This is a genomic window from Mycobacterium sp. 134 (assembly GCF_048282715.1).
In the GTDB taxonomy this organism is placed as follows: domain Bacteria; phylum Actinomycetota; class Actinomycetes; order Mycobacteriales; family Mycobacteriaceae; genus Mycobacterium; species Mycobacterium septicum.
This window is the reverse complement of record NZ_JBLVUN010000008.1, coordinates 5,783,820-5,895,217: the sequence shown is the minus strand read 5'-3', so window position 1 is coordinate 5,895,217 and position 111,398 is coordinate 5,783,820. Positions and strand designations below refer to the sequence as shown.

Annotated in this window: 118 protein-coding genes, 1 pseudogene and 1 riboswitch (2 of these 120 cut by a window edge); of the genes and pseudogenes, 53 read left to right on the top strand and 66 right to left on the bottom strand. The window is 65.8% G+C overall.

Annotated elements, in window-relative coordinates:
- The 4 genes from ACNQVK_RS33150 to ACNQVK_RS33135 form a co-directional block, all read right to left on the bottom strand.
- Positions 1-197, bottom strand: the beginning of a protein-coding gene (locus tag ACNQVK_RS33150; RefSeq protein WP_418032925.1) for a hypothetical protein. Its footprint begins 880 nt before the window's first position; 197 of the gene's 1,077 nt are visible here — the first part of the coding sequence; the start codon lies at positions 195-197; the stop codon falls past the left edge of the window.
- Positions 198-394: 197 nt separating this feature from the next.
- Positions 395-1,384, bottom strand: a complete 990-nt coding sequence (locus tag ACNQVK_RS33145) for an LLM class flavin-dependent oxidoreductase (RefSeq protein WP_409551158.1) — start codon at positions 1,382-1,384, stop codon at positions 395-397.
- Positions 1,381-1,767: a nuclear transport factor 2 family protein gene (locus ACNQVK_RS33140; protein WP_409551159.1), complete on the bottom strand. Its 387-nt coding sequence runs from the start codon at positions 1,765-1,767 to the stop codon at positions 1,381-1,383. Before ACNQVK_RS33140 ends, ACNQVK_RS33145 begins: the two co-directional genes overlap by 4 nt.
- Before the next feature lie 9 nt (positions 1,768-1,776).
- A complete protein-coding gene (locus ACNQVK_RS33135) occupies positions 1,777-2,703 on the bottom strand; it encodes a helix-turn-helix domain-containing protein (RefSeq protein WP_418032923.1) in 927 nt (308 codons plus the stop codon).
- Between the two features lie 57 nt (positions 2,704-2,760).
- Between ACNQVK_RS33135 and ACNQVK_RS33130 the strand changes: the two genes are divergently transcribed.
- From ACNQVK_RS33130 to ACNQVK_RS33115, 4 genes are read left to right on the top strand one after another with little or no spacing between them, the layout of a single operon-like run.
- Positions 2,761-4,008 carry a sulfotransferase family protein gene (locus tag ACNQVK_RS33130; protein WP_418032921.1) on the top strand — a complete coding sequence of 416 codons (1,248 nt, stop codon included), beginning with the start codon at positions 2,761-2,763 and terminating at the stop codon, positions 4,006-4,008.
- On the top strand, positions 4,008-5,258 hold the full coding sequence (locus tag ACNQVK_RS33125) for an MBL fold metallo-hydrolase (protein WP_418032919.1): 1,251 nt from the start codon (positions 4,008-4,010) through the stop codon (positions 5,256-5,258). Before ACNQVK_RS33130 ends, ACNQVK_RS33125 begins: the two co-directional genes overlap by 1 nt.
- Entirely contained in the window at positions 5,255-6,004 is a 750-nt protein-coding gene (locus ACNQVK_RS33120; protein ID WP_418032917.1) for an SDR family NAD(P)-dependent oxidoreductase, read from the top strand. Before ACNQVK_RS33125 ends, ACNQVK_RS33120 begins: the two co-directional genes overlap by 4 nt.
- A 51-nt stretch (positions 6,005-6,055) precedes the next feature.
- Complete coding sequence (locus ACNQVK_RS33115) at positions 6,056-7,066, top strand: zinc-dependent alcohol dehydrogenase (RefSeq protein WP_418032915.1); 1,011 nt, start codon at positions 6,056-6,058, stop codon at positions 7,064-7,066.
- A gap of 11 nt (positions 7,067-7,077) precedes the next feature.
- On the opposite strand, the gene ACNQVK_RS33110 is transcribed toward ACNQVK_RS33115, so the two are convergent.
- The 9 genes from ACNQVK_RS33110 to ACNQVK_RS33070 all read right to left on the bottom strand — a co-directional run bounded on the left by ACNQVK_RS33110 (position 7,078) and on the right by ACNQVK_RS33070 (position 16,549).
- The gene (locus ACNQVK_RS33110; protein WP_418032913.1) at positions 7,078-8,019 is read right to left on the bottom strand and encodes an alpha/beta hydrolase; all 942 of its coding nucleotides are present in this window, start codon (positions 8,017-8,019) and stop codon (positions 7,078-7,080) included.
- A gap of 1 nt (position 8,020) precedes the next feature.
- A complete protein-coding gene (locus tag ACNQVK_RS33105; protein WP_418032911.1) occupies positions 8,021-8,884 on the bottom strand; it encodes an SDR family NAD(P)-dependent oxidoreductase in 864 nt (287 codons plus the stop codon).
- Complete coding sequence (locus ACNQVK_RS33100; RefSeq protein ID WP_418032909.1) at positions 8,881-9,372, bottom strand: polyketide cyclase; 492 nt, start codon at positions 9,370-9,372, stop codon at positions 8,881-8,883. The genes ACNQVK_RS33105 and ACNQVK_RS33100 overlap by 4 nt, the downstream gene beginning before the upstream one ends.
- Before the next feature lie 68 nt (positions 9,373-9,440).
- The gene (locus tag ACNQVK_RS33095) at positions 9,441-10,502 is read right to left on the bottom strand and encodes an acyl-CoA dehydrogenase family protein (RefSeq protein WP_418032907.1); all 1,062 of its coding nucleotides are present in this window, start codon (positions 10,500-10,502) and stop codon (positions 9,441-9,443) included.
- Positions 10,499-11,626, bottom strand: a complete 1,128-nt coding sequence (locus tag ACNQVK_RS33090) for an acyl-CoA dehydrogenase family protein (RefSeq protein ID WP_418032905.1) — start codon at positions 11,624-11,626, stop codon at positions 10,499-10,501. Before ACNQVK_RS33090 ends, ACNQVK_RS33095 begins: the two co-directional genes overlap by 4 nt.
- Positions 11,611-12,387 (bottom strand): crotonase/enoyl-CoA hydratase family protein, encoded by a 777-nt coding sequence (locus ACNQVK_RS33085; protein ID WP_418032903.1) that lies wholly within the window; start codon positions 12,385-12,387, stop codon positions 11,611-11,613. Before ACNQVK_RS33085 ends, ACNQVK_RS33090 begins: the two co-directional genes overlap by 16 nt.
- The gene (locus ACNQVK_RS33080; protein ID WP_418032902.1) at positions 12,384-13,817 is read right to left on the bottom strand and encodes an aldehyde dehydrogenase family protein; all 1,434 of its coding nucleotides are present in this window, start codon (positions 13,815-13,817) and stop codon (positions 12,384-12,386) included. The genes ACNQVK_RS33085 and ACNQVK_RS33080 overlap by 4 nt, the downstream gene beginning before the upstream one ends.
- 27 nt (positions 13,818-13,844) lie before the next feature.
- Positions 13,845-14,951 carry a zinc-binding dehydrogenase gene (locus ACNQVK_RS33075; protein WP_418032900.1) on the bottom strand — a complete coding sequence of 369 codons (1,107 nt, stop codon included), beginning with the start codon at positions 14,949-14,951 and terminating at the stop codon, positions 13,845-13,847.
- A gap of 11 nt (positions 14,952-14,962) precedes the next feature.
- Entirely contained in the window at positions 14,963-16,549 is a 1,587-nt protein-coding gene (locus ACNQVK_RS33070; RefSeq protein WP_409551173.1) for an acyl-CoA synthetase, read from the bottom strand.
- 104 nt (positions 16,550-16,653) lie between these two features.
- Here ACNQVK_RS33070 and ACNQVK_RS33065 point away from each other — a divergent pair, with 104 nt between their 5' ends.
- Positions 16,654-18,579, top strand: a complete 1,926-nt coding sequence (locus ACNQVK_RS33065) for a flavin-containing monooxygenase (protein WP_418032898.1) — start codon at positions 16,654-16,656, stop codon at positions 18,577-18,579.
- Positions 18,576-19,463: an SDR family NAD(P)-dependent oxidoreductase gene (locus ACNQVK_RS33060; protein WP_418032896.1), complete on the top strand. Its 888-nt coding sequence runs from the start codon at positions 18,576-18,578 to the stop codon at positions 19,461-19,463. Before ACNQVK_RS33065 ends, ACNQVK_RS33060 begins: the two co-directional genes overlap by 4 nt.
- A 9-nt stretch (positions 19,464-19,472) precedes the next feature.
- Here ACNQVK_RS33060 and ACNQVK_RS33055 read toward each other — a convergent pair whose 3' ends face one another.
- Positions 19,473-20,456, bottom strand: coding sequence for a Dabb family protein (locus ACNQVK_RS33055; protein WP_418032894.1), 984 nt, complete (start codon positions 20,454-20,456; stop codon positions 19,473-19,475).
- 100 nt (positions 20,457-20,556) lie between these two features.
- On the opposite strand from ACNQVK_RS33055, the gene ACNQVK_RS33050 reads away from it, so the two are divergent.
- Positions 20,557-21,783, top strand: a complete 1,227-nt coding sequence (locus ACNQVK_RS33050) for an NADH:flavin oxidoreductase (RefSeq protein WP_418032893.1) — start codon at positions 20,557-20,559, stop codon at positions 21,781-21,783.
- On the opposite strand, the gene ACNQVK_RS33045 is transcribed toward ACNQVK_RS33050, so the two are convergent.
- From ACNQVK_RS33045 to ACNQVK_RS33020, 6 genes are all read right to left on the bottom strand, one after another.
- Positions 21,760-22,683, bottom strand: coding sequence for an alpha/beta hydrolase (locus ACNQVK_RS33045; RefSeq protein ID WP_418032891.1), 924 nt, complete (start codon positions 22,681-22,683; stop codon positions 21,760-21,762). The genes ACNQVK_RS33050 and ACNQVK_RS33045 overlap by 24 nt on opposite strands.
- Positions 22,680-23,519, bottom strand: coding sequence for an IclR family transcriptional regulator (locus ACNQVK_RS33040; protein ID WP_418032889.1), 840 nt, complete (start codon positions 23,517-23,519; stop codon positions 22,680-22,682). The genes ACNQVK_RS33045 and ACNQVK_RS33040 overlap by 4 nt, the downstream gene beginning before the upstream one ends.
- A 191-nt stretch (positions 23,520-23,710) precedes the next feature.
- On the bottom strand, positions 23,711-25,177 hold the full coding sequence (locus tag ACNQVK_RS33035) for an FAD-dependent oxidoreductase (protein ID WP_418032887.1): 1,467 nt from the start codon (positions 25,175-25,177) through the stop codon (positions 23,711-23,713).
- A complete protein-coding gene (bphC, locus tag ACNQVK_RS33030; protein ID WP_418032885.1) occupies positions 25,174-26,082 on the bottom strand; it encodes a biphenyl-2,3-diol 1,2-dioxygenase in 909 nt (302 codons plus the stop codon). The genes ACNQVK_RS33035 and bphC overlap by 4 nt, the downstream gene beginning before the upstream one ends.
- 13 nt (positions 26,083-26,095) lie before the next feature.
- Positions 26,096-27,277, bottom strand: coding sequence for an acyl-CoA dehydrogenase family protein (locus tag ACNQVK_RS33025; RefSeq protein ID WP_418032884.1), 1,182 nt, complete (start codon positions 27,275-27,277; stop codon positions 26,096-26,098).
- Between the two features lie 100 nt (positions 27,278-27,377).
- The gene (locus ACNQVK_RS33020; RefSeq protein WP_418032882.1) at positions 27,378-28,469 is read right to left on the bottom strand and encodes a 2Fe-2S iron-sulfur cluster-binding protein; all 1,092 of its coding nucleotides are present in this window, start codon (positions 28,467-28,469) and stop codon (positions 27,378-27,380) included.
- A gap of 146 nt (positions 28,470-28,615) precedes the next feature.
- On the opposite strand from ACNQVK_RS33020, the gene ACNQVK_RS33015 reads away from it, so the two are divergent.
- Genes ACNQVK_RS33015 through ACNQVK_RS32980 form a run of 8 tightly spaced genes read left to right on the top strand, consistent with a single transcriptional unit; the run spans position 28,616 to position 35,620 of the window.
- Entirely contained in the window at positions 28,616-30,214 is a 1,599-nt protein-coding gene (locus ACNQVK_RS33015) for a flavin-containing monooxygenase (RefSeq protein WP_418034479.1), read from the top strand.
- Positions 30,214-31,017 carry a mycofactocin-coupled SDR family oxidoreductase gene (locus tag ACNQVK_RS33010; RefSeq protein WP_418032880.1) on the top strand — a complete coding sequence of 268 codons (804 nt, stop codon included), beginning with the start codon at positions 30,214-30,216 and terminating at the stop codon, positions 31,015-31,017. Before ACNQVK_RS33015 ends, ACNQVK_RS33010 begins: the two co-directional genes overlap by 1 nt.
- Positions 31,014-31,847, top strand: a complete 834-nt coding sequence (locus ACNQVK_RS33005; protein ID WP_418032879.1) for a mycofactocin-coupled SDR family oxidoreductase — start codon at positions 31,014-31,016, stop codon at positions 31,845-31,847. The genes ACNQVK_RS33010 and ACNQVK_RS33005 overlap by 4 nt, the downstream gene beginning before the upstream one ends.
- A gap of 8 nt (positions 31,848-31,855) precedes the next feature.
- Positions 31,856-32,650: an SDR family NAD(P)-dependent oxidoreductase gene (locus ACNQVK_RS33000; RefSeq protein WP_409551186.1), complete on the top strand. Its 795-nt coding sequence runs from the start codon at positions 31,856-31,858 to the stop codon at positions 32,648-32,650.
- A gap of 2 nt (positions 32,651-32,652) precedes the next feature.
- A complete protein-coding gene (locus ACNQVK_RS32995) occupies positions 32,653-33,501 on the top strand; it encodes a TIGR03619 family F420-dependent LLM class oxidoreductase (protein WP_418032877.1) in 849 nt (282 codons plus the stop codon).
- Positions 33,498-33,992 (top strand): nuclear transport factor 2 family protein, encoded by a 495-nt coding sequence (locus ACNQVK_RS32990; protein ID WP_409551188.1) that lies wholly within the window; start codon positions 33,498-33,500, stop codon positions 33,990-33,992. The genes ACNQVK_RS32995 and ACNQVK_RS32990 overlap by 4 nt, the downstream gene beginning before the upstream one ends.
- 9 nt (positions 33,993-34,001) lie before the next feature.
- Positions 34,002-34,775: a hypothetical protein gene (locus ACNQVK_RS32985; RefSeq protein WP_418032875.1), complete on the top strand. Its 774-nt coding sequence runs from the start codon at positions 34,002-34,004 to the stop codon at positions 34,773-34,775.
- Between the two features lie 2 nt (positions 34,776-34,777).
- Complete coding sequence (locus ACNQVK_RS32980; RefSeq protein ID WP_409551391.1) at positions 34,778-35,620, top strand: SDR family oxidoreductase; 843 nt, start codon at positions 34,778-34,780, stop codon at positions 35,618-35,620.
- 7 nt (positions 35,621-35,627) lie between these two features.
- On the opposite strand, the gene ACNQVK_RS32975 is transcribed toward ACNQVK_RS32980, so the two are convergent.
- Positions 35,628-36,479, bottom strand: coding sequence for an IclR family transcriptional regulator (locus ACNQVK_RS32975; protein WP_418032873.1), 852 nt, complete (start codon positions 36,477-36,479; stop codon positions 35,628-35,630).
- A 172-nt stretch (positions 36,480-36,651) separates the two neighbouring features.
- Between ACNQVK_RS32975 and ACNQVK_RS32970 the strand changes: the two genes are divergently transcribed.
- On the top strand, positions 36,652-37,272 hold the full coding sequence (locus ACNQVK_RS32970; RefSeq protein WP_418032871.1) for a TetR/AcrR family transcriptional regulator: 621 nt from the start codon (positions 36,652-36,654) through the stop codon (positions 37,270-37,272).
- A gap of 16 nt (positions 37,273-37,288) precedes the next feature.
- Here ACNQVK_RS32970 and ACNQVK_RS32965 read toward each other — a convergent pair whose 3' ends face one another.
- Positions 37,289-38,113, bottom strand: a complete 825-nt coding sequence (locus ACNQVK_RS32965) for an alpha/beta fold hydrolase (RefSeq protein ID WP_418034477.1) — start codon at positions 38,111-38,113, stop codon at positions 37,289-37,291.
- Positions 38,114-38,410: 297 nt separating this feature from the next.
- On the opposite strand from ACNQVK_RS32965, the gene ACNQVK_RS32960 reads away from it, so the two are divergent.
- The 8 genes from ACNQVK_RS32960 to ACNQVK_RS32925 are packed head-to-tail and all read left to right on the top strand — an operon-like array spanning position 38,411 to position 47,638.
- Positions 38,411-39,181, top strand: coding sequence for an MlaE family ABC transporter permease (locus ACNQVK_RS32960; protein WP_029110801.1), 771 nt, complete (start codon positions 38,411-38,413; stop codon positions 39,179-39,181).
- Positions 39,178-40,029 (top strand): MlaE family ABC transporter permease, encoded by an 852-nt coding sequence (locus ACNQVK_RS32955; RefSeq protein WP_205868346.1) that lies wholly within the window; start codon positions 39,178-39,180, stop codon positions 40,027-40,029. The genes ACNQVK_RS32960 and ACNQVK_RS32955 overlap by 4 nt, the downstream gene beginning before the upstream one ends.
- 12 nt (positions 40,030-40,041) lie before the next feature.
- Complete coding sequence (locus tag ACNQVK_RS32950; RefSeq protein ID WP_418032869.1) at positions 40,042-41,229, top strand: MCE family protein; 1,188 nt, start codon at positions 40,042-40,044, stop codon at positions 41,227-41,229.
- Entirely contained in the window at positions 41,226-42,257 is a 1,032-nt protein-coding gene (locus tag ACNQVK_RS32945) for an MCE family protein (protein WP_409551193.1), read from the top strand. Before ACNQVK_RS32950 ends, ACNQVK_RS32945 begins: the two co-directional genes overlap by 4 nt.
- Positions 42,257-43,339, top strand: coding sequence for an MCE family protein (locus tag ACNQVK_RS32940; RefSeq protein ID WP_418032867.1), 1,083 nt, complete (start codon positions 42,257-42,259; stop codon positions 43,337-43,339). Before ACNQVK_RS32945 ends, ACNQVK_RS32940 begins: the two co-directional genes overlap by 1 nt.
- Positions 43,336-44,793, top strand: a complete 1,458-nt coding sequence (locus ACNQVK_RS32935) for an MCE family protein (RefSeq protein ID WP_418032865.1) — start codon at positions 43,336-43,338, stop codon at positions 44,791-44,793. Before ACNQVK_RS32940 ends, ACNQVK_RS32935 begins: the two co-directional genes overlap by 4 nt.
- 14 nt (positions 44,794-44,807) lie before the next feature.
- On the top strand, positions 44,808-46,046 hold the full coding sequence (locus ACNQVK_RS32930) for an MCE family protein (RefSeq protein ID WP_418034475.1): 1,239 nt from the start codon (positions 44,808-44,810) through the stop codon (positions 46,044-46,046).
- The gene (locus tag ACNQVK_RS32925) at positions 46,046-47,638 is read left to right on the top strand and encodes an MCE family protein (protein ID WP_418032863.1); all 1,593 of its coding nucleotides are present in this window, start codon (positions 46,046-46,048) and stop codon (positions 47,636-47,638) included. The genes ACNQVK_RS32930 and ACNQVK_RS32925 overlap by 1 nt, the downstream gene beginning before the upstream one ends.
- A 77-nt stretch (positions 47,639-47,715) precedes the next feature.
- Here ACNQVK_RS32925 and ACNQVK_RS32920 read toward each other — a convergent pair whose 3' ends face one another.
- Positions 47,716-48,228: a hypothetical protein gene (locus ACNQVK_RS32920; protein ID WP_418032861.1), complete on the bottom strand. Its 513-nt coding sequence runs from the start codon at positions 48,226-48,228 to the stop codon at positions 47,716-47,718.
- A gap of 165 nt (positions 48,229-48,393) precedes the next feature.
- On the opposite strand from ACNQVK_RS32920, the gene ACNQVK_RS32915 reads away from it, so the two are divergent.
- The 4 genes from ACNQVK_RS32915 to ACNQVK_RS32900 all read left to right on the top strand — a co-directional run bounded on the left by ACNQVK_RS32915 (position 48,394) and on the right by ACNQVK_RS32900 (position 50,631).
- Positions 48,394-48,753: a hypothetical protein gene (locus tag ACNQVK_RS32915; protein WP_090424827.1), complete on the top strand. Its 360-nt coding sequence runs from the start codon at positions 48,394-48,396 to the stop codon at positions 48,751-48,753.
- A gap of 22 nt (positions 48,754-48,775) precedes the next feature.
- The gene (locus tag ACNQVK_RS32910; protein WP_409551394.1) at positions 48,776-49,174 is read left to right on the top strand and encodes a hypothetical protein; all 399 of its coding nucleotides are present in this window, start codon (positions 48,776-48,778) and stop codon (positions 49,172-49,174) included.
- A gap of 159 nt (positions 49,175-49,333) precedes the next feature.
- On the top strand, positions 49,334-49,999 hold the full coding sequence (locus ACNQVK_RS32905) for a hypothetical protein (RefSeq protein ID WP_418032859.1): 666 nt from the start codon (positions 49,334-49,336) through the stop codon (positions 49,997-49,999).
- Positions 49,996-50,631, top strand: coding sequence for a twin-arginine translocation pathway signal (locus ACNQVK_RS32900; RefSeq protein ID WP_418032857.1), 636 nt, complete (start codon positions 49,996-49,998; stop codon positions 50,629-50,631). The genes ACNQVK_RS32905 and ACNQVK_RS32900 overlap by 4 nt, the downstream gene beginning before the upstream one ends.
- Here ACNQVK_RS32900 and ACNQVK_RS32895 read toward each other — a convergent pair.
- Genes ACNQVK_RS32895 through ACNQVK_RS32885 form a run of 3 tightly spaced genes read right to left on the bottom strand, consistent with a single transcriptional unit; the run spans position 50,628 to position 51,442 of the window.
- Complete coding sequence (locus ACNQVK_RS32895; protein WP_418032856.1) at positions 50,628-50,837, bottom strand: hypothetical protein; 210 nt, start codon at positions 50,835-50,837, stop codon at positions 50,628-50,630. The genes ACNQVK_RS32900 and ACNQVK_RS32895 overlap by 4 nt on opposite strands.
- Positions 50,838-50,880: 43 nt before the next feature.
- On the bottom strand, positions 50,881-51,207 hold the full coding sequence (locus ACNQVK_RS32890; RefSeq protein WP_418032854.1) for a hypothetical protein: 327 nt from the start codon (positions 51,205-51,207) through the stop codon (positions 50,881-50,883).
- 10 nt (positions 51,208-51,217) lie between these two features.
- Positions 51,218-51,442 (bottom strand): hypothetical protein, encoded by a 225-nt coding sequence (locus tag ACNQVK_RS32885; protein WP_044515506.1) that lies wholly within the window; start codon positions 51,440-51,442, stop codon positions 51,218-51,220.
- A 96-nt stretch (positions 51,443-51,538) separates the two neighbouring features.
- Here ACNQVK_RS32885 and ACNQVK_RS32880 point away from each other — a divergent pair, with 96 nt between their 5' ends.
- Positions 51,539-52,786, top strand: a complete 1,248-nt coding sequence (locus tag ACNQVK_RS32880) for a TetR/AcrR family transcriptional regulator (RefSeq protein WP_418032853.1) — start codon at positions 51,539-51,541, stop codon at positions 52,784-52,786.
- Here the strand turns inward: ACNQVK_RS32880 and ACNQVK_RS32875 are convergent.
- The 3 genes from ACNQVK_RS32875 to ACNQVK_RS32865 form a co-directional block, all read right to left on the bottom strand.
- Positions 52,753-53,022, bottom strand: a complete 270-nt coding sequence (locus ACNQVK_RS32875; RefSeq protein ID WP_004571515.1) for a membrane protein — start codon at positions 53,020-53,022, stop codon at positions 52,753-52,755. The genes ACNQVK_RS32880 and ACNQVK_RS32875 overlap by 34 nt on opposite strands.
- Before the next feature lie 16 nt (positions 53,023-53,038).
- Positions 53,039-54,523, bottom strand: coding sequence for a flavin-containing monooxygenase (locus ACNQVK_RS32870; protein ID WP_418032852.1), 1,485 nt, complete (start codon positions 54,521-54,523; stop codon positions 53,039-53,041).
- A 72-nt stretch (positions 54,524-54,595) separates the two neighbouring features.
- Positions 54,596-55,162 (bottom strand): TetR/AcrR family transcriptional regulator, encoded by a 567-nt coding sequence (locus ACNQVK_RS32865; RefSeq protein ID WP_418032851.1) that lies wholly within the window; start codon positions 55,160-55,162, stop codon positions 54,596-54,598.
- 115 nt (positions 55,163-55,277) lie between these two features.
- Here ACNQVK_RS32865 and ACNQVK_RS32860 point away from each other — a divergent pair, with 115 nt between their 5' ends.
- Positions 55,278-56,117, top strand: a complete 840-nt coding sequence (locus tag ACNQVK_RS32860; protein WP_418032850.1) for an alpha/beta hydrolase — start codon at positions 55,278-55,280, stop codon at positions 56,115-56,117.
- A gap of 24 nt (positions 56,118-56,141) precedes the next feature.
- Here the strand turns inward: ACNQVK_RS32860 and ACNQVK_RS32855 are convergent, their stop codons facing one another.
- The 7 genes from ACNQVK_RS32855 to thiC all read right to left on the bottom strand — a co-directional run bounded on the left by ACNQVK_RS32855 (position 56,142) and on the right by thiC (position 62,498).
- Entirely contained in the window at positions 56,142-57,080 is a 939-nt protein-coding gene (locus ACNQVK_RS32855; protein WP_418032849.1) for a DUF5996 family protein, read from the bottom strand.
- Positions 57,081-57,191: 111 nt separating this feature from the next.
- Positions 57,192-57,461, bottom strand: a complete 270-nt coding sequence (locus ACNQVK_RS32850; RefSeq protein ID WP_418032848.1) for a DUF3303 domain-containing protein — start codon at positions 57,459-57,461, stop codon at positions 57,192-57,194.
- Complete coding sequence (locus ACNQVK_RS32845) at positions 57,458-58,837, bottom strand: cytochrome P450 (RefSeq protein ID WP_418032847.1); 1,380 nt, start codon at positions 58,835-58,837, stop codon at positions 57,458-57,460. Before ACNQVK_RS32845 ends, ACNQVK_RS32850 begins: the two co-directional genes overlap by 4 nt.
- Before the next feature lie 46 nt (positions 58,838-58,883).
- Positions 58,884-59,429, bottom strand: coding sequence for a septum formation family protein (locus ACNQVK_RS32840; RefSeq protein WP_418032846.1), 546 nt, complete (start codon positions 59,427-59,429; stop codon positions 58,884-58,886).
- Entirely contained in the window at positions 59,426-60,061 is a 636-nt protein-coding gene (locus tag ACNQVK_RS32835; protein ID WP_418032845.1) for an alpha/beta family hydrolase, read from the bottom strand. Before ACNQVK_RS32835 ends, ACNQVK_RS32840 begins: the two co-directional genes overlap by 4 nt.
- Entirely contained in the window at positions 60,058-60,894 is an 837-nt protein-coding gene (gene thiD, locus ACNQVK_RS32830; RefSeq protein ID WP_418032844.1) for a bifunctional hydroxymethylpyrimidine kinase/phosphomethylpyrimidine kinase, read from the bottom strand. The genes ACNQVK_RS32835 and thiD overlap by 4 nt, the downstream gene beginning before the upstream one ends.
- Positions 60,891-62,498, bottom strand: coding sequence for a phosphomethylpyrimidine synthase ThiC (gene thiC, locus ACNQVK_RS32825; RefSeq protein WP_418032843.1), 1,608 nt, complete (start codon positions 62,496-62,498; stop codon positions 60,891-60,893). The genes thiD and thiC overlap by 4 nt, the downstream gene beginning before the upstream one ends.
- Positions 62,489-62,597: riboswitch (TPP riboswitch) on the bottom strand. (Overlaps the previous gene by 10 nt.)
- A 168-nt stretch (positions 62,598-62,765) precedes the next feature.
- Here thiC and ACNQVK_RS32820 point away from each other — a divergent pair.
- From ACNQVK_RS32820 to ACNQVK_RS32805, 4 genes and pseudogenes are all read left to right on the top strand, one after another.
- The gene (locus tag ACNQVK_RS32820) at positions 62,766-64,523 is read left to right on the top strand and encodes an MFS transporter (RefSeq protein ID WP_418032842.1); all 1,758 of its coding nucleotides are present in this window, start codon (positions 62,766-62,768) and stop codon (positions 64,521-64,523) included.
- Between the two features lie 522 nt (positions 64,524-65,045).
- Positions 65,046-65,561: an LppU/SCO3897 family protein gene (locus ACNQVK_RS32815; protein WP_418032841.1), complete on the top strand. Its 516-nt coding sequence runs from the start codon at positions 65,046-65,048 to the stop codon at positions 65,559-65,561.
- A gap of 42 nt (positions 65,562-65,603) precedes the next feature.
- Positions 65,604-66,245: a class I SAM-dependent methyltransferase gene (locus ACNQVK_RS32810; RefSeq protein WP_418032840.1), complete on the top strand. Its 642-nt coding sequence runs from the start codon at positions 65,604-65,606 to the stop codon at positions 66,243-66,245.
- Positions 66,242-66,978 (top strand): annotated as a pseudogene (locus ACNQVK_RS32805) (TIGR00730 family Rossman fold protein). Before ACNQVK_RS32810 ends, ACNQVK_RS32805 begins: the two are co-directional and overlap by 4 nt.
- 12 nt (positions 66,979-66,990) lie before the next feature.
- Here ACNQVK_RS32805 and ACNQVK_RS32800 read toward each other — a convergent pair.
- The 3 genes from ACNQVK_RS32800 to ACNQVK_RS32790 are packed head-to-tail and all read right to left on the bottom strand — an operon-like array spanning position 66,991 to position 69,322.
- Positions 66,991-67,803: an exodeoxyribonuclease III gene (locus ACNQVK_RS32800; RefSeq protein ID WP_418032839.1), complete on the bottom strand. Its 813-nt coding sequence runs from the start codon at positions 67,801-67,803 to the stop codon at positions 66,991-66,993.
- 17 nt (positions 67,804-67,820) lie between these two features.
- On the bottom strand, positions 67,821-68,729 hold the full coding sequence (locus tag ACNQVK_RS32795) for a GNAT family N-acetyltransferase (RefSeq protein ID WP_418032838.1): 909 nt from the start codon (positions 68,727-68,729) through the stop codon (positions 67,821-67,823).
- On the bottom strand, positions 68,729-69,322 hold the full coding sequence (locus ACNQVK_RS32790) for a peptide deformylase (protein WP_044515530.1): 594 nt from the start codon (positions 69,320-69,322) through the stop codon (positions 68,729-68,731). Before ACNQVK_RS32790 ends, ACNQVK_RS32795 begins: the two co-directional genes overlap by 1 nt.
- 138 nt (positions 69,323-69,460) lie before the next feature.
- Here ACNQVK_RS32790 and ACNQVK_RS32785 point away from each other — a divergent pair, with 138 nt between their 5' ends.
- From ACNQVK_RS32785 to ACNQVK_RS32765, 5 genes are read left to right on the top strand one after another with little or no spacing between them, the layout of a single operon-like run.
- Positions 69,461-69,772, top strand: a complete 312-nt coding sequence (locus ACNQVK_RS32785) for a DUF3263 domain-containing protein (RefSeq protein WP_044515534.1) — start codon at positions 69,461-69,463, stop codon at positions 69,770-69,772.
- Positions 69,773-69,820: 48 nt separating this feature from the next.
- Positions 69,821-70,291, top strand: a complete 471-nt coding sequence (locus ACNQVK_RS32780) for a LytR C-terminal domain-containing protein (RefSeq protein WP_418032837.1) — start codon at positions 69,821-69,823, stop codon at positions 70,289-70,291.
- 10 nt (positions 70,292-70,301) lie between these two features.
- Positions 70,302-71,009: a superoxide dismutase[Cu-Zn] gene (sodC, locus tag ACNQVK_RS32775; RefSeq protein WP_418032836.1), complete on the top strand. Its 708-nt coding sequence runs from the start codon at positions 70,302-70,304 to the stop codon at positions 71,007-71,009.
- The gene (locus tag ACNQVK_RS32770; protein ID WP_418032835.1) at positions 70,990-72,120 is read left to right on the top strand and encodes a glutamate--cysteine ligase; all 1,131 of its coding nucleotides are present in this window, start codon (positions 70,990-70,992) and stop codon (positions 72,118-72,120) included. Before sodC ends, ACNQVK_RS32770 begins: the two co-directional genes overlap by 20 nt.
- An 11-nt stretch (positions 72,121-72,131) precedes the next feature.
- Positions 72,132-72,551: a hypothetical protein gene (locus ACNQVK_RS32765; RefSeq protein WP_418032834.1), complete on the top strand. Its 420-nt coding sequence runs from the start codon at positions 72,132-72,134 to the stop codon at positions 72,549-72,551.
- Here ACNQVK_RS32765 and ACNQVK_RS32760 read toward each other — a convergent pair.
- Positions 72,529-73,530, bottom strand: a complete 1,002-nt coding sequence (locus ACNQVK_RS32760) for an Lrp/AsnC family transcriptional regulator (protein ID WP_418032833.1) — start codon at positions 73,528-73,530, stop codon at positions 72,529-72,531. The two genes, ACNQVK_RS32765 and ACNQVK_RS32760, sit on opposite strands and share 23 nt — an antisense overlap.
- 61 nt (positions 73,531-73,591) lie before the next feature.
- Here ACNQVK_RS32760 and ACNQVK_RS32755 point away from each other — a divergent pair, with 61 nt between their 5' ends.
- A complete protein-coding gene (locus tag ACNQVK_RS32755) occupies positions 73,592-74,218 on the top strand; it encodes an LON peptidase substrate-binding domain-containing protein (protein WP_418032832.1) in 627 nt (208 codons plus the stop codon).
- 30 nt (positions 74,219-74,248) lie between these two features.
- Here the strand turns inward: ACNQVK_RS32755 and ACNQVK_RS32750 are convergent, their stop codons facing one another.
- Genes ACNQVK_RS32750 through ACNQVK_RS32715 form a run of 8 tightly spaced genes read right to left on the bottom strand, consistent with a single transcriptional unit; the run spans position 74,249 to position 82,015 of the window.
- A complete protein-coding gene (locus ACNQVK_RS32750) occupies positions 74,249-75,016 on the bottom strand; it encodes a hypothetical protein (protein WP_418032831.1) in 768 nt (255 codons plus the stop codon).
- The gene (locus ACNQVK_RS32745) at positions 75,013-75,927 is read right to left on the bottom strand and encodes an SAM-dependent methyltransferase (RefSeq protein WP_418032830.1); all 915 of its coding nucleotides are present in this window, start codon (positions 75,925-75,927) and stop codon (positions 75,013-75,015) included. The genes ACNQVK_RS32750 and ACNQVK_RS32745 overlap by 4 nt, the downstream gene beginning before the upstream one ends.
- Entirely contained in the window at positions 75,914-76,267 is a 354-nt protein-coding gene (gene mnhG / locus ACNQVK_RS32740) for a monovalent cation/H(+) antiporter subunit G (RefSeq protein WP_418032829.1), read from the bottom strand. The genes ACNQVK_RS32745 and mnhG overlap by 14 nt, the downstream gene beginning before the upstream one ends.
- Positions 76,264-76,548: a monovalent cation/H+ antiporter complex subunit F gene (locus ACNQVK_RS32735; protein WP_044515547.1), complete on the bottom strand. Its 285-nt coding sequence runs from the start codon at positions 76,546-76,548 to the stop codon at positions 76,264-76,266. Before ACNQVK_RS32735 ends, mnhG begins: the two co-directional genes overlap by 4 nt.
- A 31-nt stretch (positions 76,549-76,579) precedes the next feature.
- Complete coding sequence (locus ACNQVK_RS32730; protein WP_211157381.1) at positions 76,580-77,113, bottom strand: Na+/H+ antiporter subunit E; 534 nt, start codon at positions 77,111-77,113, stop codon at positions 76,580-76,582.
- On the bottom strand, positions 77,110-78,708 hold the full coding sequence (locus ACNQVK_RS32725) for a Na+/H+ antiporter subunit D (protein ID WP_418032828.1): 1,599 nt from the start codon (positions 78,706-78,708) through the stop codon (positions 77,110-77,112). Before ACNQVK_RS32725 ends, ACNQVK_RS32730 begins: the two co-directional genes overlap by 4 nt.
- The gene (locus ACNQVK_RS32720; protein WP_418032827.1) at positions 78,705-79,166 is read right to left on the bottom strand and encodes a Na(+)/H(+) antiporter subunit C; all 462 of its coding nucleotides are present in this window, start codon (positions 79,164-79,166) and stop codon (positions 78,705-78,707) included. Before ACNQVK_RS32720 ends, ACNQVK_RS32725 begins: the two co-directional genes overlap by 4 nt.
- Positions 79,163-82,015, bottom strand: a complete 2,853-nt coding sequence (locus tag ACNQVK_RS32715; RefSeq protein ID WP_418032826.1) for a Na+/H+ antiporter subunit A — start codon at positions 82,013-82,015, stop codon at positions 79,163-79,165. The genes ACNQVK_RS32720 and ACNQVK_RS32715 overlap by 4 nt, the downstream gene beginning before the upstream one ends.
- 159 nt (positions 82,016-82,174) lie before the next feature.
- On the opposite strand from ACNQVK_RS32715, the gene ACNQVK_RS32710 reads away from it, so the two are divergent.
- A complete protein-coding gene (locus ACNQVK_RS32710; protein WP_418032825.1) occupies positions 82,175-83,599 on the top strand; it encodes an FAD-dependent oxidoreductase in 1,425 nt (474 codons plus the stop codon).
- A 108-nt stretch (positions 83,600-83,707) separates the two neighbouring features.
- Positions 83,708-84,577, top strand: a complete 870-nt coding sequence (locus ACNQVK_RS32705) for a hypothetical protein (protein ID WP_418032824.1) — start codon at positions 83,708-83,710, stop codon at positions 84,575-84,577.
- A gap of 37 nt (positions 84,578-84,614) precedes the next feature.
- Here ACNQVK_RS32705 and ACNQVK_RS32700 read toward each other — a convergent pair whose 3' ends face one another.
- On the bottom strand, positions 84,615-85,901 hold the full coding sequence (locus tag ACNQVK_RS32700) for an SLC13 family permease (RefSeq protein WP_418032823.1): 1,287 nt from the start codon (positions 85,899-85,901) through the stop codon (positions 84,615-84,617).
- A 12-nt stretch (positions 85,902-85,913) separates the two neighbouring features.
- Entirely contained in the window at positions 85,914-86,372 is a 459-nt protein-coding gene (locus tag ACNQVK_RS32695; RefSeq protein WP_418032822.1) for a CBS domain-containing protein, read from the bottom strand.
- Positions 86,373-86,598: 226 nt separating this feature from the next.
- Between ACNQVK_RS32695 and ACNQVK_RS32690 the strand changes: the two genes are divergently transcribed.
- Both ACNQVK_RS32690 and ACNQVK_RS32685 read left to right on the top strand, forming a co-directional pair.
- A complete protein-coding gene (locus ACNQVK_RS32690) occupies positions 86,599-87,579 on the top strand; it encodes a histidine kinase (RefSeq protein WP_418032821.1) in 981 nt (326 codons plus the stop codon).
- 1 nt (position 87,580) lies between these two features.
- Complete coding sequence (locus ACNQVK_RS32685; protein WP_044515559.1) at positions 87,581-88,228, top strand: response regulator; 648 nt, start codon at positions 87,581-87,583, stop codon at positions 88,226-88,228.
- Here ACNQVK_RS32685 and ACNQVK_RS32680 read toward each other — a convergent pair.
- The 3 genes from ACNQVK_RS32680 to ACNQVK_RS32670 all read right to left on the bottom strand — a co-directional run bounded on the left by ACNQVK_RS32680 (position 88,195) and on the right by ACNQVK_RS32670 (position 89,586).
- The gene (locus tag ACNQVK_RS32680; protein ID WP_418032820.1) at positions 88,195-88,644 is read right to left on the bottom strand and encodes a DUF1707 domain-containing protein; all 450 of its coding nucleotides are present in this window, start codon (positions 88,642-88,644) and stop codon (positions 88,195-88,197) included. The genes ACNQVK_RS32685 and ACNQVK_RS32680 overlap by 34 nt on opposite strands.
- 61 nt (positions 88,645-88,705) lie before the next feature.
- Positions 88,706-89,200: a hypothetical protein gene (locus ACNQVK_RS32675; protein WP_418032819.1), complete on the bottom strand. Its 495-nt coding sequence runs from the start codon at positions 89,198-89,200 to the stop codon at positions 88,706-88,708.
- Positions 89,197-89,586, bottom strand: coding sequence for a hypothetical protein (locus ACNQVK_RS32670; protein WP_418032818.1), 390 nt, complete (start codon positions 89,584-89,586; stop codon positions 89,197-89,199). Before ACNQVK_RS32670 ends, ACNQVK_RS32675 begins: the two co-directional genes overlap by 4 nt.
- Positions 89,587-89,607: 21 nt before the next feature.
- On the opposite strand from ACNQVK_RS32670, the gene ACNQVK_RS32665 reads away from it, so the two are divergent.
- Positions 89,608-90,189 carry a TetR/AcrR family transcriptional regulator gene (locus ACNQVK_RS32665; protein ID WP_418032817.1) on the top strand — a complete coding sequence of 194 codons (582 nt, stop codon included), beginning with the start codon at positions 89,608-89,610 and terminating at the stop codon, positions 90,187-90,189.
- A 10-nt stretch (positions 90,190-90,199) separates the two neighbouring features.
- Here the strand turns inward: ACNQVK_RS32665 and ACNQVK_RS32660 are convergent, their stop codons facing one another.
- The 3 genes from ACNQVK_RS32660 to ACNQVK_RS32650 all read right to left on the bottom strand — a co-directional run bounded on the left by ACNQVK_RS32660 (position 90,200) and on the right by ACNQVK_RS32650 (position 92,193).
- Positions 90,200-90,517, bottom strand: coding sequence for an ESX-1 secretion-associated protein (locus ACNQVK_RS32660; protein WP_418032816.1), 318 nt, complete (start codon positions 90,515-90,517; stop codon positions 90,200-90,202).
- A gap of 39 nt (positions 90,518-90,556) precedes the next feature.
- Positions 90,557-91,345, bottom strand: a complete 789-nt coding sequence (locus tag ACNQVK_RS32655) for an EspA/EspE family type VII secretion system effector (protein WP_418032815.1) — start codon at positions 91,343-91,345, stop codon at positions 90,557-90,559.
- Between the two features lie 113 nt (positions 91,346-91,458).
- Positions 91,459-92,193, bottom strand: coding sequence for a hypothetical protein (locus tag ACNQVK_RS32650; protein ID WP_418032814.1), 735 nt, complete (start codon positions 92,191-92,193; stop codon positions 91,459-91,461).
- Positions 92,194-92,239: 46 nt separating this feature from the next.
- On the opposite strand from ACNQVK_RS32650, the gene ACNQVK_RS32645 reads away from it, so the two are divergent.
- Positions 92,240-92,692: an SRPBCC family protein gene (locus tag ACNQVK_RS32645; RefSeq protein ID WP_418032813.1), complete on the top strand. Its 453-nt coding sequence runs from the start codon at positions 92,240-92,242 to the stop codon at positions 92,690-92,692.
- 9 nt (positions 92,693-92,701) lie between these two features.
- Here ACNQVK_RS32645 and ACNQVK_RS32640 read toward each other — a convergent pair whose 3' ends face one another.
- Genes ACNQVK_RS32640 through ACNQVK_RS32615 form a run of 6 tightly spaced genes read right to left on the bottom strand, consistent with a single transcriptional unit; the run spans position 92,702 to position 99,969 of the window.
- The gene (locus tag ACNQVK_RS32640) at positions 92,702-94,915 is read right to left on the bottom strand and encodes an AAA family ATPase (RefSeq protein WP_418032812.1); all 2,214 of its coding nucleotides are present in this window, start codon (positions 94,913-94,915) and stop codon (positions 92,702-92,704) included.
- A gap of 1 nt (position 94,916) precedes the next feature.
- The gene (gene pssA, locus ACNQVK_RS32635) at positions 94,917-95,798 is read right to left on the bottom strand and encodes a CDP-diacylglycerol--serine O-phosphatidyltransferase (protein ID WP_234927408.1); all 882 of its coding nucleotides are present in this window, start codon (positions 95,796-95,798) and stop codon (positions 94,917-94,919) included.
- The gene (locus ACNQVK_RS32630) at positions 95,795-96,493 is read right to left on the bottom strand and encodes a phosphatidylserine decarboxylase (RefSeq protein ID WP_044515572.1); all 699 of its coding nucleotides are present in this window, start codon (positions 96,491-96,493) and stop codon (positions 95,795-95,797) included. The genes pssA and ACNQVK_RS32630 overlap by 4 nt, the downstream gene beginning before the upstream one ends.
- 35 nt (positions 96,494-96,528) lie before the next feature.
- A complete protein-coding gene (gene glp, locus ACNQVK_RS32625) occupies positions 96,529-97,716 on the bottom strand; it encodes a gephyrin-like molybdotransferase Glp (protein ID WP_418032811.1) in 1,188 nt (395 codons plus the stop codon).
- A 2-nt stretch (positions 97,717-97,718) separates the two neighbouring features.
- Positions 97,719-98,642, bottom strand: a complete 924-nt coding sequence (locus ACNQVK_RS32620; RefSeq protein WP_418032810.1) for an SDR family NAD(P)-dependent oxidoreductase — start codon at positions 98,640-98,642, stop codon at positions 97,719-97,721.
- Between the two features lie 31 nt (positions 98,643-98,673).
- Positions 98,674-99,969, bottom strand: a complete 1,296-nt coding sequence (locus tag ACNQVK_RS32615; RefSeq protein WP_418032809.1) for a flavin-containing monooxygenase — start codon at positions 99,967-99,969, stop codon at positions 98,674-98,676.
- 96 nt (positions 99,970-100,065) lie between these two features.
- Here ACNQVK_RS32615 and ACNQVK_RS32610 point away from each other — a divergent pair, with 96 nt between their 5' ends.
- Genes ACNQVK_RS32610 through ACNQVK_RS32590 form a run of 5 tightly spaced genes read left to right on the top strand, consistent with a single transcriptional unit; the run spans position 100,066 to position 104,324 of the window.
- Positions 100,066-100,467 carry a MerR family transcriptional regulator gene (locus tag ACNQVK_RS32610; RefSeq protein WP_409551237.1) on the top strand — a complete coding sequence of 134 codons (402 nt, stop codon included), beginning with the start codon at positions 100,066-100,068 and terminating at the stop codon, positions 100,465-100,467.
- Between the two features lie 45 nt (positions 100,468-100,512).
- A complete protein-coding gene (locus ACNQVK_RS32605; RefSeq protein WP_418032808.1) occupies positions 100,513-101,508 on the top strand; it encodes an HAD family hydrolase in 996 nt (331 codons plus the stop codon).
- On the top strand, positions 101,505-101,999 hold the full coding sequence (locus tag ACNQVK_RS32600) for a PH domain-containing protein (protein WP_418032807.1): 495 nt from the start codon (positions 101,505-101,507) through the stop codon (positions 101,997-101,999). Before ACNQVK_RS32605 ends, ACNQVK_RS32600 begins: the two co-directional genes overlap by 4 nt.
- A 53-nt stretch (positions 102,000-102,052) precedes the next feature.
- Positions 102,053-103,483: a PH domain-containing protein gene (locus ACNQVK_RS32595; protein ID WP_418034473.1), complete on the top strand. Its 1,431-nt coding sequence runs from the start codon at positions 102,053-102,055 to the stop codon at positions 103,481-103,483.
- 25 nt (positions 103,484-103,508) lie between these two features.
- Positions 103,509-104,324 (top strand): HAD-IIA family hydrolase, encoded by an 816-nt coding sequence (locus ACNQVK_RS32590; RefSeq protein ID WP_418032806.1) that lies wholly within the window; start codon positions 103,509-103,511, stop codon positions 104,322-104,324.
- A gap of 59 nt (positions 104,325-104,383) precedes the next feature.
- On the opposite strand, the gene ACNQVK_RS32585 is transcribed toward ACNQVK_RS32590, so the two are convergent.
- The 4 genes from ACNQVK_RS32585 to ACNQVK_RS32570 form a co-directional block, all read right to left on the bottom strand.
- On the bottom strand, positions 104,384-106,615 hold the full coding sequence (locus ACNQVK_RS32585; protein WP_418032805.1) for a DUF1214 domain-containing protein: 2,232 nt from the start codon (positions 106,613-106,615) through the stop codon (positions 104,384-104,386).
- Positions 106,616-106,732: 117 nt separating this feature from the next.
- Positions 106,733-108,439 (bottom strand): DEAD/DEAH box helicase, encoded by a 1,707-nt coding sequence (locus ACNQVK_RS32580; protein WP_418032804.1) that lies wholly within the window; start codon positions 108,437-108,439, stop codon positions 106,733-106,735.
- An 84-nt stretch (positions 108,440-108,523) separates the two neighbouring features.
- The gene (locus ACNQVK_RS32575; protein ID WP_418032803.1) at positions 108,524-109,030 is read right to left on the bottom strand and encodes a cupin domain-containing protein; all 507 of its coding nucleotides are present in this window, start codon (positions 109,028-109,030) and stop codon (positions 108,524-108,526) included.
- Positions 109,031-109,064: 34 nt separating this feature from the next.
- On the bottom strand, positions 109,065-109,988 hold the full coding sequence (locus ACNQVK_RS32570) for an SDR family NAD(P)-dependent oxidoreductase (RefSeq protein WP_418032802.1): 924 nt from the start codon (positions 109,986-109,988) through the stop codon (positions 109,065-109,067).
- A gap of 116 nt (positions 109,989-110,104) precedes the next feature.
- Here ACNQVK_RS32570 and ACNQVK_RS32565 point away from each other — a divergent pair, with 116 nt between their 5' ends.
- Together ACNQVK_RS32565 and ACNQVK_RS32560 are read left to right on the top strand one after the other, a co-directional pair.
- Positions 110,105-110,656: a TetR/AcrR family transcriptional regulator gene (locus ACNQVK_RS32565; protein ID WP_418032801.1), complete on the top strand. Its 552-nt coding sequence runs from the start codon at positions 110,105-110,107 to the stop codon at positions 110,654-110,656.
- Positions 110,653-111,398: the 5' portion of a sulfotransferase family protein gene (locus ACNQVK_RS32560; RefSeq protein WP_418032800.1), read on the top strand. It continues 64 nt past the right edge of the window; the window shows 746 of its 810 coding nt (coding positions 1-746); it begins with the start codon at positions 110,653-110,655; the stop codon falls past the right edge of the window. The genes ACNQVK_RS32565 and ACNQVK_RS32560 overlap by 4 nt, the downstream gene beginning before the upstream one ends.

Genomic DNA, 111,398 nt, shown 5'->3' with positions numbered 1-111,398 from the left:
GCTCCGCTCATGGTGGCCATCAACTCGTCTGCCGACGCGAAGTGCTGCGCGATGATGAGGTTCCACGGCCCTTGAGTCCGTACGACTTCGAGGAGCCTCTGCTTCTGGTCGTCGGTGTATACATCCGTGATCTCGCGAGGAGGTGCGGCGGGGCGCAGGATGTCGGACAGCTCGAGGCGCCGTTCATCGGTCAGCATTATCGTCTCCTAAAAGGCATTTCATGATCTCGCTTGTGCGAGTCTGGCGGCACCGCGCGACATCGAAAGTGACGGTGACCGCTGATCGGGAGACCAATTCGTTGCGCGACCAGCAATGGCGGGCCCGTGCAGTTACTCGGCGTCCGACGCCATCGAGCGCGTGAGGTGCTCGGCATCTAGTCCGGCCGGTATGAACGTCAGGCCAACCGCGGCAACACGTCGTCGGTCAGCAGCTGCAGTGAGTTCCACGCTTCGTCGATCGGCATGCCGCCGACGAGGGGGTGCAGGACCAGCGCTCCGTAGTCAGGGCAATCGCGAACTTCGGCGACGAGTTGGTCCGGTGTCAAGAAGCGGTACCGGCCCGATGACCGCACTTCCTCGAGGCTTTGAACGCCCGGCAGGTGCATCGATGACAACGCGCGATCGCGAGACCAAGCACCATAGGTCACCGCTTCCCAAAGAATGTGGCTCCCGAACTCGTGCCAGGCCTTGTCCGGATCCTCGCAGAGGTAGACCATGCCGCGATTGACGGGTGCAGGCATGATCAGCAGCGGCTCGATACCGGCCTGCCCGCATAGCTCTTGGTAGTACCGAGCCAGATCTGGCTGATGTGCCGGCAAGCTGAGCCCCAGCCCGAACCGTACGGCGCGGCGTGCGGTTGCACGTACTCCGCCGCCGACGTAGAGCGGCGGATGTGGCTTGGACCAGGTGGCAGACGCCAGGCGCGCAGTCGGGTCGTGCTCCACGATCGGTGAGCCGGACCACGCCGCCAGCATGGTGCGCAAAAGGTGGTCCATCAAGGGCGCGCGCTGGCTGAAATCCACACCCAGCGCACCGTATTCGACCTCGCGATATCCCAAGCCGACAGTCGTGTGCAACCGTCCTCCGCTCACGGTGTCGACGAATGCGATGTCTTCAGCCAGCCGGACGGGGTTCCAGAGCGGTCCCAGTGCGCAGTCGATGCTGAGAAACAGGTTCTCGGTGCGCTGCAGGAACATGGCCGCCGCCATGACCGGGTTGCTGCTCCAACCGTGCCCGGTGACGTGGTGTTCATCGATGCTGACGGCAGCGACGCCGCGCCGGTCACCCCACTCGGCCAGTTCCATTGCAGCCGATATGATCTCGTGTCTCGTGGCCGGATCGCCGTCGGGTGAGGCGAAATTGAAACGAAGAATCGGTACGGTCATTCTGCTGCCTTGATGTCCGATGCGGAGAAGAATGACCTGACCGAGGTGATCTTGCCGTCTACGTCGAAGGTCATGATGTCGATCGGTTCGAGGTGCAGCGGGCCGTCGCCGGCATCGAAGGCAATCCGGAACTGGAACGCGGCTTCTCGCCCACAGACACGCAGCGACTGAAGCGTGGTTGTGCGTTCGAGCGCCCCCAAGGATGCGAAAAACTCTCGGATCTCGGTCGATCCCACGCGAGGTGTCGTGCCCACCGGGTCCTCGACGCCGGCTCCTTCGGCGAAGAGCTCGAGGATCTGGTCGGCAGTGCCCGTTGCTATCAGGTGCAAGTACCGGTTCACCGTCTCGGTGATGGTCGCGGTCAGGTCAGAGGCTTCAGTCATAGTTGAACGTTAGGAGCGGATGACGGGCGCCGGTTGCCGATGTTCCGTTGAGCGGCACAATGTCTCGACATCGCGTGCGAACGTGACCACGCCGGCGCCGACCGCTTCGAGCTCCTGAGGGTTGAGCGTCCGGTACGGCTGCGCCGAGACCGTCATGACGACCGTGCCGGTGTCGTCGAAGATCGGAGCTGAGATGGTTGCCAGCGGTGTCGCATCCGGTTCGTCAGTCGCTAGCTGATCGACCACGGTCAGATCTGCCACGGCGGCGGCCAGACGAGTGGACAACGGCCCGGGTGGCGAGCCGTTGTCGAGTGCCTTCAGGGCGGTGAACACTTGCAGGAGTGGATCGCTGAGGCGTTCGACGCCGTAGCCCCGGACTCGAATCTCATCCAGGACCTGACTGATTCGCCTGCGAAAGGCTTGGTTGACCGAACCTGTTGCAGCGAGCCAGTCAGCGCGTTCGGACACGGGTGCCCAGGCGACGAATTCGCGTCCGAAGGGGGCGACGAACGGGAGTCGCACACCGGCGGGCACGGGTGCACGGGTTCCGGGTGCGGCGGCGGACTCGACGACGACGATGGTGCGGTCGTGGAGTGCGGAAATGCACATCGGCATGCCGAGCGAGGCGCACATGCGCTGAAGTGGCTCACGCAGTGAACGGGACGGCATTCCATCGGGACCTCCGAGGCCCGAGAGTGCGGGTCCCAAGGAGAACCTCCCGCTGAGTGGGTCACGCGAGACCCACTGCCGAGCGCACAACGTGTGCATGATCGCGTGGCCGGTCGACCGGCTCACATCCAGCTCACGGCATATTTCGGCCAACGTAGGCGGCTCGGTGGGACGTTGCAACAGCAATTCGACGATGTCCACCACCCTGGTGGTCGGGGGTGACAGGTCTTGACCCGCAGGCGCAGACGGGCCTAACTTCTCGTTCATATATTCGGAAGCATATAACGAATATTCGACATCGCAATACGTGGAGGCGTATCGACCATGCTGGAAACCACAGTCGACGATCTGGTCTCGCCGCGTCTGACAGCAACGCAGCAAGCAGTTCTGGACCAGGTCGCCGATCTATCCGTTGATCTTTCCCCCGATGCCTTGATCGATGAGGCAAGGGAGCGGGCCGGTGTCAGCGATTTCGGGTCCGATGACTTTCGGCCCCGTCTCGACATGTATGCGGCGGCGATCGACGCAGACGAGGGGAACACGAACCTCAATCGAATCAACTTGCGCCAGAGAATTGTTCGGCTGCTCACTCAACGCCTGCTGCTCACCGATCTGCTGCACAAGCATCCCGAGATCCACGACATCGAGATCGAACGCCCCATCATCGTCGTCGGACTTCCTCGTTCGGGGACGACCCACCTGGTCAATCTCATCGCCGCGGACCGTCGTCGGCGAGCGCTGCCGTACTGGGAGTCCCAGGAACCCTTCCCGCTGCGAGGGGAGGGGCCTGCCGTCGATGGAACGGATCCCCGATATGCCCGCTGTGCCGCGGAACACCAAGGGGCACAGGTCATGGTCCCGCTGCTCCAGGCGATGCACGACCGGTTTCCCGCGGCCATCGAAGAGGAAGTCGAGCTGTTGGACCTCGACTTTGCCAGTTATGTCCTGGAATGGCACGCGCGGGTGCCCTCGTGGCGCGATTTCTATTACGGACTGGATCAGAACAAGCACTACGCGTACCTGCGTACGACCCTCAAGGCGCTGACCTTCCTGCGAGGACCACGCACCTGGGTGCTGAAGTCCCCACAACACTGTGAGCAGTTGGGCCCGTTGATCAACACGTTCCCGGACGCCACGTTGGCCTTCACCCACCGGGATCCGGTTGCGGTCATCCAGTCGGCGGTGACCATGTTGGCCTACGGCGACCGCATCCGCCGCCACGACGTCGACCCTGAGTCTCTGGTCGACTACTGGACCGATCGTGTCGAGACACTACTGCGCGCCTGCGTGCGAGACCGCGATCTCATCCCGGCGAATCAGAGCCTCGACATCGCCTTTCACGACCTCAACGGAAAGGAGCTGACCATCCTCGAAAAACTCTACGGATACAACGGTACCGACGTGACCGGTGACGCCAAGGCTGCATTTGGCGCCTATCTCGACAGCAACCCGCGCGGAAAGCACGGACGGATGCGCTACGAACTCGAACGCGACTTCGGCCGCTCACCCGAGGACATCCGTTCCCGGTTCGACTTCTACTTCGAGCGTTTCGACGTCAGGAAGGAACAATGATGAGCGATTTCGAGCCGATCTACCGCAGCCGCCCAGGGGCCGACTCGATCGTCGGTGCGAATACCCCCGCGGCACAGGAGGTAGTCCCCGGCATCTGGTGGTCTCCGGGACTGTCGAACTCCTTCCTCATCCCGACCAGTGAAGGCCGGATCGTCGTCAACACCGGCATGGGATTCGAAGCACAAGTGCACCGGTCGAACTACGACGCGGTCGATTCGACACCGATCCGCTACGTCATCCTCACCCAGGGACACGTCGACCACGTGGGCGGCATCGACGTACTGAGCGACCCCGACACAGAGGTCATCGCGCACGCCGACTGGATGACGTGGCGACGGGACAACGAACTGCTGGCACCCTTTCGAACCGCGAACTCATCGTTCGCTTGGCTCGAAAAGGTGATGTCCGCCATTGCCTACTCGACCAAGCGCTTCGGCGGATCGCCGCCTCCTCAAGGCGTGCCAACCCCGACGATCACCGTCGAGGACCGACTCGAGTTGTCGTTGGGCGACCGGCGCCTGGAACTGCTCGCCACTCCCGGCGGAGAGACAACGGACAGCCTGGTGGTGTGGCTGCCCGACGAGAAGGTCTGCCTGTGCGGCAACGTCTTCGGGGCGCTGTTCGGCCACATTCCGAACCTGGTGACCATGCGCGGCGACCGCTATCGCGACGCGCTGACCGTCATCGATTCGATTGAGCGCGTCCGGGCACTCGGAGCCGAAGTTCTGCTGACCGGTCACTTCGGGCCCATCACAGGTCGCGAACGGATCGACTGGGAACTGGGCAGGCTTCGCGACGCTGTGGCCTTCATCCACGACGAGACCGTGGCCGGCATGAACCAGGGCAAGGACGTCCGCACCCTGATGCGTGAGGTGCAGTTACCGCCCGAGCTGGAAGTCGGACAGGGCTATGGCAAGGTGAGCTGGAACGTCCGCGCGATCTGGGAGAACTACGCCGGCTGGTTCCACCACCAATCGACCGCCGAGCTCTATCCCGATGCCGTGGAACCGGTTTCAGCACATCTGATCGAACTCGCCGGCGCCGATGCGCTGGTGGACCGGGCCCGTGCACTGCTGGAGGACGGTGACCCGGTGAACTCGATCCGGCTCGCCGAGATGGTCGCCACCGTCCAGGAGGACCACGCCGGGGCGGCCGCGGTTCTGCGCGGTGCACACGAACTCCTGCTCGAAGAGAGCACCAACTTCTGGGAATCCGCCTGGCTGCGGGAACGAATCAAGGAGCTGTCTTGACGAACGACCTGACCTTCGACTTCACCGGTGCTACCGCGCTGATCACCGGTGGCACCAGCGGTATCGGGCACGCAACGGCGCTGCGGTTGCGCGACGCCGGCGCCGAGGTGACCGTCACGGGTACCAAACCCGAGCCCTCCCACTACGCGGTGGAACTCGACGGCCTGTCCTATCGGCAGCTCGACGTGACGGATGTGGACGGAACCGGTGAGCTGGCCGCCGAATTCTCGACTCTGGACATCCTCGTCAACAACGCCGGCGCCAACTTCCCGGGCGGCCTCGACGAGTCGACGGCCCCGGGCTTCGAGGCCTCGGTGAACGTCAATCTTCTGGCCCCTTTCCGGCTGACGACAGCGCTGCACGGCGCCCTCAAGAGTTCGACGGCTGCCGGCGGGGCCAGCGTGGTGATGCTGGCGTCGATGGCGGCAATTCGTGCTGTGGCAATGGTGCCCGGTTATGGCGCGGCCAAGGCGGGTGTGCTGTCGCTGACTCGTAACCTGGCGGCTCAATGGGCGGTTGACGGGATCCGGGTCAACGCTGTGGCACCCGGGGTGATCGAGACACGGATGACTGCCCCGATGGACTACGTGCCCGAGGTGAAGCAGGCGCAGGTTGACCACATTCCACTGGGCCGCTTCGGAATTCCCACCGAGATCGCCGATGCCATCTTGTTTCTGTGCACCCGGAGTGCGTCGTACTGCACGGGCTCGGCCTTCGTCGTCGACGGCGGCTACAGCGTGCAGTAGCCGCGTGCAGCCTCGACATTTCGTCAACTACTCACCAAATCAGGAGTGCACATGAAGATTTCGATTGTCGACGGCCCGGGCCACACCGACGTCGTCGAACGACCCGACCCAACTATGGGTCCAAGGGACGCATTGGTAAAGATACGCGCCTGCGGTATCTGTGGAACCGACGCGTTCTACATCTCGATCGGTGGACTGCCGCCGTATCAGGGCGCCATGCCGCTGGGGCACGAGCCCGCGGGCGAAATCGTCGCTGTCGGCAGCGAGGTGACCGATCTTGCGGTAGGGGACCACGTCGTGGTCGACCCGATGGCCACGCCCGACGACATCATCGGAAATGGTGGTGCCCGTGGTGCTCTCGCAGAGCTGCTGCTCGTGCGCGACGCGGTCCGCGGCCAGAGCCTGGAAGTCATTCCGGACTACGTCCCGTTCGAAGTCGCCGCGCTCAACGAGCCCATGGCCGTCGCCCGGCATGCGGTCAACCAGGTTGCGCCCGGTCCGGCCGACAAGGTCGTCGTCTTCGGAGCCGGGCCCATCGGGCTGGGTGCGACGATCGCGTTGAAATCACGTGGGGTGGGCCATGTCGTCGTGGTCGACGTGCTCCCCACCCGGCTCGACAAGGCCCTCAAAGTCGGTGCCGACGCGGTGATCAACTCTGCCGAGGACGATCTTACTGCCAGGCTGACCGAGCTTCATGGGTCTGGCGACTCCGTATGGCCGGGTAAGGCGGGCACCGATGTCTACCTCGACGCCGCGGGCGTTCCGGCCGTGATCGACAGCGCCCTGGGCTTGGCGAAGCGAGGAGCCAAGCTGGGAGTGGTTGCGGTGCACAAGGAACCGGTAACAGTGGACCTGATCAACGTGATGAGCAACGAGATAACGATCATCGGCTCGATGGGGTATCCGACCGAGATTTTCGAGGTCACCCGCGACATTGTTGCGGACTGGGAGAAGTACGCGGTGATCGTCAGCCACACGTTCGGATTCGCCGATGTCGACGAAGCCCTGGGCCTGGCTGTCACCCCGGGCGCTGCCGACAAGATCGTCGTGACCTTCGACTGAGGCGCCGGCCCTCAAAAGGTCAAAGGATGTGCAAACCGGGCCCGGAGTAGCGCGGCGGTCTCGGCCATCGCCAACCGCCCGCGCGCCGTCGCATCGGAGCGCATCAGAAAGCCGTGGTACATACCGGGATAACGCGTGACGGTGGTCTGGACCCCGGCGTCACGCAACCGGTCGGCGTAGCGCTCGCCCCAATCCCGGATCGGGTCACATTCCCCGGTGACCACGATCGCCGCCGGCAGGCCGCTCAGGTCGCTCGCATAGGCCGGAACCTGGTAGGGATCGCGCGGCACTCCGCCACTGTGGTCGACCAATTGGTGCATGTAGACGATGTCCTCGTGGCGCAGTAGCGGCGCATCGGGCATCGAGGTGACGGATGCCGCTCCCATGTCGCGATCCAGGCCGGGATAGAGCAACACTTGGGCACAAATCTGTGGGCCCGCGTGATCGCGGGCCGCCAAAGCCACTGCGGCAGCCAGTGATCCACCGGCGCTGTCCCCGACAACCGCCAGGCGGCCGGCATCGAGGTTGAGGTGATGGGCGTTGGCGGCGATCCGTTCGGTGGCGGCATAGGCATCGTCGAATTGGGCCGGTGGCGGCGATTCCGGTGCCAGCCGGTAGTCGACAGCCGCTACTGCGGCACCGCTGGCATCCGCAAGTTCGCGAGCGAGGGGCTCGAACGAATGGTTGGAGCCCATCACCAGCCCGCCGCCGTGCAGGTACACGAGGACCGGCAGCCCGGGCTCGGTACTGGGTCGATACAGCCGAAGCGGAATCGGGCCGGCCGGGCCGGGGACTTCGAGGTCCTCGATGCCCGCCATGGCCGGCATCTCCGGAAGCGGTGCGGATTCCAAGCCCTCACGGACGGCGGCGAGGCCACGGGCCCGCATGGGTGTCATCTCGCCGAGCGCTGCCACCCGTGCGGCAGCATCGGGATCAAGTGGTGGATAGGCCATTTCAGTTCTTTGCCGGGTCGAAGCGGCGCTGGGTGCGCAGCCGGGGGGCCTCTTGGCTACTCAAGACACGAGCTCGTTCCGTCATGGCCGACCCGACGTAGTCGGGCTGCGTGAGCAGGTAGAACCGGCCTTCGGCGGCTTGGTCGAAGACCACCTCCGCCGCGGCCAGCGGATCCATCGCCTCGGCCTTGATGTCGAGCATCGCGGTGCGCTGCCCCTCCGCGGCGCCGGTGTCTCCCGTGTCCACACCACCCGCGGATTCGAAGATGCTCGACACCACTGCGCCCGGCAGCACGGCTTGGACGTGCAGGTGGTGGTCGTGGCCTGCGGACTGCACTTCCAGATGCAGACATTCGGTCAGGGCGAGTACCGCGTGCTTGCTCATGATGTAGGGCGCCTGCAACGGAACCACGGCGACACCGCCGATCGAGGACAGATTCCATACCCACGCCGGGGCGTCCGTGGCCATCATCTTCGGCAGGAATGCTCTGATGCCATGGAACACCCCGCTGATGTTGATGTCGACGACGCGTTGCCAGTTGGAAACCGGGGTGTCCCAAAGGTATCCGAACTGCTCGACGCCGGCGTTATTAACCAGCAGTCGCACCGGCCCGACGTCGCGATAGACCCGATCGGCCATCGCCTGCACTGCGTCGGCGTCACGCACATCGCAGACGACGTCGGTCGCCGAGCCGCCCCCGGCGACGATTTCGTCGCGCAGTTCCGCGACGGCGGCCGCGTTGATGTCGGCCAGGACCACGTTCATTCCCAACCGGCTGGCGTGCCGTGCCAAGCCCGCGCCTATTCCGGCGCCGGCTCCGGTGATGACGGCAACACCGCCAGCGAAGACGTCGCGGGCGCTCACGCCGACGGCGCGGTGGCGGCCGCGGCCTTGGCGGTGTGCTCGGCGAGCGGGATCGAGTCCTCGGCGTCGAGCACCACGTTCAATGAGGTGAACACCAGACCGTCTGGTGAACGCCGGATGCCGGCATCTACCACGCCGCTGGATACGGCGAACGGAACATTGTTGGTGATCTGGTTGACGAACAGATAGAAGCGAACGTTGGTGACCTCGCCCTCGACGCCCGTGCGGTAGACGTTGGTGATGTGATGCCGACAGGGATACGGATTCTCGTTGCGGTGCTCGATGAGCCAGGCCAATGTATCCGCCTTGCCGTGCAACTCGGCGGCCAGCAGATGCTCGAACGGGCACGCCCCGGAGTCGGAACGACTCAGGTACTCCATCTCGTCGGCAAGGCGGCTGCCCACCTCCTCGAAATGGCCCTGGTCGTAGTGGAACCAGAAGCCGGAGACGAATTCCTGGACGTCAGGCAGGGTGATTTCGTTGCTCATGTCGGGTAGTCAACCCGGGATGAGGTGCCGGCAACAGCGCCGGTGACCGGTCAGCGGAACACCGACCGCTACTCGCCGGTGATCAAACCCCAGAGACCCTGTCCGCCAGCGGCAACGGCTGCAGCGGCGACCTGTTCGTCCCAGAAGCGCACCGAGCCGAACTCTGAGCGCCAGGCCAGCGCGGCCCTGGTGTAGCTGTGCAGTCGGTGCTCGTGAGTGGTGCCTATCGCCCCGTGCACCTGGTGCGCGTTGCGTACCACCACCGAGGCGGCGTGGCCGGTGCAGGATCGTGCCGCCGCGATCTGGAAATCGAGATGTGATGACGCCCAATCGGTACAGACGGCCGTGTGCAGAGCCGCTTCGGTGGCGGCTCGGGCCAGCGCAGCCTCTGCGGCGGCATCCGAGATCAGGTTCTGGATGGCCTGGAACTTGGCCAGTGGCCGTCCGAACTGCACCCGTGACGCCGCGTGCTCGATGGACATCTCCACAGCGCCGTCGAGCGCGGCGCACACCTGGATCGCCCGCACCATCGCCGACTTCCGGCGGAGTTGGTCCACCAGTTCGGTGGGCACGGGATGACCGGCGATTCCTGAGGTGTCGACGCTGATGGCGTCGCGTGGCTCGCCGATCAGGTTGGTGCCGGTGGTGAGCGACAGTTCGGCGGTGTCGAACTCGCCGAGCCGGTACTCGTCGCCGACCGGCCATAGCAGGACGATCCGTTCCGCCTCGGCGGCCCATGGCGCCCCGGTGGCGGCACCGCCGTCAGCCGGTTGGACACATGCAGTTCGCACGGCATCGTCGATGGGCTGGTCGGCGGCCTCGAGCAGCCAGCACGCCAGGAGGTCGTGTTCGGCGAGGGGAGCGCGCACGCCGTGCCGGACTGCGGCGCCGATCAATTCGGCGGCCTCGTGCCATCCCGCGCCGCTACCGCCAGATTGCTCCGCGCCAGTCAGCCTGACGAGCCCGAGCGAGTCGAGGCGCTGCCACAGATTGCGGTCGTACCCGACGCGTGCGCCGGGGGCAGCGGGAGCACCGGCCTGCCGGTAGTCGGAGAAGACGCCGTCCATCATGGTCACCAGATCCGGATCCACCACGGTGAGTGAGTTCGAGGTGAGTTCGGTCGTGTTCATCGCATGCCCAATCCCCGCGCGATGACACCGCGCAGCACTTCGTTTGTTCCGCCGCGCAACGTGAAGCCGGGACGTTGATCCACCGCGGTGGCCACCAGATGGGCCCATCTCGGGTCCGGTTGCGTGTCGTCTCCGGTCCGCTGGTCGGCGAACTCGGCGATATCGCCCTCGACTGTGGTTCCGAGCACCTTGACGACGGCGGCGGGCACATCGGGATTCTCGCCGCGCTGTAGGGCATCGGCCACCGCGGTAGACATGTGATGCAGTCCGGCGACGCGCGCAACCAACCTGCCCAGTTCGGGATCGGCCGGCTCATGTTGAGCGGTAGGGTGTTCGACAGACCCGGTGAGCAGCGGGAATGTCGACAGGAATCGCTCCGGGCCACTGCGCTCGAAGCTCAGCTCGGAAGTCACCTGCGCCCACCCGTTGCCAATTTCGCCGAAGACCCTGATGTCGGGGACGAACACTTCGTCGAGCACGACCTCGTTGAAATGGTGGCCGCCGTTCATCGAGATGATTGGACGGACATCGACCTTCGGTGCCTGTAGGTCGACGATGAACTGGCTCAGGCCGGCGTGCCGATGCGCCGGATCCACGGGGTTGGTCCGGGCCAGCACGATGAAGGCATGCGCGCGCTGCGCCCCTGACGTCCACACCTTCGTGCCCGTGATCGACCATCCACCCTCGACACGTACAGCGCGGGTGCGGACGCTGGCGAGGTCGGAGCCTGAGTCCGGCTCGCTCATCCCAATACCGAAGAAGCACTCGCCGCGCACGATGCGCGGAAGGAAGGTCGACTTCTGTTCCTCTGTACCGTATTTCAGGAGTGACGGCACGATCTGGCGGTCGGCAATCCAATGCGCGGCCACCGGCGCACCTGCGGCAAGCAGTTCCTCGGTGACGACGAACCGTTCGTCAAAGGACCGTCCGTGGCCACCGTATTGCTCAGGAACGGTCATGCCCAGCCACCCGCGCTGGGCGAGCGCGGCGGTGAAGTTCTCGTCCCATCCGCACAACCAGGCATCCACCGAAGGGATGAACGCGCCCGCGGCCAACTGCTCGGCCAGGAATTCGCGTACCTGCGAGCGCAACTCGAAATGCTGTCCGGTCACGCGGTTCTCCATTTCGCGATGCGCTGTTGGTGCGCGGTGTCGTGGTGGGCCAGCGGTTGCATTGCCGCGGCCATCGACAGCGTGGATTCCAACGATCCGGTGATCGATTCCTGCAGTAGCCGCTTTGCCATCCGCAGGGCGTGCGGTGGGTTGACGGCGATCTTGTCGGCGAGCGCGCGAGCCTCGGACAACAGATCGTCGTGGGCCACCACCCGGCTGACCAGACCCCATTCCAAGGCGGTGGCCGCGTCGATGCGTTCACCGGTGAAGGTCAACTCGGCGGCGCGGGCATAACCGATGGCACGGGGCAGGAACCACGTCCCGCCGTCTCCCGGGATGAGACCGAGTTGCACAAAGCTCTCGGCGAAAGATGCTCGTTCGGAAGCGATCCGGATGTCACACATCATCGCCAGGTCGCACCCTGCGCCGATGGCGGCACCGTTGACTGCGGCGATCAGCGGCACCTCAAGGCGACCCAGGGCACGTGGGATCCGTTGGATGCCGTCGATGTAGGCGCGCCGCTGATCGATGGCATCAAGGCCGAACATGCCATGGCGGTCGGCCATCTCCTTCACGTTGCCGCCGGCCGAGAAGATCTTCCCGGCCCCGGTGAGGATGACGGCGTGGATTGTGTTGTCCCGGTTCGCCGCATCCACGCCGGCCTCGAACGCCGCGATCACGTCCTTGCCCGTGATGGCGTTGCCGACTTCGGGCAGATCGATAGTCCAGAGTTGGACCGGTCCTTCGGTCTTGATGGTCAGCGGTGAGCTCACGCGTGCTCCTTGAGCTGGAGGGATTTGGTCTGCAGGTATTCCTCGAAGCCGAACCGTCCGAGTTCGCGGCCGATCCCGGACTTCTTGTAACCGCCGAACGGGGCGGCCGGGTTGTAGGCGCCGCCGTTGATGTCGAGTTGCCCGGTCTGAACCCGTCGGGCGAATGCGATCGCCTCGTCATCGGTAGCGGCCCATACCGCACCGGAGAGTCCGTACGGGGTGCCGTTGGCGATACGCAGTGCATCGTCGGAATCGGCGTAGGGGATCACCGCCAGGACCGGGCCGAACACCTCTTCCTGCCCGAGCTCGGAGTCGGGATCGACATCGGCGAAAACCGTTGGTGCCAAGAAGAAGCCGACGTCCCGGAGCGGATCGGCGCCGCCCGAAAGGAGCCGCGCGCCGTCGCGCTGCGCACGTTCGATGAAGCCACGCACCGTGTCGAACTGTGACCGTGACGCCGACGGCCCGATGCGGGTTGCCGGGTCCCGCGGATCGCCCACGGTGTAGCGCGCCACCGCGGACTCGATCAGCTCCAGCGCTTCGTCGTAGCGGCTCTGCGGCACCAGCATCCTGGTCCATGCCATGCAGGTTTGGCCCCCGTTGAGGAAGGCGTTGCCCACACCCACCTTGACCGCGGTGGCCAGGTCAGCTCCGTCGAGGATGACGTTGGCCGATTTGCCGCCGAGTTCCAGGGCGACCTTCTTGATCGACTGGCCGGCCAGCTCGCCGACGCGCGCGCCGACGCCCGTCGACCCGGTGAACGAGACGAAGTCGACGCCCTCGTGTGCCGCAATGTGTTCGCCGATCACCCGGCCCGGACCCGACACCAGGTTGATCGTCCCGGGGGGCAGACCCGCATCCTCACAGGCTTCGACGAACGCGAACACCGACAGCGGGGCTTCGTTGCTGGGTTTGAGTACGACGGTGCAGCCAGCGGCTATGGCCGGTAACACCTTGGCGACCACCTGGTAGAGCGGGTAGTTCCACGGCGTGATGGCCCCGATGACGCCGTAGGGCTCGCGCACGATCAGTGAATTGCCCATGCGTTCTTCGAATTCGAAGGTTTCGAGCGCATCGGCGAAGCCTCTTGCCACCGCGAGCGGCACTTGCGTCTGTACCGTCTGTGCGATGCGGATGGGCGCGCCCATCTCGGCGGTGATGAGTTCGGCGATATCGGGCAATCGCTTCTCCATCGCGGCGATGACCCGGTGCAGGCGATCCCGGCGCTCGGCCACGGAGATCAGTGGATCGAACGCCCGCCGAGCCGCGGCCACCGCGGCGTCGACATCGGCGGCGCCGCCGTTGGGCACGTGGCCGATGACGGCTTCGGTGGCCGGGTCGATGACCTCGACAACACCACCGTCACCGCCGTCGGAAGCTGCGGTCCAACGGCCGTCGATGAACAGTCTGTCGTGTTCGAAAGTGGGCACGGTCGTCCTTACGTTCGCGGGATGGGCTCAGGGGACCAGGCTGGCGCGGATATCGCGCTTGCCGTCGGCTGCGGTGAATGCGTCATTGATGTCATCGAGCGAGTACGACGCTGTGGCAAGCCGATCGAAGGGAAACTGGTGCTGATAGCGGTCCAGGAACGTCAACGCCCGGGACAGCACCGCCGGGTCGTACAGCGAGACACCCACCATGGTTTTGTTGCCGAAGACGAACCGTGACGGGTCGAAGTCGAACGTCTTGCCGATGTTGATGTTGCCGATTTCGACGTAGCGGCCGAATTGTGCGAGCATCTGTAACCCTTCGTCGATGGCTGACGGGTGGCCGACGACCTCGACCACCACGTCGGCACCCTGTCCGTCGGTCAGTGCACGCACGGCCTTGGCCCGGTCTTTGGGAGTGGCCACCTCGTTGAGGTCGATCACCGAATCGGCACCGAAGGCCGCGGCCAACTCCAGGCGCTCGGGCACCCCGTCGATGGCGATTACATTGGCGGCCCCGTGCGCCTTGGCCACGGCCACGGCGTAGAGACCCAGGGCGCCGGCACCCTGGACGACGACGTGTTCGCCGAGCTGCAGGTCGACGCGTTCGAGCCCGTACATGACCTGTGAGAGTGCACAGTTGGCGCCTGCGGCGATGTCGTCACTCACCGAATCCGGCACGGTGTAGACCACCGCGCCGGCCGGCAGCAGGTAGTAGTCGCCGTAGCCGCCGACGAAGTAGGGCGGTTCGTCGGCGCGACCCAGCATGGCCATCTTCAGGTTCAGACAGGCATTGCGCCGTCCGGCCAGGCAGTTACGGCAGCGGTGGCAGCAATAGAAGTACGGAAAGACCACCCGAGTGCCGTGGTTCAGGAGTTTGCCGTTGGAGTCGGCGGACACTCCTTCACCCAGAACCTCTACCGCGCCGACCATTTCATGCCCCAGCACGGTGGGCAACTGGCCGCCCAGGCCGCGGGTTGCGAACGTGCCGTGCCAGGCGTGCACGTCGGACCCGCAGATGTTCGCTCGCAGGACGCGGATCAGAATCTCTCCCGGTCCCACCTCAGGCAGGCTGACTGTTTCGATCTGGAATGGCTTGCCCGGTTCATCGAAGCGCGCGATGCGTCCCTGATACATGTTGTGTTCCTTCAGTTGCTGGTGAATTCGAGGCTGAACCGCTGTCGCAGAGCGCGTTTGAGCAGTTTGCCACTGGGGTTCTTCGGCAGTGAGTCGACGAAGTACACCTGTTTGGGGGTCTTGAAGCCGGCGAGATGTTCACGGCAGTGACGTAGGACTTCTTCTTCGGTCAGGCTGGTCCCGGTTCGGGTGACCACTGCGGCGACCACGGCCTCCACCCAGACCGGGTGCGACACACCGAACACCGCTACTTCCTCGATGCCGTTGTGCCGGTAGAGAACTTCTTCGACCTCGCGGCTGGCGACGTTCTCGCCGCCGGTCTTGATCATGTCCTTCTTGCGATCGACGACATGTAGCAGGCCGTGCTCGTCGTAGTAGCCCAGATCGCCAGAATGGAACCAGCCACCGGAGAAGGCCTCGGCGGTCTTGCCCTCGTCATCGAGGTATCCCAGCATCAGATGTGGACTGCGGTGGGCGATTTCACCGACGGTGCCGGTCGCGACCGGCACGTTGTGGTCGTCGAGGATGACAGTTTCGACATTGGCAACGGGCCGGCCAGCGGCTCCGGCATGCGCATCCTGCTCGGCAGGTCCCAGCGCCGAAGCCAGCGGTGCCATCTCGGTCTGGCCGTAGAAGTTCCACAGGCGAAGGTTGGGCAGACGCCGGCGCATCTCGTGCAGGATCTCGCTCGGCATCGGTGAGGCGCCGTAGTAGCCCTTGCGCAGACTGGACAGGTCCACTTCGTCGAACACCGGGCTGCGCAGCAGGCTTATCCATACCGTAGGTGGTGCAAAGTAATTGGTGACACCGTGTCGTTCGATGGTGCGCAGCACGAGCTCGGGCTCGGGTCGAGGCAGGATGATGCTGGTGGCGCCAAGGTAGATGTCCGTGGCGAGGAAGTTGTCCAGTTGTGCGCAGTGATACAGGGGCAGGGAATGGATTTCGACGTCATCACCGGACATCGAGCCCGCCACGATGGTGCTGATGTACTGCCACATCAAACTGCGGCTGCTGTGCATCACGCCTTTGGGGCGCGACTCGGTGCCGCTGGTATACATCACCCGCAGCAGTTGATCGTCGTCGATCCGGCAGTCGGGGGTATTCGCGGTGGTGGTGAGCCATTCGGCGAAGTCTGGCCAGCCTGAGGGACTGGAGTGGCCAGTGGCCACCAGTGCGGCCTTCCTCGTCACGGCCGACCCCTGCGCCATGGCCTGTTCGGCCACCGGTACGAGGTCACCCTCGACGATGAACCCGGTGGCTCGGCTGTGCCCGAGGATGTAGGAAATCTCGTCTGGGGTGAGCATGAAATTGATGGGCACCAGGACCACCCCGGCCCGTGCGGTCGCGAAGGTGAGTACCGCGTATTGCCAGCAGTTGCGGGACAACAGCGCCACTCTGTCCCCGGGAAGAAGCCCGTTGTCGTGCAATGCTGCGGCCGCCCGATCCACCAGATGATCGAACTCGGCGAAGCTCAGCACGGTGTCGCCGTCGATTATGGCGGTCTTGTCAGGCTGTCTACGCGCCGATCGGCGAGGGACATCGGCGAGGCTGTGGCTGCGTGCCCGGGCGATGACGGCGGCGAGGTCGTCAGAGTGCATGGTCGGTGAGGGTAGGCGCGGCATGGGTCGGTACGGTGGTTCGTCTCCCGCTCAGTAGACATGGTGGGCGCGCGGGGCAGTGAAATTCTTCGATACTCGACTCCATGACCGCTACCACTGAATCGTCGTCACTCGCGGATCGCGCACCAGACCCCGATGTCCTGCGAGCCCATCTCATGGAGGCTGATCCCGGCGTCCTGGTCGCGGTGCTGGCGCAGATGACGGGTGACGCGTCGGTGATCGAGCGGTACGCCGCCACGATCGATCACGTCCCCGACCCTCCGGAGAGGGCCGGGACGACTGATCCCCAGACCACCGAGGCGCTGGCGGACGAGATCATCGCCGGGCTGGGACGCGCACGCCCGGGCGATGCGCCTCCGGTCGACGACCGCGACTTTTTTGCCCGGCTGTTGCCGATCGCTCTGGGCGGACCCGTCGATGACGAGCACGTCGACCTGCTACTCGAGCAAGGCGGTTTCCGGCCTTCGCACCCGACGCTGCCGCGTACCACGCCGATTCCCTCGTCCACCACGGTGGCGATCATCGGCGCGGGTATCGCTGGTATCGCGGTCGGGCTGGCCGCAGCTGAAGAGGGCGTGCATTTCGAGATCTTCGACCGCAACGACGAGGTCGGTGGAACTTGGTTGACAACAACGTATCCCGGCATAGGTGTCGACACGCCCTCGGCGTACTACTCGCTATCGCGTGAGGTCAACCCGGACTGGTCGAACTACTATCCGCAGGGCGCGGAATATCAGGAATACCTGGTCTCGCTGGCCGACAAGCACGACCTGCGTCGCCATATCCGCTTCGGCACCGAGGTCGAGGCCTTGTGGTGGGACGAAGCACGTCAGCAGTGGCAGATTCGATCGCGCACCGCGGACGGGACTCAGGCAATCGACTATGCCAGCGTCGTCGTCACCGCGGCCGGCTATCTGAACCGTCCCCGGTTCCCCGAGATCAAAGGCCGAGACAGCTTCGCCGGCATCAGCATTCACTCCGCTCAATGGGACCCTGACCTGGATCTGGCCGGCAAGAGAGTGGCGGTGATCGGTGCCGGCTGCACGGCGGTTCAGATCGTCGATGCCTCCGTCGACGAGGTCGAGCACCTGACCGTGTTCCAACGCCAGCCGCACTGGGTCGCTCCTCGCAGGCGGCTCTCCGACGAGGTTCCAGAACACCGGCGCTACCTGGGCCGAGTACTGCCCTACTACGCGATGTGGCATCGGCTCAAGTCGTACTGGGGTACCGCCGACAACAATTACCCGATCATCCTGCAGGACCCCGAGTGGTCCAAGACGCATCTGTCGATCTCGCCGACCAACGATGTACTGCTCCAGATGTGCCTCGAATACATCGACCGGATGTTCGGCGCCGGAACCGAATTGGCTAAGAAGGTCACGCCGGATTTCGCGCCGTACGGCAAGCGGATCATCCGCGATCCCGGTGGCTACTACGCTGCCTTGACCCGCGACCACGTCGACGTCGAAGCCAGTGAGCCCGCCCAGATCAACGAGAGCGGCATCGTCACCGGCGACGGCCGTCAGATCGACCTCGATGTCATCGTCTACGCCACTGGCTACCACCTGGATTTCCTTTCCACCATCGATATTCGCGGCCGCGACGGCGAGACTCTTGTTCAAGAATGGGGCGACAGCCCGCGTTCCTATCGAGGGGGTGCCGTCGCGGGGTTCCCGAATCTGTTCATCACTTCGGCTCCGAACTACAGCCCGGGTCATGGTGCAGGTGCCAATTTCTCGATGGAAGTGCTGGCGCACTACATCGTGGAATGCCTGCAACTGATGGCCCTGCGTGGGGCTTCGACGATGGAGGTCACTCAACGTGCGTACGACGAGTACGTGGCGGAGATAGACGAGGCGATGCAGCGCACAGTCTGGTGCCATACGCCCAACGCCCACACCTACTACCGCTCGGGGTCCGGTCGCGTTGTGGTGGCCACGCCGTTCCGGCTGGTGGATATCTGGCAGCAACACCGAGCGCCGATCGAAGAGGACTTCATTCTCCGATGAGTCAGATACTCGCTGGAAGAACAGCATTGATCACCGGAAGCAGCCGCGGCATCGGGCGCGCCATCGCACAACGGCTGGCGGCAGAAGGGGCGACCGTTGCGGTGACCGCACGCTCCTACACTCCGACACCGTCCACGCGCGCCGGGGTCACAGAGGCCATTCCGGGGACGATCGAGGAGACCATTGCCCTGATCGAAGACGCCGGCGGATCGGCCTTCGGGCTCGCCGCCGACCTGGAGGAAGCCGCCGCCCGCGACGGATTGATCGAGGCCGTCGTCAAACGTACGGGCCGGCTGGATATCCTGGTCAACAACGCGGGCTACGCTGACTACTCGGTGGTCGAGGACATGCCGGTCGAGACCTTCGACCGCACGGTAGAGCACTATCTGAAGACGCCGTTCGCGCTGACAAAAGCTGCTGTGCCGCATATGCGCTCGCAGGGGGCCGGGTGGATCGTCAACATCGGCTCGGTCACCGGAGTGGCCCCGGTTCGGCCCTATCGGGATTACAACAAGACCGCCGGCGATGTGATCTATGCATCGTGCAAGGCCGCGCTTCATCGGTTCACCCAAGGCGTTGCCGCTGAGTTGCTCGACGCCAACATCGCGGTGAACTGCGTTGGGCCGTCCACCGCGGTCCGGACGCCGGGGGCGGCATCATTGATTCCGGACAGCTTTCCGACCGAGCCCGTTGAATACCTGGCCGAGACGGTACTGGCGATGTGTCACCTGCCAGCCGCGGAACAGACCGGTCTGGTGGCGTTCAGCCTGCACTATCCCTGGTCACAACAACTTCCGGTGCACTCGTTGGACGGCGGCTCGGTATTGCCGCCGCTGCAGCCGCCGGCAGCTGCCAATCCGAACATCCTTCCCGCGGGGGTATAGGCGGGCAACTTAGTCGAGCACGGGGGCGGACAGTTCGCAGAAGCTGTGGCATACCCGGTCGCGGACGATGATGTCGGTGGTCTCGGAGTCGAACCAGCGGTCGACCACGGCCCAGTGGATTGGGTGCATGAGATAGGGGCCCATCAGGCCGTCGACGTCAGTGAATTCCTGTTCGAAGACATGGGTCCAGTCGCTGGTCCCGATGGCCTGCTCGACCCGGCTGAGTTGCCACGCGGTGATGGTCGGGACGAATCTCGGCATCACCGCGAGCTCGTTCTCGAAGGTGGCGACTTCATCCGTAGTGACGTCGGGTGGAACGCGTAGCAGTAGTGCGCGATACACGGTGCCAGTGTTGCGGTGAATCGGAGCTCCCCGGTAGGTGACCCCATTGACGTGGGTGATCGCCGGGTCGGCCAATGCGTCGTCGAAATTGCCTCTCTCCCAGTCATCGTGGTCGGCAAACCGCAGATGGACCAGGATGTCGCCGCCGTTGCGGGAACCCGGCAGCGTCGGTTGGACCAATGTCCGCAACGCACCGCTCCGTCCGGCTGCATCGCGCAGTGCCGCCAGCACTCGGCTGCGTTCGGGCTCGGCGACGTCTACCAAGCGGGTGACGCCGAGTGTGGCTGCGCCGCTCGATTCGCCGGTTGTGACGTGTGGGGCAGAGGCGTCGACGTCCTCAGCCAACGATGCGACATTGCGAGAGCGTTCCACCACCAAATCGGTGACGCTGTGCCACCAGCGCGCGACGGCCGGGTCGGGCCGGCCCCGCCACGTCATCTGCCACCAGGCCTCCGGACTGGGCAGCGACCAGGTGATCGTCACGACGTTGGATCGGTCGTCGAACCAGATGGGCGGACTGACGAGCACGTCGCGCAATGTCATCCCGCGCTCACGGGCACCCGGGGCGTATCCGTCCAGGTAGGCATCGATGAACTTTTGGGCACAACCCGGAGCGGTGATTACCCGGTCGACGACGAAAACCTCAGCCATGTGGCGAGATTACGACCGGTCTTCGCGAGGAGCCGGTTGTATTCCCGACCATCGGGAAACCACCGTTGACTGTCGTAGGCGTCGGCGCGATGGTGTGGCGATGACCGATCCGTTCAAACCGGCCCAGCTGGGGCCGGTGACGCTGCGCAACCGAGTGATCAAGGCCGCTACGTCAGAAGGCCGCTCGCCTGACGGGCTGGTCACCGACGACCTCATCGACTTCCATCGCAGCTTTGCCGAGGGCGGCGTCGGTATGACCACGGTCGCCTATTGCTGCGTGTCGCCGCAGGGGGCGAGCGCGCCCGGCCAGATCGTCATGGACAGTAAGGCGCTACCCGGCCTTCGCCGGCTCACGGATGCGGTACACGATGCGGGAGCTGCAATTTCGGCACAGCTCGGGCATGCCGGGGTGGTGGCGCAGAAGAGGCTGACCGGTGTCACTGCCGTGGCGCCGAGCAGGTTCGTCAACCCAACTTCATTCGCTTACTGCCGCGAGATCACCCGTGCCGAAATCGAAATGGTGATCGAGCAGTTCGGTGATGCGGCGCAGGTGGCGGTCGACTCTGGATTCGACGCCGTCGAGCTGCATTTCGGCCACCTCTACTTGCCGAGCTCTTTTCTGAGTCCGTTGATCAACCGCCGCAAGGACGAGTACGGCGGTGACATCGACAACCGATCGCGGTTCGTGCGGCAGATCGCGACGCGGGTGCGCGAAGTGGTCGGTGATCAGATCGCGGTGATCGCCAAACTGGACATGGATGACGGTCTCCCGGGCAGCATCTGGATCGATGAGGCATTGCGGACCGCCCAACTCCTCGACTCCGACGCCACATTGGATGCCATCGAGCTCACCCAGGGTTCGTCGGTCTACAAGCCGATGTACCTGTTCCGCGGGGACGTGCCGGTCAAGGAGTTCGCGAAGGTGATGCCGCCGGCGTTGCGGCCGGCCGTCAGGCTGGTGGGCAAGCAGACGATGGGTGTCTATCCGTATCGACACCTTTACATGCTGGAGGCCGCCCGGCAGTTCGTACCGATCATGCGCAACACCAAACTGATTCTGCTGGGCGGCATCAACGATCGTGAGCACCTCGAGACGGGCATGCGGGAGGGATTCGATTTCTTCGCCATAGGTCGGGCATTGCTGCGTGAGCCGGACCGGGTCAACTCGATGATCGCCGAGCCCGCCTCACGCAGCCGCTGCACGCACAACAACAAATGTATGGTGACGGTGTTCAGCCGCACTCACTGCGTACTCGACCCCGGCCAACGCTACGGAAGCGCTGACAAGGCCCCGAGCACCCTGTCACCGGCTGAGCAGATCACCTAGCGCTCGGCTGGCCTGTCGCCTCGCCCGGTGGGCGATGTCGAGCATCGGCATCGTCATAAATCCGTGGATGCCACCGTCGAAGGCACACCGGGTCATTTCCACCCCCGCTGTCTCCAGCGCATCGGCGTAGGCGATGCCCTCGTCGCGCAGCGGATCATGTCCGGCGAGAACCACGACCGCAGGCGGTAATCCGCTGAGGTCGCCTTCCAGTGGCGAAGCGTAGGGCCGCTGTCGATCGGCGACCCTGGGAACGTACTGATCCCAGTACCACTGCAACGCCGGCCGCGGATTGTAGAAGCCACTGCCGAACAGCCGGTAGGACTCGGTGTCGAAATCCGCGGCGATCACCGGGTACAGGAGGAGCTGCCCGGCCAGTAGTGGCCCGCCGCGGTCCCGCGCCATCAGCGTGGTCACCGCGGCGAGGTTGCCGCCTGCACTGTCGCCGCCTACGGCCACCCGTGCCGGGTCGGCTCCGAAATCAGCGGCGTGCTCGATCGCCCAGCGGGTGGCGGCGTAGAAGTCTTCGGCAGCCGTGGGCCAGCGATGCTCCGGAGCCAATCGGTAGTCCACCGAAACCACAATGGCAGGAATTAGATTCGCCAAGTTGCGACACAATCCGTCGTGGCTGTCGAGATCGCAGAAGACAAACCCGCCACCGTGGGCATACACCAGCATGGGCAGCGGTCCGGGCGCATCGGGGCGGTAGACCCTGATGTCGATGCGCCCGTTGTCGACTGCCACCTGGTAGTCGTCGACGTGTGCGACGAACTCGGGCTGGGGGTTGGCGACGAACCGGCTACGGATCGTTTCACGGGCCTGTGCGCCGGTCATCGTGTGTACCGGCGGAAAGCCCGAATCCAGTGTCTCGATCAGACCCGCGATCTGTGGATCGAGGGTCATGCCGGAAGCAGGGTGGCAGAGGTCCGCGGCCCGAGATGGCTGCCGACGCGCAACGGCCGGAGGGGTTGCAAGGTCGGGATCACTCGTTGTGGCCCATCTTCGCAATTGCGCCAGATGCCCATTGCCGTCATGCGAACGGGAGCGGCCAGGCGCTGGTCGAACGTCATCCGGTTCATGGGGCCGCATACCGACACCGCGGCGACCGCTGCTCCGGCCGGCCCGATCGGCGCGGCCACACAACCAAACCCGACCAGCGATTCCTCGCGCTCGAATGCGACTCCGTGGGCGCGGACCTTGGCGAGTTCGGCGGAAAGCTGCCGTTCGTTGGAGATCGAGAATCGCGTGCTGCCGGCGGTCAAGTCGATCTCTACCGGTGGGTTGTCGGCCATGATGGCCTTACCGACCGCCGTACAGTGCGCGGGCTGTCGTCCTCCGATCCGAGTGGGGATGGCCGCCACCATCTGGCCGCCGATCTTCTCCAGGTACACCACATCGGAACCGTCCAATATCGCGAGATGGACCACCAGCCCGGTTGCCCGGTGCAGATCACGCAGCAAGGGGATGGCTGCTCGATGGATGCGGTCCTGGTGCAGTGCCAGCGAACCCAGCTCCACCAACCGCATGCCCAACTCGTAGTCGCGGCCGTCGCGGCGCAGCCATCGCAGGTGCACGAGCCGCTCCAGGATGCGGTGCGCCGACGACCGGGGCAACCCGGTGCGGCGGACGATCTCTGCCAACGTCAGCCGACCTGGTCCATTGAAGACATCGAGGACCAGGGAAACCCGGTCGATGACAGCGTTGGGCGTCTCGCCCACCTTCTCGACAGCCATTGTCATGAGGGACCTCCCGCTAGGCGTCATATGCCTGAAACGCATATGACTATTAGTCATATGACTGTTTGTAGCACACAGGTGTGGGTGCTGTCACATGACTGAGTAAAAGCGAGCGGCGCCATACCAAAGACCCCGCCGCGAAACGCGGCGGGGTAAAGGTGACGTGAACCTGCTGATAGTGCTGTGAACAGCGGCTATGCCCTGGCGGCCGAGCGTCCGGCACGACGACCGTAAAAGCTTCCGTCACCCAGTGACACGCCACTGGCATAGCCCCACGCCGCCAGGCCGGCGGTGCAGCGTCCGGCCGCGAACAGACCTGGGATGGGGTCGCCGCTGACGTGGAGTACCTCGGCGTCGAGCGTGGTGTGCAGACCGCCGAGGGTGAAGCCGCCGGTGCTCTCACGGAGGTCGATCGCTCCCACCGGGGATTTGATCGGCTTGAGCCACTGCGCTTTCTTGTGCAGCAGTGGGTCCTCGCCACGCGACGCGCAGTCGTTGTAAGCATCGACGGTGGCTTGCAATGAGTTCGGCGGCAGCCCGATTTCCGCCTCCAGATCGGCGACGGTGTCGGCCACCCACGTCGGCGGCCGCAGCATCAGCTGTGGCGTCAAAGAGGCCATCGCCTCTTCCTGGGCATCGCCGTCGATGATCAGGTAGGCGGTGTTGTTCTGGTGGTACAGCGTCAACTGGCCGGCCCGGCCGGGATAGGTGTCCTCGGCTACATAACGCTGACCACGCTCGTTCACCAGGATCCCGCGCACCAACTGTTGAGGGTCGATGAACAGGGCGACCTCGGTGGCATCCATGTGGGCCAGGTCTGCACCGAGCGCCTGTGACATCCGGATGGCCTGCCCGTCGTGCTGCTCGATCGAGGCGGCCGGGCGTCCGGCGATGCGCGGGGCGTACTGGGCGACCATGGCGTCGTTATAGGCGAAGCTGCCGGTGGCCAGGACCACTCCCCGCCGTGCCCGGATGTCCATCATGGAGCCGTAGCGCCGGGTCCGGATGCCGACAACCCGACCGTCGGACTCGACGATCAAGGACTGCACGCGCACGTCATACAGCGCCCGTGCCCCCGCCGCAGTGGCCGTGTCGACCAGCCCCTTCATCAGCATGTGTCCCGCGCTGGACTCGCCCTGCTTCTTGTTCTGCATCTGGGGAACATGGCCGCGCGGAGCCGGAGCAGCAATTGTGTTGAACGGGTATGAGTTCTCTCCACCGCTGTACATGAGGCCCTGGTCGCCCATCGGCTCCCAACCGGGCTCACCGAAGAACTCGGCCTTGAACGGCACCCCGCAGCCTACGAGCCAGTCGAAGTGCGCGACGCTTCCTTCGCAGTAGTCGGCGATACGCGCCGCGTCAGCGCCCGGGCCCATGGCGACGTTGAGGAACGCCGCCATGTTGTCGACCGAATCTTCGAAGCCGCAAGCCTTTTGGATGTCGGTACCACCGCCGAGGTAGATGAAGCCGCCTGCCATCGACGCCGCCCCGCCCCATGACCCGGTGCGTTCCAGAACCAATACGTCGGCCCCGGTGCGCACCGCCTCCACCGCTGCGGCTGCGCCGGCGACCCCGTAACCGGCGATCACCACGTCCGCCTCGTCGGCCCACTCGGTGACTGTGGCAGCGGGGATCGGGCGAAAGTCTTCAGTGTTCGTCACGGGCGCATTGCTTTCGGCAGATCGCTGACCCACTGGTGGCCCCAGTAGCTGTCGGCGGTGATTTCCTCGGCGGTGTAATAGGTTTCGTCGACCCGCATACCCTCGGTGCCGAACTCGATGTCCCAGTCGCCGGGGGCGCGCACATAGAACGACACCATCTTGTCGTTGGTGTGGCGGCCCAAGGTGGAAGAAAGCTGGAAGCCCTCTGCGTTGACGCGATCCAGTGCCTGGCCGACCGCATCGAGGGTGTCGACCTCGACCATGAGGTGGATCAGCCCGGGGTCACGCAGATTCTGCGCGGGGCAGATCGCGAGGCTGTGATGACGCTGGTTGACCCCCATGAACCGCACCCGGACCGGCCCGAATTCCGGCGGCACCGGGACCCGGAAAGCGCCGCGCGATTTGAATCCCAATACCTCGGTGTAGAACTGGAAGAGTCCGTTGACATCAAGTGCCGGCAGCACCACGTGTCCCAGGCCCTGCTCGCCGGTGAGGAACTTGGCACCGTGGGGAGTGATGACGGGGGAGTGGTCGAGGACCGCGCCGTGGAACACCTCCAGTGCGGTGCCTGCCGGATCCTCGAAGGCGATAACCTCCTCGACCCGGCGCGCGTCGGCCTCCTCCAGGGACAGCTGCTTGAACGGCACACCGGCGGTATCGAGCGCGCTCTTGACCTGTTCGAGGTCCGCGTGGTCGCGCACCTCCCAGCCGACGGTCATGATCTTGTCGGACTCCCCGGGCACCACGATGATGCGGGCGGCACGCTCGTCCATCCGCAGATACAACGCGGACTCGTCGGGTCCGCTGCCCTTCGCAAAGCCGAGCACATTGAAGGCGAAGTGTCGCCAGCGCTCGATGTCGGAGGCGGCAACCGTGACGTAGCCCAAACTCTTGATCAGTCCCATGTGAGGTGTCCTCTCAGATCATTGCCCGCAGCGGGCCCTGTGGGTCCACACCCAGCGAACTCAGAGCAGAAGCGTGATAGACGGTTCCCGGAACGTGGATGGCGTGAGCCTGGCCGACGTGCACATCGCGCCAATAGCGTTGCAGTGGCTTGTCCATACGTGCTGCGTTGCCGCCACAGCGCGCGAAGATCTCGTCGACCGCTGACACCGCGCGCCACACTGCTCGCACCTGCGTGCGCCGTCCCGCGGCCCGGTCTTCGAAGGACACTTCCTTGCCCGAGTCGACGAGGTCGTAGATCCGGTCGGCATTGGCCAACAGCTCCTGGCGGGCTGCGTTGATGTCCGCGGCGGCCTCACCGATCGCATACATGACGTAGGGGTCGTCCTTGATCGCCACACCGCTCGAGTTGACCCGCTCGCGTTGGTAATCGAGCGCGGCCGCCAGCGCACCCTCGGCGATACCGATGGTCGCCGAGCTGATGCCGAGCGGGAACATTGTCGACCACGGCATCAGGTACAGGGTCTCGGTCATCCCGGCCTCGCGTTGGGCCGTGCCGTCCATGACCTTCATCGCGTCCATCGTCCGGTAGGACGGCACGAACGCATCCTTGACGATGACGTCCTTGGAGCCGGTACCGCGCAACCCCACCACGTTCCACGAGTCGTCCACGATCTCGTAGTCCTTGCGCGGCAGGATCATGTGCAGCATCTGCGGTGGCATCAGCGGTTTGCCCTCGGCATCGCCGATCATCGCGCCCAGGAAGATCCAGTCACAGTGATCGGTGCCTGAGCTGAACTGCCACCGGCCGTTGAAGATGTAGCCTCCGTCGACCGGCTTGGCCACGCCCTGCGGCGCGTATGGAGAGGCGACCCAGGTGTCGACATCGTCGGCCCAAATCTCAGCGGCGACCTTGGGGTCGGCGTAGGCCAGCTGGTACGGGTGCACGCCCACCACCCCGTTGATCCATCCGGCTGAGGGGTCGAGCGCCGCGGTGGCCATCACGGTCTCGGCGAACTCGCGCGGATGTACCTCCAAGCCACCGTGAGCCTTCGGCTGCAACAGGCGGATGTTGCCCGCCGACTTCATCATCTTGACGGTCTCGTCGGTGAGCTTGCCGATCTTCTCGGCTTCGGCGCCCTGGTGGCGCAACTGGTCGGCGATGTCACGCACCCGGTCGATTACGCGCTCAGTCATTGTTCGGTCCTATCGTCGAGGGCTGTACTGATGGTGTACCGCTTTGATGCTGGTGGCGGGAGCCAATCCCGGTCAGTGGAAATGTGCCGAACCCACTGGCTCAGAATTCGATGTGGATATCGTCGGAGACCGGCCGCGCCTGGCAGCCGAGGATCACCCCGTCGGCGAGGTCTTCGGGCTCCAGGATGTCGCAGGCGGCCATGTCCACCTCGCCGCGTACCACTGTGGCCGCGCACGATCCGCACTGTCCCTCCTTGCAGGAATACGGCACATCAACGCCAGAACGAACGAGCACGTCGACCAGCGTCGCCTGGCGTGGCCACCTCAGCCGGTGGCTGGTGCCGTCCAGGTCGACCTGAAGGGCAGCGGCATCGTTCTCGTCGGAATCCGTTGTCACTGCGTTGTTGTGATCGTCGAACGGGTCACCGGAAAGCGACTGGAACACCTCGAGGTGGACCCGCTCTCGCGGGAGACCGGCCTCGGTGAGCGTCTCCTTGATGACCGCCATGAACGATGCGGGACCGCAGACGAATGCCTCGAAGCCCGCGGTTCCGGCGAATACGGTCTGGGTAAACCCGCTCAGCTGGGCACGCGTCGGCAAACCTTGAATCGACTCCAGCCAGTGCAGCACCGTCAACCGGCCCGCGTAGCGAGCGGCAAGTTCGCGCAGTTCGCCGGCGAAGATCACCGAGCGCTCGTCGCGGTTGGCGTAGCACAGGACCACCCGGCCGGTTCCGGCCGACAACACCGATTTCAGGATCGACATCACGGGCGTGATGCCACTTCCGGCTGCCCACAACAGGAAGTCGGCGTTGAGGCTTGCCGGGGTGAACAGCCCCGATGGGGGTAGCACTTCGATGGTGTCGCCGACTTTGACGTTGTCGCACAACCAATTCGAACCGTAACCGTCGATGGTGCGCTTGACGGTCACCTTGGGGGCGGGATCGGTGTGCGGCGAGCTCGCCAGCGAGTAGCACCGGGCCACCGACCCCGTCAGGTCGCTTGGCACCCGCAATGTCAAGAACTGTCCGGGCCGATAAGAAAATCGGTCGTGCTGGTCCTCGGGGATGGTGAAGACCAGCGAACGAGCGTCGGGGCTTTCATCGATGACTTCAGCAACCGTCACCAGCACGCTGCGTCGCGTCGAGATACTCGCACCGACTGCTTCGGTGTTGCATTCCACGTCGGTCATGAGCCGAGATTCTCGCTGACGGGTCAGATTGGGTAACCCGCCGATTCCGGTGGCCGGGACGTCGGCTCTCGCCGTCCGGTGACCGGGAACTGTTGCGGTCGAGCGCCTGATCCGCGCCTACCGTACGCCGGGTGAGCAGTGGATCGATGAGCGTCGTGGATGTTGTTGTGGTGGGCGCCGGCTTCGGCGGCCTGTACGCGTTGCACAAGTTCCGGTCGCAGGGGCTGTCGGTGCGAGTCTTCGAGGCAGCGCCAGAAGTGGGTGGCACTTGGTACTTCAACCGCTACCCGGGTGCGCGTTGCGACGTCGAGAGCGTCGACTACTGCTTCTCGTTCTCCGACGATCTCCAGCAAGAGTGGACCTGGACCGAGAAGTACGCCACCCAGACCGAAATCCTGAAGTACATCAACTGGGTCGCCGACAAGCTCGACCTGCGTCGCGACATCACCTTCGAAACCAGGGTGAGTTCGGCAGTGCTCGACGAGCAGACACTGCGTTGGACCGTCACAACTGATACCGGTGAGGCAGTCGACACACGGTTCGTGGTGATGGCCACCGGCCCGCTGTCCGCCGCGATGACCCCCGACTTCCCGGGCTTGGACACCTTCGCCGGAGACGTCCACCACACAGCCCATTGGCCCCACGAGAGTGTGGATTTCACGGGCAAGCGCGTTGCCGTCATCGGCACCGGATCGTCGGGCATCCAGTCCATCCCGATCATCGCCGAACAGGCCGAACGGCTCTACGTGTTTCAGCGCACCCCCAATTACAGTGTGCCGGCCGGTAACCGCCCGCTCACTGCCGATGAGATCGCCGACATCAAGGCCAATTACGCCGAACGGCGCCGGATGTCGTGGCGCAGCGGCGGTGGCTCACCGCATGTGGCACACCCCAAGTTGACCCTCGAAGCCAGTCCAGAAGAACGTCACGATGCGTTCGAGCAGCGTTGGGAACTGGGCGGTGTGCTGTTCTCGAAGACCTTCACCGACCAGATGGTCTCCCTGGAGGCCAACGAAGAAGCCCGCAAGTTCTACGAGAGCAAAATCCGTGCAGTCATCGACGACCCCGACCTCGCTGAGGCGCTGATCCCCAACGACCATCCGATCGGTACCAAACGGATCTGCACCGACACCAACTACTTTCAGACGTTCAACCGGCCCAATGTCACGCTCGTGAGCGTCCGGAAGACGCCGATCGAATCGATCGACGAATCCGGTATCAACACCAGTGGCGATCACTACGCCATCGACGCGCTGGTCTTGGCGACCGGGTTCGACGCGATGACCGGCGCGCTGGCCAAGATCGACATCGTGGGCCGCGGCGGCAAGAAGTTGGTGGATGACTGGGCCGACGGCCCGCGCACCTACCTCGGACTCGGCACCGACGGCTTCCCCAACCTGTTCCTGGTATCCGGCCCCGGTGCGCCTGCCGTGCTGGCGAACATGGTGCTGCACGCCGAAGCGCACGTGAACTGGATCTCCGACGCCATCGACCATCTGGACCGTAACGGCAATGCCGCGATGGAAGCGACAGCCGACGCGGTGGACAGCTGGATGACCGAGTGCGCTCAGCGCGCCGAAGCGACACTGTTCACCAAAGCCAACTCGTGGTACATGGGTGCCAATGTGCCCGGCAAACCCCGGATGTTCATGTTGTTCATCGGCGGCTTCGGCGCCTACCTCGACATCTGCAACGACGCAGCGGCGGCGGGATACAAGGGGTTCGATCTGCTCAAGGCGCCATAGTGCCGGATCTGACTGACAAGGTCGTCTTGGTCACGGGCGCCGGTAGCGGCACCGGGCGCGTGCATTGCGAACGTTTTGCCGACACCGGGGCCGACGTCATCGCGCTCGACCGGTCTGAGGCCACCGACGATCTACTTGAGACGGCCGAACGGGTGGGGCAGCGTGGCAGGCGTTGTGTCGTCGGAACGGCCGACATCAGTGATCTCGCCGAAGTCATGTCGGCGGTTGACTCGGGTGTGACGAGGTTGGGCCGCGTTGACATCATCGTCGCCAATGCGGGTATCCACACGCCAAACAAGGCAGCCTGGATGATCAGTGCCCCGGAATGGCAACGCAATCTGGATGTCAACCTGACCGGCGTCTGGCACACAGTCAAAGCCGGCGTGCCTCACATCGGTCCCGAAGGTGGATGCGTGGTGATCATCAGCTCCACCAACGGTTTACGCGGCACGGCGGGCACCGCGCACTACACTGCCAGCAAGCATGCAGTGGTGGGGCTGGCCCGCACACTCGCCAACGAACTTGGACCACAACGTATCCGGGTGAACACCCTGCATCCTGGGGCGGTGGCGACGCCGATGGTGCGTAACCCCGCCACCTATAAACGGCTCCGGCCAGATCTGGACAACCCCACCGAAGCCGACGCAATCGAAGTGCTAACCGCCAGGAACCTGCTCCCGGTACCGTGGGTGGAACCTGTCGATGTAGCAAACGCCGCAGTCTTCCTGGCCTCCGACCAAGCCCGTTACATCACCGGTGCCCAACTTGTGGTCGACGCGGGCCTGACCCAGAAGACGACATGACCGGCCGGCTGACGAACAAGACCGCGCTGATCACCGGTGCAGCCCGCGGCATCGGCCGGGCACAGGCAGTGCGCTTCGCCGAGGAAGGCGCCTCGATCATCGCCGTCGACATGTGCGGGCCGATCGACACCGTCCAGGTGCCGCCCAGCACACCGGACGATCTTGCCGAAACCGCGCGTCTCGTTGAGCGTGCCGGCGGGCGAGTGGTCACCGAGATCGTCGACGTCCGCGACCCCGATGAACTGCGGGCTGCTGTCGATCGTGGTGCCTTGCATTTCAAAGGGCTCGACATCGTCTGTGCCACTGCGGGAATCACCTCGAGAGGTGCGGCCATCGAACTCTCTGAAGCGGCCTGGCGCACCATGATCGACATCAATTTGACCGGGGTGTGGAATACCTGCACGGCCACGGTGCCTCATCTGATCAGTCGTGGTGCGGGAGCGGTGATATTGGTCAGCTCGATCGCGGGTCTCCGGGGTCTGACCGGTGTGGCCCACTACACCGCCGCCAAACACGGCGTCGTCGGGCTGATGCGCAGCCTGGCCCACGATTTGGCGCCGCACGGCATCCGGGTCAACTGTGTCCACCCGACCAACGTCGATACGCCCCTGATCCAGAACGATGTCGTCCGTGGCGGGTTCCGGCCCGACCTCGACCGTCCGCCCACCCGCGACGAGTTCGCCGCGGCCGCAACCCGGATGAACCTGCTCGCCGTGCCCTGGGTGCAGTCCGTCGACGTCGCGAACGCAAGCCTGTTCCTGGCTTCCGACGAAGCCCGCTACATCACTGCGATCAGCCTTCCGGTCGATGCCGGAAGCACACAACGCTAGGAGAAACGATGACTGATCTAGCCAAATACGGACCCTGGGCTGTGATCGCCGGGGGGTCCGAGGGCGTGGGCGCCGAATTTGCCCGCCAACTGGCCACAGCCGGATTCAATCTGGTGCTCATCGCCCGCAAGCCCGGACCGTTGACCGACACCGCTGACCAGTGTCGTGAGCTGGGTGTCGAGGTGCGCGCCATGTCGGTGGATCTGCTAGATCCGCAGTCGGTTTCAAGGATCGCCGAGGACACCGCCGATCTCGACGTGGGCCTGCTGATTTACAACGCCGGCGCCAGTACCTGTAACGAGTTGTTCCTCGACACCGACCTGGCCGAGTTCCAGAAGGTCACCGACCTCAACGTGACCCGGATGCTTGAGATGGTGCAGCATTACGGGCGCTTGATGGCCGATCGTGGCCGCGGCGGCATCATGATCGTCGGCTCACTCTCCGGCTACATGGGCGCTTGGAGGCACTCCATCTATGCCGGGGCCAAGGCGTTCTCCCGGATGTTCGCCGAAAGTCTCTGGCTGGAGCTGCGCGAGCGCAACGTCGACGTCCTCGAACTGGTGCTGGGAGTGACACGCACTCCGGCGATGGAGCGAGTCGGATTGAACTTCGACGCACCCGGAATTCTGGTGAACGAACCGGCGGAGGTAGCCGCCGAGGGGCTGGCTCACTTGGCCGACGGTCCGGTGTGGGTGGCCGGTGGGAACGCGGACCGCGCCGAAGCCAACAGTGCTCCGGACCGAAGCCGCGTGGTGTTGGAGACACATCGGGCGATCGCGGCGCTCATCGCCGGGGCGCACTGACCGTGCGGCTGGGTCTGTCCACACCGGTGGTGGTGCAGGTACCCGGCATGGCATCGCCTTGGGAAGCCGAAGCCGGGATCGGCGATCTGGCCCGGATAGCCGCAGCGGCAGATGATCTCGGCTTCGACTACCTGACCTGCTCAGAACACGTGGCGGTGCCGTCGTCGGACGCGGCTGCGCGTGGTGCGGTGTACTGGGATCCGCTGGCGACGCTGGGATACCTGGCCGCGCACACCCAACGGATCCGGCTTGCCACGGCAGTACTCGTGCTGGGCTACCACCACCCGCTGGAGATCGCCAAACGCTACGGAACCCTGGACCGGGTCAGCGCCGGTCGTTTGGTGCTCGGCGTCGGAATCGGCTCCCTGGAAGAAGAATTCGACCTGATCGGAGCCCGCTGGAAGCAACGGGCCGCAAGGGCTGATGATGCGCTGCGTGCGCTGCGAGTGTCACTGTCCACCGCCTCACCGCGATACCACGGACCGTTCTACGCCTACGAGGGGATGACAGTTCTGCCGTGCGCCCAGCAGGATCGGGTGCCGATCTGGGTCGGTGGTCGTAGCGCCGGGTCGTTGCGCCGTGCGGTCGAGTTGGCCGACGGTTGGATGCCGTTCGGTCTCACGCCCAGCGAGGTGCGGAATCTGCTCTCTGACGTCGACTTGCCGGCAGGGTTCGAGGTGTTGCTAGCGACAGCAGTGAATCCCGGAGGCGATCCGGCGGGTACTCGGGCGTCCCTGGCGGCACTGCAGGATGCGGGAGCGACCGCAATCACCTGCGGGGTGCGTGCCGAGAATGCGCACCATTACTGCGATCAACTCGCCAGGCTGCGCGACATTCAGGAGGAACGATGAGCACCGAACAGCAGATACTCACCCGCCTGCAACGCCTCGAAGACGAGCTCGCCATCGCGAAACTTCTTGCCTCTTACGGTCCGTCGGTGGATGCCGGTAACGCCGACAACGCCGCCGCACTGTGGGCGACCAGTGGCACGTACGACGTCGAGGATTGGCTGATGACCGGCCGCAAGGGTGTGCACGACATGGTCAGCTCGACCGGGCATCAGGATCTGGTCGCCACGGGTTGCTGTCATTTTCTCGGACCATCGGTGGTCACGGTCAGCGGCGACTCCGCCGTCGCGGTGTGTGAATCACTGGTGCTGTTGCGTGATGGCGCATCCGACTACAGGGTGTGGCGAGCGACCGCCAACCATTTCGCGCTGGAACGTCTTGACGGGCAATGGCAGATCACGGCGCGCACCAGCCGGTTGCTCAACGGGAATCCGTACGCGCACACTCTGCTCAACCTCGGGTTGGCGGGATCGGCCGTCCCCGAACAGATCTGAGAGGATGTCATGTCCGCTGTCGAATGCCCGTTGGTGTTCTTTTCGTTCGTCGTACTCGACGGCGGAGGAGATGAGGAACACCGCCGCTACAACGAATGGCATCAACTGGATCATCGCCCGGAGAATCTTGCGCTACCCGGGATCGCGTGGGGAGACCGCTGGAGCCGCCCGGAGGCGTGCCGCGACGTGTCCACCGCCGAACCTGCACAGGCTGATACCGATTACGTCGCGATGTACTGGTTCCGTTCCCCGGTCGAACAATCGGTGCGCGAGTGGGAGCAGCTTGGTGCCGATTCGTTCCAGTGGGGCCGGGGGCCGATGATCCCCGGCGTCCGGCGCACGGTGCTCGCGTTCTTCCGACCCGTCAAGGGCTACGCGTCGGCATCGGCGCTGGTGTCGCCCGGCGTGATCCCCTACCGGCCCAACCGGGGGTTGTACCTGACGATGACACGGTTCGCCGAACCCTATGGCGCTGATGCTCACAAGCATCACCAATGGGAGGACCGGGTCGCGATTCCAGCTCTGCTCGAACTGGACGGAGTGGCCGGGGCGTGGACGTTCGCGCTGGACCGCCATCAGGCCAATGGGCTGGGTCTTCGCTCGGCGGAGGCCTCAGATCCACCAGGGGGTCTTCGCATCCGTCTGCTGTACCTCGATGACGATCCGGTCCGCGTCGCCGGGGCCGTTTCCGAGCGCCTGAGGCAGAACCCTTCAGGGACCAAGGCGGGAGAGTGCGTCATCGACACACCGCTGAACACGATCATCCCCTGGCAGGACTGGTGAACGTGGGTACCTATGCGGTGACAGGTTCGGCATCCGGGATGGGCCACGCCGCGGCACAGCGATTGCGGGCCGACGGACATCGCGTTATCGGCATCGATCTGCGCGACGCCGAGGTGATCGCGGACCTCTCTACTGCGCAGGGTCGTTCGCAAGCAGCTGCGGCAGTACTTGAGTTGGCAGACGGTCGGCTCGATGGCGCAGTCATGGCCGCCGGCGTCGGTCCGCTTCCGGACCGAGACGCCGTGCGGCTGATCCTGTCGGTCAATTACTTCGGTGTGGTCGATCTGCTGCAGAGCTGGCGGCCGGCGTTCGAGGCCTGTGGCAATGCAAAAGTGGTTGTCGTCGGAAGCAATTCGAGCAGCACGATGCCGATGGTGCCGGTGAGCGCGGTGCGGGCACTGTTGCGCGACGATCTCGACCGCGCGGTCAAGACCCTGCATCGGTACCGTCCGGTCGCGCCATCGCTCACCTACGGGGCATCCAAGATTGCGGTGTCACGATGGGTGCGACGCACTGCGGTGCTGGCGGATTGGGCAGGCGCGGGGATCCGACTCAATGCGATTGCTCCAGGAGCGATCCGAACGCCACTCCTGGAGAAGCAACTCGCCTCTCCGCGAGAGGCCAAGGCGGTGCAGTCGTTCCCTGTCCCAGTCGGCGGCTTCGGCAATCCTGATCACCTCGCAGAGTGGATGGTTTTCATGCTCTCTGACGCGGCTGAGTTCCTGTGCGGCAGCGTGATCTTCGTCGACGGTGGATCAGACGCCTATTTTCGGGCGGCTGACTGGCCTAGGCGAGTGCCCACATCCCGGCTTCCCCACTATGCCCTGAGATATTTGCGCCGCTAGGCGTTCGTCACCTACCTCCGGCGGCTGCCACGGTGGTCTCCCCGGTCCGATGGATCATGGCCGGCGTCACCATGCGGTGCGCCGCTCGTGTCAGATTGCCACCGCTACGCGAAACTTCCGCCAGGGCATGACAGATGGCCCATGACGCGCTGTGCACCGCGGCGGCGACAGGCTCGACGCGTGTCGACCTGGTGGGCCCGCACAGCGACAATGCGAACCGGTCGCTGCCCTCGTATACGCCGATGGGTGCGGCCACGACGGTGACTCCCAGCTCGCAGCCCTCAGCATCGACGGCGACCCCGCCGCGGGCGCGGACCGTGGTCAGGTTTCGATCCAACTCCGCTCGGTTGCGAATTCCGTACGGCGACGTCACCGCGTACCGCAGATCCGGCCAGGCCGACTCGTCCATCTGCGCCAGCAGCGCGCGGCCGGCGGCAGTCTGTTCCACAGGCTGCCTGGAACCCACCTGCCAGCAATTGCCGGAGTTGGGCCACTTACCGAAGCGTTCGATGTGCAGCACATGAGTATCTGCCAGGACGCTCAGATGTGCCGTCAGGCCGGTGCGCCGGTGTAGGTCCGCCATCACCGGCAGTGCTGCTTCGGGGACCCGACGCTGCCGTACTGCCTGGCTGCCGAGTTCGAACATCCGCAATCCGAGCGCATACTTGGCGCCCTGGCGTTCGACCCAGCCCAGCTGCACCAAGCCTTGCAGGATGCGATGAGCCGACGAGCGGGGCACGTTCGAATACCGGCTGATCTCCGCCAGCGAGAGTGCTTGTCGCGCGCCGAAGACGTCCAAAAGGGAAGCCACCCGATCGAGCATCGCTATGGGAGTTCCGTCGTCGTGCGACGTTGACACACCATCCTCCAGACCTGTCACACTATGTATATGTGGCACAAGATGACAGGTGTGAGTCTAGACACGTCGTGGCCGCGAAGTAAAGCAGGTCACGTCTCAATGGGTGACCGACACATTCAACCCAGGGTCACGTCGCTGGCCTTGAACAGCTCCTTGCAGCGACAATCATCGAATGCCCAAGATTAAAGGGCCGACGCTCACCGAGCGTCGTGCAGAAGAATTGCGGCTCAGCATCGCGGACACCGCGCGCAGGATATTCATCGCCGACGGCGATGCCACGGCGACGGTCGAACGCATCTGTGCCGAAGTGGGCATCGCGACGCGTACGTTCTACCGCCATTTCCCGGTCAAGGAAGACGTACTCGGACCGTTGTTCCGGCGCAGCGAAGACCGCATGCGCGGCCTGTTGGCCCGCGCTGCAGCGGATTCCGATCCCGTGGAAGTGCTCGTTGACATGTTCACGGTCGAGGTCCGGCCCGAGGAGTCAGTAGAGGTCGCCCGGAAGCTCATGTGTTTCGTTGCCGAGACCCCGCAGTACCGCTTGCGCTGGATGAAATGGGGCGAGAGTCTCACCGACGCCATCACCGAGTTTCTGGCGGGGCACTTCGAATTGGGTGACGACGCTTTCACCCGCTCACTGCCGAGCAGGCTTATTGTCCATGTCAGTAGCAACGCCTACATCTGGTGGACCGACTCGAAGGAACCGCATGAGCTCGACGAGTTGTTGGTTGCACACCGGTCCGGAATCGGCATGGTGCTGGCCGGCCTCAAGAGGTTGGAAGCGAAATCCTAGGTCTTGGCGGCCTGGGCTAGTCCGATCGATGTAGGAACGCGCCGACCACCGACTCGAAGGCGGCTTTCGCCTCGATCATCGCCCAATGCCCACAGTTGGGGAACACATGAAGCTCGGCATTGGGGATGGTGCGCATCGGAATCAGCGCCATATCCAATGGACTGACGCGATCGTCGCGACCCCATGTCAAAAGTGTTGGAGCAGTTACCTTGTGCATCCGTGCCCACGGCATGGGCAGATCCGATGCAACCAATGATGCCATCATCGCCGCGAACGCGGCCTTTCCGTACATCCGGCGTGCGGCGGCCAAAGTCTCGGGGTCGGTTGCCAGCGTCCAGCGCTCATCGATGAGATCCTCGGTGACAAGCGACTGGTCGTAGACCATGGAGCGCAACCAGTCGACAAGGCGCTGCCGGGTCGGATCCTCGGTGAATTCCTGGAGCAGGCGAATGCCCTCGGACGGGCCGGGGGAGAAGATGCTGGTACCGATCCCGCCGATCGTCACCAGGCGTCCGACCCGTTCGGGTGCGTTGATCGCCGTGTTTATCCCGACACCGCCGCCCATCGAGTTGCCGACGATGTCGGCCTGTTCGACGCCGAGGGCATCCAGAAACGGGATCACCGCGCCCTGCGCGGTGATCATGGGGTGCCCGCCCCAGTCTTCTGAGACGCCGAAACCGGGGAACTCCAAGACCACGCACCTGAAGTGTTCGGCGAACCTCGGTAGCACTCCGCGGAAGTTGCGCCACCCGGTGACTCCGGGGCCCGATCCGTGCAAGAACAGCACGGTCGGTCCGTTGCCGACGTCGTAGTACCGCAAAATCCCTGCACTGGTGCTGATCTCACGAAGCGCATCCGCCGTACCGGCATGACTGCTGACCGAAACAGAATTCGACACAGAGTTTCTTTCGTCGTGCTGACCCATTGCGCCCACCCTCACACGCTCGCTCCGCAGCGGCAATGCAGTGTTCCGCTGACCGGGTGACCACCGGAATTTGACGCGCAGGGAGTCAAATTCCCGGTGGGTGGGACACGTGGTGGCGCGACCGATGGCGAACTGTGATTGTTCCCGGTCGAGGCGTGTGGTCCGGGTCATAACAACCCCCGGGTGTGATTCAGGCAAAGAACGGAGAACCGGATGCTGCAGCGACAACTCGCCGGCCCACTCGAGGGGGTGGGTGGGTTGTTCGCCATGTCGGTGGATGCCGCCAGATTTGTGGTGCGCAGGCCATTCCAATGGCGTGAGTTCCTTGACCAATCCTGGTTCGTGGCACGGGTTTCCATGGCGCCGACCCTTCTGGTGGCGATCCCGTTCACCGTTCTGGTGTCGTTCACCTTGAACATCCTCCTTCGCGAACTGGGCGCGGCAGATCTCTCCGGGGCGGGCGCGGCATTCGGCGCCGTCACCCAGGTGGGGCCCATGGTGACGGTGCTGATCGTCGCCGGCGCCGGGGCGACCGCGATGTGTGCCGACCTGGGGTCGCGCACCGTCCGTGAAGAGATCGACGCCATGGAGGTCCTCGGCATCAATCCGATCCAGCGTCTGGTCACCCCGCGGATGTTGGCCTCGGGTCTGGTGGCGCTACTGCTCAACAGCGTCGTCGTGATCATCGGAATCCTTGGCGGATACCTGTTCTCGGTGTTCGTGCAAGACGTCAATCCCGGCGCGTTCGCAGCGGGCATCACCCTGCTCACCGGTATTCCGGAGGTCGTCATCTCCTGCGTCAAGGCGGCGTTGTTCGGCCTGATCGCCGGCCTGGTCGCCTGCTACCGCGGGCTGACCGTCTCGGGTGGAGGTGCCAAAGCGGTGGGCAACGCTGTCAACGAGACAGTCGTCTACGCCTTCATGGCATTGTTCGTGGTCAACGTGGTGGTCACCGCCATCGGCATCCAAATGACGACGCGATGACGGCAGTACTCCAGTCGGCTTACCCGCGCCTGTCCCGGGCCGTGCGGCGGCCCGGTGCCGTGCTGAGCGGCATCGGTGACCATGTCCTGTTCTACGGCCGGGCCCTGGCGGGCATGCCCTTTGCAGCAGCGCACTACCGCAAGGAAGTCGTCCGGCTGATCGCCGAAATCAGCATGGGCGCAGGAACATTGGCGATGATCGGTGGAACCGTCGTGATCGTCGGGTTTCTGACGCTGGCCACCGGCGGGGTCCTGGCCATCCAGGGCTACAGCTCGCTGGGCAACATCGGCATCGAGGCACTCACCGGATTCCTGGCGGCCTTCATCAATGTACGGATTTCGGCGCCCATCGTCGCCGGTATCGGCCTGGCCGCCACGTTCGGTGCCGGGGTGACCGCACAGCTCGGCGCGATGCGGATCAACGAAGAGGTCGACGCCCTGGAGGCTATGGCCATCCGCCCGGTCGAATACCTGGTATCCACTCGGATCGTGGCCGGGATGATCGCCATCACGCCGCTGTACTCGATCGCGGTGATCCTGTCGTTCCTGGCCAGCCAGTTCACCACCGTGGTGCTGCTCGGGCAGTCGGGCGGCCTGTACGGCCACTACTTCAGCACGTTCCTCAACCCGATCGACCTGCTCTGGTCGTTCCTGCAGGCACTGCTGATGGCGTTGGCGATCCTGTTGGTGCACACCTACTACGGCTTCTTCGCAACCGGCGGACCGGCCGGCGTGGGCGTGGCGGTCGGGAACGCGGTGCGGACGTCACTGATCGTCGTCGTCTCGATCACGTTGCTGATCTCCCTGGCCGTCTATGGCTCCAACGGCAACTTCAACCTCTCCGGCTAGAGAAGGCATCCGATGTCGCGTGACGCTAAACGTCAACTGACAGGACTGATCACGGTCCTGGTGATCGCCGCGATCGTCGTCGGGGCGATCGTGATGTTCCGCGGTGGGGTCGCGCCCACCGCGTCGGTGACTGTGATCTCGCCGCGCGCCGGCCTGGTGATGAACCCCGATGCCAAGGTCAAGCTGCACGGTGCACAGGTCGGCAAAGTGGTCTCGATCGAGACGCTGCCCGACGGGCAGGCGGCCCTGAAGCTCGCGATGAATCCCGATGATCTGCAGCTGATTCCGGTCAACACGGGGGTGGAGATCGCCTCGAGCACCGTGTTCGGCGCCAAGTTTGTCCAGCTCGTCCCGCCGGCGGAACCGTCGCAGACATCGATGTACGCCGGCCAGGTCCTCGACGCGACCCACACCACCGTCGAGATCAACACGGTGTTCGAGCAGTTGGTGTCGGTGCTCGCCCAGATCCAGCCGGAAAAGCTGAACGAGACGCTGGGTGCGATGGCCCAGGCCATCGACGGCCGCGGCGACAAGATGGGCCAGACCTTGGTTGACCTGGACGCCCTGCTGGCCAAGATTGCCCCCAGCCTTCCGACGATGAGCCATGAGATCGCCGTCGCACCGGGTGTGTTCAACGCGTACGCCGACGCCAGTTCGGACCTTGTGGAGACCATCCGCAGCGCAACCAGACTGAGCGACACGGTCGTCGATCGGCGCAACGACCTGGACGCGCTGTTGATCAGTGCGATCGGGCTGGCCGATGTCGGGAACGAGGTGGTCTCGACCAACAGCGCCGGGGTGACCGACGCCATGCGCCTGCTGGTGCCGACCACGAACCTGCTCAACCAGTACAACCCGGCGCTCAACTGTGTTCTCAAGGGCATGGTGCCGCTGGCTATGGGGCCGCCGCAGCCGCTACCCGGCGTCATGTTGTTGGACTCGTTCCTGCTGGGCACCGAGCGCTACCGCTACCCGGGCAACCTGCCGAAGGTGGCCGCCACCGGCGGACCGCAATGCCAGGGCCTACCCGAGGTCGGTTTCGAACAACGGCCGCCGTTTGTGGTCACCGACATCGATGCCAACCCGGCGCAGTACGGAAATCAGGGAATCTTGTTGAACTCCGAAGGTCTCAAGCAGGCGCTGTACGGCCCGCTCGACGGTCCGCCCCGCAATACCCCTCAGATAGGACAACCGGGATGACGCGCAGCCGCGGCACCGCGATCAAGTTCGGAGTGTTCGGAGTGACGATGTTGCTCCTGACCGGAGCGTTGTTCGCGATCATGGGTCAATACCGGACAGGGGCGGTCAACGGCTATTCGGCCGTGTTCACCGATGCGTCCAGCCTCAAGGTCGGAGATTCCGTGCGTGTAGCGGGAATCCGCGTCGGCACCGTCAATGACGTTGCGCTGCAGCCGGACAACACCGTGCTGGTGCATTTCGACTCGGACCGAGAGGTCGTCATGACGACTGCCACCAAGATCGCGGTGCGTTATCTGGACCTGGTTGGCAACCGGTATCTGGAGCTGCTCGACAGTCCGGGATCAACCAAGCTCCAGCCGCCGGGTTCACAGATACCTGTGGAGCGCACGGAGCCGGCGCTCGATCTCGACCTTCTCCTGGGCGGGCTCAAGCCCGTCATCCAGGGTCTCAACGCCCAGAACGTCAACGCGTTGACCAACTCACTCATTCAGATCCTGCAGGGCCAGAGCGGGACAGTGGAATCGCTGCTGTCCCACACGACTTCGTTCACCCAGGCACTCGCCGACAACGGGCAGACGGTGCAACAGCTGATCGACAACCTGAAGACCACTGTGGCAACGGTCGCCAAGGACGGGGACAAGTTCTCCGGCGCCGTCGAGCAACTGCAACAACTCATCACCGGTCTGTCACAGGAACGCGATCCCATCGGTGAGGCGATCACCGCTCTCGACAACGGAACCGCTTCTCTGACAGACCTGATGACACAGGCCCGGCCGCCTCTGTCGGGGACCGTCGATCAACTCGCCCGGCTGGCGCCGCTGCTCTCCAACGAGGACGACATGGCGCGGATGGACCTGTCGTTGCAGAACGCACCCAAGAACTACCGCAAGCTGGTGAGGTTGGGAGCCTACGGCAGCTTCATCAATCAGTACCTGTGCGGCATGAATGTCCGGGTCACCGACCTGCAGGGGCGCACCGCGTACTTCCCGTGGATTATGCAGAACACCGGCCGCTGTGGGGAGCCCTGATGCTGAAATACCGTGGATCGCACCTCATCCGGAGCGGACTCATCGGCATTGTGCTGATCGCGATGGTCATCGCCGTCGGACTTCAGCCGCAGGCGCTGTGGTCATGGGCCACCTCGGTGAAGTATCACGCGCAGTTCGCCGAGGCGGGCGGGCTGACGACCGGTAACGACGTCAAGATCTCCGGTGTCACCAAGGGCCTGGTGACCGATGTCAGCCTGAGCCACGGCAAGGCCTTGGTGACCTTCACTCTTGACAGCAAGGTGCGTCTGGGCCCTGCCACCACCGCGCACATCCGCACCGGGACGATGCTCGGGGCCAGGATGCTGACCCTGGAGCCGGCCGGCGCGGGAACAATGCGCGCCTCGGAAACCATCCCCATCACCAGGACGGCCTCGCCGTATTCGTTGACCAACGCCGTCGGCGACTTCACGAACAACACCGCAGGCACCGATACGGCCGCGCTTACGCAGTCCCTGGATACGTTGTCGGACACCATCGATCGGATGGCGCCTCAGCTTGGGCCGACGTTCGAGGGGCTGTCCCGGCTGTCGGAGACGCTGAACAGCCGCAACGAGTCCCTGTCCAACCTGCTCAAGAGTGCCGCCGACGTGACCGGCATCCTGTCGAAGCGTAGCGAGCAGGTCAACACCCTGCTGCTGGATGCGAACGCGCTGACCGGGGTTCTCGACCAGCGCCGGTACGCGATCGTCAACCTGCTGGCCAATACCTCCGCACTGTCCCAGCAGCTTTCCGGACTCGTCCGCGACAACGAAGAAGAGCTCGCGCCCACGCTCAAGCAGCTCAACTCGGTGTCGGCGATGCTGGAGAAGAACCGCGACAACATCGCGGGCGCACTGGCGGGCCTCGCCAAATACCAGGTTACCCAGGGTGAATCGGTGAACAACGGCTGGTATTACAACGCCTTCGTCGGGAACCTCCTACCGGCACAGACTCTTCAGCCCTTCCTCGACTACGCATTCGGATTCCGGCGCGGCACCAACGCTGGCCAACCGCCGGACAATGCCGGACCGCGCGCCGAATTCCCCTGGCCCCACAACGGCATTCCTGGAGGAAGTCGATGATCGCCCGTAACCGCAAGCGGATCAGCCGCGCCGCGCTGGTGCTGCTGGCCGTGCTGGCCCTGGCCGGCACGGTGATGATAGTGCGGCAGACTGCCTTCAAGCCCACCACCATCACTGCGTACTTCACCTCTGCCACCGCGATCTACCCGGGCGACGAGGTTCGGGTGGCAGGCGTCAAAGTCGGCTCCATCAAGAGCATCGAACCGGTAGGTGGACAGGCGCGGATCACCCTCGCCGTCGATCACGGCGTGAAGATCCCGGCTGATGCCAAGGCAATCCTCATGGCGCAGAACCTGGTCGCGGCCCGGTACGTCCAGCTGGCGCCGGCCTACGAGGACACCGGCCCGACGATGGCCGACGGTGCGCAGATCGGGGTTGAGCGCACCGCGGTGCCCGTGGAGTGGGACCAGGTCAAGGACCAGCTGATGCGATTGGCGTCCGATCTGGGGCCGATCAACGGCGCGTCGGCCACCTCGCTGAGCCGCTTCGTCGACAGTGCCGCCGCAGCCATGAACGGCAATGGCGAGAAGCTGCACGAGGCGATCAGCCAGTTGTCCGGTGTCGCGAAGATTCTGGGTCAGGGGAGTGGCGATGTCGTCGGCATCATCAAGAACCTGCAGGTCTTCGTGACGGCGCTGCGAGACAGCAACGCCCAGATCGTGGAATTCCAGGGGCATCTCGCCAATGTCACCAGCGTGGTCGACGAAAGCCGCTCCGATCTGGACGGCGCCCTGACCAACTTGGCGGACGCTGTCGGCAACGTTCGGCGCTTCATCGCCGGTACTCGCGACCAGACCGCCGAGCAGCTTCAGCGCTTGAACAACGTCACCCAGAATCTGGTGGACAACAAGGCCAAACTCGAGAATGTTCTGCACGTGGCGCCCAACGCGATCGCCAACGGCTACAACATCTACAACCCGGACAGCGGCACCGCCGTCGGCGCGTTCGCGTTGTCGAACTTCGCCGATCCGGTTTCGGTGGTGTGCTCGGCGATCTCGGCGGTGAAGAATGCCACCGCTGCTGAATCCTCCAAGCTCTGCGCCCAGTATCTCGGGCCGGCCCTCTCACTGATCAACTTCAACTACCTACCGATGCCGTTCAACGCCTACCTCCGCAAGGCGCCCAGCCCGGAGAACCTGGTGTATACCGACCCCAACCTCGCACCCGGCGGGGCAGGCGGACGTCCGCAGCCATACGAAGATCTACCGCCGGCCGTTTCGGCGTACACCGGCGCCAATGACGTGGCACCACCGGCCGGATGGGGCGCACCCCCGGGCCCGCCTGGGTCGTACGCACCCAACGGATTGCCTGCGAACACCTCTCCAGCGGCGTACCCGGGATCGCCGATCGTCTCGGATCCGCCGATACAAGCGCCAAAGACATTGCGGGACATGCTGCTTCCAGCTGAAGCTGCACCGGCTCCCGCACCGCCGGCGCCAGGAGGCACCCCTTGATCACTCGGCTGTCGCTGACGCGGCTGACTGCGGTAGTCGCCTGTTCGGTGGCCACGCTGACCGGCTGCGCGTTCCACGGGTTGAATTCGCTGCCTCTGCCGGGCACCGTCGGGCGTGGGGCTGACGCTACGACCTATCACGTCGAACTCGCCAATATCGGTACTTTGGAAGCGAATTCGCCGGTAATGATCAGTGACGTCATCGTGGGTAGTGTCTCGCGGATGGTGGTCAAAGGCTGGCATGCGGACGTAGAGGTCTCGGTCAAGCCGGACGTCGTCGTTCCGGGCAATGCGGTGGCCACCGTCGGGCAGACCAGCCTGCTGGGCTCTATGCACATCGCACTCGATCCTCCGCTGGGGCAATCGCCGTCCGGGCGGCTGGCACCGGGAGCCACGCTCGAGCTCAATCAGACTTCGACATATCCGTCGACCGAACAGACCCTGTCGTCGCTGTCCGTGCTCGTCAACGGCGGCGGACTGGGCAAGATCGGCGACCTGGTCACCGAATTCAACGCAGCGCTGGGCGGCCGGGAAGACAAGATCCGCGATCTCCTCACCCAGCTCGACAACATCGTCGGGATGTTCGCCAACCAGCGCGACGACATCAACGCCTCGATCACCGCACTGAACCGGCTGGCCGGCACGCTGTCCGGACAGCAGGAGGTGATCACCACCGCGCTGCAACGGATCCCGCCGGCACTGGACATCCTGGTCAAGGAGCGCCCCCGCATCACCACGGCGTTGGAGAAGTTCGGCCGGTTCAGCGATACCGCAACCAACCTTGTCCATGCCACGCGGGACGATCTACTCACCAACCTGCGCAACCTCGAGCCGACGGTCAAAGCGCTGGCGGATGTCGGCCCGAATCTGGGCACCGTGTTGGCCTATGCGCCGGCGTTCCCCTATCCGCAGAACTTCATCGACCGGGCGATTCGCGGGGACTACCTCAACCAGTTCATCACCTTCGATTTCACCGTTCCGCGGCTGAAGAGGGGATTGTTCCTGGGCACCCGGTGGGGCCAGGAGGGCTTGCCGTTGACGCCGGCGCCCGGCGATCCCTGGTTCTCGAACTACACCAAGGATCCTCTGAACATGCCGCTGACTCCGACACCGCCGGCGGTGGCCACGATGCCGCCGCTTGTCGACCCGGCACCGGCCGACCCGGCCTCGGTGCCCGCACCGGAACCGCAGCCCGAATCGACTGCCGTACTGGCACCTTCTGACCCCGCAGAGCCGAACGGAGGTGGCAACTGATGCTCACCCGTTTTGTCCGAATCCAGCTCGCCATCTTCGCGGTGGCGTCGGTGATCGGCATGGCCCTGATGTGCATCGTTTATCTGCAGGCTCCGACCCTTTTGGGAATCGGGCGAATGACGGTGACTCTGCAACTGCCGGGAACCGGTGGGCTGTACCAGTTCTCGAACGTCACCTACCGCGGCGTACAGATGGGGAAGGTCACTGAAGTACGGCCCACCCGTGAGGGAGCTGTGGCGACACTGTCGCTGAACACGTCACCCAAGATCCCTGCGGACCTGCATGCCGCGGTTCTGAGCGTGTCGGCAGTAGGAGAGCAGTACGTCGATCTGCAGCCCCGCAACGACTCCGGACCGTATCTGCATGACGGCTCTGTGATCCCAGCATCGAATGCATCGATCCCTCAAGCCGTGGGGCCGATGCTCGACCAGGTCAGTTCACTCATGGGCAGCATCCCGAAGGACAAGATCAGCCCGCTGCTCGATGAAACCTTCAAGGCCTTCAACGGCACTGGAAACGACATGGGGGCATTGCTGGACTCCTCGTCGAGACTTATCTCCGAGGCGAACGCTGCCTCCGATCAGTCCCGTGCGCTCATCGATGACGGAGCGCCGCTACTCGACGGGCAGGCCGAATCAGTCGATGCGATCCGCACCTGGGCTCGCAGCATGGCGGGAATCACCAAGCAGGTCGCCGACGACGACCACCATGTGCGCACCCTGCTGAAGGACGGACCGGGAACCGCCGACGAAGCATCCCGTTTGTTCAATCAAGTCAAACCCACGTTGCCGCTGTTGCTGGCCAACCTCACCAGCCTGGGCCAGGTCGGGGTGACCTACCACCCCTCCCTGGAGCAGTTACTGGTGCTGCTTCCCCCAGTCGTTGCCTCTACACAGTCCTACGGTGCGCCGAAGAACAACCCGGTTGGAATGTCATTGGGTGACTTCACCCTCAATATCGGCGATCCGCCGGCCTGCACCGTTGGGTTCCTGCCGCCGTCGGCGTGGCGTTCTCCCGAGGACACCAGCGACATCGACACCCCTGACGGGCTGTACTGCAAACTGCCGCAGGACTCGCCGATCGGTGTCCGCGGAGCGCGCAACTACCCATGCATGGGGAAACCCGGAAAGCGCGCTCCCACCGTCGAAATCTGTGACAGCGACCGACCTTACGAGCCGTTGGCGATGCGCCAGCACTCCCTCGGTCCCTACCCGATCGATCCCAATCTGCTTGCTCAGGGAATCGCGCCGGATTCGCGTGTCGATCATGACAAGTTCATCCACGGCCCGATCGAGGGAACGCCACTTCCGCCGGCTGCGGTGCCACCAGGCGAGGCGCTGCCACCTGGCGCGCCGCCGGCCGAGGCGCCGCAAGAGGATTCGCCAGTGGTTGATGTTCCGCCGACCCCTGATGCGCCGGCCATGGCGCCGAGTGCATTTTCCCCCAATGGATCTGACGGCCCGTCGGTCGCGATTGCCACCTACGACCCGCGTACGGGACGGTACGCCACACCAGACGGCAAAGTGTATCGGCAGTCGGACCTTGTGCCGCGTTCCGGTGACAGAACATGGGAAGACCTCTTCACCACCTGAGCCGAGAAAACCCCGCGATGGATTCCATCGCGGGGTCTTGGCGCCGGATCTGACCGGGCAGCTGAAAAGCTGTCCGGTCAGGCCGTTTTCACCAGCTTGAACGGCATCGTGATGAATACGACCCTGCTACTGCCGCACGATCCGCTGACGCCGGTGGTCGAATCCTCGCCCAGAAGCGTCGTCGATGCCGGATCGGTTGCGGTGGCGTCCGCGTTCGAAGGGAAGAAGCGGTACACCTGCAGACCCGGGCCCGCGGTGCCGTCACCGCATGGCTGCCAGTTGTCCACGGTCTTCTTGACGTACCAGACGCCGCTCTTCTTGTAGATGGGTGCGCTCCATCCCCAGTCAGTGTCGACCGTGCCGGTGCACTCGCTCGGGTAACTGCATGTCGTGGAGATGGTCCAGGTGCCGCGAATGCTGGCCTCGCCGTGGAATATGTCGTTTGTCTTGGCCCACTCGCCATTCGACGTGGCGACGTAGGTACCGTTGAGACCCCAGCTCGGGGACGCTTCGGCGATTGGGCTGCACAAGCCGGCTACCGCAGCGGCGGTAACCAACCCTGCCCCAATGAATGCCGTCGACACCCGCATGACCCAAACTCCTCTGTCCACCGGCCACCGGCGGTCGCCGCGGCAGTGTTCACTGTGCAACTTCTGCTGCTGATTTGACGGAGAATGTCCCACCTAGTGGGCCATTCAGTGGCAAGCGGATTCAGCCGTGCCACAGTGTCGTACGTGCGGATACCGGTGGCAGCCATGGCAGGGCTGCTTGTCGCGGCGGCGCTGACCGCCCCAGCCCCAGCCAGGGCAGAACCTGCCGGATGCAGTGAACCCTCGTGCGTACCCGGGATGGCCGGCGGCGTCGTGCTAGGCGCGCCGTGTTCGGATACGGCGTATTACGTCTTCGGCACCACCTCGTGGGGCCGGCTTGTCTTCTGCGGGTCGCCGCGCCGTTACGAGCCGCGGTACTTCCGGTCGCCGCCGCTGAAAGGCATTCGCGAGGAGAACTCCCCATGCACAGGTTTCGAGAATTCCGTCGCGCAGGCGCCCGACGGACTCTTCCTGAGTTGTGTGTCCAGTGACGGATCGAGCAGGTGGCTTCGTGGCGACCTCTGAGCGTGCGGTCGCGCTGAGCGCGATGTTCGCCGTCACCCTCGGTGCGTGCCTTCCCCTGGCGATACCGGCGCACGCGGACGAGGACCCGATGATGCACCGCGTGACCTACACGGTCACCGCCGATGAGCCGACGACCGTCGGCATCTACTTCCGCGAGGTCGACCCGCCGACATGGGCGGACTACAGCCACAATCCGTACGAGTTCAGCCCCAAGGACGATCTCACGCTGGAACCGGGCAAGCCCTGGATCCGCGAGGTCATGCTCGCCGATCCGATGAAATGGGCGATGGTCACCGTCAGCACCGGCGGGTTGGCTCCGCAAACGCCGCGGACCCTGAGTTGCGAAATGGCGATCGACGGAGTCGTCGTCGACCGTGCGGCCGGCCCCAAAGGGGCGTTGTGTTCGCTGCGGAACTGGTGAGGCACGAGTTCGGCAGCCACGGATTTGTCCGCTGGGTGGGACAGCCGCGGCGATGCGAACTTCGGCGGCATTAGCGTGTGGCAGCAGTCACATCGGCCATGAGGCGACAGCGGTAACTGATGCCATCCGCGATTGGCCGAGACCAACCGGAGGTGCACTATGCGGTTACTCAGCCGCTCCGACCAGGAAACTGAGACAGCCGTGCTCGAACCGGCCGACGACGTGAACCCCCAGCTGAGCGACGGCGATCTGGAGTTACTGGATCAGCCTGAAGGCGACGCGGACGACGCCGAGGCAGACGAGGACCAACAGTTGGCCCGGGGCACAAAGCGCAGGTGGCGTCCGAGACTGGCGACGTTGCTCGCCGGCGTGGCGATCCTGGTCAGCGGGGCGTTGCTGGCGGCAAGTGGATACATGATCTGGTACCACCAGCAGGCTGATCGTGAGCAGCAGCGCCGCGCGGAGTTCTCGGCGGCAGCATCGCAAGCCGCCGTCACCCTGATGTCGATCGACAGTGCCACGGCGCAGGACAACGTACGGCAGATCATCGACAACTCGACCGGCCAGTTCAAGGACGACATCCAGTCCTCCGCAGAGGATCTGGTGAAAGCGGCGCAAGACTCGAAGGCGACGACGAAGGCGACCGTGAAGGCCTCCGCGGTGCAGTCGATGGATGCGGAGTCCGCAGTCGTCCTCGTCGGTACGGCCACCACCGTCAGTAACTCGGCCGGGGCGAATCAGCAGCCGCGCAACTGGCGCTTGAGCCTCACCATGGTCAAAGACGGGGAACAGATCAAGATGTCGAAGGTGGAGTTCGTCCCGTGAGCACAGGCACAGCTGAAGCAGATACCGAGAACACAGCCGACGGTGAATCGATAACCGAGGAGTCAAACACCGACGACGTCACCGAGGTTGAGGCCGAGCAGGCCGTCACTGACGAGGGTTCCGAACCCCGGGAGCGGTGGATCCACCGCGTTTCCCGGCGTTGGCGCCCGATCGCGGTCGTCTGTGTACTGCTGGCCACGGCCAGTTCGGCAGCAGCACTCTATTTCGGCGTATACCGCGTGGATCACGGGAATGCCGGGGCGTCCACGACGGTGATCGACGCGGCGTCGGACGGTTCGGTGGCGTTGTTGTCCTACGCTCCAGACAGTTTGGACAAGGACTTCGCAGCCGCGCGATCCCGTTTGACCGGTGATTTCCTGGCGTACTACAGCGAGTTCGCCGACAAGTTCGTGGCGCCGGCGGCCAAACAGAAAGACATCCGGGCCACCGCCTCGGTGGTTCGCGCCGCGCCGATCACCGTGCAGTCCGGCACCGCGGAGGTGCTGGTCTACCTGAACCAGGCGACAACCAGCCGCGACAACCCCGAACCGGCACAGGCGGCCAGCGCCGTGAAGGTCGGGCTCACGAAAGTCGATGGGAATTGGCTGATCTCATCGTTCACCCCCATCTAGCAGGCTGAGGGCAGGGATTCACGGGCGGACTCGACGCGAGTCGAATGGCCCTGGGGCATCGAACGGCTTTGTGTCCCAGAGGTGTTCCACGTTGTGCAGCCACCGTCGCGGGCGATCAGCATGATGCGTTGTGCGGGGCTGGCGGTGCGGCCTCGCAACGCCGCTACCGCGTCGACCGCACCCGCCTGCATGATTCGAACCTGCATTCGATCACCGGCAAGATCGGCCGCCGCGTGCCGGGAGCGGTGCCTAGTGCGCGTCGCGTTTCGGCAGCAGCGTCTCGTGGGCCGAAGACGTCGCGGCGCGGAACAACACCGCGACCAAGGCCAGCGCGCCGAGTGCGGCCACCGGGATGGTCCAGAGTCGGCGCATCATCAGGGCCGAACCGCACTTGTCGACGTACTCCTGGCCGGCGGCGCTGGCTTGCACGAGGTGCGCGCCGTACCCGGACCCGCAGGGGATCTGCATGCCGAACTTGTCGAAGTCGTCCAGATAGACCGGCATGCTCAGCAGGTACAGCCCGATGCCGAGCACCACGGCTCCGGCGATTCCGATGTAGACGGCGCGATAGCTCACCGTTCCCCCTTCATGTCATGCATACGTCGGTGAACAACAACACCGGCCACGAGACGATCGCCCCCAGAAAGGACACCACCGCGTCGAGGCCGCCCATCTCTTGCAGGTGGTCGGTGTGCGTGCCGGACCAGAAGGTGCCGATCAGCAGATACGGCACACCCAGCACCACAGCTACGACGATCAGTTCGCCGAGTGCGACACGGTAGGCCAGCAACCTCCGCAACCTGACAAGCACTGGACCCCCATCCGAACATATTGCCGTCTATGTTAATGACTATTCTCACCCGAACTACCATTTTGACCCGGCTGTTCGGTCGGTTAGTGTGACGGAATGGCGCGCATCTCGCCCCGGTCGATCGACAGTGGTGCCAATGGTGTGCGACGCCGTCCGAAAGACCGAAAGGCCCAGATAGCGCGGGCCTCGGCGGAGTCCTTCAGTGCACTGGGATATCACGGCGTGAGCATGGAGGCCATTGCCTCGCGGGTCGGGATCTCGGCGGCCGCGTTGTACCGGCACTATTCGAGCAAGTACGAATTGTTCCGCGACGCCGTGCTCAACCTCAGCCAGCAACTCGTCGATGGCACAGCGTTCGCCGACGAGCCCGACGGGGACCCGCGGGAGCAGTTGCGCAGGCTTGTCGCGGCGCTCAGCGACACCGCGTTGGTTAACCGCGAATCCGGTGGGTTGTACCGCTGGGAGGCGCGTTATCTGCGCGGTGACGACCAGAGCACCCTCGATGCGCAGGTGCGCACCGTGCACCGACGGATTCACCGGCCGTTGATGGAACTGCGGCCCGAACTCAGCTCGCGGGCCCGCTGGACCCTGTCGACCGCGGTGCTCGGCGTGATCGGCAGCGTCGTCGATCATCGGTCCAAACTGCCTGCTGGTCAGATCCGCGAGCTGCTCGCCGAGATCTGCGACACCATGCTGGCAGCCGAGCTGCCCGAGTTCCCCGGTCCGGCCGATGCCGTGACGACGTCCCCCGCTGCCGCGAGCGTAACGAAATACGAAGCGCTGCTGACCGAATCGATGCGGCTGTTCAACCGGAACGGCTACCGCGACACCACCATGGAGGACATCGCCGCCGCGGTCGGCATGCCCGCCTCGGGGATCTACCGATACTTCTCCGGCAAATCCGACATCCTGGCCGCCGGGTTCCGGCGCGCCGCCGACCGGTTGTCGGCGGACATGTCGGAGGTCCTCGGCGCGGCGTCGGACCCCGAACAGGCGCTGGGCGCCCTCATCGACGACTACGTGGCCAGATCGTTCGACCGCCCGGAGCTCGATTACGTCTACTACACCGAACGCCTGAACATGACGCCCGCCGACCAGAAGATCCTGCGCGACCTGCAACGTGCGGCCGTGGAATCGTGGGTCGAGGTCGTCATGCCGGTACGCCCGCAGTGGAGTGCGGGGCAGGCGCGCTTCGCGGTTCATGCTGCGATGGCCTTGGTGATCGACTTGGGCCGGCTCATGAACTATGAGAATTCGGAGCAGGCCCGAGCCGTCGTCGCCGTCATGGTCGATATGACGCTGCTGGGCCGCTACCGGTTGCGGACGGCGTTGCCGGCGAGGTAGGCCACGTAGCCGAGCGTGCCGATGGTTGCCAGCTTGCGGGTCTTGGGCAGCAGGAGGCCCAGGCCGATCGCGGTCTCGATGCCACCATTGGTGTAGATGTGCTTCTGCGTGTCCTTGGGGAACGCCGGCTTGGTGATCGACTCGAACAGCTGCGGCTTCACGAAATGTGAGACACCGGCGCCGGCCACGCTGAGGCCGACGAGCTTGACCAGCTTGGAGTTCTTGCCCTCTGCCATGTGTGATCCTCTCTGATCAGGCAAATGTGTAGTCGCTCAACGGGAATCGTGAAGCTTCCGCGACGGCCCGGCGGGTCGTCATCGGCCGGAGCAGCGTTGCCTCGCCACTCGGGTTGAAATAGTACGACCGTGCCGATGCGCAGTTTCCGAGGGTGAACAACGAGTCGCCCAGCGCTTCGGTCATCAGGTCCAGGTAGAGACTGTTGGCTTCTTCGGTGACCTCGAACGTGGTCGCCTTCCGGCGCTTGACCTCTCCGAACAGACGGTCCATCAGGCGCATCTGATACTCCATCGTGTTGAAGAAGTTCAGGCCCAGGAAGGCGTACGGACTGGCCAGGCTCAGGTAGTTCGGGAAGTACGGCATCGAGACACCCTGGTAGGCCTGGAAGCGGGTCTCCCGCCACCACTTTCCGAGGTTGCGGCCGTCGCGCCCGATCACCTCGATGGCCGGGAAGTTGGCGTCCCACAGGTCGAACCCGGTCGCCAGGACCAGCGTGTCGATGGCTGTCTTGGTGCCGTCGGCGTTGACGATGCCGTCGGCCTCGATCCGTTCGATTCCGTCGGCCTGCAGGTGTACGTGCGGTTTGGTGAATGTGCGGTAGTACCCGTTGGAGAACGTCGGGCGTTTGCAGCCGAAGTCGTAGTCCGGGGTCAGCTTACGGCGCAGTTCGGGGTCGCGGATCGAGGCGAACCGGTGCAGCTTGGCCAGGTCGGCCGCGGCGATGTTGAACCGGCGGAAGTACCGGTGCTTGAGCACCGCGGTGTCGACCATGAACGCGTAGATGGTGTCGGTGACGGTGCGGATCGCCCGTTGGGCGGCCGGTACTCGGGAGAACAGACGGCGTATCTGTGGAGGGAACTTCAGGTCGATCTTGGGCACGACCCAGATCGGGGTGCGCTGGTAGACGGTCAGGTCCGCGGCCTTCTTCGCCAGCTCCGGGATGAGCTGCACGGCGGTGGCGCCCGTGCCGATGATCGCGATCCGGAGGCCGTCGGGCCGGTAGGTGTCGTCCCAATCGGTCGTGTGGATGACCCTGCCGGTGAAGTCGGCGATGCCGGGGATGTCGGGAGTGTGTGGCTGGGACAGGAATCCGGTGGCGGTGAACAGGAACCGCGCGCTGATCGCTTCGCCGCCCGTCAGGGCGACCCGCCAGCGCGAAGCCTCGTCATCCCAGCGAGCACCTTCGACGGTTGTGTTGAACCGGATGTGGCGGCGCACGTCGTACTTGTCGGCGACGTCATCGGCGTAGCGCTTGATCTCGGAGCCGGTGGAGAACAGTCGTGACCAGTTCGGATTCGGTTCGAAGAAGTACGAGTAGGTGGTGGTGGGCACGTCGACGGCCAGGCCGGGGTAGTGGTTGACGTACCAGGTGCCGCCCAGGTCGTCCTCGCGGTCCAGGATCACGAAGTCATCGATGCCCAGCCGTTTGAGCTGGATGGCAGCTCCGATGCCGGCGAAGCCGGCGCCGACGATGACTGCCTCGTATTCCCCCGGGCTCATGCTGCAGACAGTACCGCAGGTACCGGGTACTTTGTCGAGAGGTCGGATCGGCCGCCAGGTTGCGGCGGTGGGTTATCCCGCGATTCCTGCGGCCTGGCGTGCGGCTCGCACGAAAGCCGGCTTGACCTTCTCGATCCCGTCGAGATACCCGCCGACCAGGGCGGCATCGCGCAACAGCACCAGCGATGCGGCGATCTCGTCTGGTTTGTCCCGGCCTGCGGCCGCCTGTTCCAAGGCGCCGCGGAACCAGTCGCGGTGGGTGGCGATGAGCCGCCGGATCCGGCTGTCGGGGTCGGGGTACTCGGCGGCGGCATTGATGAACGGGCAGCCACGCGTGTGATACCGCGCGACATCCTCGGCGATGCCCTCGATCACCAGCTCCAACATGTCGGTGTCGGGCCCGGCGTGGGTCGCGGCCTGGTCGAAATAGCCGCGGATCGTGGTGTCCTCGGCGGCGAGATACGCCTCGACGAGGTCCTCCTTGCCCTTGAAGTGCCGGTACATGGTGGCGCGGGTGACCTTGGCCTCGGCGAGGATGCGGTCCACCCCGACCGAATGGATGCCCTCGCGATAGAACAGCTCGGTTGCGACGCGCAGCAAGCGCTCCCGAGCCGCTGAGGTGGGTGCCGACGCTGTCATGTCATCGATGATACGAGCGAGCCAGAACGTTCTTTCTTATTTCGGGAACAGACTGCGGGCCGCGGTGGTTGGAGGGGGAGAACGACCGTTCTTTCTGCATCACGAGGAGACCGCAATGACCACCATCACCGCCCGCGAGCTGGCTGAACTGCAACGTGCCAACGCATCCGGCGCCCAACCCGTCGTCTTCGTCCACGGCCTGTGGCTCTTGCCGAGCAGCTGGGACGCCTGGCGGGCGCTGTTCGAAGATCGGGGGTACGTGACTCTCGCGCCGAGCTGGCCCGATGACCCCGAGACTGTGGGCGAGGCACGCCGCGACCCGTCGGTGTTCGCGGGCAAGACCGTTGCCGCCATCACCGAGCATTACGCCGAGATGATCCGTGGACTCGAGCGCAAACCCATCATCATCGGTCACTCGTTCGGCGGATTGATCACCCAGAAACTCGCCGGCCTCGGGCTGGCCAAGGCGGCGGTCGCCATCGACCCGGCCCCGGGGCGCGGTGTACTGCCACTCCCGGTGTCGGCACTGCGGGCGGCATTCCCCGTCATCGGCAATCCGTTCAACTACGGCCGCGCGGTTCCCCTGACCCGCAAGCAGTTCCGTTTCGCTTTCGGCAACGCCGTCTCCGAGGAAGAGTCGAATCGGCTCTACGACGAGTACTCGGTCGCGGGCTCCGCGATACCGCTGTTCCAGGCCGCGCTGGCCAACTTCAACCCCGCATCGGAAACCAAGGTGGACAGCAAGAGTCTGGATCGCGGTCCGCTGCTGATCATCTCGGGCGAGAAGGACAACACCGTCCCGTGGGCCGTGGCCAACGGCGCGTTCAAGCGGCAGAAGAAGAACCCGAATGTCACTGAGATTGTCGAGATTCCGGGACGTGGGCATTCGCTGGTGATCGACAACGGTTGGCGCGACGTGGCCGAGGCGGCGCTCGACTTCGTCAAGAAGGCCTGATCCGAGACGCCCGGCGGCACCCGCTCACCGGGGCGGGTGCCGCCAACGGCGTGGATCGCACTCGAGGCTCGCGCGGTCCCAGTCGGCCAGGTCGGCCGCGGCGGCGTAGGTGGACTGCAGGAATTCCATCAGCGCACGGTCGGGATCGGCGGATGTCCGCACCGCCTCATAGGGCAGCAGGAACTGTTTGAAGTCCGGGCTGTAGAAAGCCGCAGCCGGGCCGATGCGGTAGTCGGCGAATCCCTCCGGCTCGGGATAGGCGTACGCGTAGAACGCGCCCTCCTCGCCGCCGCCCGGCCAGAAGCCGCAACTGCTCAACTCGTGCGAATACCCTTCCACCATCACGCTGTTGGGGCAGTTGGGTGCGCCGCCGGGGTGCTCGGGTGCGGGCCGGCCGGAGAACCTTGTGCAAGCCAGGTCGAATGAACCCCAGAAGAAGTGCACGGGACTCGCCTTGCCGATGAAATATGCCCGGAAGTCGCTGATCACCCGGTGCGCCTGCACCAGCTGCCGCCAGAACAGGTTGGCGGCCTGCGGGTCGTACGACGCGTGTTGGTGATCTTCGGCAAAAGGTATTGCGGGATCAACCTCGTTGGGCCGGGCGTGGATTTGCGCCTCGATGCCCAGTCGATCTAGTGCGGAAAGGGTTTCGGCGTAGAACTGGGCGACCGACTTGGGCGCCAGCGCGACGCTGCCCGATCCGCCATCGCTGGTGCGGATCGCGAGCACGTGGTCGATGAAGTCGAACTCCATGTCGAACAGCCGGTTTCGATACGGAATCGATGACGTGGTCAGACCGCGCGGACTCACATACAGCGTGACCTCCCACCAGTGGTTGAGCAGAGGCGAGTACGTCAGGCGGATCTTCCCGACGATCTGCGTCCACATGTGAAGGGTGTCGCGCGTAGGTCCCCAATCCGATACCCGCAGTGCGGGCCAGGCGTTCTCGGACAGTGTGCTCATGGGCCAGCTACCTGCCTTCCCGCCGCACTACCGCTCAGCAGGCGGCACCGCGAGCATAACTGCGCGCCGGTCTGCTCACCGGCGGAAAGGCAGGCAGCACTTGCCAGGAGGTCAGAACAGCTTGGCGATCACCTCGCCGGCCTCGGTGTCCTCCACGCACGGCGTGATGTCGAAGGTGAGGAACTCGCCCCATTCCGCCACCGACTCGAACATGATCTTGGCGTCGTCGGTCTCCACGATGGCGAAGCCCTGGCCGTTCATCCCCCACCAGCGGCCGAGCATCGTCGATCCTTCCGGAACCTGGCCGCCCGTCTTCTTGAACTTCTCGATCCCGTCCCGGTAGTTCGCCTGCGACTGGGTCCAGTGCACGATGAATTTCATGGCGTACTCCTTCTGGTGATGCGGGCCGGGATCGGCTCCGCGGCGATGACGGTGAAGGGGGTCTCCACCGGGAAGTCGTCGCGCAGGGAGGTCACGGAGATCTCGCGCACGATGGTCGCCAGCGCCAAAGTGGCCTCCAGCATCGCGAAATGATCGCCGACGCAGGACCGCGGGCCACCGCCGAAAGGCAGGTACTGCCAACGGTTTCGACCGGCAGACCGCTCGGGGGTAAATCGGTCCGGATCGAAGGTCAGCGGATCGTCCCATAGCGCCGGGTCGCGATGCATGACATAGAAGTTGACCATCGCCATCGTGCCGGCCTCGGCGCGGTAGCCGTCGACCGTCACCTCCTCGTTGAGCATCCGAGGCGTGCCTGCACCGGGCGGGCACAGTCGCAACGCCTCGTGCAGCACCCGCACGGTGTGCTCGAGGTGCGGCACGTCCTCGGGGGTCAGCGTGCGGTCGCCCAGCGCCGCGACTTCGTCGTACACGCGGGACTGCAGATCTAAGTTGCGGCCCAGCGCCCACAGTGAGTAACACAGCGTCGTCGAGGTGGTGTCATGTCCGGCGAGCATGAAAAGCACCAGTTCATCGCAGATTTCGTCATCGGTCAGCTGCCGGCCCGTATCCGGGTCGCGGGCCTCGATGAGTGCGCGCACCAGCGGCGCGTCCCGATCGGGATCGGTCCGCACTGCGGCGAGGATCTCGGCGCCCAGCCGATGGAGGCGGGCGTTGGCCGCTTTGGCCCGCCGCTGGCCGCCGGTGGGCACCCACTGCGGGAAGTTGACCGGCCGTACCGACCGATCGGAAATCCAGGACAACGCGGTACGCAGCGCGGGGCCGACCTCATCGGCCCGCTCGTCGAGATCGACGCCGAACACCGACCGGCCCAACGCCCGCAGCGTGAGTGCCCGGCACGCGACATCCAGATCGACGGTCGTACCGTCGCGCCAGCCATCCGCGATCGTGTGCGCCGCGGCGGCCATGTGCCCCGCGTACTGCGGGACGTTCCGCTTGGTGAACATCGGCTGCAGTGTGCGCCGGCGCGGCAGCCAGCGCTCGTGCGGCAGATTCAGCAGGTTGCCGCCCATCAGCCGGCGCAGTTCCACCATGTTGATGGCGGTGCCGCGATCAGCGACCGCATCGCGGCGACCCAGGACATCCCGGGCTCCCTGCGGGGAGGTGACCAACAGCACCGGAGGGATCAGCCATCGGGGGCCCAGCACCATCCGGCTGACGGGGCCTCCGGCATCGCGGAGCCGCTGATGCCCCTCGATGAAGGACCGCATCGACTTGATCGTTTGTCGGTAGGACAGGGGATTGCGCGGTGCGAGCGGCAGGGTGGCTGCGGCGGTCCGCGTATCGATCTCGACCATGCGTCGAGTGTCTGACCGCGCTGCCTGGGCGGCCTAGAGTAGCGCGTTACTCTATTTTGCCGGTGCGGGGATTCTTACTGGTAGCGATGCATGTCACGGTGCGGTCCCCACGTTGCCAGGAATCCGCGGTCGGGTACAAGACGAAGAGTTGGATGCCGGATTCCGAGCTGGCGTTCGGGGCGTACTCATTGAGTGCCGGCGCGCATTTGTCGGCGTACTTGACCACTGCGGCGTCGCCGGGGAAGGCCCCGTCGGGCAGTGGCAGCACTGCGAACACCTCACCCTTGTGCGGCTGATCGCAACTCACCGTCTTGACGTACAGCACGCGGCTGCTGTCGGGGATCTCGGTAAGACAATCGCCCGACCGGACCTGGCTCGCCTCGGTGGCGCCTCGGTCCCGCGCGAAGTAGAACACCGCACCCGCGGCGACCACGATCGCCGCCAACACCACGACACCCAGCAGCGCCCACTTGAGCGCCGAGGATTTCTTCGGTGGCGCCGAGAACTGGTCAGGACCGGTGGAATACGGCTGCGGAGGCGGAGGCGGGTAGTTGTGGCCCTGCGGGCCGTGGGGACCGGGCGGGTAGGTCATGGTTCGACGATATCGACTGCCCGTAACGCCGCATCCACCGCGAGGGCGGGCACGTCCAGACGCTTGGATCCGAGGTCATGGCGGGCACCGTCGATGACGACGAGCTCGGTCGGTCCGCTCACCAAAGCCGCGGCCGCCGTGAGCTCCTCGATCGTGCCGAACGGGTCGGAGGTGCCGTGGGTGAACACCGTGGGGACCGTGATGCGGGACAGATGCTCGGTGCGGGCGCGTTCCGGCTTGCCCGGCGGATGCAGCGGGTAGGAGAACAGCGCCAGCACGTCCGGGCCTGCCCCGCTGTCTTCGTCGGCGGCCACCATCGAGGTCATCCGTCCGCCGTAGGAGTGCCCTCCCGCGATCACGGGGCCATCGGCCAGGGTGCGGGCCAGCGCGATCGCCTCGGCGATCCCTTCCTGGTCACCGGCCGCCGATCCCGACGGCGGACCCTTCGGCCTGCGGCGGCGGTACGGCAGGTTGTAGCGGATGGCCAGCCAGCCACGGGAGGCCCACTCGTCGCAGAGCTTGACCAGCATCGCCGAGTCGCGATTACCGCCGGCCCCGTGGGTGAGGACGACGACGCCCTGTGTGGGCCCGTCCGGCTCATGCGCGACGCCCGCGATGTCCTCGAGGGTCATGACTGCAACCGGAACAGCGCGTTCACCGGGCCGTGGCCATGACCCAGCGGATAGGCCGCGCGGATACATTCGGTCACCCAGGCCTTGCCGAACTCCACCGCCTGGGGAACGGAATAGCCATGTGCCAGAGCACAAGCCGTCGCGGCGGCGAGGGTATCGCCGGCACCGTGGTCGTTACCGGTGTCGACTCGCGGCGCCTGGAACTCGTGGGAATCGGTGCCGTCGAACAGGAGGTCCGGGCTTGCCGATGACGAGCGCAGGTGCCCACCCTTGACCAGCGCCCACTGTGGGCCGAGGGCATGCAGGGCGCGCGCCGCGTCCCGCTGCGAGGCCTGGTCGACGACCTCGACACCCACGAGCAATCGCACCTCGTCGAGGTTCGGGGTGACCAGCGTGGCCAGCGGGAACAGCTCCGTGCGCAGCGCGTCCAGTGCGCTGTGATGCAGCAGAGGATCACCGTGCATCGATGCGCACACCGGGTCGACGACCAACGGCACGGTCCCCGCCAGCCCCTCGGCCCGCCAGGTCTCGGCGATCGTGGTGATGATCTCCGAGGAGGCCAGCATCCCGGTCTTGGCGGCCTGGATGCCGATATCGGAGGTCACCGCCGAGATCTGACCCGAGACGACATCGAGCGGGATCTCGTGGAAACCCTTGACGCCGACCGAGTTCTGCACAGTCACCGCGGTGACCGCGACGCAGCCGTGCAGGCCGAGCATCGCGAACGTCCGCATGTCGGCCTGGATCCCGGCACCACCGCCGGAGTCGGACCCGGCGATGGTCATCACCCGCAGCGGGGTGGCACCCGCGGGCGTCAACGGCAAGTAGTTCACGTCGTCAAGGGTAGATAGACGCGGTTGCCGTGGTCGGCGAACTCCTGGGACTTGGCGGCCATGCCCGCCGTGATGTCGTCGGGCACGCCGTCGGGATAGGCGTCCCTGATGTCCTGCGTGATGCGCATCGAGCAGAACTTGGGGCCGCACATCGAGCAGAAGTGCGCGGTCTTGGCCGGTTCGGCGGGCAACGTCTCGTCGTGGAACTCGCGGGCGGTATCGGGATCCAGCGACAGCGCGAACTGATCGTGCCAGCGGAACTCGAACCGCGCTTTCGAGAGCGCGTCGTCACGCTGTTGCGCGCGCGGATGCCCCTTGGCGAGGTCGGCGGCGTGCGCGGCGATCTTGTAGGCGATCACCCCGTCCTTGACGTCCTTGCGGTCAGGCAGGCCCAGGTGTTCCTTGGGTGTGACGTAGCACAGCATCGCGGTGCCGGCCTGGGCGATGATGGCCGCGCCGATCGCTGAGGTGATGTGGTCGTAGGCCGGGGCGATGTCGGTGGCGAGCGGGCCGAGCGTGTAAAACGGCGCTTCCTCGCAGAGCTCTTCCTCCAGGCGCACGTTCTCGACGATCTTGTGCATCGGGACATGGCCCGGACCTTCGATCATCACCTGCACGCCATGGGATTTCGCGATCTTGGTCAGCTCGCCCAGGGTGTTCAGCTCGGCGAACTGGGCCTCGTCGTTGGCGTCGGCGATCGACCCGGGCCGCAGCCCGTCGCCGAGCGAGAACGTCACGTCGTAGCGGGCCAGGATCTCGCAGAGTTCCTCGAAGTGGGTGTACAGGAAGGATTCGGTGTGGTGTGCCAGGCACCAGGCCGCCATGATCGACCCACCGCGGGACACGATGCCGGTGACCCGCTTGACCGTCAGCGGGATGTAACGCAGCAGCACCCCGGCGTGCACGGTCATGTAGTCGACACCCTGCTCGCACTGCTCGATCACGGTGTCGCGGTACATCTCCCACGTCAACTTGGTGGGGTCGCCGTTGACCTTCTCCAGCGCCTGGTAGATCGGCACGGTGCCGACCGGAACCGGGGAGTTGCGCAGGATCCACTCACGTGTCTCGTGGATGTTGCGGCCGGTGGACAGGTCCATGATGGTGTCAGCGCCCCACCGGGTGGCCCACACCATCTTGTCCACCTCCTCGCCGATCGAGGAGGTGACGGCCGAATTGCCGATGTTGGCATTGACTTTCACGCCGAACGCCTTGCCGATGATCATCGGCTCGGCCTCGGGGTGGTTGTGGTTGGCCGGGATCACCGCGCGGCCCCGGGCCACCTCGTCGCGCACGAGTTCAGGTGAAACACCTTCGCGCTCAGCGATATACGCCATTTCGGCGGTGATCTCCCCGGCGCGGGCCCGCTGCAGCTGGGTGCCACGGTCGCGGATCACGTTGGGGCGTGGCGGAAGGCCGGTGTTCAGGTCGATCACCGCATCGTCGTCGGTGTACGGGCCCGAAGTGTCGTACAGGTCAAGGTGTTCACCGTTGGTGAGATCGACCCGCCGGAACGGCACCCGCATCCCGTCGATCTCGCGGTAGACCTTGGTACTTCCGGTGATCGGACCGGTGGTCACAGAAGGGTCGACAAAAAGGTCGGTCATGAAAATCTCCCTACGCCGGCATTACCCGGTCAGGTTCGTACGGTCGACGGGCGTACCCGTCCTCTCAGCGCGCTCGTGCGCACTCCCGCGTGTGTGGTTTGCAGGCCCCAACCTAGCGCAGACGTCTGGGGTGGGGAACCCCGGAGGCCGCCGTTTCCGACACCAGGGGAAATCGGCGACGGCGAGATTGGTAGCCCGCTCCGATTGCCCACACATGATTTGTATAGCTAATATATGTGTTTTGCACATGACTAGAGCGAAGACGGAATGACGACTGAGATCAGGAACGCCGCCGGCGACGTCGACGCGGCCCAGGCCGAGACCGCCGACCGGCGCAGACGGATGGATCACGACCACCCGCTCTACAAGTGGGTGGTGCTGTCCAACACCACGTTGGGCATCCTGCTGGCGTCCATCAATGCCTCGATCGTGTTGATCTCGCTGCCGGCGATATTCCGCGGCATCGGGCTGAACCCGCTCGCCCCCGGCAACGTCAGCTATCTGCTGTGGATGCTGATGGGGTACCTCGTGGTGACGGCGGTGCTCGTCGTGCCGTTCGGACGTCTCGGCGACATGTATGGCCGGGTCCGTATCTACAACCTCGGCTTCGTGGTGTTCACCCTGGCCGCGATCGCCCTGTCCTTCGACCCGTTCCAACTCGGTGGCGGCGCCGTCTGGTTGATCGGCTGGCGCGTCATCCAGGGCATCGGCGGCGCGATGCTGATGGCATCGTCATCGGCCATCCTCACCGACGCCTTTCCCGCCAATCAGCGCGGCATGGCACTGGGCACCAACATGGTCGCCGCCGTTGCCGGGTCGTTCCTCGGGTTGCTGATCGGCGGCTTCCTGTCTGAATGGCATTGGAAGGCCATCTTCTGGGTGGGTGTCCCGATCGGCATCATCGGCACCATCTGGAGCTACCGCTCCCTGAAGGAACTCGGTGTCCGCACCGCCGGACGGCTCGACTGGGCCGGCACGCTGACCTTCGGGCTGGGCCTGACGGTGCTGCTGATCGGCATCACCTACGGCATCCAGCCCTACGGTGAGTCCACCACCGGCTGGACCAGCCCGTGGGTACTGGGCTCCATCGCTGTCGGACTGCTGCTGCTGGTGGCGTTCTGCATCGTCGAGCTGAAGGTGTCGTCGCCCATGGTCGACGTCCGGTTGTTCAAATCGGCCGCGTTCGGGATGGGCAACCTGGCCGGGCTCATGTCCTCGGTGGGCCGCGGCGGGCTGCAGTTCATGCTCATCATCTGGTTGCAGGGCATCTGGCTGCCGCTGCACGGCTACAGCTTCGAATCCACCCCGCTGTGGGCGGGCATCTACCTGTTGCCGGTCACCGTCGGATTCCTGGTCGCCGCACCCATCGCCGGATCGCTCTCCGACCGCATCGGCGCGCGGCCGCTGACCGTCGGCGGCATGCTGCTGATGGCGGCCACCTTCGTGGCGCTCCTGCTCATCCCGGTCAACTTCGACTACTGGGTGTTCGCGATCCTGGTGTTCCTCAACGGCCTGGGCGGCGGCATCTTCACCGCCCCCAACACCGCGGCCATCATGTCGAGCGTGCCTGCCGATCAGCGTGGTGCGGCCTCCGGCGTGCGGTCCACCTTCTTCAACGCAGGCAACTCGCTGTCGATCGGCATCTTCTTCTCGCTGATGATCGTCGGGCTGGCCAACACACTGCCGACGGCGTTGACCACCGGCCTGACGCAGCAAGGTGTCTCGGCCTCGGTGGCCCACGACGTGGCGAACCTGCCGCCGGTCGGCAGCCTGTTCGCGGCCTTCCTCGGCTACAACCCGATGGCCGAACTGCTCGCGCCGTACGACGCGCTGCACCAGCCGGGCGTGAATGCGGACGTGATCACCGGGCAGACGTTCTTCCCGCAGTTGATCACCGAGCCGTTCCATTCCGGCCTGACGGTGGTGTTCACCGCCGCGGCCGTGATGATGGTGATCGGTGCGGTGGCGTCGATGTTCAGCGCGGGCCGCTATGGCACGGAGGCCGGGGCCGACAACGAGGCCTGAGAGGCCGGGGCCGACAACGAGGCCTGAGAGGCCGGGGCCGACAACGAGGCCTGAGAGGCCGGGGCCGACAACGAGGCCTGAGAGGCCGGGGCCGACAACGAGGCCTGAGAGGCCGGGGCCGACAACGAAGTGTGCGAGGGCCGCTCAGCAAACGATTTTTGGGCGCCCGTCGTGAAATACTCGCGGCATGGTCGCTGACACCTTGGCCGCCGCCGGAAGCGCCGCATATTCCGCGGGTTATCTCCTCGGCGCGCTGCTGATCCCGGGGTTGGGCCTGCTGCTGCTCATCCTCGGCCTGGTTCGGCGTTCGTCGTCTGGGTCGAAGCCGAGCAGCCAGCCCGGGTATCCGCCGGCGCCTATCCACAACCTGGGTACCCGCCGGGCTATCCGCAGCAGGGTTACCCGCAGCCGGGCTATCCACAGCAGGGTTACCCGCAGCAGCCCGGCTATCCGCCGCCGGGTTACCCGCAGGCCTACGGCGCGCCACCCAAGAAGTCCGGCACGGCACTGATCGTGATCGGTGTGATTTTGCTCGTGCTCGGCTTGTTGGGGTTTGCCGGGCGGATTGCGTCACGCACGTCGGAGTCGGGCTCGAGCTCAGGTTCCGGATCCTCGAGTTCGGGCGGCTCTGGTGGCCTGGCGGTCGGAGATTGCATCACCGGCGATGAGTACGCCGCGGCGGACATGAACCTCACCCCGGTCAGCTGCAGCGACGCGGAGGCCGTCTACGAGTTGGCGTCCAAAGGCGGCAGATCCGCGACCTGCCCGGACGGCAAACGAAACGACTCGGACTATGCCGTGCTCATGAGCGAGTCCCGCACCTATTGCTTCATCCTGGATGTCGAGGAGGGCGAGTGCTTCGACATCAACGAAGCGAGCAAGCGCGTCACCCCGGTGGAATGCTCGGACCCGAACGCTGTCACGAAGATCGTCAAGCGGGTCGACGGATCAACAGACACCGCCGTGTGCGAATCGGGCGCGCGGGCGGTGGCCTTCCCCGAGCCGGCGCGGGTCTACTGCGCGGAGGAGCCGTCGTAGCCGTGAGGCGTCGAGCCTGCCGGTCGACCTACACTCGGGCCGGTGAGCACCACACAGCGCCGCGGATTCAACGACGCCATCACGAGCTTCTGGAGTTTTGCCGCACCGGCCTACGACCAGGGCTGCCTCCAGCGGTGGGTCTACCGGCCCGCCCAGGATGAGGTGATCGCCCAGCTGAAGGAGCGCGGTGCCCGTGCGATCGCCGATATCGCCTGCGGTACCGGCATCCTGGCCGACCGCATCCAGCGAGAACTGCAACCCGATGAGGTGTACGGCCTCGACATGTCCGACGGCATGCTCGCCCAGGCGCGCAAGCGTTCGGACCGCGTGCGGTGGAAGTCGGCGCCTGCCGAGGAACTGCCCTTCCAGGACGGCTTCCTGGACGCGGTGGTGACGACGTCGGCATTCCATTTCTTCGATCAGCCCGCCGCACTCGCGGAGTTCCATCGGGCGCTGGCGCCCGGCGGCATGGTGGCGGTGACGACGATGAGCCCCCGTCGTACCTTCCTGCCGCTGCACGCCCTGTCGGCCGGCCTGGGTGCACCCGCGCACAGTCCCACCGAGAAGGAGATGCGCGCGCTGTTCGAGGCCGCCGGGTTTGAGGTGGCCGAACAACACCGGGTGCGCCGGCCGGTGTGGACGCCGATCTCCGACGTCATCACCGTGGGGGTCAAGCCGACGTGACCGAGACCGACGACAGCCAGCTCCAGATCCGCGGTTCGGTGCAACTGCGCCGGGACCGCTGCGCCACCTCGACCGCCGACCAGCGCCTGCTGGACCGGCGCGGGCCCACCGATTGGGTGCACACCGATCCGTGGCGAGTGATGCGCATTCAGGGGGAGTTCGTCGACGGCTTCGATGCCCTCGCCGAGATGCCAAGGGCTGTGACGGTTTTCGGCTCAGCCCGGACGGAACCGCATTCGCCGGAGTACCGGCTGGGCGAGGAACTGGGCATCGCGCTGGTGCGGGCGGGCTATGCGGTGATCACCGGTGGCGGTCCGGGGTCGATGGAGGCGGTCAACCGCGGGGCCAGCGAGTCCGGCGGCTACTCCGTCGGACTCGGTATCGAGCTGCCCTTCGAGCAGCGCCTCAACCACTGGGTCGATCTCGGCATCAACTTCCGGTACTTCTTCGTCCGCAAGACCATGTTCGTCAAGTATGCGCAGGCATTCGTGTGCCTGCCGGCGGATTCGGCACCCTCGACGAACTGTTCGAGGCGCTGACCCTCGTGCAGACCCACAAGGTCACCGAGTTCCCGATCATCCTGCTGGGCGTCGACTACTGGTCGGGTCTGATCGACTGGATCCGCAACACCGTGCTGACGGGCGGCAAGATCGATGAATCCGACCTCGCCCTCATCCACTGCACGGACAGCGTGGCCGAGGCCGTCGACCTCATCACAGCGTCGGCTCGATAGGTGCTCTGAGCGTCAGCCCAGCTCGACCACAACCGGAGCGTGATCGCTGGGTGCGGTGGTGCCCTTCTTGGGGCGTCGTTCGTCCTTCACGATCTCGGCGCCGCTGACGCGCGAGGCCAGGCCGGGGGAGCCGAGGATGAAGTCGATGCGCATGCCGCGGCGCTTCTGGAATGCCAGCTGGGTGTAATCCCAGTAGGTGTAGATCCCCGGCCCCTCCGTGAAAGGTCGCACCACATCGGTGAATTGGGCGTCGTGCATGGCCTGGAACGCTGCCCGCTCGGGCTCGGACACATGCGTGCTGCCGTCGAACGCGGCCATGTCCCAGACGTCCTCGTCCTTGGGTGCGATGTTCCAGTCTCCGACCAGTGCGATGGGCTTCTCCGGGTCGTCCTTCAACCAGCCGGAGGCCGTATCCCGCAGGGCGGCAAGCCAATCCAGCTTGTAGGCGTAGTGCGGATCGGCCAGCGTGCGGCCGTTGGGCACGTACAGACTCCACACCCGCACGCCGCCGCAGGTCGCTCCCAGCGCGCGGGCCTCGGCGATGGCCTCTTCCTCAGGCTTGCTGCTCCAGGTCGGCTGTCCCGCGAACCCGATCTCGACGTCGTCGAGGCCGACCCGCGAGGCGATGGCCACACCGTTCCACTGGTTGAGGCCGATGTGCGCGACCTCGTAGCCCAGGGCCGCGAACGGCATCATCGGGAACTGCGCGTCGGTGCACTTGGTCTCCTGCATCGCCAGCACGTCGACGTCGGCACGTTCCAGCCAGTCGACCACGCGGTCCACTCGGGTTCGGATCGAATTGACGTTCCAGGTGGCCAGGCGCATGGGGTTAGAGGTTACGGTCAGCGCGAACCGAGGACATCCTCGGCCGCGACATAACGGGTTTGGTGGTGCAGCCGGAAACCCAGCGCGGTGTACAGCGCGATGGCCGCGTGGTTGTCGACCTCGACCTGGACGTACGCCTGCCCGGCACCCGCCTCGGCGCCCCAGGTCAGCAGCGCCTCGCACACCGCCCGGGCGTGGCCCCGTCTGCGGTGGGCAGGGGAGACGCGGACCGACGAGATACCCAGCCAGGCCGCGCCGTCCGCGGCCGTCGTGACGGCGCCCCGACCGACGGCGCGGTCGGGCACGGTTGCGAAGGTGAGCACTCCGTCGACCACCGCCGTCAGTACGTCGGCGGGTACCTCGCGCTCGTAGATCGCCAGCCACTGCGCATCCGGTTGCTGCGCCAGCGCGACACCGGCCGGTTGAGGCGCGCCGGCGGCGGGCAGCTCACGCACCATCACCCGGGCCGGCTTGATGCCCGGGGTGCGGATGGGCAGCAGTCGCTCCGGCAGGGCCAGCCACGCCGGCAGGTCGCGTTCGCGGTACCAGTCGCACACCGCGGACAGCTCGGCGATCTGTGCCGACACGCCCAGCGGGATCGCCGAGTTGGCCCGGCTGGTGACGCCGTGCCCGGCACGCAGCAGCCAACCGCCCAGCCATTGCTGCTCGACGCCGGGCCACGCCAACGCCGCCGCGTGTTCGAGCGCACGGATTTCGGAGGCCCGCACCGGTGCGTGCGACAACTCCCGGACGCTGACGATGTCGGCAGGAGAGACGTCGACGAGCTCGCCGTCCTTGGTGCGGATCAGCACCGTCGGGTCGAGGCGCTCCAGATGCCCGATGACGTCGGTGAGCGGCTTGGCCGACCCGGCGGGCAGCCGGTAACGCAGGCTGACCCGGGACCCGAGTGCGGGCAATGCCGGCATCAGTGGCCGAACGGGTCGGGAACCTCGCCGGGCATCCAGGACAGACCGGGCACGCCCCAGCCGTTGCGCTTGACGGTCTTCTTGGCTGCCCTCGCATAGCGGCCCACGAGCCGGTCGATGTAGAGGAATCCGTCGAGATGTCCGGTCTCGTGCTGGAGCATCCGGGCAAACAAGTCCGTGCCCTCCAGAGTGACCGGTGAACCGTCTGCGTCGAGGCCGGTGACCCGCGCCCAGTCGGCCCGTCCGGTCGGGAAATTCTCGCCCGGCACGGACAGGCAGCCCTCGTCGTCATCGTCGGGGTCCGGCATCGTCTCGGGAACCTCGGAGGTCTCCAGCACCGGGTTGATGACGACCCCGCGGCGACGCGTCGTGTGGCCGCGGGTCGGAGCGCAGTCATAGACGAACAACCGCTTGGCCACACCGATCTGGTTGGCGGCCAAGCCAACCCCGTTCGCGGCGTCCATGGTGTCGAACATGTTCTGGATGAGTTCGGGCAGGTCTGCGGGCAGCGAACCGTCCGGGCCAACAGGCACCGGTTCGGTCGGCGTGTGCAGAACGGGATCCCCGACGATGCAAATTGGTACGACGGCCACCGGGGAATCTTAGGCGGAAGTCCTTCGCGAGCCGACTCGCGGGTTTATGTGTCACCCAGACCCAGCAAGCCGTGGTTGAATAATCGCCGAACCACAGCGATGTTATTTCTCACGTGTCGGAAGGGTCCAGGGAGCAATATGGACGGCGCCATGGCGCGGACTGAGCAATCCGGGGACGACTCTGACCTGAGCGATGGGCTCACCCGGCGCGAGCACGATATTTTGGCCTTCGAACGCCAATGGTGGAAGTACGCCGGCAGCAAGGAAGACGCGATCAAAGAGCTCTTCTCGATGTCGGCTACGCGGTACTACCAGGTGCTCAACGCGTTGGTGGACCGTCCCGAGGCGCTGGCTGCCGACCCGATGCTGGTCAAGCGGCTGCGGCGGATGCGGGCCACGCGGCAGAAGGCCCGGGCTGCGCGGCGGCTCGGCTTCGATATCACTACCTAAAGGTCACGCGGTGAGGGATCGGGCGGTTCGCTCGATACAGTGGTGGCGATGAATCAGCGAGACTCCTCCGGGTTGCCCCTGCGTGCCATGGTCATGGTGCTGTTGTTCCTCGGGGTCGTGTTCCTGCTGGTCGGTTTCCAGGCGCTCGGCTCAGACGACGACTCTTCGGATCAGTCGTCGTCGGCGTCCACGACCGCCGCGACGACCACCACGAAGACCTCGGCAAAGGCCGAACCCGCACCAGAGGTCAAGGCCGACGTGCGCGTGTACAACATCTCCGATGTCCCAGGTGCGGCCGAGACCACGGCCAACCGGCTGCGCGAGGCGCACTGGAATGTCACCGAGACCGGCAACCTGACGCTGGAGGGTGTCGCCGGCACCACGGTGTTCTTCGGTGAGGCGCCGGGCGAGAAGGAAGCCGCCGAATCGGTGGGCAAAGCGATCCAGGCGCCCGTCGAACCGCGGCGCCCGGAACTTCTCGAGCAACCACCGGGCGTGATCGTAGTAGTCACCGGCTAGGCTTTGGGCCATGCTGAAGCCCGTCAGTGTTGCCATCCTGTTTGCCGCCCCTGTTGTCGCGTTGAGCGCCTGCAGCCCTCCCGGTCAGGTGCCGTCCGACACGCCCGGTACCACTCCGGCGATCTGGACCGGATCGCCGTCTCCGTCGGCTGCTCCCGGTGAGCACGGCGGGAGTGGCGCGCAGGGCACCAGCGGTGGAGAGACCCTCACCGCGGAGCTCAAGACCGCTGACGGAACGTCCGTGGCAACGGCCGACTTCCAGTTCGCCGACGGCTTCGCGACCGTGACGGTCGAGACCACCTCTCCGGGCAAGCTGGCCCCCGGGTTCCACGGCCTGCACATCCACTCGGTCGGTAAGTGCGAGGCCAACTCGGTGGCCCCGACCGGCGGCGCGCCCGGCGACTTCAACTCGGCCGGCGGCCATTTCCAGGTTTCCGGTCACTCGGGGCACCCCTCCAGCGGAGACCTGAGCTCCCTGCAGGTCCGCGCGGACGGCTCGGGCAAGCTGGTGACCACCACTGACGCGTTCACTGCCGAGGATCTGCTCAACGGCACGAAGACCGCCATCATCATCCACGAGAAGGCGGACAACTTCGCCAACATCCCGCCGGAGAAGTACCTGCAGGTTGTCGGCGGCGCACCTGGTCCCGATCAGGCGACCATGGCCACCGGCGACGCCGGAAGCCGGGTGGCGTGCGGTGTTATCGGCGCCGGCTGACAGCCGTATCGATTTCGCCGGGTCGCCCCGGCCCACTGTCGGCGTCGAATGGGAGTTCGCTCTCGTCGACGCCGACACTCGTGATCTGAGCAACGGCGCTGCCGAGGTGATCGCCGAGGTCGGCGAGACCCCGCACGTGCACAAGGAGTTGCTGCGCAACACCATCGAGATCGTCACCGGAATCTGCGAGAACACCGGTGAGGCGATGGACGACCTGCGCAGCACCCTCGGCCCCGTGCGCAAGATCGTGCACGACCGCGGCATGGAGCTGTTCTGCGCGGGCACCCATCCGTTCGCGAAATGGTCGGCGCAACAGCTGACCGATGCGCCGCGGTATGCCGAGCTGATCAAGCGCACCCAATGGTGGGGTCGGCAGATGCTGATCTGGGGTGTGCATGTGCACGTCGGGATCTCCTCGGCGCACAAGGTGATGCCGATCATCTCCTCGTTGCTCAACCAGTACCCGCATCTGCTGGCGCTGTCGGCGTCGTCGCCGTTCTGGGACGGTGAGGACACCGGGTACGCGAGCAACCGGGCCATGATGTTCCAGCAGTTGCCCACCGCCGGCCTGCCGTTCCAATTCCAGACCTGGCCCGAGTTCGAGGGCTTCGTCCACGACCAGAAGAAAACCGGCATCATCGATCACCTCAACGAGATCCGTTGGGACATCAGGCCGTCACCGCACCTGGGCACGGTTGAGGTGCGGATCTTCGACGGGGTGTCGAATGTGCGCGAGCTCGGCGCGCTGGTCGCGCTGACCCACTGCCTGATCGTCGATCTGGACCGCAGGCTCGACGCGGGCGAGCAGCTGCCGACCATGCCGCCCTGGCATGTGCAGGAGAACAAGTGGCGCGCGGCCCGCTATGGCCTGGACGCCGTGATCATCCTGGATGCGGACAGCAATGAGCGGTTGGTCACCGAGGATCTCGATGAACTGCTGAATCACCTTGAGCCGGTTGCCAAGTCGCTGGGGTGCGCTGATGAGCTCGCCGCCGTGACCGACATCTACCGCGGCGGCGGCTCGTACCAACGGCAGCGCCGGGTGGCAGAGGAGAACGACGGCGACCTTCGCGCAGTCGTCGACGCCCTGATCGGCGAACTTCGGCTTTAAGGATGAGGGCTATGCGGCTACGGATCGTGACGGGGATTGTTGTTGCGGGTTTCGCCCTCTCGGGCTGCAGCGCAGTCACGGCCGGAACCCCGATGGCCGATCCGGATCAGACCGGGATCTCCACCACCACGACCACCACCACACGCCGGCCGAGCGGAACGGCGTCGCCGTCGACCCCGGTTTTCCCGTCCCCCGGGACCACCGGCGGGGCCAGCACCCCGCCACCCAACGGGATGTCAACCACCTGCCGCGAATACGCGTCAATGGACGAGGCGACCCAGCTCGGCATGGTCGAGTTGCTGGTGAAGAACGGCTATCCGGGGATGAAGAAGAATCCGTACATCTGGACCTCGTTCATCGGTGCCATGTGCGTGCTGGGTGACCGGGACGCGACCGTGGTCGACGCGATCAACAAAAAGGTGCCGGGCTGACATCTCTGGGATGAATTGCCTTGTAGTGCACCGTGAAGTAGGGCCAGGCCTGCATCGCGGTGACCCCGTCCAGGCCGCGGATACTCTCGTCGAGCACATTGAGCAGATCCTCACCCCGGGCGGTCACCACCTCGGCCAGGACATCCCAACGACCGGCCGTCAGCGCCACGTACGACACCCCTTCGACCCGGGTCAGCGCCTCGGCGACCTTCTGCGCGCCGGCCCGGCCATCGGTGCGGAGCGCCACCCAGCTGCTGTGGCGGTAGCCCAGCCGTAGTGGGTTGGCGATGCACATCACCCGGGCCGCACCCGTCTCCACCATCCGGCTGTAACGCGACCGGATGGTGGTCTCGGACAAGCCCAGCGCAGAAGCGAAGTCGCGGAAGGCGGCGCGGCCGTCGACGGCGAGGCGGGTCAGGATCGCGCGATCGATGTCGTCGAGCGCGCGCGGCCGCACCGCGCCGTCGGCCAGCACCCCGGACAGCCGGGCCTGCTGATAGTGCAGCCGCAGGTAGGGAAGCAGTTCGACCGAGCGCACCCCTGGTAGCGTCGCGATCCTGCCGAAGGCCACATCGTGAAGTTCGCGAGGGTCGGTGCAGACCAACTCCAGCACCACGCCGTACGGTCCCGTCGTCGCCGTCACGTAATCGGATTCGGCGAGCAGGGCGAGTTCGGCGGCGAGATCGACCGGCGTGCGCGATCCGTCGACGGTCAGCAAGGCCAGTCCCAGCGAGCCGAACCCGAGGACCGCCGGATCGGTGATGGCGGCGATGGTGATGTAGCCCTCGTCCAGTAATCGCGAAACCCGGCGTCGTGCAGTCTTTTCCGTGATGCCCGCCCGGCGGCCCAGCTCAGCGTAGGGAATGCGGCCGTCGGCCTGCAGCAATTCGATCAGTTGGCGGTCGACCGCATCGAGGTCGGTGTACCCCGGATCGGACAGCAGCGTGCGGGTTGCCTCAAGCTCCGCTGACGGTGGCATCATCCGAGGCTACCGGCTCAGGCGCATTGACCAACCCACGGGCGAGGACGATCCTGGCCTCATGACGGTCTCACCCATGTTTCCTCTCGAAGTGGCCATGTTGCCCGGCCAGGAATTGCCGTTGCGGATCTTCGAACCGCGCTATGTGGCGATGGTGGGCGACTGTATGGCCATGTCCGAGCCGTCTTTCGGGGTCGTGCTGATCTCTGCCGGCCGCGAGGTGGGCGGTGGTGACCGGCGCTGCGACGTCGGGGCGCTGGCCAAGATCGTGGACTGCCAGGAATTCGGTGTCGGCAAGTACCGACTGCTGTGCGTGATGGGTGACCGCATCCGGGTGCAGCGCTGGCTCGACGACGACCCGTATCCCCGCGCCGAGATCGAGCTGTGGCCCGACGAACCGGACGGCGTGGCCGACACCGCCCGGATCAGCAACGTGGAGGACCGGATGGTGGCGCTGCTGGACCGGATTGGCGAGGCTCGCGGGACACCGATCCGCAGCCGCGAGATCGTCGAGTCGGCCGGCGTCGATCCGGAGAACCGCTTGTACGCCTTGGCCACTCGGTTGCCCATGGGGCAGGCCGATCGCTACGCGCTGTTGGCCGCCCCGTCGGAGGCGGCACGCGTCGAGGTACTCAGCGAGGCCGTCGACACCGTCACCGCGATGGTGGAGTTCCAGCTCTCGGAGTGATGATCGGTGCTCATCGCCGGGCGAATGTGACTACTCCGGAAAGAAATCCTCGGTACGGAGCCGCTCAAGGGCCCGGCCGTCGGTGAGTTCCATGCGGTTCTCCGGATGCAGCCAGTAGTGACGCACCATCCAGTAGAGAGCGGCGCCGCTGGGCGCGTAGAAGCTCGCGTTCTCGATGACAATCGCTCGGTCGTATTTGCGGACGAGGCAGATCGGATGCCGTGAGTTGCGATTCGGTGGGACATCGGTGATATCGGTGATGCCGTCCCAGGATTCGGTGCGCGAGCTCGTGCCGTCGACGTAGGTGACACTGTGCGGGCCAAGGCGCAACAGCGGTGTACGGCCCTTCACGAGGTACCACACCAGGGCGATCACGGTGATGATCAGCAGGATCACCATTGTCCAGATGGCGTCTCCTGGATTCTCAGGATTCATGAGTGGCAGGTCGTCGCGGTCTTGTGCGCAGATGAGATAGAACGTCGCGGTCAGTGCGAGAGCGATCCCCGTGGTTCCGAAGCACAGCATGGTTCCAGTGGCACACCGAAGTGTCGTCCCGGCCTCGGTGGATACTGCGCGCAGGCGTACCGAGCCGACTGCACCGAGGGCGCAGCCCAACAGCACGCCGCCGATGGTGAGGGCGAAACCGCCGGAGATGACGGCGTACACGTCGTCGTCGCGCTGTAGCGCGTTCACCGTCATCACGACGCAGGCGACCAACATGCCGCCGAACATCAGGAACGCCAGGGTGAGAACGACAGTCCGGTTCTTCCAATTCTCGGGCTGCCGAATCTCGGTCATCCCGAATATTTTTCGGCCAGAACGCCTTCGACGAACTCCGTGGACATGGTGCCCTCGGTGGTATCGGCCGGCAGGGAGCGGTGGTAGCGCGCCATCAGGTCATCGGCGGGCAGTGCCCCCACGTCCCAGCGGTGTTCGCTGAGCCAGTCGGGGACGTGGGCGCGGTCCTCGACGAACCACAGTCGTTCCGGGTCAGGCATTTCATCGCCGTCTTCGGCGGCCTCAGCCCGCATCTGCTCGATGCGCTCGCGGCGACGGGCCAGGTGATCTTCTGAGAAGAACCCGGCGGTGAACGCCTCGACCGCGATCCGGCTGTCCCGTGCCGACAGCTCGGTGATGCGCTCGAACAGCAGGTCCTGCGCGTCGGCGGGCAGGTACGGCAGCAGCCCTTCGACCGACCACGCCGTGGGCTCGCTCGCGTCGAAACCCGCATCCCGCAAGGCCTTCGGCCAATCCTGGCGCAGGTCGACCGGGACGGCGACGTGCCGGGCCTTGGACGCAACCCGGTGGGAGGCCAGAACCTCCTCCTTGAACTGCAGCACCTGTGGTTGGTCGATCTCGAACACCACGCTGTCGTGGATCCAGGGCAACCGCCAGGCGCGGGCATCCAGACCGGCCGCCAGGATCACCGACTGACGGATACCCGCTGCGCCGGCGGCCAGGAAGAACTCGTCGAACCACTTGGTCCGGGACGCGGCGTAATTCCCGATGGCGCGGATCCGCTGGGCCATCGCGCCGGTGGGTGGGCGCCACCCCCGGGCTGCTGCCGCATCGAGGAACATCTGTGCATACGGGTCGGTGAACAACGGGGTGTCCGAGACGGTCTCGTCGGCGCGTGCCATGGCGACCGCGAGCGCGGTCGCACCCACGCTCTCGGTGACATCCCAGCTGTCGTCGTCAGTTCTGGCCATCGCCATCAGTCTCCCCGAACTCCGCCATCTCGTCGCGGGTCAGTAGGTTCTCCCGGTTGCGCTGCTCACGGTAGGCCAGCTGCCCTACCCGGTTGGCGATCACCGGTGCGGTGATCAGTGTGAACAAGCCGGTGAGGATCAACATGCCGACATCGGCGTGGCCCCGGAGCCGGATCGCCGCGCCGACCAGCACCAGCAACAGCCCGAGCACCTGGGGCTTGGTCGCCGAATGCATCCGCGACATGGTGTCGCCGAACCGCACGATGCCGATCGCCGCGGTCAAGGCCAGCGTCGACCCGGCCAGGATCAGGACCGCGGTGACGATGTCGAGGATGTTCATGGCACCCACTTCTGCCGCGGTTCATCGGTGTCGGGCACGCGGAATCGCGCCACGCTCACCGAACCGACAAAGCTGATCAACGCCAACGCGGTCAGGCTGTAGGTCACCGTGGTGTCGAGGCTGTACGCCGCCCAGGTTCCGATACCGCACAGCGTGACGGCCACCAGGGTGTCCAGCGCGACCAGCCGGTCCAGGGTGCTCGGCCCGGCCAGCAGGCGAAACATCGTGATCGCCGCGGCGGCGGTCAGCATGACCGCGGCAATCGTCCACACGGTGCTCATGCGCGATCCGCCTTCGCTTCTCGCTGGTCCGTCATGCGCCCTCCTTGTTGGCCGCAGGGCGCCAGTCCGACTCGCGCTCGAAGGCCGCCACCAAAAGCCGTTGCAGCGTGGTGATCTGGCTGTGGAACCGGTTGATCGCCCGGTCGGAACCCACATCGACGACATGTACGTAGATCAGCCGCCGCGTCTGGTCGATCTCCAGCACGATGGTTCCCGGGGTCAGGTTGATGATGTTGACGCCGAGTGCCAGGACCAGATCCGACTTGATCGCCAGATGCGCCCGCAACACCGCGTTGACCGGCAGCGGCCCCGGCCTCACCGCGAGCCACGCCATCTGGAACGAGGACATCACCAGCCAGACGCCGACCTGAATGACCAACCGCAGCAGCGACAACAGATGGACCCGGCCCTCGACTGGGACGGCGGGCAGCGGCAGGAGCACCGTGATCACCACGGCGACGGCGAAGCCCGACACGATGTTGGCCGCGGAGATGCTGCCCCACAACAGCACCCACACCAGCATCAGCCAGCACAGGATCCAGGCCCGAAGCAGCAGCCACCTCATCGCGCATCACCCCCGAGCACCGCCGAGATGTACTGTCCGCGGTCCAGTACTTCGGCCGCCGCGCGCTCGCTGTAAGAGAAGATCGGCCCGGCCGCCACGGTCAGTGCCAGCCCGACCGCGATCAAAAGGCCTGTCGGAGCCAACATTCCCATCGGCATGCGTCCCACGCTGTCCCGGTCGGCGAACTCGATGTCCTCGATGTCGTCGAGCAGCACCGCCGGTGCCGCCCCGGCCAGGTGTCCTTCGGGTGCGTCGGCGCGGGCCCGCCAGAACGCCTTCGTCCACACCCGCGCCACCACGTAGAGCGTCAGCAGGCTGGTGACCACACTGCCGGCCACCAGGATCCAGGCCAGCGGTGAACCGTTCTCGGCGCCCGCCTCCAGCAGTGCCACCTTGCCGATGAAGCCCGAGAAGGGCGGGATACCTCCGAGGTTGAGCGCAGGTACCACGAACACGAACGCCAGCACCGGGCTGGCCGCGGCCAGCCCGCCGAGTCGCTGCAACGTCGAGGCCCCGGCCTGCCGCTCGATCAGACCGACGACCAGGAACAGCGTCGTCTGCACGACGATGTGGTGGGCCACGTAGTAGATCGCTCCGGACATGCCGAGTTGGTTGGCCAGCGCGACACCGAACACCATGTAGCCGATGTGGCTGACGAGCGTGAAGGACAACAGTCGTTTGATGTCGCTCTGGGCGATCGCGCCGAGGATGCCGATGACCATGGTGAGCAGGCCCGCCACGAGCAGGACGTTGTCCAGCCCGCCACCCGGGAACAGCAGCGAATGGGCCCGGATGATCGCGTACACACCGACTTTCGTCAGCAAGCCGGCGAACACCGCGGTGACCGGCGCAGGCGCGGTGGGGTAGGAGTCGGGCAGCCACGTCGACAGCGGGAACACCGCGGCCTTGATGCCGAACGCGACGAGCAGCACCGCGAACAGCGCGGTGCGGGTGCCCGACGGGATGTCATCGAGGCGCAACGCCAGCTCGGCCATGTTCAGCGTCCCGGTCGCCGCGTACACCAGCGCGATGCCGATCAGGAAGATCAGCGACGACACCATCGACACCAGCACGTAGGAGATGCCCGCGCGGACGCGGTCCTCGCTGGCGCCGATGGTCAGCAGGACGAAGCTCGCGGCCAGCAGCACCTCGAAGCCGACGAACAGATTGAACAGGTCACCGGCCAGGAACGCGGTGCACACACCGGCCGACAGCACCAGATAGGTGGGCAGGAAGATCGACACCGGCTGGCGTTCGTCACCGTCGCGGATACCCTGCCCGATGGCGTACGCGACCACCGCCAGCAGCACGATTGCCGACACCACGAGCATGAGAGCCGAAAGCCGGTCCACCACCAGGGTGATGCCCAACGGCCCCATGCCCGGCACGCTCTGGCCCCAGCCGCCGACGTGCAGGACCAGGGTGCCGTCGCGGTCGGCCAGGTACACCAGCGCCGCGCACACCACGACCACCGCCGTCAGCGCGAACTGGGTGATGAGCCGCTGCAACCGGGGACGGCGCCCGGCCACCAGCGTCGCGGCCGCGGCGAGCGCCGGGATCAGCACCGGCAATGGGATCAGGGCCTGGGCCGTCACTTCGACCCCTCGAATCCAGGCAGCGCATCGAGTTCGTCGGGCGCGTCGGTATCGCGGTTGGGATCGGCTACCGGAACGAGCTCTTCTTCCTCGGCACCCGACTGCTGCGAGACGCGGGTGTCCTCGGGATCGTTACTGACTTCTTCGACCGTGGTGAGGCGATACGAGCGGTAGGCCAGCGCCAGCACGAACGCCGCCAGTCCCATGCTGATGACGATCGCGGTGAGGATCATGCCCTGAGCCAGCGGATCGGCGTCGGTGGTGGCGCCGTTGCTGGTGCGCCCGCGGATCGGTGGATTGCCCGACTTGCCGCCGACGGTCAGGATCAACAGGTTGACCGCATTGCCGATCAGCAACAGCCCCAACAACATCCGGGTCAGGTTGCGTTCCAGCAGCAGGTACACGCCGGTGCTGGTGAGGCCGCCGATGATGATCAGCGGCACCAGGAAGGTCGTCATCGGGCCATCTCCGCGTCCACGCGGGCGCCGAGGCTGCGCAAGATGTCGAGCACCAAACCGACGACGATGAGATACACCCCCAGATCGAAGAACAACGCGGTCACCATCTTGACCGAACCGAGTACCGGCACGTCGAAGTGCAGGACAGCCGAAGACAATGCGGGAGCTCCCAGCAAGATTGACGCGACCGCCGTTCCGGCCGAGAGGCCAAGGCCGGTGCCGAGGATCTTGCCCGCGTCGAGAGGCAGCGTCTCGCCGAGCTCATAACGGCCACCGGCCAGATACCGCAGCACGAGCGCCAGGCCCGCGGTCAACCCGCCGGCGAAGCCGCCGCCGGGAGTGTTGTGGCCGGCGAAGAAGAAGTACGCCGAGAGCACCATGATGAGCGGGAAGATGACGCGGGTCGCGACCTCCAGCACCAGGGAGCGGTGCCGAGGGTCGCGCAGCTCGCTGCCGCGCAGCCAGGTCACATCACCGACGGCCGGGCTGTACGCCCCGATGGGACCGATGTCGGGCTGGCCGACCGCCGTGCTGACGCGCGGTGCGGCACCGAATCGCCGGTGCCGGAACACCAGCGACGCCACCCCGGTCGCGGCCACCAGCAACACCATGACCTCGCCCATGGTGTCCCAGGCGCGGATGTCGACCAGCAAAACGTTGACCGCATTTGCGCCGTGCCCGCGGTAGTACGCCGCGTCCGGGATCAGCTCGGCGATGCCCACCCCGTTGCGCGCGGCCATCGCGAACACCGCGAGCGTCGTGACCGCGGCGCCCACCGCCAGCGCCAGGGCGGCACGCGGCAGCCGGTGGCGGTTGATGTTGGTGGCGTCGGCCTCGGCCGGCAGGATCCGGAGGACCAGCACGAAGATCACCAAAACCAGTGTCTCGACCAGGAATTGGGTCAGCGCCAGATCGGGCGCGCCGTGGAAGGCGAAGATCGCACCGCAGCCGTAGCCGGTCACCCCGACCAGCAGCACCGCGGCCAGACGGTTACGCATCACCGTCGCGCCGATCGCGGCCGCCAGCATCAACAACCCGACGACCACCTGCAGCGGGGAATCCCACAGTGCAAAGTCCGGCCGGTCGCGCGCGCCCAGCGCCAGCATCACGATGGGCAGCACCACCAGCGTCGACAGGATCACCGACTGGGTGGCCGGCAGCGAGCCGCGCTGGGTCTCGCCGGTCAGGCGCACCGAGGTGACATCCAGGCCGCGGATCACCGCGTCGTACATACGGTCGGCGTTGCCCAGCGGCTGATAGGCAAACCGGGTGCGGGGCAGGCGGTTCCGGCCGAAGAACACCACGGTGCCGGCGGCGAGCACCACCACCGAGAGCAGCAGCGGCAGGCCGAACCCGTGCCACAGGGCCAGGTGGTAGCCGGACCCGCCGGGCATGGTGTTGGCGTATTCGTCGAGTACCGCGTCCATCCCGGCGGGCCACAGCCCGAAGGCGAGGCCTGCCGCGGCGAGGATCGCCGGCGCGGTCAGGAAAGTGGTTGAAGGACGGTGCATTTCAACGACGCGGGTGCTCGGTTTCGGCAGCCCCTTGTCGGCGAACGCGCCCCACATGAAGCGCAGGCTGTAGATGGTGGTGAACACCGAGCCCACCACGATGCCGGTCAGCACCCATGGAGCCGCGGAGCCGAGCGCCGGGCTGTGCAGCACGGTCTCAAGGTCGGCTTCCTTGGCGACGAAACCGAAGAAGGGCGGCAGCGCGGCCATGCTCGCGGTTGCGCACGCGGCGATGATCAACAGGGGCTTGCAGTGGCGCCCCAGACCCGCGAGACGCCGGATGTCGCGGGTGCCGGTGGTGTGGTCGATGATGCCGACCACCATGAACAACGCGGCCTTGAACATCGCGTGCGCACACAGCATGGCCAGCCCGGCCAGCATCATGTCGCTGCCGCCGGTGCCGACCATGACGGTGATCAGGCCGAGCTGGCTGACCGTGCCGAAGGCCAGGATCAATTTCAGGTCATATTCACGGACTGCGCGCCAGCCGGCCAACAGCATCGTGAGCAATCCCAGCCCGACGACCATCGGCCGCCACAGCGAAGTCTCGGCGAAGCCAGGCGCCATCCGGGCCACCAGATAGACACCGGCCTTGACCATCGCCGCGGCGTGCAGATACGCGCTGACGGGAGTGGGCGCGGCCATCGCGCCCGGCAGCCAGAAGTGCATCGGCACGATCGCCGATTTCGACAATGCGCCGACGAGGATCAGCGCCACCCCGATCGCGGCCGCTGCGCCACCCGGCGGAGACGCGATCAACTCCGAAAGCAGATAGGTGCCCGACAGGTTGCCCAGCACGATGATGCCGACCAGCATCGCCAGGCCGCCGAACGTGGTCACCAGCAATGCCTGGGTGGCCGCTCTCCGGCTGGTGGCCCGCTCGGCGTAGTGGCCGACCAGCAGGAAGGACAACACCGTGGTGGTTTCCCAGAAGATGTAGAGAACCAGCATGTTGTCGCTGACCACCAGGCCGAACATGGACCCGGAGAAGGCGACGAGCTCGGCTGCGAAGCTGGGCAGCCGCTTCTCGATCTTGCCGTCGTGGTGGTGGAAGTACTCGCCGCAGTAGAAGAGGACGAGAGCACCGATGGCCAGCACCAGCACACTCATGATGGCCGCGAGCGAGTCGAACCGCAGCGTGATGTCCATTGACAGCTCGTGCACCCACGGGATGCTCAGGGTCGGGACGCGATCGTGGCTCGGCCAGTTCAGGCCGACCCAGACCAGGGAGCCGAGCGGCACCAAGGCCAACGGATAGAACGCTCGCCGGCCCCATCTGGCCACCAGAAGTGGCGCCAGCGCGGTGGCGACCGCGTGGGCGAGCAGAACGGCGAGCATGGCACTCCGATCGGGTTGGGGTCGGGGTGTCGGCTACCGATGAGCGCTTGCGCGAAGAGCATCGGCATGAGTGGCTATGGCATTTTCGCCCATTCTACGTGGGCCGTTGTGACTACGATCAGCCTGCAGAGCCGCCGAGCGCTACGGGGGTGAATTCTCTTGGCAACCAAAGGGGTTCTGGTGGTGGGGGCCGGGCCGACCGGTTTGATGCTGGCGTGCGAGCTCGCGCTCGGCGGGGCGCCGGTCACGGTGCTGGAGGAACGCACCTCTGTGCCGAACATCACCCGGGCTTTTGCCGTGCATGCGCGGACCCTGGAAATGCTCGACGGCCGCGGGCTGGTCGATGAGTTGCTGAGCCGCGGAATCGAGGTGCACGAGGTGGCGCCGCCCGGCGGGGCCACCCTGAATCTGCGGGACCTGCCGACCCGGTTCGGGATGGTGCTGATCGTTCCGCAGAGCGGCACCGAGCACGTGCTCGAGGCCAGGGCCGCCGAACTGGGCGTGCAGGTGCGTCGCGGCGCCGAGGTGGTGGGGCTGCGTCAGGACGGCCAGGGTGTCACTGTCGAGCTGGCGGGCGGCGAGAGCCTGAGCGCCGATTACGTGGTCGGCTGCGACGGCGCCCACAGCGCGGTGCGACGACTGGTCGGGATCGACTTCGTCGGCAAACAGTACGAGACACACATCCTGCTGGCCGACGTCCGGCTGGCCTCGCCGCCCGCGGAGACGCTGTTCGCCCGGACCGGGACCGAGGGCGTGGTGTTGTTCGTGCCGTTCGGCGACGGCTGGTTCCGCGCCATCGCGTGGGACCGGCTGCGCGAGCAGGCGCCGCTGGACGAGCCGGTGACGCTCGACGAGATGCGCGACGCGTTCAACCGCATCGCCGGCGACGACTTCGGCATGAGCGATATGCGGTGGAGTTCGCGTTTCCTCAGCGAGCGGCGCCAGGCCCGGCACTACCGGTCGGGCCGGGTGTTTCTGGCCGGCGACGCCGCGCACGTGCATTCCCCGCTGGGAGGGCAGGGCATGAACACCGGGCTCGGCGACGCGTTCAACCTGGGCTGGAAGCTGGCGTTGGCGGTCCACGGGCAGGCGCCGTCGTGGCTGCTGGACAGTTACGAACGCGAGCGCCATCCCGTCGGCGCCGGCGTCCTTCGGTTGACCGATGCGTTCAACCAGATCGTGCTGAGTTCGGCTGCGTCGCGCCGGCTGCGGGTGCTCGCGTTGGGGACGGTATTGCGGATACCTCGAGCCCGGCGGTTCGTGGCCGAACGGCTCAGCGGCATCGGCATCGCCTATCCACGGTCGAAGGACGAGGACTGGTTGGTCGGCCGCCGGATGGCCGATGTGGACTGCGGCGGGACCCGGCTCTACGAGCTGTTGCGCGCAGGCAAGTTTGTCCTGGTCACCGCTGAGCCGGTCGACGTCGCCGGTTGCGATGTGGTGCAGGCGATCGACAACCGCCCCGAACTCCCTGATGCGGTGCTGGTCCGGCCGGACGGCTATGTGGCCTGGGCCAGCGAGCGGTTGCCGCATGCCTCGGAGGTGCGTGCGGCGATCGCGCATTGGATGTCCGCTGCTGGGTAGGCCCACCTCATTGGGCATCGAGACTGTACTCAGGGACAGAAATCGGCCTGATTCTGTCCCTGAGTACAGCCTCGGTGTGGTGTCGGTACGGCGTGCCAACATTCCGCCATGGGCGGGGTGTTGATCGGTAGTGAGGCGTTGGTCAAGCAGCTCGTGACGCGCAACGAGCTTCGACATCACTACCAGCGGCTGTTCCCGGATGTATATGTACGAGGCGAACCGACGCTGCGCGACAGGACCATCGGTGCATGGCTGTGGTCGGGCCGTCGGGCAGTTATTGCGGGCGTCGCTGCGTCGGCGCTGCACGGGGCGGCGTACGTAGACGCCGATGTCCCCATCGAACTCATCTGGAACAACACCCGGCCTCCGGCGGGGTTGGTCGTGCGGAACGAGACTCTTTCCGAGGACGAGATCAAGCGGGTCGTGGGCCTGCCGGTCACCACGCTGGCGCGCACCGTGTTCGACTTGGGCCGTCACTTCCCTCGCGACGAGGCGGTCGCACGGATCGATGCCCTGGCCTGGACTCTGCGGGTCACTGTCGACGACGTCACTCCGCTGATCGAGCGCTACCCGAGTGTCCGGGGGATTCGAGCGTTGAAAGCTGCTCTGCCACTGGTCGACCGGGGTGCCGATTCGCCGCGAGAAACAAGGCTGCGCCTGCAACTGACTGACGCCGGAATGCCGCCCGATGAAACCCAGATCATGGTGGTCGAGGGACGCGGCCGCATCGTCGCGATCTTGGACATGGGCTGGGAACGGTTCAAAGTCGGCGTCAACTACGACGGCAAGTTCCACCAGTCCGACCGCAAACGTTATGTGCAGGACCAGAAGACTCTGCGCAAGCTGGAGGCCACGGGGTGGATCGTCATCCGCGTGATCGCCGAGGACAGCATCGCGGACGTCGTCGCCCGAGTCGAACGAGCGCTGCGAAGCCGCGGTTGGCATCGAGACTGTACTCAGGGACATAAATCGGCCTGATTCTGTCCCTGAGTACAGCCTCGGGTTCAGGCCCACCTCAGAAGTACCGCAGCCAGACGTACACCCAGGCCAGGACGGTGCTGAGCGCGGTGACCACGAGCCCGTAACGGGTGAACCGCCAGAAGCTGATCGGATGCCCGGCCCGCTTGGCGATGCCGATGGCCACCACGTTGGCGCTGGCGGCGATGGCGGTGCCGTTGCCGCTGAAACATGCGCCGAGCGCGAACGCCCACCACAGCGCCTGGCCCGTCTGCGCTTCCGGGACCTGGGCCACCATGTCCTCCACCACCGGCGTCATCGTCGCGGTGTAGGGAATGTTGTCGACGAATGCGCCGACGATCGCCGAACCGAACAGCAGCGCCGTCGCCGCCCCGAACCAGTTGTCGCCGAACGCCGATTCGGCCACCGACCCGAGCGCTCCGATGACACCGGTGTGGACCAACCCGGCGACCATGACGAACAGCCCCATGAAGAACACCAAGGTGGGCCACTCGACCTCAGGCAGCACCTCGGCAACATCGATGTCGGTCACCAGCAGCATCGCCCCGGCACCCAGCAGCGCGACGATCGACGGCGCCACGTGCAACACCGAATGCAGTGCGAACCCGACGATCACCACGTTGAGCACCAGAAGCGAGCGGATCAGTAGGCGCTTGTCCTTGATGGCGCGCCGTTCCTGCAGGGCCATCACTTCGTCGATCTGGACCTGGTCGGCGCGCAGGTCCCGGTGGAACAGCACCCGGGTGAACAGGACGAACAGCGCGAAAATGATGATCACGACCGGTGCCATGTGGACCAGGAAGTCGTTGAAGGTCAGGCCGGCGCGGCTGCCGATGATGATGTTCGGCGGATCCCCGATCAGGGTGGCGGCCCCGCCGATGTTGGAGGCCAGCACCTCGGCGATCAGATAGGGCTGCGGTGCGATACGCAACCGGTCGCAGATCACCAGGGTCACCGGCGCGATCAGCAGGATGATGGTCACGTTGTCGAGCACCGGCGAGGCGAAGGCGGTGATCGCCATCAGCATGACCATCAGCCGGAACGGATTGCCGCGGGAGCGCTTGGCGGCCCAGATCGCCAGGAAGTCGAACAGCCCGGTCTGCTTGATGACGCCGACGATCACCATCATCCCGAGCAGCAGGAAGATGACGTTCCAGTCGATGCCCTGGTGCTCGGAGTGGAACACCTCGGCGCCGGGGATCAACCCGAGCAGGGCCATCAGGCCGGCGGCGACCAGGACAGTTTTGACCTTGTCTGCTCGCTCGGTGGCGATGAACCAGAAGGCGACGACGAAGATCGTCAGCGCCAGAACCGGAGCCAGCACGGGCTCAGGGGGTCAGTCGCCGGGCCCGGCGACCGCAAGACTGGTCAGTAGCCGCTCGAGCGTGACGGCCCCGGTGAGCCGGCCGTTGCGGTCGACGACGGCGATGAGCGGGCTGCGCTTGTTGGCCATCACGGTGGCGATCTCCAACAGCGTCGCGTCCGGCGTCACGGTCGCGGGCTTGGTCGCGGGCCCCGGGAGACAGTCACCGACCGTGAGTTTGCCCGGCCCGTGCCAGAAGAGGTCGGCGTGAATCTCGTCGACTGTGCGGACCAACGCCGGATCGTCTTGGTAGGACTCGGGAATCGCCAACCGCAGCACCTGAGTCCCCGGCAGCACCGCCACCGGGTGGTGGTCGTCATCGACGACCACCAGGCCCGGGAGCCGGTTGACCACCATCAACTGCACGGCCTTCGAGACGGGGTCGTCGATCCGCACCGTCGGCAGGTGGGCCGCGATTTCATGTGCCTGCATGAGTTCGTTCCAATGCGTCGCTAGTGTCATCGTCCTCGTTCTCCGATCAATTCGGGACGGCTGTGCGCAATGCCAGTGCCAGCTGGCGGTCCGATTTCATGTCGGCTCCGGTGGTGGCTGCCAGTGTGGGTGACCAGGGGGTGGGTGACCATCGGGGCTGACACCCATTCCGTGGGGGGTGTTGCCTGTATGGACAACACCGCTGGTCTCGGGTCACGCTGGTTGGGTGAAACCGGCGCGCACCCCGGCGGCCGCGTTGTTCCGCCGGGTTTTCCTGATCAACGGGTTGATCTTCACGCTGGGCACCCTGATTCTCGCGCTGTCCCCGGCCTCGGTGTCCTCACGGATAAAACTCACCGAAATCCCAGTTTTGGTCGTAGGTTTGGCGATTATCCTGACTGCCAACGCACTACTTCTGAGATCGAGTCTTGCCCCACTGGATCGGCTCGCCGCGTCAATGCGGCGAGTCGATCCGCCCAAGCGCAGCGACCGGGTCGACGGCCGTGACAGCGGCGATCTGCAGCACTTGATCGAGTCGTTCAACGCCATGCTCGATCGGTTGGAGACGGAACGGACCACCGCGAGCGCGTCGGCGTTGGCCGCCCAGGAGAACGAACGTCAGCGCATCGCACGGGAATTGCACGACGAGATCGGCCAGACCCTCACCGTCGCGCTGCTCACGCTCAAGCGCGCCGTCGATCGTGCCCCGGCGTCGATCCATGCTGAACTTGCCGACGCCCAGGAGATCGTGCGGGCCAGTCTCGACGAGGTCCGCGAGATCGCCCGACGCCTGCGCCCGGACGCTCTGGAGGACCTCGGGCTGCACAGTGCGCTGAACGCGCTGTGCAACGACTTCGCCCAGGCATCCGGCATCGCTGTGGTCAAACACATTGCGCTGCAATCGGACCGGTTGAAGCCGGACGTCGAGCTGGTGTGCTACCGGATCGCCCAGGAGGGGCTGACCAACGTGGCGCGTCACTCCGGGGCGCGAAAGGTGTGGGTGGATCTGCACACCGGTGAAGGTGAACTCACGCTGCGCGTGGCCGACGACGGCTGCGGCGGCATCGCCACCGAACCGATGCGGGAGGGCGCGGGCATCAACGGCATGCGGGAGCGGGCACTGTTGGTGAATGCCGCGCTGACGATCAGCTCACCGCCGGGTGGGGGCACCGAAGTGCGGTTGGTGATCCCGTTGCGGGGCGCCTGACATGCCGGCCCGAATCCTGCTCGCCGATGATCACGCACTGGTCCGTAGCGGGCTGCGGATGATCATCGATGCGGAATCCGACCTGCAGGTGGTGGCCGAGGCCGCCGACGGGCACGAGGCGCTGACCGCACTGGAGACGACGCCGGTGGACCTGGCGATCCTCGACATCGCGATGCCGCGGATGACCGGATTGCAGGCCGCGCGTGAGATCAACCGGACTCATCCGAACGTGCGGATCCTGATCCTGTCGATGTACGACAACGAGCAGTACTTCTTCGAGGCGCTCAAGGCCGGGGCGTCGGGCTATGTGCTGAAGTCGGTGGCCGACCGCGATCTGCTCGAAGCCTGCCGGGCGACCATGCGCGGGGAGCCGTTCCTGTACGCCGGCGCGGTGACGGCGCTGATCCGCGACTATCTGCACCGGTCACGGCAGGGCGGCGAGTTGCCGGACACCATCCTCACGCCGCGGGAGGAGGAGGTCCTCAAGTTGATCGCCGAGGGGTACTCGACCCGTGAGATCGCCGCGACACTGACCATCAGCGCCAAGACGGTGGACCGGCACCGGACCAACATCCTGGCCAAACTCGGCCTGCGGGACCGGTTGGCGCTGACGCGCTATGCGATCCGCGCCGGGCTCATCGAACCATGAGCCCAGATCGGAATGGCATGTGACGCAACGCCGATGCCCCAGCCCATGATCGGCCAGACGGGCCAGAAGTACCAGCCGCCACCGCCGAACCCGACGGCCAGCCAGATACCCAGCATCAGAAGACAGCCGGCGACGTAGGCGGCGAGGTGGATCGTGACGCTCATCCGGGCGGCCCGCTGCTGGGCGGCGCGGCGTCGGGGATCGTGACGCCGCAGACGATTGACGGGTAGGTCTGCGACGAGGCGGCGCAACTCGTCGGTGGTCTGGGCCCGGAACGCCGACTGCAGCCGATCCTCGTACTCGGGCATCGCCAGGTAGCCCTGGGTGAGGGCCTGGCCGAGGTCGTTGGCAGTGCGTTCACGCTCCCGGTCGCCGGCGCGGGCGGTTTCAACGGTGTGTAAGGCGGTGTCGGCCATCTCGAACTCCCGTGAATCTAGTCAGTGACTAGTTGAACTATCCCACCGGAACTTGTCAGCGTCAAGATATATTTCCGACGGCATCCCGTTCGGCCAGGTCGCGCAGGGTGAGCAGCTGCTTTCGCATCATCACCACGTCGCCCGCGGCCATCGCCCACCCGATGATCCGTGGACCGTCGAAGCACACCCGCACGTGCAGCCGGGTGCCGGCGGCTGCGCTGCGCACGGCGTACGTGACCGCAACCTTCCCGGACTGCAGCGTGACGTGTTCGTCGTCGATGTATGAGTGCAGCGTGAACATCTGCATGAATCGTTGGCCGGTGTGGAGCCGGGTCAGTTCCGGGTCGCGGATGCGTGGACTGCGCCGGCCGAAGTTGTCGAGCAGGTCGTAGCTGTACGGCGCGACCCGCAATTGGCAGAGCCAGCCGAAGACGGTCGACGGCGGCGCGTCGACACTGATCGCCCGATCGGCGCGGAGTGCGGTCGGCGGGGTCAGGGCGTCGCACGGCAGGGTGACGCTACGCTCCTGGGCCGTGGCACCCCAATTCAGGATCATGCCAGGACATCCGGACGTGGGCGCAGTTGTCCCGCAATGCGTTTGAGGACCTGGCGTACCGCCACCGCGTGGCCGCCCGAGCTGATCACCAGGGCGCGGTAGATCTTGCCGTGGATGCCCGGGAAGGCTGCCCAGGTTTGTGAGCGCACCCGGGTGCGATGCGGGCCGAGGTCGTCCAACTCGAAGATCCACTCGTAGATCGAGAAGGGGTGGCGGCCCTTGAGGACCAGGCGTTGGCGCGGGGTGCACTCGCCGATGGCGAATCCGAATGGGGCGCGCGGTTGGGCGGGGTCACCGCACATCGCTCGCAGGACGGCGGCCCATGTCGTAGCGGCGTCGGCGTCGACGGTTATGGCATGCTCATCGATATAGGGTAAACGTTCCATATAGAAGGACTGTACTAGATCATGGCGCCTCCGCGGAAGCATGAAACCGACGCGATCTTGGATGCGACGCGGGCGTTGGTGCTCGCCGAAGGGCCAAGGGCTGCAAGCGTTGCGGCGATTGCCAAGGTCAGCGGGGCCCCGGCCGGCACGCTGTACCACCGGTTCGGCAATCGCAACGGGGTGCTGACGGCGGCCTGGTTGCGGGCGCTGGAGCGGTTTCAATCCCGCGCGATGGCGGCGTCCGCGGACGACGCGGTGGAGGCGGCGGTTGCGATGGGCGTGGCTGCCGTGGACTTCGCCCGCGAGGTTCCCGAGGACGCCCGATTCCTGCTGACCATCCGGCCGAGCGACCTGATCGACGGCGCGCCCGATGCGGAGTTCACCGCGACGCTGGCGGCGATGAACGTGCCGCTCATCGAGCGGTTACGCGAGCTGGCGCGTGGGATCTACGGCAATGACGATGCGCGCACGATGGATGCCATGTCGCGGGCGGTCGTCGATCTGCCCTATGCGATGGTGCGCCGGCACGCCAACGATGCCGAGTTGCCGGCGTGGATGGAGGAAGACTTGGCCGATGCCATCCGGAAGTTGTTGACCAGGTAGGGGCTTCGGGTCAGCGCGGGTGCATCTGACCGTCGAGGTTGCCGCCCTCGTGTTGGTCGGTGCGGTCGTAGTCGGTGGCCGCCTTGTTCAGTTTGACCGACAGGTCGGTCGAGATCAGGTGCATCTTCCCGGCCGCTTCGCGGCGCGCCGACTCTGCCGATCGCAATGCCATCGCGGTGGCCGAGCACACCAGGCCGTGGGTTTGGAAAACGTGGCCGGAAGCCCCATCGGGTGCTGATTTAGCCATCTCGATCTGCGATGCGGCCTGCTGTTGAGGTGCAGCCTTCGAGCGAATTTGGTCGGATACGGTAAGTGCCGGTTGGGTCATGAGCAATCTCTCGTCGGGCGTGGGATTGAAGCAAAGAAGCTAAGCGGAACCGAAGCCGCCACCTGGCATCTCGGCATTTGACGCGATGGATTGGTACCCCGATGTGATATCTCTGATCGCACGCGCATGCTCGCCAGCATGTTGAGTCATGAGGGACACGCGTTGGGTAGCGAATGGGACGGTACCGGCGACCGCGGCGATCTCGATCATGGTTGAGATCACCTGCCCGCCATAAGGGATGAGCTTGGCCGCTAACGCGGGCGCGATAGATGCGCTCAGTATCGTCTGACGCTTTGACACGAATTCGCGGGTGTTGTCGACCTGGTTGGCTTCTTCGGCCAGTACCTTTTGGATAGCCATGTCCTTCGAGTACATGTCGGCTGTGCGCGTCTGTTGCTCTTTGTTGCGGTTGCCGTAGGCGTCAGATGAGTCGCCGGTCCAACCATCGGGGGGTGCGGATTGTAGTAGGGATGCATTTGCGGACATGAATTGGTCTGCGCCCCTGGTGAATCTTTCACCGTCCTCGGGCCGGCCAAACCCCAACATGTTGCTTTCGAGGGTTAGTGCGATAAGTCCTGCATTGATGATGGGCGTTCCAGCACCTTTGGCGAAGCTCTTGAGGCCTTCTGCCGAGGAAGCCATGCCTGAGGCGGCCGCGGATTTGGCCATCAACTGCGCGCCCTCGGTTGCGACCAGTTGACCCATTGACATGAGATCGGTGCCGATTCCGGCCATTGCCCACGGCACGCTCGACTTCGCACCATTAGCATGGTCGGCTATACCGAAAACGTAATTACCCTGCAGGTAATAGAAACTTCCGACACCCATATCAAGATCCCATCCGCTCGGCTCGTCAGCGATCCTAACACCGTGTCGAACTGCGAGAATGCATCAGTTTTCGCCCAAAAGTGCAGCTGGTGGCGTCTAGCTCGACCCTGGCGTCAGGGCTCGGGTTGGTCGGCTCGGGGGATCTGGATGTGGGTCAGGGCGCGACCATCCGTGAGCTCGTCCCGCTGTTCGGGGTGTTGCCAATAGAAGCGGACCATGTCGACCAGGGCCGTTCCTTTAGGCGTATACGTCCCGGGTGCTTCCATCAGCAGCGTCTTTCCATTTTTCATGGTGACGACCATCGGGTTCCAAAAGCGTTCTTCATTCGGTAATTTGTCAGCTATTTCTTTGACGTCATCCCATTTTCCAGATTTCGGCGCAATGAATCCGGCAAACTCAAAACCTTCGGGGCTGAGAAATAAATAGCTCAGACCGCCCTGTGTTGAATCTTTGAGCCAGAGCCATGCCATGGGCGCTGCTGCAGCCCCGAAGGCAATAGGAAAAACGTGCCGAACATCGCCGAGTGGAAGGTAGAGAACACCTATGGCCCACGCGGCAAACATGAGCCCCATGGATAGCGTTCCGGTGACCAGCAATCTGTGCATGTTCTTCGTGATACGGACATCGGGACGGATAACCGTTCCTGCGCTGTCGAATGATGTCTGTACGGAAACGTTCTTCGACGCGCGCAACACGAAGATCAGGTAGAAGCATGTCAGCGACAGTCCGAGGGCGACGATGACGGTAACGAGAGAGAACTGGATAGCTGCGAAGCCTGCCCATATCCAACAGACGGCCGCAAGCATTGCCAAAAGGCCGATTCCGAATCTTCTGGTGAAGGTTTCCATCTCGCCCCTCGTCTGCGTCCACCGATGTGTGGGTATGGTCTGGCTCATGGATGATAAGGCCGAAGTCTCGAAGGTGGTCGCAGCCAGTCGTGAGGTTGCCGCCCCGGCGGAGGTGATCTTCGAGCTGATCGCGGACCCGGCGCAGCAGCCTCGCTGGGACGGTAATGAGAACTTGGCCGAAGCTCCCGCCGGGCAGCGCGTGCGCGCCGTCGGCGACGTCTTCACCATGACGATCAAGCAGGGCGGCGACCGGGAGAATCGCATCGTCGAGTTCGAGGAAGGCAGGTGTATCGCGTGGCGGCCTTCGGAGGTCGGCAAAGAGCCACCCGGACATCTGTGGCGCTGGGAGCTGGAACCGTTGGGCGACAACCGAACCCTGGTCACCCACACCTACGACTGGACGCAGCTCAACGACGAGAAGCGGCTGATCCGCGCCCGCGCCACCACCGCGGACAGGCTGCAGGGATCGATCGACCGGCTGGCGGCGATCGCCGAGTAATCGGCAGCCTCAGTGCCCGGCCGCGAACTCCCGCAATGACTGCACCTGTGCCGCGTCCAAGGACGGGCGCACGGTCTCACGCGCTTTGGCCACATCGGCTGCGGTGACGTCGGCCGCATCGATGGACCGGCGCATCGCCGTCAACGCCGCCTCCCGCAGCAGCGCCACACAGTCGGCCGCGCTGTAGCCGTCCAGATCGGAAGCCAGCGCGTCGAGATCGACGTCGGGAGCGAGTGGGATGGATTTGCCTGCGGTACGCAGGATTTCACGGCGCGCATCGGCGTCGGGCGGTTCGACGAACACCAGCTTCTCCAACCGGCCCGGCCGCAGCAGCGCGGGATCGATGAGGTCGGGTCGGTTGGTTGCACCCAGCACGACGACGTCGTTCATCGGTTCGATGCCGTCGAGCTCGGTAAGCAGGGACGCCACCACGCGGTCGGTCACCCCGGAGTCGAAGCTCTGCCCGCGTCGCGGGGCCAGGGCGTCGATCTCGTCGAGGAACACCAATGACGGCGCCGAGTCACGTGCCCGGGCGAACAGTTCGCGCACCGCCTTCTCCGAGGAGCCGACCCATTTGTCCATCAGCTCAGCTCCTTTGACGGCGTGCACGGAGAGCCGTCCTGAGCTGGCCAGGGCCCGCACCAGGAACGTCTTTCCACAGCCGGGCGGGCCGTACAGCAGCACGCCGCGCGGAGGCTCGACGCCGAGGCGCTGGAATGTGTCGGGATGCTGCAGCGGCCACAGCACGGCCTCGGTCAGCGCCTGTTTGGTCTCCACCATGTCGCCGACGTCGTCGAGGGTCACCGAGCCGACCGACACCTCTTCGGCGGCGGACCGCGACAGCGGGCGGATCACCGTCAGTGCCCCGGTCAGGTCTTCCTGCCAGAGCACCGGTGCATTGCCGTCGGCGCTGGCCCGTGACGCGGCGCGCAGTGCGCCCTCGCGGACCAGGGCGGCCAGATCGGCAACAACGAAACCTGGTGTGCGGTCGGCGATCTGGCCCAGATCCAATTCGGCGGCCGGGACGCCGCGCAGAAGCACCTCCAGCAGCGCCTTGCGGGTGGCGGCATCGGGCAGTGTCAGGGCGAGCTCGCGGTCGCACAGATCCGGCGCCCGCAGGCGGGTGTCCACCCCGACGGGCACGGCAGAGGTGGCGATGAACGCCACGCCGCGGGTGGCCACGGCGTCACGAAGCTCGGCGATGATCAGCGCCGCGACGGGTTCGGGGGTCCGGTCGGCGGCAGTCGCAGGCAACAGGGCGTCGACGTCGGAGATCAGCAGCACTCCGCCGCCGTCGCGCACCGAGGCGACCGCATCGGACACGCGGCTCAACCGGTCGTCGGCCGCCAGCGCGCCCACTTCCGGCCCGTCGAGTTCGACCAATCGCCGCTCGGCGCACACCGTCCGCGCCATGGTGGCCTTGCCGACGCCGGCGGGACCGGTCACCAGGACGCCGAGATTCGGTTTGGCGCCGAGGGTTTCGAGGAGTTGAGGTTCGTCGAGCGACAGCTTGAGCCATTCGGTGAGCTTGCCGGCCTGGATATGGGAGCCCTTGAGATCGTCGAAGCTGACCGCGGGCTCGGCGCGTGCGGGGCTGATCGTATGGGCGCCGGTGGAATCCGACGTGCTCGGCTCGAGGCCCGATCCCCACGACACCACCGAATTCGGTTGAATGCTCACGGGTCCGGACGGATCGACGCCCGTCACCGTCAGCAGCTCCGAGGTCCAGGTGATACCCACCGACGAAGCCAGCGACGCGGTAGCCGCCGATGTCGAGGTGCCCGGCCCCAGATCGCGGGGGAGCAGCGACACGGTATCGCCGACCGTCATGACCTTGCCCAGCAGTGCCTGGCGCAGCGTCGCCGACGAAATCGAATCGGTCGCCAGCTTCGACCCGCTCACCGTGACCGCCCGGGCGCCGTACACCGTCACCGGCGCCACGATCACGGTCGCGGTTTCCCGCACCCCGGCGTTGGACAACGTGACGTCATCGAGCAGGGCGGTGCCGGTCGGGGTGCCGCCGGGCGCGATGCCGACGACAGCGGCGGTGGTACGAGATCCGGTCAACGAGATCGCATCCCACTCGCGCAGCCCGAGGGCGGCGATCGCCTCCGGATGCAGCCGGACCACTCCGCGACGTGAGTCGAGCGCTGAGGTGTTCAGCCGGGCCGTCAGGCGCAGATGCCCGAGCGCGTGATCCTCGTCGACCTCGAGCTGCGACATGTCAGCGCCCCGGCTTCCGCAGTCCCAGACGGGCCATCGAACGCCGGTGCGGTTGCGCCCGGCGAATCGCGCGCCGCGTCGCACGGCGCTGCTGTGGCTTGTCGTCCCATGATTCGGGGTGGCTGGCCACCCATTTCTTGGTGCGTATCGCGAACGGGATGTGGATCACGTAGGCCACGATGATCACCATGATCACGATGTAGCCGTAGAACACGGACGCCGCCACGCCGATCGCGACCAGGGCGAGCAAGGGCGCCACCATGTTCGGCGGGACCGCGAAGGTGTGGATCTTGCGCATCGGGATCCGGCTGACCACCAGCAGCGAGACGCCGATCATCCAGATCGACACCGCCCACTCGCTGGTCCACCAACCGTCGCCGAACTGCATCTTGGCCGCGAGCGGTCCGATGGCGCCGAGCGCACCGGCCGGGGCGGGCATGCCGACGAAGTACTCCTTCTCGTACGCAGGCTGATCCACGTCGAGCAATGCGTTGAACCGGGCCAGCCGCAACACGATGCACACCGCGTAGAGCAGCACCACGATCCACCCGACCCGCGAGTGCGACAGCAGGGTGCCGTAGACGATGAGGGCCGGGGCGACACCGAAATTCACCGCGTCGGCCAGGGAGTCGATCTCCTCGCCCATCTTGGAGGTGGCATTGAGCATCCGCGCGACCCGGCCGTCGAGCGCGTCGAGGATCGCCGCGACCGCCAGGAAGGCCATCGACTCGGTGGGCCGGTTGTCGAGCGCCATCTTGACCGCCGACAAGCCCAGGCAGATGGCGGCCACCGTCATGGCACTGGGCAGCATCCGCACGCTGAACGGCGGCGGTTTCATGCGTCCCTTGATCAACGACGGGGGCCGCATGCGGGGTTTGATCATGGCAACTCCGCCAGGACGGTTTCTCCGGCCAGCGTCCGCTGGCCCCGGGTGACGAGCAGTTTCGAACCAGCAGGGAGATAGGTGTCGAGTCGGGAACCGAACCGGATCAGTCCGTAGGTCTCGCCGATGTCGAGCTTGTCGCCCACGTGCGCGTTGCACACGATGCGTCGCGCGATCAGCCCGGCGATCTGCACGGCGATCACCTCGGTGCCCTCGGGGGTGCGGATGACGACGCTGTTGCGTTCGTTGTCCTCGCTCGCGGCTTCGAGCTCGGCCGAATGGAAACGTCCGGGGCGGTGCTGCACGGCCACCACGTCACCGCCGATCGGTGCCCGCTGCACATGTGCGTCGAGAACCGACAGGAAGATGCTGATCCGCGGCCGCGGGGTGTCGGACAAGCCCAGCTCGGCCGGCGGGACGGCGTCCTCGATCAGGCACACCAGCCCGTCGGCGGGGGCGACCACCACGCCAGGGCGCGTCGGCGCCACCCGGGGCGGGTGCCGGAAGAACGCCGCGTTCGCCCCGGCGGCCAGCAGGCCGGCCCGGCGCACCCAACGGTGCTTGCGGCCCAGGGCCGCGACGGCGAGGCTGGCGCCGACGAACGGGAGGCCCGCCGAATGCATCGGCGGAACACTGGATCGCACCAGCGCCGCAAGGCGTTCTGGTCCGGACTGGAGGTCGGGGCGTCTGGCCATCGGGAGGATTCTACGTGCGGGTGGAGTCGGAATCGCTAGCTCAGGTCCCAGACGGGAACCGTCGACCCGGCCGGAAGTTCGGTGATGTCCTCGGCTATCTCCAACAGACAGTTCGCCGAGGCGAGCCACCGCAGATGATGCGAGGCCGGGGGACCGTAGCTACTTACCGAATCTCCGGTCAGCACACCCCTCCGGAACTGCCGTTTTCCGCGCGGCGAGGTCAGATCCTCGGTCAGCTGCGCGGTGCGCCGCGGCCGGTCGGGGTCGGCGAGGCCCATCGCGGCGCGCAGCGGTGAGCGGACGAACACCTCGAAGGACACCAACGCACTGACCGGATTGCCGGGCAGCGTGACGATGGGAACGCCGTCGACCGTCCCCGCCCCCTGCGGCATCCCGGGCTGCATCGCCACCTTGACGAACTCCACCTGATCCGACAGTGAGTCCTTGACCACTTCGTAGGCGCCTGCGCTCACTCCGCCGGTGGTGATGATGAGGTCAGCGTCGACGGCATGCGCGGCCAGCGCCGCTCGGAACGCGTCGACGTCGTCGGCGGACATCGGGGCGATGGTGGCCTGCGCACCGGCGTCGCGGACCGCCGCCGCCAGCATCACCGCATTGGACTCGTAGATCTGGCCCGGCTGCAGTTCGGTGCCCGCGGCCACGAGTTCGGTGCCGGTCGACATCACCATCACGCGCTGCGGCGGCAGCACGGGCAGCGTGGCCAGTCCCAGCGCCGCGGCCAGCCCGAGGGCGGCCGGGCCGATCACCTGACCGGCGTGCAGCACGGTGGTGCCTGCCGTGACGTCCTCACCGGCGCGGCGGATGTGCTGGCCGCCCCGGGCGGCCGCGCGGATCGTCACCGTGTCCGTCGCCCCGTCGGTGGCCTCGACCGGGACCACCGCGGTAGCGCCGGACGGCAGTGGGGCCCCGGTCATGATGCGGTGCGCGGTTCCGGGTTGCAGCCTCAGCGGGTCGGTGCGGCCCGCCGGGATGTCCTCGGCGACGGGCAACCGGACCGGGGTGTCCTCGGTGGCGCCTGCGACGTCGTCGGCGACGACGGCGTAGCCGTCCATCGCGGAGTTGTCGAAGCCCGGCAGTGACAGCGGGGCGACGACATCGGCCGCCAGCACCAGACCGAGGGTGTCGTTCAGTGGAACATCTTGCGGTGCACGGGCTTTGATCAGCTCCGCGACCACCTTCTGGTGTTCTTCGACGGTCCGCATCATCACACCGGGAACGTGACGCCGGTGAGCTCTTCGGACACCGCCCACAGCCGGCGCTGCAATTCCTCGTCATGCGACTGCTTGCTGGACGTCACGAGCTTCGGGTAGCCGCGCAGTTCCCGGAAGCCGTCCGGTCCGTAGTACTGACCACCTTGCACGCCGGGATCGGTGGCGGCGCGCAACGTGGCCAGGGCGCCCTTCACCGCGCTGTTGACGAGAAGGCTGGTGATCCTGCCGACGCCCGGCAGCCCGGCGCCGGGGATGTGCCGGGTGAGTTCGGTATCCGAAACCCCGGGATGGGCGGCCACCGCGATGGTCGGCTCGTTCTTGGCGGCCAGGCGCCGCTGCAGCTCATAGGTGAACAACAGGTTCGAGAGCTTGGACTGCCCGTACGCGGCGACCCGGTTGTAGCTGCGTTCCCACTGCAGGTCGTCGAAGTGGATGCCGGCCTGGATGTCGTGGGCGATGCTGGCGACCGCGACGACGCGTGACCCGTCGACCGGGAGCAGGTGCTCCAGCAGCAGGCCGGTCAGCGCGAACGCGCCCAGATGGTTGGTGCCGAACTGCAGCTCGAAGCCGTCGACGGTGGTCTGCTTGGGCGGGTACATCACCCCGGCGTTGTTGATCAGCAGATCGATGCGCGGATAGGCGGCCTTGAGCTCCTCGGCGCCGGTCCGGACCGAATCCAGCGAGCCCACATCCAGCTGCTGCAGCTTGAGATCGGCCTTGGGTACTGCGGCGGTGATCCGCTCGACGGCCTGACGACCCTTGTCCAGGTTGCGTACCGCGATGACGACGTGCGCGCCCCTGGCGGCGAGCACGCGGGCGGTCTCGTAGCCCAGACCGGTGTTGGAGCCGGTGACGATCGCGATCCGGCCGGACTGATCGGGAACGTCGGCCTCGGTCCACTTGGAATTGGCGCTCATGGCTCGAACTCTACGGGTGCGCCGTTGTGCCTCACACCGTTGCGATCACCGAGGCCGAGGGCCTCGACCGCATCACGTGATCGATGTGGATCTGGTCGGCGATGTACCGCCCGTTGTCCGCGACAGCGGCCAGGCCCGTCCGGGCCAGCGAGTCACCGTCGGGCAGCCCCGCGTAGTACAGGCCGGGGAGTGCACCCAGGATGCCGCCCTGCTGAAGTGGCACCCCATTCTCGTCGAGCGCGTATGCGGGCAGGATCCGGTAGTCGGGGCGGAATCCGGTGCACCACACGATCGTTGAGATGCCGTGCCGAACCAGGTCGAGCCGGGTGTCGAAGCCCGTGATCGCATCGAGGTTCACGACGGGTGCCGTCGCAGCCTCGGGGGCGACGAAGCCGCGGTCACGCAGTCCGGCGTCGATCTTGTTGATCACCTCTCGGAACGAGAGGGCGGATTTCTCGGCGATGTCGATGACGTTGTCCTCCAGCATCAGCACGCTGCCACGTGCCCCGCGGGCCGAACCGACCATTACGACGCCCTTTTCGGCCAATGTGCCCAGGTTGAGTTCGGCGGTGCCGAGCCTGTTTCCGCACACCGGCAATCCGGGGAGCCGTGAGCGGTGATCGGCGCCTGCGGTGACGAAGTCGTCATACAGCGAGAACACGTGCATCCATTCGTGGATGGTGCGGCCGCGGTAGTGCCGGGGCCAGGCGCGGTGCCGGCCCACGGACAGGAAGACCCGTCGGCCGGCATCGACCAGTTCGTCGGCGATCTGCTGACCGCTGATCCCCGCACCGACCACCAGGACCGACCCGCCCGGAAGCGCGTCGGGATTGCGATAGTCGGACGAATGGGTTTGGTGGATGGCCGCATCGATGTCGCACGACAGGATGGGCTTGCGCGGTTGTGCGTAGCCGCCGACGGCTGCGACGAGGTTGCGCGATTCGACCGTCCCGCCGTCGTGCAGGCGGGTCCTGAACCGCACGTCGTCGTCGGATCCACCAAACCGGCCCTCGACGGCCTGTACCGGCGTGCGCTCACGGACGGTCAGGTTGCGGTCCCGCACATAGCGCCGCAGATAATCGGCTACCTGCGGGCCCGACGGCAGGGCGAACGGGTCGTCGCCGTCGTAATCCCGCCCGGGCAGCCGGATCGACCGGTTGCCGCTCCCGACGAGCAGGCTGTCCCACCGTTCGTGCGCCCACCGTTGGCCCACCTCGCCCTTCTCGAACACGATCACCTCGCGCCCGATCTGCTGTAGCGCTCCGGCCACTCCGCAGCCTTGCTGGCCGGCGCCGACGACGACGGTCTCGATGTATTCGTTCCTCATGGGAGGGCCTTTCTTTCTGCGCCAAGTTAGTTAGGGTGACCTAACAAGAGCACTTCAAGTCGGCTTTAGATCAAGGTCGTAAATGCGGTGGGTGACATGAGTGACGACGACTTCATCGGCATCGGTGCGGCGGCACGGCGATTCGGTCTGGCCGAATCGGCCCTGCGGTACTGGGAGAAACGCGGCCTACTCCATCCGGCCCAGCGCCGGTCCAGTTGGCGGTTGTACGGCCCGGAGCAGCTCCACCGGATCGGGCTGATCAAGGTATGGCGGGAAAGCGGCCTCCTGAGCCTCGACGAGATCGAGACCATTCTCACCGCGGGTAACGACGACTGGCGCGATGCCGTGCTCGACCGCCTCGGGGAGATTGAGCGGCAACAGGATCGGCTGGCCGAAGCCAAGGCGCACCTCGAGCACCTACTGACCTGTCCGGACGACAATCCCGCCGAGGACTGTCCGTACCTGCGGAAGATGACGGACGAGTATCCGGCTCGATAGGTCCGGTGCTGGACGGCGCACCGACGCCATAGCAGTCTGGGAGCCATGCGCAACGTGCTGGCTGTCCTGCTCGCCGTGTTGCTGTTGGTGACCGGGTGTTCGTCGAACGACGGTGCCGCAGATCCGTTGTCCGCGTGGAACGACACATCGGCGAAGAATTCGATCACCGAGTTCGTGAAGCGGGTCACCAGAGCCGACACACCCGATTTCGTCGCGCCGCAGGACCGCATCGCGGTGTTCGACAACGACGGCACGCTCTGGGCCGAGGCGCCGCTGCCGTTCCAAGCGGCGTTCGTCATCGACGAGCTCAAACGCCGGGCACCGCAGGAACCGGCACTGGCCGCCGACCCCATGGTGCAGGCGGCACTGAAGGGCGATGTGGCGACCCTGCTCGCCGGTGACCGGCATGTTGGATTGCTGCACGTCCTGGCGCTCACCCACTCCGGGATGACCACCGACGAGTTCGACCAGCGGGTAACCGACTGGATGGCGACCGCCAAGCATCCCCGGTTCGACCGGCCCTACGACCAGCTGACCTACGAACCGCAACAACAGTTGCTGTCCTACCTGCGGGACAACGGGTTCCGTACCTTCATCGTTTCCGGCGGCGGTGCGGATTTCATGCGGGTGTTCTCACAGCGGGTGTACGGCATCCCGCCCGAGCAAGTGGTCGGCTCCACCGGCACCACGAAATACGAACTGCGGGATGGTAAGCCAGTGCTCGTGAAGACCCTGGACTACGTCTTCGTCGACGACAAGGCGGGGAAACCTTCGGGTATTCACGAGTTCATCGGCAGGCGACCGATCCTCGCCGTCGGCAACAGCGACGGTGACCAGGCGATGTTGGAGTACACCACGATCGACAACCCGCGCCCCAGCCTCGGCGTGCTGGTCCACCACACCGACGCCGAGCGCGAATACGCCTACGACGCCAACCCGCCGTCCTCGGGAAAACTGGTCACCGCGCTGCAGCAGGCCGGGCCGGACGGCTGGACCGTCGTCGACATGAAGAACGACTGGAAGACGGTATTCGCACAGTGAAATTGGTCGACCCTGCCCAGCCGCCCAGCAGTAAGGCGCCACTGGTGTGGGCATTGAGCGCAGCCATCCCGTGGGCGGTGCTGGCACTGGTCCAGCTGGTCTGGTTCGCCCTCGACTCCCGGATGCTCTGGCTGCACGGTGCGGCCGCGATCGTCACGGTGCTGGGTGCCGCCCTGTTCGTCGTGGTGGTCCCGATCTGGCGCTACCGCGTGCACCGCTGGGACATCAACGTCGGATCCGGCACCCCCGCGGTGTACACCCGCACCGGGTGGCTGGTACAGGAGCGCCGCATCGCCCCGATCTCGCGGGTGCAGACCGTCGACACCTACCGAGGCCCCTTGGACCGGCTGTTCGGCCTGGCCAACGTGACGGTGACGACGGCGTCCTCGGCCGGGGCGGTGCGGATCGTGGCCCTCGACGCCGACGTCGCCGAGCGGGTGGTGGCGCAGCTGACCGACATCGCGGCGATCGGTGAACAGGACGCCACGTGACCACGCCGGCCGAACCGGCCATCGGGCCGCCGTGGCAGCGGCTGAGCCCGCGCATGCTGCTGGTCCACCCGGTCCATGAAGTGCTGCAACAGATCCCGCTGTTGATCGGTGCGGTGGTGCTGGGCTCGGCGACCGGCAACTCCGGCTGGACCATCGCGGCGATCGCGCTGACCGTCGCCGTCGGCCTGGCGCGCTGGTTCACCACCAGCTACCGCATCGAACCGGATGAGGTGCAGCTACGTACCGGGTTGTTGCAACGCAAGGTGCTGTCGGTGCCGCGCAACCGGATCCGATCGGTGTCCACCGATGCCCGGCTGCTGCACCGGATGCTCGGGCTGACCGTGCTGCGGATCAGCACCGGCCAGGAGGCCAAGGGGGACACCGTGTTTGCCCTCGACGCCGTCGAGGCGCAGCAGGTGCCCCGGCTGCGCGCGATCCTGCTGGCCGACGCCGTCCCGGTCGAGGATGCACCGGCGGGCCGGGAACTGGCCCGGTGGCAGCCCTCGTGGCTGAGCTACAGTCCGCTGAGCCTCACGGGCCTGGCCATGATCGCAGCCGCGGTGGGGGTGGTCTACCAGGCGGGAGCGGGTGCGGCGCTGCAGAACTCGGATCTGGCCCAGTCCGGAATCGCGGTCGCAGAACGCCTCGGCGTCCTGATCAGTGTGGTGCTCGGTGCGATGGTGGTCCTGACGCTTTCGGTGGTGCTGTCGGTGCTGAGGTCGTTGCTCACCTACGGGAATCTGGTGCTGACCCGCAGAGACATTCCTGGAAAGGGTGGGGCGCTGCACCTGCAGCACGGCCTGCTTCGGCTGCGGGAGCACACCTACGACATGCGACGGATGCGTGGCGGTACCCTGCGTGAGCCACTGCTGGTGCGGGCCTTCGGCGGTGCGCGCCTCGACGCGGTGATGACCGGCGTCGGCGGCGAGGGAGAGGCCTCGCTCCTACTGCCGCCCTGCCCTGCCTCCACCGCCACAGGGGTACTGGCCGAGCTGATCGACAATCCCGGCGTCGTCGAGGCACCGCTGGTGGCCCACGGACCGGCGGCGGTGCGCCGACGCTGGACGCGTGCCCTGACGCTGCCCGTGCTCGTGGCCGCGGTGATGCTGATGGCCGGGGTCCCGGTGTGGCTGTGGGTGCTGTGGGCACTGTTGGCCGGGGGAGCCGCCCTGCTGGCCGCGGACCGGGCCAGGTCCCTCGGTCATCTGGTGCGTGAGGGCTGGCTGGTGGCCCGGGCCGGAAGTCTCGAGCGTCGCCGCGACCACCTGGACGCCGCCGGGATCATCGGATGGACGGTGCGGCAGACGTTCTTTCAGCGCCGCGCCGGGGTGGCCACCCTGATCGCGGCGACCGCCGCGGGGGAGAAGCGCTATGCCGTGATCGACGTCCCGGCGGCACAGGCATGGTCGGTGGCGGTGGCCGCCTCACCGTGGGTGGCCGACAACGCGTGGGCATCCGGGGCGGCAGGCCCCGAGTTGCGCTGAATTCGCCGACGTTTACTGTCGCTGCATGGCTATCGGTGGAGTGTTGTTCGACATCGATGGTGTGCTGGTGACCTCCTGGCAGCCCATCGACGGCGCTGCGCAGACGTTGCGGGTGCTGGCCGAGAACCAGATCGCCCGCTCCTACCTGACCAACACCACCACGCGCACCCGCGCTCAGATCGCCGATCTGCTGACCGCGGCCGGCATGGACGTCGCCGCCGACGAGGTGATCACCGCGGCGGCGCTGACCGCCGAATACGTGCGGGACCGTTACCCCGGCGCCCGATGTTTCCTCGTCAACAGCGGCCAGATCGGCGAGGACATGCCCGGCGTCGACGTCGTGTACTCCAGTGACTTCACCGGACCGGCCGCACCGGACACCCCGGACGTGGTGCTGCTCGGCGGGGCCGGACCGGAGTACAACCACCTCACGCTCAGCTGGGTGTACGACTGGATGGCTCAAGGAGTGCCGGTGGTGGCGATGCACCGCAGCACCGCGTGGACCACCACCGACGGACTGCGAGTGGACACCGGCATGTACCTGACCGGCATGGAGGAGACCTCGGGCCGCAAGGCCACGGCCGTGGGAAAGCCCGCGCCGGAAGGGTTCCTGGCCGCCGCCAACCGCCTCGGCGTCGACCCCGAGGAGATGTACATGATCGGCGACGACCTCAACAACGACGTCCTGGCGGCGCAGGTGGTGGGGATGGCCGGGGTGCTGGTGCGGACCGGCAAGTTCCGTCAGTCGACGCTGGACCGTTGGGCCGCAGACGAATTCGCGATGCAACCCAACTACATCATCGACTCGGTCGCCGACCTTCCCGAACTGCTGGAGTTGTAGGGCTCTGCTCAACGGGCCGGATCGTCGGCGACCTCGATCTCGCCGGCCCTGGCGGCCCGTTACACCGTGTAGCGCCTGTCGTAACCGGCCTGGCGCTCGGCGATCTGCTGGTCGCGGTCGTAGTTGAGCTGCTCGGGGTTGTAGTTGGGGTTGTTCGGATCGTTGACGATCCCCTGGACTTCCGAGATCTTCACCACCTGCGTCTTCACCGACGGGTTGTCGGTGGAATCCGGGTCAACGCCCTGGAACCGCATGGAGATGGTGCCCTGATTCAGCCCGCCGGTGGACACCCAGTTGGCCACGCCGGGATCGTTTTTGGACACCACGATGGTGTAAGTGCCGTCGGCGTTCTTGATGGCCTGGCTGTTGTTGAGGCTGACCTGCTGGTTGCGGGTGTCGCCGGTGATGGTCCAGTCGTTGGTCACCGGCACCACGAAGTACTCCGCGTCACCCGGATCGACGGTGATGATCATTGCCTCGTCGTCTTTGAGCTGGAAGTAGCCGGCGCTCTGCAACTGGGTGGAGAGGAACTGTGCGTTGTGAGCGGGCTGCGACAAGGTGTTGGGCGCGCCGGTGGCGGTGGCCACCGACATGTAGGTGTTCTCACCGCTGATGCCGGTGACCAGCATCAGCAGGGCGGTCTCGGTGGACGACAGCAGCAGTGGGGCCTTGTCGAACGCCGGGACGATCGACACCAGCGAGAGCAGGAGCGGGTTCTTCACCACCGTTTCGCCGATCCCCGGGATGGCGAACCCACCGATCTGGCTGAACAAGCTGCTGGGCGGTCCGGCGGTCTTCTCGATGGTCAGCGTCATCGGGGTCTCGGTATTCCAGTCCCCCAAGGTGTTTCGGGTGGCCAGGATGGTCGAGTTGGCCGGGGCCTGGATGTAGTTCATGCCCTTCTCGGGGTTCGCCGGCGCCCCGTCCGGGCTCACCACGATTGTGAACGTCCCGTCGTCCCTGATGCTGAGGTCCTCGCCGCTGAGATTGGCTGCGGTAACGCCGTTGATGCCCGTCAGCACACTGAAATTGGCGTTGGCGGAGGTGGGGTGGGTGCTCGGGTCGGCCGGGTCGTATCCCGCGACCGTCCCTTCGATCCGGTAGGTGGAGGCGCCGTTGATGCCCGTGAACCGGTAGACGGTGTCGGGGTTGTCGTACCAGATCCGGGTGCCGCCGGCGTTCTGCCCGTTCCAGCTGTGCGGCGGGTTGACCTGGAGCAGCAGCTTCGGATCATTCGAATTCAGCAGCAGGAACTCGGTTGCCGACTGGTTGGCGAACTCGGTGGCGGCTTGGTTGAGCTGTGAGAAGTTCGTGAAGTCGGGGCCGCCGACGGTCGCGAAGTTCTTGGCCGCCTCGACGTACCAGGCCGCCATCAGCACCACCTTGGCCAGCTGGACGATGGGCGTGTTGACGATCTGGCTGACCTGCTGCTCGGCCTCAAGCTGGTCCTCGGTGGCGAGTATGGACGTCGCCTGGTCGGTGACTTCCGAGGTGGTGACGCTGCTTTCGACCTGTTGGGACTCCCGCGACCGGCCGAAGAGGTCGATCGACGGAGCCTGGCCGTCGCGGCGCGACCAGCCCAGCAGCGCCGCCAGTCCGAGGTCATGGACCGGGTTCACCGGTGATTCCGGGATGCGCGGTTTGAGGCGCTCCGTCACGTTCGCCACCAGCTCGGGTATGGCCTGGGCGGACGGCGCCTGGATGCGGGGCGTCACCGCCGGAATTACCTTGTTCACAACATCATTCGTCACGGTCTTGGTGACGACGGTCAGCGATTCCAGGGGCGTGGCGGCTTCTGCCTCGGACTCGGCCGGGCCCTGGGGCGTGGTGTCCAGCGTGGCCGGGCGTTTGCGGGGTGCATCGGCTGTCGTGCCGATGGCGCGGGAGACCGCCTGCCGGACATTGCCGACGGCGGTCTCGACCGCTGCCTTGCCGTCCTTGCCGTCGGTTTTCCGGTCGGTCGACGCTGCCGACGATCGACGCTCGCCGGCCTTGGACTTGTCGAGGGCGGACTCCACCTTGGCGGACACCTCGCCGAGCCGTTTGGCCAGCTTCTCCGGGCCCGGGCCCGAGGCCGACGGCTTGCGGGGGCCCCGCTTGGGGGTCGAGCTATCGGACTTCGGACTGTTGCTCGCGCCTGAAGACGTTCCGGACGAGTCTGAGCCACCGGTCCCGGCGGAGGCGATCCCGGTGCCGTTGGCAACCGCCACTCCGATTCCGAGGGCGACGGCGAGAGCGCCCACCCGCCCGATGAATCGTGCCCCTCCAGCGGTAGCGGACGTCGTCGTCATTTGCTCTCCCCCAACTGTTCTGGCTGCAACAGAACGCAATTGGCCGACTGTAACAAGTTCCAGTTCGGTCTCGGGCGAGTTTGGCGGGACTCTGATTTTTTGTCGTGAGGGCGGCTGTCAGGCCTTCAGGTCGCGCACGGCTTCGATGCGGGCCTTGAGCTGATCGGTGGTCGCGGCCGCCACCGGAGGCCCGCCGCAGATGCGGCGTAGCTCGTTGTGGATCCAGCCGTGCGGCTTGCCGGTGCGGTGATGGGCGATGGTCACCAGGGCGTTGAGTTCACGGCGCAACTCGCGGATCTGGCCGTGTGTGGTGCGCGGGGGCGGCGGACCGCCCGACACCGCGGCCTCGGCCGTGCGTTTGGTGAGTTGCTCATCTTGCCTGCGCCGCAACAGATCTCGCATCTGCGAGGCGTCGAGCAGGCCGGGGATGCCCAGGTAGTCGGCTTCCTCGTCGCTGCCGGCCGGGGTCGCCGTGCCGAACGACGAGCCGTCGAAGATGACCTGGTCCAACTCGGCGTCCGCACCGAGGGACTCGAAGCCGTTCTCGAGTTCGCTCTTCTCGTCCTTGCGTTTCTCGGCGGCTTCGAGCGCCTCGTCATCGAGTCCGTCGGACTCGCGGTGCGGCTTGCCCAGCACGTGATTGCGCTGGGCTTCCATCTCGCTGGCCAGCAGCAGCAGATTGGGCACCGAAGGCAGGAAGATGCTGGCGGTCTCGCCGGCCCGGCGCGAGCGCACGAACCGGCCGATGGCCTGGGCGAAGAACAGCGGCGTCGACGCACTCGTCGCGTACACGCCGACGGACAGACGCGGCACGTCGACGCCCTCGGACACCATGCGGACCGCGACGAGCCAACGGCTGGTGCCCTCCGAGTACTGGCTGATCCGGTCAGAGGCGCCGGGATCGTCGGAGAGCACCACGGTGGGCGTCTCGCCGGTGATCTTGATGAGCAGGTCGGCATAGGCCCGTGCGGTGGTCTGGTTGGTGGCGATGATCATGCCGCCGGCATCGGGCACGTGCTGCCGCTTCTGCTGCAACCGTTTGTCGGCGGCCGCGATGACGGCAGGCATCCACTCGCCGGTCGGGTTCAGCGCGGTACGCCAGGCGCGTGCGGTCTGCTCGGCGGTCAGCGGCTCACCGAGCCGGGCCGAATGCTCCTCGCCGGCGCTGTCACGCCAGCGTGCCTCACCCGAATAGGCGAGGAACACCACGGGCCGGACCACCCCGTCGGCCAACGCATCCGAATAGCCGTACACGTGGTCGGCCTTCGATTGCTGGAAACCGGCGCCGTCGGTTTCGTAGTTCACGAACGGGATGGGGCTGTCGTCGCTGCGGAACGGGGTACCGGTGAGAGACAGCCGCCGGGTCGCGTCGTCAAAGGCTTCGCGCATGGCGTCGCCCCAGCTCTTCGAATCACCGCCGTGGTGGATCTCGTCGAAGATGACGAGGGTCTTGCGGTTCTCGGTGCGGACGCGGTGCCGGGTGGGATGGCTGGCCACCTGGGCATAGGTGACGACGACGCCGTGGTACTCCGCGGAGGTCTGCGAGTTGGAGTTGCTGAACTTCGGATCGAGTGCGATGCCACTTCGCGCTGCCGACTGCGCCCACTGGATCTTGAGGTGCTCGGTGGGCACCACCACGGTGATCGCATCGACCGTGCGGTCGTTGAGCAGCTCGGCCGCGATCCGCAGCGCAAACGTCGTCTTACCCGCGCCTGGGGTGGCGACCGCCAGGTAGTCCCGCGGTTTGGCGGTCAAATACCGCACCAGCGCCTTGCGCTGCCAGCCCCGAAGTGCCTGGGTGCTGGGCGCTGCATCAGCCCGCACCCGAGGACTCCTCTCAGTCGGAATGCAGTCTAGGCCAGCGCGTTACGCCGGCGCATCTCTGCAGGAAAGCCCCGGGCGTGTCGCTCAGAGGAAGTAGTTGTCGTTCTTGACGAACCACTCGGCGCGTTCCTCGTCGTTGAGGTCGGCCAGCTGGGCGAACCCTTCGAAATAGGCTTCGCGCGGCGCACCTGGAGCAAACAACATCAAAAGCGACGTCGGCGCGTCGGTCACATTCCGGAAGCCGTGGATTCCGCCCGGTGGAACATACAGGAAGTCGCCCTGGTTGCCGTCCGCCCAGTCGTTTCCGTCGTAGAGCTCGACGGTGCCGGACAGGACGAAGAACGCTTCCGACATGGTCCGGTGAAAGTGCGGGCCCGGCCCGCCGCCCTGCGGGCTGATGTCGACGCGGTAGAGACCGTAATCGCCGTCGGTCTGCTGCTGGTTGGCCAGGTAGTGGTATTTCACCAGGCCGTGGGAGTCGTAGTCGGGCGGCCCGTCGCCGCGTCTGAGCCGCGCGCTGACTTCAGGCTCGTTCTCGGTGTAGCGGGGCGGGGGATAAGGGGGCACATTCCTGGGATCCCAGAGCGACACCCCGCCAGCCTAGTTGCGGCGACGGGCCATCGCGTCAGGCGCGCGCGTCCAGCAGCTGTGGGTACGTCACGCCGGTGAGTTCCTCGGACACCGACCACAGCCGGCGCTGTAGCTCGATGTCGTAGGACCGCTCATTCGAGGTCACCAGCTTCGGGTGGCCCTTCTGCTCGCCGAGCCCGTCGGGACCGTAGTACTGACCGCCGAGAGCGCCTGGATCCGTCGCCGCCCGCAGGGTCGGCAACGCGCCCATGGCGGCCTCCTGGAAGAGCGGACGCAGCAGGGGGACCGCGCGCTGTGCGGCGCGGGGAAGGTGGCGGGCCAGTTCCGTGTCGGATCCGCCGGGGTGCGCGGCCAGGGCCGTGGTGTTCTGCCCGATCAGGCGGCGCTGCAGTTCATAGGTGAACAGCAGGTTGGCGAGCTTGGACTGACCGTAGGCCTGGAGGCGGTTGTAGCTGCGTTCCCACTGCAGATCGTCGAACCGGATGCCGCGCGAGAAGCGGTGGCCGATGCTGCTGACCGTGACCACTCTGGAGCCGGCAACCGGCAGCAGGCGGTCGAGAAGCAGGCCGGTGAGGGCGAAGTGGCCGAGGTGGTTGGTGCCGAACTGCAGCTCGAACCCGTCTTCGGTGGTCTCCTTCGGCGGGGTCATCACGCCGGCGTTGTTGATCAGCAGGTCGATGGTGTCGTGCTCGGCCCGGATCTCGTCAGCGGCCTCCCGCACCGACTTCAGTGACCCGAGGTCGAGGCGCTGCAGCCCGAGGTCGGCGTTCGGCACCGACCGCGAGATCCACTCGACAGCGGCCTCTCCCTTTTCCAGGTTGCGCACGGCGAGGACGACGTGGGCGCCCTTGGCGGCCAGGGCCTTGGCGGTCTCGAGCCCGAGACCGGTGTTGGCGCCGGTCACGATGGCCGTGCGGCCCGATTGATTCGGAATGTTGGCGGTGGTCCAGTTGGTCATGAGAGACTCCTAGTGGGGCTAAGCGGAGTGAGCACTCCGGTTGTGTACGAATATACGGAACGTGCGCCCCGCTTTGTCAATGATTTGTCGCCGACGGATTTGTGAGGTGATGGCGAATGCGTGCGGATGCGGCGCGGAACCGTGCCCGGGTGCTGGAGGTGGCCTACGAAACGTTCGCCGCCGATGGACTGTCCGTACCCATCGACGAGATCGCGCGCCGGGCCGGGGTCGGCGCGGGAACCATCTACCGACACTTTCCGACGAAGGACGCGTTGTTCCAGGCGGTGATCGCCGAGCGGATCCGCGGCGTCGTCGACGAGGGGCGAACCTTGCTCGCCGAGGCCGATCCCGCCGACGCGCTGTTCATGTTCCTGCGGTCGATGGTGTTGCAGTGGGGCGCCGCCGACCGCGGACTGGTCGACGCCCTCGCCGGATCAGGCATCGACGTCAACACCGTGGTTCCCGAAGCCGAGGACGAGTACCTGGCCGTCCTCGGCGACCTGCTGGCCGCCGGGCAGAAGGCGGGCACGGTCCGACGTGACGTCACGGTCTCGGACGTGAAGGCGCTTCTGGTCGGATGCCAGGCCATGCAGGCCTACAACGACGACGTGGCCGAGCGGGTCACCTCGGTGGTGTTCGACGGGTTGCGGGCGAAAGGAAGACGGTGACGGCGCTGCATTTCATCTCGGGCCTGCCGCGGTCGGGGTCGACGCTGTTGGCGGCGCTGCTTCGGCAGAACCCGCGCGTTCAGGCCGGGATGTCGGGTCCCCTGGCCGGCTTGTTCGACGCCCTGCTGGCCCAGATGAGCGCCCGCAACGAGTTTTCGGTGTTCCTCGACGACGCGAAGCGCGAGCGCATCCTGCGTGGATTGTTCGACAGCTACTACTCCGACTGCAACGCCGAGGTGATCTTCGATACCAACCGCGGCTGGTGTGCGCGCATGCCGGCGATTGCGCAGCTGTTCCCTGACGCGAAAGTCATTGCGTGCGTGCGTGATCTGCCATGGGTGATCGACAGCATCGAACGGCTGGTCCAGCGCAACGTGTTCAGTCCGTCGTCGATCTTCAACTACAGCCCGGGCGGCACCGTCTACACGAGGGCCAATGACGTTGCCGCACAGGACGGAATGGTCGGCGCTCCCTACGACGCCCTCAAGCAGGCGTGTTACGGCGCCCAGCGCGACCGGCTGCTGGTGGTGCAGTACGAAACCCTGACCACCGATCCGGGCAACGTCCTGCGCGCCATCTACGAATTCATCGGGGAGCCGGCTTTCGAGCACGACTTCGGCCACGTCGACTACGACGTCACCGAGTTCGACGAACGGGCCGGGACGCCCGGGCTGCACACCGTGCGCGGTGAGGTGAAAGCCGAACCGCGCGAGACCGTGCTGCCGCCGGATCTGTTCAATCG

Coding starts and splice junctions, on each gene's coding strand:
- ACNQVK_RS33145 (WP_409551158.1), bottom strand. CDS start 1,384: ATGACCGTACCGATTCTTCGTTTCAATTTCGCCTCACCCGACGGCGAT.
- ACNQVK_RS33140 (WP_409551159.1), bottom strand. CDS start 1,767: ATGACTGAAGCCTCTGACCTGACCGCGACCATCACCGAGACGGTGAAC.
- ACNQVK_RS33135 (WP_418032923.1), bottom strand. CDS start 2,703: ATGAACGAGAAGTTAGGCCCGTCTGCGCCTGCGGGTCAAGACCTGTCA.
- ACNQVK_RS33130 (WP_418032921.1), top strand. CDS start 2,761: ATGCTGGAAACCACAGTCGACGATCTGGTCTCGCCGCGTCTGACAGCA.
- ACNQVK_RS33125 (WP_418032919.1), top strand. CDS start 4,008: ATGAGCGATTTCGAGCCGATCTACCGCAGCCGCCCAGGGGCCGACTCG.
- ACNQVK_RS33115 (WP_418032915.1), top strand. CDS start 6,056: ATGAAGATTTCGATTGTCGACGGCCCGGGCCACACCGACGTCGTCGAA.
- ACNQVK_RS33110 (WP_418032913.1), bottom strand. CDS start 8,019: ATGGCCTATCCACCACTTGATCCCGATGCTGCCGCACGGGTGGCAGCG.
- ACNQVK_RS33100 (WP_418032909.1), bottom strand. CDS start 9,372: ATGAGCAACGAAATCACCCTGCCTGACGTCCAGGAATTCGTCTCCGGC.
- ACNQVK_RS33095 (WP_418032907.1), bottom strand. CDS start 10,502: ATGAACACGACCGAACTCACCTCGAACTCACTCACCGTGGTGGATCCG.
- ACNQVK_RS33090 (WP_418032905.1), bottom strand. CDS start 11,626: ATGGAGAACCGCGTGACCGGACAGCATTTCGAGTTGCGCTCGCAGGTA.
- ACNQVK_RS33075 (WP_418032900.1), bottom strand. CDS start 14,951: ATGTATCAGGGACGCATCGCGCGCTTCGATGAACCGGGCAAGCCATTC.
- ACNQVK_RS33070 (WP_409551173.1), bottom strand. CDS start 16,549: ATGCACTCTGACGACCTCGCCGCCGTCATCGCCCGGGCACGCAGCCAC.
- ACNQVK_RS33065 (WP_418032898.1), top strand. CDS start 16,654: ATGACCGCTACCACTGAATCGTCGTCACTCGCGGATCGCGCACCAGAC.
- ACNQVK_RS33060 (WP_418032896.1), top strand. CDS start 18,576: ATGAGTCAGATACTCGCTGGAAGAACAGCATTGATCACCGGAAGCAGC.
- ACNQVK_RS33055 (WP_418032894.1), bottom strand. CDS start 20,456: ATGGCTGAGGTTTTCGTCGTCGACCGGGTAATCACCGCTCCGGGTTGT.
- ACNQVK_RS33050 (WP_418032893.1), top strand. CDS start 20,557: ATGACCGATCCGTTCAAACCGGCCCAGCTGGGGCCGGTGACGCTGCGC.
- ACNQVK_RS33045 (WP_418032891.1), bottom strand. CDS start 22,683: ATGACCCTCGATCCACAGATCGCGGGTCTGATCGAGACACTGGATTCG.
- ACNQVK_RS33040 (WP_418032889.1), bottom strand. CDS start 23,519: ATGACAATGGCTGTCGAGAAGGTGGGCGAGACGCCCAACGCTGTCATC.
- bphC (WP_418032885.1), bottom strand. CDS start 26,082: ATGGGACTGATCAAGAGTTTGGGCTACGTCACGGTTGCCGCCTCCGAC.
- ACNQVK_RS33025 (WP_418032884.1), bottom strand. CDS start 27,277: ATGACTGAGCGCGTAATCGACCGGGTGCGTGACATCGCCGACCAGTTG.
- ACNQVK_RS33020 (WP_418032882.1), bottom strand. CDS start 28,469: ATGACCGACGTGGAATGCAACACCGAAGCAGTCGGTGCGAGTATCTCG.
- ACNQVK_RS33015 (WP_418034479.1), top strand. CDS start 28,616: ATGAGCGTCGTGGATGTTGTTGTGGTGGGCGCCGGCTTCGGCGGCCTG.
- ACNQVK_RS33005 (WP_418032879.1), top strand. CDS start 31,014: ATGACCGGCCGGCTGACGAACAAGACCGCGCTGATCACCGGTGCAGCC.
- ACNQVK_RS33000 (WP_409551186.1), top strand. CDS start 31,856: ATGACTGATCTAGCCAAATACGGACCCTGGGCTGTGATCGCCGGGGGG.
- ACNQVK_RS32990 (WP_409551188.1), top strand. CDS start 33,498: ATGAGCACCGAACAGCAGATACTCACCCGCCTGCAACGCCTCGAAGAC.
- ACNQVK_RS32985 (WP_418032875.1), top strand. CDS start 34,002: ATGTCCGCTGTCGAATGCCCGTTGGTGTTCTTTTCGTTCGTCGTACTC.
- ACNQVK_RS32970 (WP_418032871.1), top strand. CDS start 36,652: ATGCCCAAGATTAAAGGGCCGACGCTCACCGAGCGTCGTGCAGAAGAA.
- ACNQVK_RS32960 (WP_029110801.1), top strand. CDS start 38,411: ATGCTGCAGCGACAACTCGCCGGCCCACTCGAGGGGGTGGGTGGGTTG.
- ACNQVK_RS32955 (WP_205868346.1), top strand. CDS start 39,178: ATGACGGCAGTACTCCAGTCGGCTTACCCGCGCCTGTCCCGGGCCGTG.
- ACNQVK_RS32950 (WP_418032869.1), top strand. CDS start 40,042: ATGTCGCGTGACGCTAAACGTCAACTGACAGGACTGATCACGGTCCTG.
- ACNQVK_RS32945 (WP_409551193.1), top strand. CDS start 41,226: ATGACGCGCAGCCGCGGCACCGCGATCAAGTTCGGAGTGTTCGGAGTG.
- ACNQVK_RS32940 (WP_418032867.1), top strand. CDS start 42,257: ATGCTGAAATACCGTGGATCGCACCTCATCCGGAGCGGACTCATCGGC.
- ACNQVK_RS32935 (WP_418032865.1), top strand. CDS start 43,336: ATGATCGCCCGTAACCGCAAGCGGATCAGCCGCGCCGCGCTGGTGCTG.
- ACNQVK_RS32925 (WP_418032863.1), top strand. CDS start 46,046: ATGCTCACCCGTTTTGTCCGAATCCAGCTCGCCATCTTCGCGGTGGCG.
- ACNQVK_RS32920 (WP_418032861.1), bottom strand. CDS start 48,228: ATGCGGGTGTCGACGGCATTCATTGGGGCAGGGTTGGTTACCGCCGCT.
- ACNQVK_RS32915 (WP_090424827.1), top strand. CDS start 48,394: ATGGCAGGGCTGCTTGTCGCGGCGGCGCTGACCGCCCCAGCCCCAGCC.
- ACNQVK_RS32910 (WP_409551394.1), top strand. CDS start 48,776: ATGTTCGCCGTCACCCTCGGTGCGTGCCTTCCCCTGGCGATACCGGCG.
- ACNQVK_RS32905 (WP_418032859.1), top strand. CDS start 49,334: ATGCGGTTACTCAGCCGCTCCGACCAGGAAACTGAGACAGCCGTGCTC.
- ACNQVK_RS32895 (WP_418032856.1), bottom strand. CDS start 50,837: ATGCAGGTTCGAATCATGCAGGCGGGTGCGGTCGACGCGGTAGCGGCG.
- ACNQVK_RS32880 (WP_418032853.1), top strand. CDS start 51,539: ATGGCGCGCATCTCGCCCCGGTCGATCGACAGTGGTGCCAATGGTGTG.
- ACNQVK_RS32875 (WP_004571515.1), bottom strand. CDS start 53,022: ATGGCAGAGGGCAAGAACTCCAAGCTGGTCAAGCTCGTCGGCCTCAGC.
- ACNQVK_RS32870 (WP_418032852.1), bottom strand. CDS start 54,523: ATGAGCCCGGGGGAATACGAGGCAGTCATCGTCGGCGCCGGCTTCGCC.
- ACNQVK_RS32865 (WP_418032851.1), bottom strand. CDS start 55,162: ATGACAGCGTCGGCACCCACCTCAGCGGCTCGGGAGCGCTTGCTGCGC.
- ACNQVK_RS32860 (WP_418032850.1), top strand. CDS start 55,278: ATGACCACCATCACCGCCCGCGAGCTGGCTGAACTGCAACGTGCCAAC.
- ACNQVK_RS32855 (WP_418032849.1), bottom strand. CDS start 57,080: ATGAGCACACTGTCCGAGAACGCCTGGCCCGCACTGCGGGTATCGGAT.
- ACNQVK_RS32850 (WP_418032848.1), bottom strand. CDS start 57,461: ATGAAATTCATCGTGCACTGGACCCAGTCGCAGGCGAACTACCGGGAC.
- ACNQVK_RS32845 (WP_418032847.1), bottom strand. CDS start 58,837: ATGGTCGAGATCGATACGCGGACCGCCGCAGCCACCCTGCCGCTCGCA.
- ACNQVK_RS32840 (WP_418032846.1), bottom strand. CDS start 59,429: ATGACCTACCCGCCCGGTCCCCACGGCCCGCAGGGCCACAACTACCCG.
- ACNQVK_RS32835 (WP_418032845.1), bottom strand. CDS start 60,061: ATGACCCTCGAGGACATCGCGGGCGTCGCGCATGAGCCGGACGGGCCC.
- thiC (WP_418032843.1), bottom strand. CDS start 62,498: ATGACCGACCTTTTTGTCGACCCTTCTGTGACCACCGGTCCGATCACC.
- ACNQVK_RS32820 (WP_418032842.1), top strand. CDS start 62,766: ATGACGACTGAGATCAGGAACGCCGCCGGCGACGTCGACGCGGCCCAG.
- ACNQVK_RS32800 (WP_418032839.1), bottom strand. CDS start 67,803: ATGCGCCTGGCCACCTGGAACGTCAATTCGATCCGAACCCGAGTGGAC.
- ACNQVK_RS32795 (WP_418032838.1), bottom strand. CDS start 68,729: ATGCCGGCATTGCCCGCACTCGGGTCCCGGGTCAGCCTGCGTTACCGG.
- ACNQVK_RS32785 (WP_044515534.1), top strand. CDS start 69,461: ATGGACGGCGCCATGGCGCGGACTGAGCAATCCGGGGACGACTCTGAC.
- ACNQVK_RS32780 (WP_418032837.1), top strand. CDS start 69,821: ATGAATCAGCGAGACTCCTCCGGGTTGCCCCTGCGTGCCATGGTCATG.
- sodC (WP_418032836.1), top strand. CDS start 70,302: ATGCTGAAGCCCGTCAGTGTTGCCATCCTGTTTGCCGCCCCTGTTGTC.
- ACNQVK_RS32765 (WP_418032834.1), top strand. CDS start 72,132: ATGCGGCTACGGATCGTGACGGGGATTGTTGTTGCGGGTTTCGCCCTC.
- ACNQVK_RS32760 (WP_418032833.1), bottom strand. CDS start 73,530: ATGCCACCGTCAGCGGAGCTTGAGGCAACCCGCACGCTGCTGTCCGAT.
- ACNQVK_RS32755 (WP_418032832.1), top strand. CDS start 73,592: ATGACGGTCTCACCCATGTTTCCTCTCGAAGTGGCCATGTTGCCCGGC.
- ACNQVK_RS32750 (WP_418032831.1), bottom strand. CDS start 75,016: ATGACCGAGATTCGGCAGCCCGAGAATTGGAAGAACCGGACTGTCGTT.
- ACNQVK_RS32745 (WP_418032830.1), bottom strand. CDS start 75,927: ATGGCCAGAACTGACGACGACAGCTGGGATGTCACCGAGAGCGTGGGT.
- mnhG (WP_418032829.1), bottom strand. CDS start 76,267: ATGAACATCCTCGACATCGTCACCGCGGTCCTGATCCTGGCCGGGTCG.
- ACNQVK_RS32735 (WP_044515547.1), bottom strand. CDS start 76,548: ATGAGCACCGTGTGGACGATTGCCGCGGTCATGCTGACCGCCGCCGCG.
- ACNQVK_RS32730 (WP_211157381.1), bottom strand. CDS start 77,113: ATGAGGTGGCTGCTGCTTCGGGCCTGGATCCTGTGCTGGCTGATGCTG.
- ACNQVK_RS32720 (WP_418032827.1), bottom strand. CDS start 79,166: ATGACGACCTTCCTGGTGCCGCTGATCATCATCGGCGGCCTCACCAGC.
- ACNQVK_RS32715 (WP_418032826.1), bottom strand. CDS start 82,015: ATGCTCGCCGTTCTGCTCGCCCACGCGGTCGCCACCGCGCTGGCGCCA.
- ACNQVK_RS32705 (WP_418032824.1), top strand. CDS start 83,708: ATGGGCGGGGTGTTGATCGGTAGTGAGGCGTTGGTCAAGCAGCTCGTG.
- ACNQVK_RS32695 (WP_418032822.1), bottom strand. CDS start 86,372: ATGCAGGCACATGAAATCGCGGCCCACCTGCCGACGGTGCGGATCGAC.
- ACNQVK_RS32685 (WP_044515559.1), top strand. CDS start 87,581: ATGCCGGCCCGAATCCTGCTCGCCGATGATCACGCACTGGTCCGTAGC.
- ACNQVK_RS32680 (WP_418032820.1), bottom strand. CDS start 88,644: ATGGCCGACACCGCCTTACACACCGTTGAAACCGCCCGCGCCGGCGAC.
- ACNQVK_RS32675 (WP_418032819.1), bottom strand. CDS start 89,200: ATGATCCTGAATTGGGGTGCCACGGCCCAGGAGCGTAGCGTCACCCTG.
- ACNQVK_RS32670 (WP_418032818.1), bottom strand. CDS start 89,586: ATGGAACGTTTACCCTATATCGATGAGCATGCCATAACCGTCGACGCC.
- ACNQVK_RS32665 (WP_418032817.1), top strand. CDS start 89,608: ATGGCGCCTCCGCGGAAGCATGAAACCGACGCGATCTTGGATGCGACG.
- ACNQVK_RS32660 (WP_418032816.1), bottom strand. CDS start 90,517: ATGACCCAACCGGCACTTACCGTATCCGACCAAATTCGCTCGAAGGCT.
- ACNQVK_RS32655 (WP_418032815.1), bottom strand. CDS start 91,345: ATGGGTGTCGGAAGTTTCTATTACCTGCAGGGTAATTACGTTTTCGGT.
- ACNQVK_RS32650 (WP_418032814.1), bottom strand. CDS start 92,193: ATGGAAACCTTCACCAGAAGATTCGGAATCGGCCTTTTGGCAATGCTT.
- ACNQVK_RS32645 (WP_418032813.1), top strand. CDS start 92,240: ATGGATGATAAGGCCGAAGTCTCGAAGGTGGTCGCAGCCAGTCGTGAG.
- ACNQVK_RS32640 (WP_418032812.1), bottom strand. CDS start 94,915: ATGTCGCAGCTCGAGGTCGACGAGGATCACGCGCTCGGGCATCTGCGC.
- pssA (WP_234927408.1), bottom strand. CDS start 95,798: ATGATCAAACCCCGCATGCGGCCCCCGTCGTTGATCAAGGGACGCATG.
- ACNQVK_RS32630 (WP_044515572.1), bottom strand. CDS start 96,493: ATGGCCAGACGCCCCGACCTCCAGTCCGGACCAGAACGCCTTGCGGCG.
- glp (WP_418032811.1), bottom strand. CDS start 97,716: ATGCGGACCGTCGAAGAACACCAGAAGGTGGTCGCGGAGCTGATCAAA.
- ACNQVK_RS32620 (WP_418032810.1), bottom strand. CDS start 98,642: ATGAGCGCCAATTCCAAGTGGACCGAGGCCGACGTTCCCGATCAGTCC.
- ACNQVK_RS32615 (WP_418032809.1), bottom strand. CDS start 99,969: ATGAGGAACGAATACATCGAGACCGTCGTCGTCGGCGCCGGCCAGCAA.
- ACNQVK_RS32610 (WP_409551237.1), top strand. CDS start 100,066: ATGAGTGACGACGACTTCATCGGCATCGGTGCGGCGGCACGGCGATTC.
- ACNQVK_RS32605 (WP_418032808.1), top strand. CDS start 100,513: ATGCGCAACGTGCTGGCTGTCCTGCTCGCCGTGTTGCTGTTGGTGACC.
- ACNQVK_RS32595 (WP_418034473.1), top strand. CDS start 102,053: ATGCTGCTGGTCCACCCGGTCCATGAAGTGCTGCAACAGATCCCGCTG.
- ACNQVK_RS32590 (WP_418032806.1), top strand. CDS start 103,509: ATGGCTATCGGTGGAGTGTTGTTCGACATCGATGGTGTGCTGGTGACC.
- ACNQVK_RS32585 (WP_418032805.1), bottom strand. CDS start 106,615: ATGACGACGACGTCCGCTACCGCTGGAGGGGCACGATTCATCGGGCGG.
- ACNQVK_RS32570 (WP_418032802.1), bottom strand. CDS start 109,988: ATGACCAACTGGACCACCGCCAACATTCCGAATCAATCGGGCCGCACG.
- ACNQVK_RS32565 (WP_418032801.1), top strand. CDS start 110,105: ATGCGTGCGGATGCGGCGCGGAACCGTGCCCGGGTGCTGGAGGTGGCC.